The following is a 114,804-nucleotide window of genomic DNA, read 5'->3' as shown; positions in this document are numbered from 1 at the left end:
AAGCAACACGACAAGGCTCACGCCAGCAAACGCCAGGCTTACTCCGGCAAGCTTGCGCCGGGTCAACGGTTCGCCCAGCACCAGCCAGGCCAAAAGAACGATAAAGGCAGAAGCGGTTTCGTTGAGGACCGAGGCGATGGAAGCCTGGGTCAGCTTGTAGCCGGCCAGCCACAGCATCATGGAGACATAGCTGCCCATCACACTGGCAAAAATGATGGTTGGCCAGGGCTGGGAGGCACGGAAATGAATGCCCATCCGCTGCCAGCCGCGGCCGACGTGCACATAGACCAGCATTCCCGCCACACCGGCAGCCAGTCGAACGCCCATCGTCCATAGAAATTCGTGCGTTTCCAGGATGGGCTTGACCATGACAATGCCCAGCGCCATCAGCAGAACACTCCCGGCGCCGAACGCAACGCCCAGGCGAAGCGCCCGAAGGCTGATCTCCTGGCGATTTCGATGCCAGGTCACCAGCAATACGCCGGCCAGAACGACGATAAAGCCCAGATACTGTAGCGGGCGCAGGGATTCGGCCAGAAAAAGAACCGAAAAAAGCACCACAAAGGGCGAGAACAGCATCGCAACCACGCCGGTGCGACTGGCCCCCATCAGGTTGAGCGCGCGCAGGTACCAGGTATCGGCGATGGCGATTCCGACCAGCCCCGACAACAGGACGATGCCCCACTCCGGCAGGCTGTAGCCGGGCAGCGCGGGACCATGAAAAATCAGGATGGTGGGCACCATCAGGGCACTCGCCAGCAGGTTTTTGAACAGGTTGAGCTCGAAGGCCGGCAAGGTTTCCCCCGAGCGCCGGAACAACACCACCGCCAGCGCCCAGCAGGCCGCGCAGGCGACCGAAAAGAACTCACCCACGCGCCACAAGCATCCGGTAGGGGCCCAACATCATGCCGGCAATGGCGACCTTGACCGCGTAATCGCCGCTCGCCAGGGTGACCCAGGGCAAGTCAGTGCCATAGAAAGCCAGCGCGAAAAACAGCGCCGTATCCACCAGGGACCCCAGCACGCTCGAAATCAGTGGCGCTCGCCACCACGAGTGCTCACGAAGACGGTTGAAAATCGCGACATCCATCAGCTGCGACACCAGAAAAGCCGTGCCCGAAGCCAGCGCGATCCGTGGGCTGGCCAGCCAGACCGACAAAATCACTGCGAGCACGAAGCCGACATAGACCACGCGGCGCGCAAGCTCCGACCCGTACCAGCGATTGGTCAGATCGGTGACGAAATAAGAGATCGGGTAGGTCAGCGCGCCCCAGGTCAGCCACTCGTTGACCGGAAACTGCACCAGATAATTCGCGCTGGCCACGATCGCCACCATGGCCGCGGTCAGCAGCGTCAATCCGCCCTGCTGGTTCATGTTTTCATTGCATGTGCCATCTCGGTGGTGCGACAGTGTAAGCCGCCCCGGGGCCGAAAAAGTTCAGGTATGCTTCCGGCGTGGTGTCGCTCATCTGGCAGACGGGTTATCGGCAAAAATGATGCTGTGGTTTATTGCGCTGCTTCTGCTCGGGCTGGCCGTCCTGTTCTGGCGGCTGTGGCCCAGGCCGCTGGGGCGTTTCTTCCAGTGGGCCGAGCGACGGCGGGCAGGTCTTGGCAGCCGCCACATTGATCACGACGGGATTGAGTGGCACTACCTCGAGGGCGGCTGCGGCGAGCCGCTGGTGCTGCTCCACGGATTCAACGCCGACGCCGACCATTTTTGTCGAGTTTCTGCCAGGCTGCGGGCGCATTTTCGCATTCTAGCCCCGGATCTGCCCGGCTTTGGCGACACCCGAATCGAAGACCTTCCCAGCTTCCGCATCGAGGAGCTTGCCCGGCGCATTCTCGGCTGGCTGGATGCGCTTGGCGTGCACCATTTCTATCTTGGCGGCAACTCCATGGGTGGCTACCTGGCCGTGGCGATGGCCAGACAGGCGCCGGAACGCGTCCGTGCGCTGTGGCTGCTGGCGCCGGGCGGCCTGCACACCGCCCAGCTGTCGCCGGTCTTCGAGGAGGTTGCTGAGGAGCGCCATAACCCGCTGGTGGTTCGCGATCCGGCCGACTTTCGGCGCCTGATGGACTATTGTTTCGTCCGCCCCCCCTGGATCCCCGCACCGCTGTTGCGTTTCCTGGCCCTGCGGGCAATGGCCCACGCCGTGCGCGCCCAGCGCATTTTCGACGCCATGCGCTACGACTCGCGACCACTGGAAGAACTGGCCCGCGATCTGCCGATACCGGCTCTGATCACCTGGGGCCAGGCCGATCAGGTGCTGCATCCCTCGGGCGCGGCCTTGCTGGCCGAGTTGATGCCGACAACGCAAGTGCTGGTTCTGGACAAGGTCGGCCACTTGCCCATGCTGGAGGCGCCAAAGATCACCGCGGAAGCCTGGCTGGGTTTTGTCGAGGCAATCGCACGCACCCATCGCGGCGTCTGACGGGTTCGCACGTCTCGCCTCAAAGATCCTTCCCCAGCGTCGCATCAAACCCCGGCCGCCAGCCGGGGGCCGCCAGCTTCTCAAGTGAACGCGCCAGCCGCCGGCGCATCTTTGTGCCATCGACTTGGGCGGCCCGTAGACATGCCCGATCCAGGTCGAGCAGATGCCAGCGTCCCTGCGCATCCAGCAGCAGATTACGTGCATTCAGATCCGGATGCCATAAGCCGGCGGCAAAGAAATCGTCCAGGGTCCCGGCCAGTTCGCGCCACTGCGTGAGCGAAAGCGCCTCGGCCAGCCCCGCCAGCTCCCTGGCCTCCGGAATCAGACGGGTCAGCAGTCCCGCGCGATAGAACAGGCCCTGGCGCTTGGCGCTGGCAGCGACGGGCGCGGGCACCGGCAGCCCGCGTTCCCGAAGCCGCTGAAGCAGGCGAAACTCGCGAAAGGATCGGGTCTGATCAACACCCTGCCAAACGTAGCGGTCGCTGGAAAAACGGGCGACCAGCCCACCTCTTTGAAACCGGCGCAGCACCAGCTCGCCAATCGGTGCATCGAGCAGCAGAGCCTGTCCGCGACCTCCCAGCTGCTGACGAACCGCCCCGCGCCGCTGCCACCAGGCCGGATCGAACCAATCGATGTCCACCGGCTCCGACACATCGGCATCGACTAGAATGCAGGTCCCTGCTCGCGTTTCCAGGACTCGTTCCAAGAGCTGTACTCCTCATGCCATCGGCCAAACCGACCTCCGTTTGCCTGCTGCGCCTCTCCGCCCTGGGCGATGTCTGCAATACCGTGCCCTTGGTCCGAACCCTGCAGCAAGCCTGGCCCGAAGCGCGCCTGACCTGGATTATCGGCCGGGCCGAACATCGCCTGGTCCAATCACTGCCGGGCGTGGAATTCATTGTATTCAACAAGAAGGCGGGGCTTGCTGCCTGGTCGCATGTTCGTCGCCAGCTGCAGGGGCGCCGCTTCGACATTCTGCTCCATGCTCAGGTTTCGGCGCGCGCCAACCTGCTGTCCCTGCTGGTTCGTGCCCGCCGCCGAATCGGCTTCGACCGTCAGCGCTCGCGCGAAGGGCACGGGCTGGTCATCAATGAGCGCATCAACGAATCACCTTTCCAGCATCAGGCCGTGGCGTTACGCTCCTTCGCCGAACATCTCGGACTGTCTACGGACGCTGCGGAACGGACCCTGCCGGTCACCGATGCCGGCCGGGCTTTCGCCCTTCGGTACCAGCCCGAAGCGGACCAGGCGGTGCTGATCAGCCCGGCTTCCAGCCATCCGGGGCGCAACTGGCACGCGACCGGCTATGCCCGGGTCGCCGACTGGATCGTCCAACAGGCCGGACGACCGGTCATTCTGGTCGGCGGTCCCAGCGTAACCGAGCGCGATCTGGGCGAGCAGATCCTCCGGGAAACGAAAGCACCGGTACTCAACCTCATCGGCCAGGACACGCTGGATCAGGCGCTGGCGATGATGGAGCGCGCTGCCTGCGTGATCTCGCCCGACGCCGGACCGGCCCACTTCGCCGCGGCCATGGGCACGCCAGTCGTCGGCCTGTACGCCGCGACCTGGTCGCGCCGCTCCGGACCGCTGGGCAGCCTGGAGCACTGCGTGGACCGCTATCCCGAAGCCGCGCGGAAATTTACCGGAAAGCCGCCGGAGGCACTGCGCTGGGGACGCCGGCTGGAGTACCCAAGGGTCATGGACCTGATCCGCGCTGAAGATGTCGTCGTCCGCCTTCAGCCGCTGTTAATGGCTCAATAGATCCCTGATCGCCTGCGAATGCTTTAGCTCGGCAACCCCATGCTCCGTCTTTCCGTTACAGGAAACATTCGAGGTTCGACTCGGTTCCAGATTCTTCGGACTCACGACGCACCGTCACGTTAGCCGTGGCTGTGGCGCCAAACGGATCGCGCACGGTATAGCGGAACAAATTGAAGCCATTGCAGCTGGCGCTGATGGAAAACGAAATCGTCCCGTCATCGTTAATCGTGGTCTCCGCCCCCGCAGAAGTGACCCGGACGACGTCAATGATCTCGAGCGGGTCGCCATCCGGATCGGAATCGTTGGCCAGCACATCCACTGTAATCGGCACGCCCGGCGGGCCTGACGCAGCATCGGGCTGCGCCACCGGCGCCTGGTTGGCAAAGGCCACGCTGACCACCACTTGCGCGGTTGCCTGGCCACCGCGACCATCGTCAACGGTGAAGTTGAACGTATCCTCGCCAAAGAAAAGCTGGTCCGGTTGGTATCGCAGCAACTCTCCCGACTGAACCACTGACCCATTGGCCGGCTGGTCGAAATCCGATATTTGCAAACGGTCACCATCCGGATCACTGGCACTGGCCAGCACGTCGATATCCACCACCTGAGTGCGCTGCGTGCTCGCGCTGACATCATTGGCTTGTGGGGACTGATTAGCGCTTCTGACCGTCACCGTTACGGTCGCCGTCGCCTGGCCGCCGAAGCCGTCATCAACCGTATAAGTAAACTCGTCTGTACCGGAAAATTCCGGCGCCGGCGTATACAAAACCGCATCGCCGCTGATGACGGCCTCGCCGTTGGCCGGGCTGCTTACGTCCACAACCGTCAGCGTATCTCCGTCCGGATCACTGTCGTTGTCCAGCACGTCAAGCCGGTTGTCGCTGGAATCCTGCTCGACGCTGAAGGATATGTCGTTGGCTTCAGGCACCAGATTGGCGCGATCGACGGATACCGTAACGGTCGCCATCGCCTGGCCACCGAGGCCGTCGTCGATCGTATAGCTGAATTGGTCAGTGCCGAAAAAATCCTCGGCCGGCGTGTAGAGGACCGCATCACCGCTGATCACGGCTTCGCCGTTGCCTGGGCTGGTCACGTCTACAATCGTCAACGCGTCTCCATCCGGATCGCTGTCGTTGGCCAGCACGTCAAGCCGGTTGTCTGTCGAGTCCTGCTCAACGCTAAACGAACTGTCGCTTGCCTGCGGCGGCTGATTGTCCAGTACCACCTCGCCCTCGGTGATCGTATCGGTCACTTCCTCAAAGCGATAGGTATCGACCTCGCGCTTGTGCTGGACCGGGTTGCGCAGCGCGCGTCGGATCCACGGGGCCTCCACGGGTACTTCGACCTGTCGCATCTCGGTAATCGGGCCCTCCGGGCTCACCTGGACGCGTTCAGTGCGCGACTGCTCGGTCACGAAAGCGATCTCGACCCGGCGATTGCGGCTGCGGTTCTCTTCGCTGTCGTTGGGGTACCGGGGCTCGCTCTCGCCGCGCCCTTCCCAGGTAATTTCATCGGCTTCGATGCCGGCCGAGCGCAGGTAATCAACGACAGACTGCGCCCGCCGCTCACTCAAGCGCTGGTTGTATGCCGCGGGTCCCAGGTCACAGGTATGGCCGACCACCTGGATGCGACCGACCAAGCGCCCTTCCCGGATCGCCCCCAGCAATTCCGACAAGGTCTCGCGCGCGCCCGAACGCAGCTCAGCGCTGTCGAGTCCAAACGTGGCCTGGTCGGACAGCGTGACCTCGGTGGCCACCGCCCGCTCTTCAAAACGCGGCTCGGGCATCACTTCGACCGCCTGCTCGCGGAAAACCCGAACCGGGCGGTGGTTGCCGCCAAAGCTATAGCTGTAAACCAGCGAGGCGCGCAGATCGTTGCGATCCTCGACCAGGTCGCCGCGCTTGACCGCCCAGCCCGTGCGCAGCGACAGGCCGTGCGGTGTGCCGGCAAAAAACCGATCGGCGGTAAACGATGCGGTCAGCTGTGTATTGCCGAAATCGCCGTTTTCGTAATCGAGTCCGCCGCGCAGCCGCAGCAGGCGATCGTCGTAGTAGCGTCCCGCCCGCAGGCCGACGCCCCAGTCGAACGGCTTTTCGAACAGCTCGGTCACCCGCTCCAGCTGGTCGATCCGGGTAAAGCCGCGACCGTCCAGCTCGCCGCGCACCGTGATTTCGCTTAAGTCCACGGCGCGGTTGACCAGGCGCTCGTCGGTCAGGGCCCGCATACCGTAAAGACTCATGAACCAGTCCTCGTACTCATAGCCTGCGCCCAGGGTGAGCTTGCGGTCATCGTGCTGGTTCTGATCGGCGGCGACAAACAGTTTGGCTACGCGGCCGTCAGTGTAAACCGGCCCGTCGGGACCCAACTCGGAGCTGCCCCCGAACAACCAGTGATAGTTGAGTTTCAGCCCGCCGGCACTTTTTCGCCCCAGCCAGCCCTCGCCGATCAGGGCCGAGCTTGGAGACTCGGTCAAGGCCGCCGTGAACTCGCCGATGAAGTCGAATTCGGTGTCGATACCCACGCCCACTCGGTAGCGATCGCCGGCAAAGGTCAGGGTCGGCGACTGATTCATCGCCCGCGCTTGATCCTCAGGCTGAGCGTCGACCTGCGCAGCCAAATTGCCGGAAACGGCCACCATGGCCGCCAGTAAAAGCTTTTTCATGTCGCGATTGTCCCCTTAGCAGGCAGTATTCGGTGATGGCTGACAGTATAGCAGCTAGGGTTTTACGGCATTTCCAATGGCGACAAAGCGCCCGCAGTTCAGCGATAATCGCTGTAGGACTTTTCTTCGACGATCTTCGAGCCCAGCTCCTGATTGATGGCTTTTTTGATGGCTGCGCGCTTATCGTTGGTCACGTAGACCGAGCGGGCCAGTTCGATAAAGCGCTCGCCGAAGCGCCGGTCGCGTTCTTCGTCGCGAATGGCGTCTTCGATATCCCAGAGTTGCTCGTTGACCGCTTTGAGTTCGGCGCGCAGGCGAACGGTCTCGGCATTTTCAAGATTCGACTCGCGCCAGACCGCCTCGAGCAGTTGCTTTTCATGGGCGACGTTGGCGCGCTTCTCGGCGTCTTCGATGCGCTCGACCTTGATATCGAGGATGGTGAGCTTGTCGAGCAGCTCACCGGGGGACACGGGGGTCATCAGTTGCACGGTTGTTGCCTCCTAAAAAATTCAGACAGGGCCGCACGAGCCAGTCGACCATGCAGCAATGCCGATCCGGTAAAGCAAAAAAGCCGCCGGGAACCCAGGCGGCTTTTTCGAACGAGTGCTGCCACGGCAGCAGCCAACGATGTCAGTCCTTGTTCTCGTTGAGGGCCTTCATGCTCAGACGAATGCGGCCCTGCTTGTCGACTTCCAGCACCTTGACCTTGACCTTGTCGCCTTCGGCCAGCTCGTCGGTCACGTTCTCGACCCGCTCGTCGGAAATCTGGGAGATGTGAACCAGACCATCCTTGCCGGGCAGAATGGTCACGAAGGCGCCGAAGTTCATGATCTTGGTGACCGTGCCTTCGTAAATCGTCCCCACCTCGACATCGGCGGTGATCTGCTCGATACGCTTGCGCGCATCGTCGGCCGCGGCCTGGTTGACCGAGGCAATGGTCACCGTGCCGTCGTCCTGGATATCGATGGTCGTGCCCGTCTCCTCGGTGATGGCGCGGATGGTCGAGCCGCCCTTGCCGATCACGTCGCGAATCTTGTCCGGGTGGACCTTCATGGTGAACAGACGCGGGGCGTACTGACTCATCTCCGAACGCGGGGTCTTGATGACCTCGTTCATCTGCGACAGGATGTGGCGACGGGCGTCGGTGGCCTGCTGCAGCGCCACACGCATGATTTCCTCGGTGATGCCGTCGATCTTGATATCCATCTGCAGCGCCGTGACGCCGTCTTCGGAGCCGGCAACTTTGAAGTCCATGTCACCGAGGTGATCTTCATCGCCCAGAATGTCGGTCAGCACCGCAAAGCGGTCACCGTCCTTGATCAGGCCCATGGCGATGCCGGCCACCGGCGCCTTGATCGGCACGCCGGCATCCATCAGCGCCAGCGAGCCGCCGCAGACGGTGGCCATGGAGCTCGAGCCGTTCGACTCGGTGATCTCCGAGACCAGCCGCAACACGTAGGGGAAATCCTCGCCGGTGGGCACCACGGCCATCAGGGCACGCTTGGCCAGCCGGCCGTGGCCGATCTCGCGGCGCTTGGGCCCGAGCATGAAGCTGGTCTCACCGACGCAGAAGGGCGGGAAGTTGTAGTGCAGCATGAACTGTTCTTTAGACTCGCCTTCCGGCGCATCGATTACCTGCGCATCGCGGCCCGTCCCCAGCGTGGCCACCACCATGGCCTGGGTCTCGCCGCGGGTGAACAGGGCTGAGCCATGGGTGCGCGGAAACACGCTGAGCTGCATGTCCAGCGGGCGCACGGTGGTCAGATCGCGGCCGTCGATGCGCGGGTTGCCGGACAGGATGCGATCGCGAACCTGATTTTTCTCCAGCTTGCTGAAGGCCTGCTTGACCTCGTCGACCTCCGGTTCGCCTTCCGCTCCCTCCGGGCACAGCGCATCGACGACTTTCTGGCGCACGGCACCGATCGCCTCGCGGCGAGCCATCTTGTCGGTGATGGCGTAGGCCTCGGCAAGCTCGGCGCTGGCCAGCTCGGCGACCTTCTCGGCCAGGCCTTCCGGCTTGGCCGGCGGCTGCCAGTCCCACTTCGGCTTGCCGGCCTCGGCAGCCAGTTCCTCGATCGCCTGGATGGCGACCTGCATCTGTTCATGACCGAAGGTGACCGCGCCCAGCATCTCGTCCTCGGTCAGCAGGTCGGCTTCGGACTCGACCATCAATACGGCTTTGGAGGTCCCGGCAACCACCAGGTCCAGGCGCGATTCGTTGAGCTGCGTCTGGGTGGGGTTGATCACGTATTCGCCGTTGACGAAACCGACGCGGGCCGCCCCGATGGGTCCATCGAAAGGCAGACCGGCCAGGGTGACGGCCGCCGACGCGCCGATCAGCGACGGGATGTCGGCATCGACTTCGGGGTTGGACGACATCACCGTGGCGATGACCTGGGTCTCGTTCATGAAACCGTCGGCAAACAGCGGCCGCAGCGGGCGATCGATCAGCCGTGAGGTCAGGGTTTCCTTTTCGGTCGGACGTCCCTCGCGCTTGAAGAAGCCGCCGGGAATCCGGCCCGCGGCATAGAATTTTTCCTGGTAGTTGCAGGTCAGGGGAAAGAATGCCTGGCCCGGCTTGACTTCCTTGCGCGCTACGGCGGTGACCAGCACGACGGTGTCGGCCATGGTGACCAGCACCGCGCCGTCGGCCTGACGGGCTACGTGGCCGGTTTCCAGGGTCACGTCGTGCTCGCCGAATTTGAACGTCTTGGTAAACTTTTTCACTACTTCATCTCCACTTGTCGCAATGCAAAACACCCCGGAACAGCCATGAAAGCCGCCGGGGTGTTCAATTCCAGTCGGAAAGCCTTGAGGTCTTAACGACGCAGGCCCAGACGCTCGATCAGATCACGGTAGCGCTGGACGTCTTTCTTCTTGACGTAGTCGAGCAGCGACCGACGCTGGTTGACGAGCTTGAGCAGGCCTCTGCGCGAGTGGTGATCCTTCTTGTGCTCTGCGAAATGGCCCTGCAGCTCCTGGATGCGCGCGGTCAGCAAGGCGACCTGCACCTCCGGAGACCCGGTATCGCCCTCGGACAACTGGTGTTCCTGTACAACCTGCTGCTTTTGTTCTGCCGTCAGTGACATCTGTACTCATTCTCCAAAAAGTCGGTGGGCGACCAGGCTTTTTCAGAAAACCCCCTTGAATTAGTCTGTCCGGTATCGATCACCGAACCGCCATCAAGCCGGGCTTTGTGCAAAAGCCGTCCGTCGCCGCAATCAGTCAAGCCCGTCATTGTAACCGCTCGAAAGCGCCGGTGACAAGAAAAACGACCGCCTCCACGGTCCGGGCCGCTGTCGAAACCTTCACATTGGCCTGATGTCCTGATCGATTAGGCTTGCAACGCGTGGTTCGGCCAACGCCACGAAAACCAAGGACTGATAACAAGCGTGACTCACCCACCCGACACCCGGAAAAACCCGCGCGGCAGAATGATCCAGACCGCGCTCATCTGTGCCGCCCTGATTGCTGGCGGTGCGGCGCTGATTTTCGTGACCTTCAGCACCGAACCGACCGCCGAACGCGATGGCGCCGTCCGCCAGTCGGCCTCGCTGGTCGACGTCACCCAGGGCGAGTTCGGCAGCTTCCGCCCCGTGATCGCGGCCATGGGTACGGTTCGGCCGGCGCGCGAGATTGCCTTGAGCGCCAGGATCGAGGGCCAGGTCCTCGAGTTGCACGAGTCTTTCGTGCCGGGCGGGTTTGTCGACGCCGGCGAGGTGCTGGTAGCGATCGACGAGGCCGATTACGAGGTCGCCCTGCAGCGCAGCCGCACCAACCTGGAGCAGGCCCTGGCCAGCCTGCAAATCGAGCAGGCTGAGCGCTCCGCGGCAGCGGCCGATTATCAGCGCTTGAATCGCGAGCTGCCGCCGGACCGGCGCGCCCTGGTGCTGCGCGAGCCGCAGGGTCGGGCCGCCCGCGCCCGCGTGGAGGCGGCCCGGGCCGACGTCGAGCAGGCCGAGCTGAACCTGAGCCGCACCCGCGTCGAGGCGCCGTTCGATGCCCACGTGCTCAGCCGCGACATCAACCTCGGCTCGCAGGTCGGGACCGGCGCGGCGCTGGGCCGACTGGTCGGCCTGGACACCTTCTGGATCGAGGCCACTGTCCCGGTCTCGCGCCTGCCATGGCTGGCGATCCCCGATGGCGATGAGCAAGGATCGAGCGCCGTGATCCGCAATCGCACCGCCTGGCCGGCCGATGCGGTGCGCGAAGGCGAGGTTTTTCGCCTGATCGGCGAACTGGAAGGCGCCACCCGCCTGGCGCGCATCCTGATTGCGGTCGATGATCCGCTGGCGCGCCAAGGCGATCCGGCCCGGCCGCGCCTGATGCTGGGCGAGTACGTGGAGGCGAGAATCGACGGCCGCGAGATGGCCGATGTGGTGCGCCTGGAGCGTGAGTACGTGCGCGCCGACGACACCGTCTGGCTGATGGTCGACGGGCGGCTGGCGATCCGCCCGGTCTCCATCGTTTTTCAGGACGAGCGCTACGCCTACATCGACGAAGGCCTGGCCGCCGAAGATTTGGTGGTCACCACGCGTCTGGCCACGGTACGCGAAGGGCTACGGCTGAGAATCGACGAGAAGGACGACGCCGGTCCGGACGGCCCGTCATGAGCAACTCGCCGACCGGCAGCGGACCCGGCGTCCGTGGCCCGATCGCCTGGATGGCGCGCAACCCGATCGCGGCCAACCTGGCGATGATTATTCTGCTGGCCGGCGGCGTGTGGACGGCGATCACGATGCAAAAGGAAGTCCAGCCGCGCTACGAGCTGGACTTCGTCGACGTCAGCGTGTCCTACCCCGGCGCGGCACCGGAAGAGGTCGAGCAAGGCATTCTGCTGCCGGTCGAAGAAGCCGTGCGCGGGGTCCAGGGCATCCAGGAGCTCACCTCAACCGCCCGCGAGGGCTCGGGCTCGATCAACCTGGAGCTGGTCGCCGGCGTCAACCGCATGCGGGTCTACCAGGACGTCGACCAGGCCGTCTCCCAGATCCGCACCTTTCCGGTCGACACGGAAGAACCGAGGGTGCGGCTGCGCTCGTGGCAGCGCGACGTCATGGAAATCGGCCTGTACGGCGATATCGATATCTGGTCGCTGCGCCAGCTGGCCGAGCGCGTGCGCGACCAGTTGCTCAACCAGCCCAACATCACCCAGGTCGAGCTCAACCGGGTCCCGGCCTACATCACCCACGTCGAGATCCCGCAGGACGTGTTGCGCGAGTACGGCATGACGCTGGCCGAGGTCGCCAACCTGATCGAGCGCTCCAGCCGCGACGTGCCGGCCGGCGCCATCGACACCAGCCGCGGCGAAATCCTGCTGCGGATGAAAGAACGCCGCGAGTGGGCGCGCGAGATGGACGAGATCATTATCGCCAGCTCCGCCACCGGTGCGCCGCTGCGCCTGGGCGACATCGCCGAGGTGCGCGACGGGTTCGAGGAGGTCGGCTTTCACGCCCAGTTCAACCGCCAGCCCTCGATCGAGCTCGAGATCTTCCGGGTCGGCACCCAGTCGCCGCTGCAGGTGGCCGACGCCGTTCAGACGGTGCTCGATGATCTGGCGTCCAGCCTGCCCGAGGGCGTGAGCTGGCGCATCGATTCCAACCGCGCCGAGGAGTTCGCCGACCGGCTCAACCTGCTGCTCAAAAACGGCGCCCTGGCCATCGTCATCATTGTGCTCATCCTGGCGCTGTTTCTGGAGGCGCGCCTGGCCTTCTGGATCATGATGGGCATGGCGATCTCTTTTGTAGGGGCGATCAACCTGCTGCCGGCGCTGGGGGTAAGCATCAACATGATCTCGATGTTCGGCTTCCTGGTCGCGCTGGGCATCGTCGTGGACGACGCAATCGTGATCGGCGAAAACGTCTACGAGCACCGCGAGCGCGGCTTGAGCATGATCGATGCCGCCATCGTCGGGGCCAGCGAGATGGCCTGGCCGGTCACCTTCAGCATCCTGACCAACATCGTCGCCTTCCTGCCGCTGCTGTTCATTCCCGGCATCATGGGCCAGTACTGGTCGCCGATGCCGGTGGTGGTCATCACCGTGCTGGCGCTGTCGCTGCTCGAGGCCCTGTTCATCCTGCCCTCGCACCTGGCCCATATCCGCGAACGCTCGCACGCCGCCGTCGGCGAGACCCTGCACGGCGTCCAGCGCCGGTTTTCGCGCGGTTTTTCGAACTGGGTCGATACCCGCTACAAGCCCTTCCTGGAGCGCTGCGTGCGCCAGCGCTACGTCACCCTGACCAGCGCGGTCGTTCTGCTGGCAGTCACCGGCGGCTACGCCATGAGCGACCACATCGGCATGATCATGATGCCGCAGCAGCCGGCCGACGAGATCGAGGCCGGCGTCCGGCTGCCGGTGGGCACGACCCGCGACGTCAGCGCCGAAATGGCCGCGCGGATCACCGAGGCCACCTACCAGATGTTCGAGGACAACGATCTCCACGAGGCGGCCGAAGGCATCAAGACCAACGTCTGGGGCCGGCGCTTCATCGATGTCGAAATCGTCCTGCTGCCGCCGGCCGAGCGCGACATCACCACCCAGGAGGTGATCGAGCTGTGGCGCGACCAGATCGGCGACATCAAGGGCGTCGACCAGATCACCTTCGAGGCCGAGCGCGGACCGGGCAGCTGGCGCGACGACATCAGCATCGACTTGAGCCACTCCGATATCACGGTGCTCGAAAGAGCCGCGACCGCACTGGTCGAGCGGCTCGAGGAATTTGCCGACACCCGCGACGTCAACGACAACTACGACCGCGGCAAGGCCCAGCTGGACTTCACCCTGCTGCCCGAGGGCCAGGCTCTGGGGTTGACCCCGGTCGAGGTCGGCCGCCAGCTGCGCGGCGCGTTTTTCGGCGACATCGCGATGCGCTATCTGCGCGGCACCAACGAAATCGAGGTCCGGGTGCGGCTGCCGGAGAAAGAGCGCGACGACATCCAGACCCTGGAGACTTTCATGCTGCGGACCTCGAACGGCGTCGAAGTGCCGCTGGCCGATGTCGCCCGCATCGAGACCGGCCAGGCGTTTACCTCCATCAACCGCAGAGACGGCCGGCGCATCATCAACGTGGGCACCGACGTCGAGCCCAAGACCGCCGTCACCCGCGTACTCGCAGCCGTCAACGATGACGTCCTGCCCCAGCTGCGCGCCGACTTCCCCGGCATCACCTGGACCTTCGAGGGCAGCCAGGCAGAACTGCGCGAGTCCACCGCCGCCCTGTGGGGCGGCTTCGGGCTGGCCCTGTTCGCCGTCTATGCGCTGCTCGCGATCGCCTTTGGCAGCTACATCCAGCCGCTGATCGTGATGCTGGCCATCCCCTTCGGCATCGTCGGCGGCATCCTCGGCCACATTCTGCTCGGCTACGACCTGTCGCTGGTCAGCATGCTCGGGGTGGTGGCGGTGTCGGGCGTGGTCATCAACGGCGCCCTGATCATGGTCCACTACGCCAACCGCCAGCGCGCCGGAATGTCGGCCGAAGACGCCATCATCAAGGCCGGCGCACGCCGCTTCAGGCCCATCATGCTGACCACCATCACCACCTTCGGCGGGCTGGCCCCGATCATCCTGGAGACCTCGATCCAGGCCGCCGCCCTCATCCCGATGGCGATCTCGCTGGGCTTCGGCATCCTGTTTGCCACCACCATCATGCTGGTGGTGGTGCCGTGCTTTTACATGATGATCGAGGATATCCAGGGGCTTATGCAGCGGCGGCGGGCGGCGCTGGCCTGAGTCGTGGCCTGACCGCGCGCCGACCAGGCGGGAGGCTACAATGGTGCGTCCACCCCGTCCGGAAGCCCGCATGGCCAGGCTGAGCAGCCAGATCGACCGCAAAAATGCCGAGTTTCAGCAGCGCCTGGCGCACCATCGCGCGCTTGCCGATGAGCTGCGCGCGCAGCTGTCCGACAAGGGCCTGGGCGGGCCGGAGCGCTCGCGCACCAAGCACACCGAGCGCGGCAAGCTGCTGCCGCGCGAAAGGGTGCGCGCGCTGCTGGACCCGGGCAGTCCGTTGCTGGAAATCTCGCCGCTGGCGGCCAACGGCCTGTACGACGATGCCGCACCGGGCGCCGGGGTGATTGCCGGCATCGGGCGGGTGGCGGGCATCGAGTGCCTGGTGGTGGCCAACGATGCCACGGTCAAGGGCGGCACTTACTATCCGATCACGGTCAAGAAACACCTGCGCGCCCAGGAAATCGCGCTGGAAAACCACCTGCCCTGCCTGTACCTGGTCGACTCCGGCGGCGCCTTTCTGCCGCTGCAGGACGAGGTCTTTCCCGATCGCGATCACTTCGGCCGGATCTTCTACAACCAGGCCCGGCTGTCGGCCAAAAACATCCCGCAGATCGCCGTAGTGATGGGTTCGTGCACCGCCGGCGGGGCCTACGTGCCGGCGATGTGCGACGAGGCCATCATCGTCAGAGAACAGGGCACGATCTTTCTCGGCGGCCCGCCGCTGGTCAAGGCCGCCACCGGCGAGGAAGTCGATGCCGAGACCTTAGGGGGAGCTGATACCCACACCCGACTGTCGGGCGTGGCCGATCATTTCGCCGACAACGATCTGCATGCTCTGGCCATTGCGCGTGAGCTGGTCGCTCATCTCAACCGGCCCCGGCCCAGCGCGCCCGTGCTGGAGACCGTCGACGAGCCGGCCTACCCGGCCGAGGATCTCTACGGCATCCTGCCCACCGACACCCGCTACCCCTTCGAGGTGCGCGAGATCATCGCCCGATTGGTCGACGGCTCGGAGTTCAGCGAGTTCAAGGCCCGCTACGGCACAACCTTAGTGTGCGGATTCGCCCACATCCACGGCTTCCCCGTAGGCATCGTGGCCAACAACGGCATCCTGTTTTCCGAGTCGGCGCTGAAGGGCGCGCACTTCATCCAGCTGTGCAACCAGCGCGACATCCCGCTGGTGTTTTTGCAGAACATCACCGGCTTCATGGTCGGCAAGAAGTACGAGCAGGCCGGCATTGCCAAGGACGGGGCCAAGATGGTCACCGCCGTGGCCTGCTCGCACGTACCCAAATTCACCGTCATCATCGGCGGCTCGTTCGGGGCGGGCAATTACGCCATGTGCGGGCGCGCCTACCAGCCCCGGTTCCTGTGGACCTGGCCCAACGCGCGCATTTCGGTGATGGGCGGCGAGCAGGCCGCCAGCGTGCTGGCCACCGTGCGGCGCGACGCGCTGAAATCACGCGGCGAGGACTGGCCGGCCGAGGAAGAAGAAGCCTTCAAGGCACCGATCCGCGAGCAGTACGAAACCCAGGGCAACCCCTACTACGCCACCGCCCGACTGTGGGACGACGGCATCATCGATCCGGTCGACACCCGGCGCGTGCTCGGCCTGGCGCTGGCGGTGGCGGCCAATGCGCCGGTGGAAGACGGGCGGTATGGTGTGTTTCGGATGTAGCTGGCGAAGGTTTTTTACCGCAGATGAACGCGGATAAACGCAGATGAAAAGCCTATGAAGATCAAACCAGGCACTCATGAAAAATCCGCGTTCATCTGCGTTCATCTGCGGTAAGAAAGCAATCCTTGATAAGGAAGCAAAGACATGACGGACTTGTTGCGGCACGACATCGACGACTGTGGCGTGGTGACACTGACGCTGAATCGCCCAACCGTGCACAACGCCTTCAACGCCGAGCTGGTGGCGGCGCTGAGCGAGGCCTTTGATCGGGTCGTCGAGGAGGGCGCGCGGGCGCTGATCCTGACCGGCGAGGGGCACTCCTTTTCGGCCGGGGCGGATCTCAACTGGATGCGCGATATGGCGCAAGCCGACGAGAGCGAGAACCGCGACGATGCCCGTCGCCTGGCCGCGATGCTGCGCCGGCTCGACCAGCTGCCCTGCCCGACCATTGCGCGGGTGAACGGCCATGCCTTCGGCGGCGGCGTCGGCCTGATCGCCTGCTGCGATCTGGCGGTGGCCCTGGAATATGCGCGCTTCGGGCTGACCGAGGTGCGGCTGGGGCTGATCCCGGCTACGATCTCGCCGTTCGTGGTGCCGCGCATCGGCGTCAATCACGCCCGCCGCTACATGCTCACCGGCGAGCGCATCGACGCCGAGACGGCGCACAAGATCGGCCTGATCACCGACATCGTGCCGCCGGGCCAGCTCGACGGTCACATCCATGACCTGGTCGAGCTGCTGCTGGCCGGCGGCCCCAAGGCCCAGGCGCGGGTCAAGTCGCTGATCCGCATGGTCTGCGCCTGCCACGACAACCCCGAAGAACTCGACCGCCGCACCTCCGAGACCATCGCCGCGCTGCGCGTCTCGCGCGAGGGCCAGGAGGGCTTGAGCGCGTTTCTGGCAAAACGTGCGCCGAGCTGGATTCCGGAAACGAAGGGAACCGCAGATGAACGCGGATAAATCCTAATCCATGTTCAGCAAAATCCTCATAGCCAACCGCGGCGAGATCGCCTGCCGGATCATCGCCACCTGCCGACGGCTGGGCATCCACACGATCGCGGTCTATTCCGAAGCCGACGCCGGGGCGCGCCACGTGCGCCTGGCCGATGCCGCCACCTGCATCGGTCCGGCGCCGGCCTCGGCGTCCTACCTCAAGGTCGAGCGGATTCTGGCGGCAGCGCGAGAACACGGCGCCGAGGCCATCCACCCCGGCTACGGTTTCCTGTCCGAGAACCCGGACTTCGCCCGCGCCGTGGAGGCGGCCGGGATTGCCCTGATCGGTCCGAGCGCGCAGTCCATGGAGATCATGGGCTCGAAGGCTGCGGCCAAGGACCGGATGGCGCCGGCCGGCGTACCGCTGATCCCCGGCTACCACGGCGACGACCAGAATGACGAGCACCTGCAGGCCGAGGCCGAACGGGTCGGCTTTCCGCTGATGCTCAAGGCCGCGGCCGGCGGCGGCGGCAAGGGCATGCGCGTGGTGCGCTCGGCCGGCGAGTTCGGCGAAGCATTGGCCGCGGCCCGGCGCGAGGCCAGGAGCGCCTTCGGCGATGAGCGCATGATCCTGGAGCGGTACCTGGCGCGCCCGCGCCATATCGAGGCCCAGGTCTTTGCCGACGCCCACGGCAACACCGTCCATCTTTACGAGCGCGACTGCTCCAGCCAGCGCCGCCACCAGAAGATCATCGAGGAGGCCCCGGCGCCCAACCTGGATCCCGCGCTCAGAACCGAGCTGCTGGCCGCGGCCGTGCGCGCCGCCCAGGCCGTCAACTACCTGGGCGCCGGCACGGTGGAGTTCCTGGTCGATGGCGATGATTTTTACTTCCTGGAGATGAACACCCGCCTGCAGGTCGAGCATCCGGTCACCGAAATGATCACCGGGCTGGACCTGGTCGAGTGGCAGATCCGGGTGGCCGCCGGCGAAAAGCTGCCGAGGCAGCAGGACCAGATCAGCATCCAGGGCCACGCCATGGAAGCGCGCATCTACGCCGAGGACCCGGACCGCGGCTTCGTGCCTTCCAGCGGGTGGATCCGGGCCCTGAACCTGCCCGAAGGAGAGCAGATCCGCATCGATCGTGGCGTGGATACCGGTGACACGGTGAGCGTGCACTACGACCCCATGATCGCCAAGCTGATCGTCCACGGCCCGGACCGCGAGGCCTGCCGGGCGCGGCTTAAGCGCGCGCTTTCAGCCAGCTTCATCGCCGGGCCGACCACCAACCTCGGCTTTTTGCAGGCGCTGGCGGCCACCGAGGCCTTCGCCAGCGGGCGGCTGGACGCCGGTCTGCTCGACCGCGAACCGGCGCTGGTGCAAACCCATCGCGAGCCGCCCGTCGAGGTTGTCGCCGCAGCAGCCGCCTACTGGCTGCGCGCGCAGGAACCCGACGCGCCCAGTCCTTCGCCGTGGGCGCGCTGCGACGGCTGGCGCCCGGGTACGCCGGCCAGCCGTTGGCTGGACATCGAGTGCGGCGAGCTGCGCACAAGCATCGAGGCCACCGGCTTTGCCGGCGACTACAAGCTGATGCTCGCCGATCAGGACCTGGCGCTGCGGCTCGATCCGCTGGGGGTCTCGCGCTTCCGACTTGATCTGGGTGATCGCAACCGGCCCGTCTGGCTGCACGCCGACGGCGAATCCAGGCTGGATGTCTGTCTGGACGAGCTGCGCTGGACGCTGACCCGCCACGCCCGCTTCGAGGCGGCCCAGTCCAGCGCCGGCGGCGACGGCCGAATCCTCGCGCCCATGCCGGGCCGCATCCTGGAGATTCGCGTCACCGAGGGCGCGCAAGTCGCAGAAGGCGAGCCGGTGCTGGTCATGGAGGCGATGAAGATGGAGTTGACCATCAAGGCCCCGATCGACGGGACGGTGGAGGGTCTGGCCGTCGAGCGCGGCGACCTGGTCGAGGCCGACGCCCTGCTGCTGTCGCTGATCGAAGCCGACCCCGAGAATTAACCGATATTCACGCGTCCTCGCGCCGCAGCCAGGGCTTCAGGCTGGCGACCACCAGCGCCGCCGAGCTGTTGATCGCCCAGCGCGGCGGCCGGGTCACGCACTGACCGGCAAAGCGCAGGTTGGCCGAGGAGATTTCGCCGACCGCGCGGACAAAGCTGGACGGCCCGCGCACGGCCAGCAGCCGGTCCAGGTTGCCCCGACCCAGCTCGAGCGCCTCGTAGGCCAGCCCGCCGTAGAGATCGGTCAGCGCCAGCATCTGCGCGCGCAGCTCATCGCTCAGCGGACCGGTGCGCTCGACCAGCCCGAGATGGCGCACGGGCAGGCCGAGCTGCTCGGCCAGGTGCGGATAGACGTTAGCCATTTCGGTCAGGTCCATCATCGGATCGGTGCGGCCGTCGTCGGCCTCGATCACGGCCTGCCAGTCCTGGTCGTCGAGCACGCGCTCGGCCCGGGCGTAGAACACCGCCTCCTCGTTGCGCATATGGATTCGGGTGTGGCGCACGTAGTCGTGGATGCGCGCGGCCAGCCGTTCGCCGCGCTTGCCGCGAAGTCGTCGCACGGAGGCGCCGACTATCTCGTCGGCCAGTTCACCGGCCTGCTGCTCGCCGCTTTCGTGCTCGTGGCTGAGCTGGCCCAGGGTGGCGTCCAGCTCGGCGTCGCGCGCCCGGATACGGGCGAACAGGCGATCCTCGCGCGGGTGATGAAACGCGTGGTGATAGCGCAGCAGGTAGCGCAGGGCGTCGACCAGCACCGCACGCGCCTGCCCGGGCGCGACGGCAAGACGCGCGGCCTGGGTGTCGATTTCGCGCAGCACCCGCGACAGTCCGGCATGGTCGCGCCGCAGTCCCTGCATGAAGCTCGGGCCCGGCGCATTTTGCTGTTGAGATGATTCTGAATTCATGGGCAGCTCTCGCGGATGAAGTCGCCCATCCGGGCAATGGCGCGACCGGACTCGGGCGCAAACGACAGCGCCTGCCAGCCGTGCGGCATGCGGTCCCAGACCTCGACCTCGGCGCGCACGCCGGCCGCCCGCGCTCTTTCCGCGCAGCGCTGACTGTCGTCGAGCAGGATCTCGGTGCTGCCGACCTGGAACAGCAGCGGCGGCAGTCCAGCGTAGTCGCCCAGCACCGGCGAAACATAGGGATGGTTGACCAGCTCGACCTGCCCGCCCAGGTAGAGCTGGCGAATATCGTCGCCGCGCTCCATGCTCAGCACCGCGTCGCTGGCGGCGTTGTCGATGCGCGAGCCCGACTCCGAGGCATCGGTCAGATCGGCGGCCGGCGACATCAACACGCCCGCTGCCGGCGCCGGCAAACCCAGATCGCGCAGCTTGAGCAGCAGCGCCAGGGCCAGACAGCCGCCGGCCGACATGCCGCTGACAATGATGTGCTGCGGCGACACGCCCTGATCAAGCAGCTGGCGATAGGCTTCCAGACTGTCGTCCAGGCCGGCCGGAAAAGGATCTTCCGGAGCAAGACGGTAGAAAACCAGCCGGCCGCGGGCGTTGGCGGCCCGACACAGCCGGGCCAGCAGCAGGCGCTCGGCGCGCACAAATCGAGTCATGAACGCCCCGCCCGGAAGATGCAGAATGACCCGCTCGGTCGGCCCGTTGTGTGGCGTCAGCCACTCGGCGTCGCAGTGGGCCAGACCGGGTGCCAGATCGATCCGGATGTCGTCGGGAACAGCCGGGAAAAAGCGCTCCATGGAGCGGATCCGGGCGCGCATTTCGGCGATCGAGAAATCGCGCTTGAGCGACTGCCGAATGGTCAACCGCCCGAGCAGGGCGGCGGTGCGCGTCTGCCAGCTGACCATCTCAGGTTGAATGGACCTTAAGCATCATGATCCGCTGATGATACGCAAAGCGGCTCACGGCCGGGGCGTGGCGGCAGCCAGCTCGCGCCAGGCGGCACCCACGTGCTCTGCCAGTGAGGGCAGGTTGCGCAGGCTGGCGCCGTTCGCCACGAAACCGAAATCCATGCGGTCGTTGGACGAGATCACCGTGGCGTTCAGGCCCACGCCCACGGCGATCGCCGAGACCGGGTAAGCGCCGACCAGGGGTGCGCCGTGCAGGTACAGCGGTCGCTCCCAGCCGGGGATATTGGAGATGACCAGATTCGCCGAGGGCGGCGCCACCCGGTCGACGTAGGTGACCGCGGTCAGCCCGGCCATGCCCATCAACCCGGCCGCATAACCCAGCGCGGTTTCCTTGCTCATCCGGCCCACCTCCTGCTTGGCCGCGCCCATCGACTCGACCACCTGGCCCAGCCGCTCCAGCGGGCCGGCGTTGGGCAGGCCCAACTTGACGAATACGGCCGAGACCTTGGTGCCGCTGGAGCCGTCGTCGCGCTCGCGCAGCGAGACCGGGCACATCGCGACCAGGCGGTGCGCGAACGGCTCGCCCTGCTCGGCCAGGTAGCCGTGCAGACCGGCGTCGATGACGGTCATGGCGACGTCGTTCAGGGTGGCTCCGAAATGCTTGCCGACGCGGCGCATATCGGCCAGCGGCAGCGACAGCGTCGCCACGCTGCGGGCGTTGAGCACCGGCTGGTTCATCGGCCCACGATGGGCCGCAAACGGCACGCTGCCCTTGGGCTCGCCGCCCATCCAGCTCCACAGGCCCTTGCGCACGGTGCCCATCAGCGCCAGGTACTGGCTGGCCGCGGTGCCGCTCAGGCCCAGCATCCGCTTGACCAGCGCTTTCGGCGGGCGCGGCTTGCGCACCGGCACGTCCACCGCGAAAAGCGGCTTGGGGACCCCCTGGCGGCGATTGGTGCGCAGACTGGCGTTGATGCGCTCGGTGGCGCTGACGCCGTCGATGATGGCGTGGTGCATTTTTACGAACAGCGCAAATCGACGCCCCGGCACCTGGTCGATCAACCAGATTCGAAACAGCGGCCGGTCGCGGTCGAGCATGGTCTCGTGCAGATCGCCGACCAGGTGCAGCAGGTCGGCGTAGCGCGCGCCGGTCGGCAGGGCAATGTGCTGGACGTGGTAGCGCGCGTTGTAGTACGGCGCCGGACGCCACTGCGGGGCGTGAGTGCTGCCCAGATCCGGCACGCAGTCGAACGGCGCCGTCGGCGCTTCGGCTCGGTAGCTGTCGACGATCTCGCGCACGATGCCGGGTCGGCCCTTGGGCTTTTCGAACAGCATCAGACCACAAACGTGGATCGGGCTGGCCTGGGTCTCGGCCATCAGCCACATCAGGTCCAGCAGCGGAATTTTTCGCGCCAATGGCTTGCCTCCCGAAGGCTTCTTTTGGCACGAGTATACGGCCTCATGCCGGGCGGTTTCCTTCCCACCATCGGCGTAACTGCCCTACACTCGACCCCTTCGGATTTGCCGCAGACATTCAGCCATGGGCGCTGACCGCCCGAGAACCTCGTCCATGCCGACACCCTGGCCGGGCCTGATGGTCGTCGCCGCGATCGCCGGAGTCGGCTGGGCGGCAGCGGCGCTGCTGCAACGCGGCCCCGGCCCCCTCCCCTCGCTGCCGGCCTCGCCCATGGTCTTGGCGATCATGCTGGGGCTGGGGCTGGCCGACCAGGCCAGGCAAAAACCGCACTGGAACCCGGGCCTGGACCTCGCGCGCGGCCTCCTGCTCAAGACCGCCGTGGCCCTGATCGGTCTGCGCCTGAGCCTGGGCGAGGTCTGGCTGCTGGGCGGTCAGGCGCTGCCCTTGGTTGTGATCGCGATCGCCGTCGGCCTGGCCGTCAGCCTGGGCCTTTATCGTCTGCTGGCCACCCCGGTCCGGCTGGCCGGACTGCTGGCCGTGGGTACCGCGATCTGCGGCGCCTCGGCCATCGCCGCGCTCGCCCCGGCGATCCGGGCCAGCCACGCCGAGACCTGCTACGCCATCGCCTGCATCGCCCTGTTCGGCCTGGTCGCGACCCTGGCCTACCCGCTGCTGCTGCCGCTGTGGCTGAGCGACCCGGCACAGGTCGGCCTGGTCATCGGCAGCGCCATTCACGACACCGCCCAGGTCACGGCGGCGGCCAGCGCGCACGAGCAGATCTGGACGCTCAGCGGCACGCTCGATGCGGCCACCGTGACCAAGCTGCTGCGCAACAGCGCCATGATCGTGGTGATTCCGGTCGCGGCCTGGCTGATCGTCGGCCGGCAGCGGGGACAGCGCGTGCCTTTCCCGCGCTTTATCCTGGCCTTCCTGGCCCTGGCCGGACTGCGCAGCCTGATCGACGCTCTCGGCGCCGGCGATGCAGCGCTGTGGCGGATCGCGCTGCAGGCCGCCGACGAACTCAGCCAGTTCCTGTTCGCCATGGCCATGGCCGCGCTGGCCATGGCCATCCGCCCGCGCGACTTGAAGCCGCTGGGCTGGCGCCCGGCGCTGGGCGCCGGCGTCGCCGCCGTGGCCATGCTTGCCGCCTCGGGCGGCTGGGTCGCGCAACGGGTTGGCTAAGCCTGCGTCCATTTGGTGCAGTCAAGCCAATCGGTTCAGCGGATAATAGAGCGCACCATCACCTGAGTCGCTATCGCATGGGCAGTCCTCGCAACGCCTTGCTGTTCGTCAGTCTGGCCGGCGCCATCGGGGTCGCGCTTCCGGCGACGCTGCTGCTCTGGGTCATCTGGCAGCAGACCGTGATGGCCGAGGAACAGCGGCTGACTAAGCTTTCCGAAGACCTTGCGGCACAGACCGAGCACGCCATCGTCGACGCTCGTGCCCTGCTCGAAGAGCTGAATAGTCAAGCATTCGAACCCTGCTCGCCACACCACCTGCTAACCCTGCAGAATGAAGCCTTGTCCAGGGTCCACGTGCGGGCGATCGGCTACTGGGAAGCCGCCAACCGCCTGTGCGGGGCCGGGCTGGTCCAGGGCCAGCGCCTGACCCCGGCGCGCGCCAGCCGCATTTACGATTCCGGCGTGATCGCCTGGTGGCCCAGTGCGGCAACTACGGCCGGGGATGTCGCCTTGTTCCTGATGCGCTTCGGCAACCACGACATGGCCATCGACCCGCGCCTGCTGATCACGCCGGGCCAGCTGGAGGGCAAACAAGTCGCGGTTTGGGTTGAGGGAATGCAAATGGCGGCCTATCCGGAGGCATCCGTTTTCCCGGCCCCGGATGAACTTCCCGAGGGTTTATTCGTCGACCGGGCCAACAACCGCGTCGTCAGCCGCGTCTCTGTCGACAGCCTGTTCCCGATTGAAGTCGTTGCCGTCCAAAGCTTCGAAGACTTCTGGGATCGCTATCGGATGCTGGTGATCGCCGTCGGCGGCATCGGCCTGGTGTTGATCACGCTCTGGCTGGGCCTGGTCTGGCGTTATCTCAGCCGTCAGCTCAGTCTGGAGTCCTCACTGCGTGCCGCCATCGACGGCGGACGCATCCATGCGGTTTATCAACCCATCGTCGAACTGCGCTCGGGCCGCTGCGTAGGCGCGGAAGTACTGGGCCGATGGACAGAAAAAAATGGCACCGCCATCAGCCCGGAGATTTTTGTGCCGCTGGCCGAAAAAGCCGGCCTGGGAACCCGGCTGACGCTGTCCATCCTCGAAAACCTGCTCCAGCACATGGCAAACTGGCCGGAGCCGGAAAAAGAGATGGTGTACCACCTCAACCTGACCGAGCAGGATCTTGCCCAGCCCGGGTTCAGCCGCAGGCTGGGTGAATTGCTCGACGAGCACGGGGTCGCCCCGGAGCGCATCGCGCTGGAGATCACCGAACGGGCGCTGCTGGACTCGGACGTCATCCGGCAACGGGTGGCTGAACTGCGCGATAAAGGCCACTCGATCGCCATCGACGACTTCGGCACCGGCTATTCCAGCCTGGCGTATCTGCAAAAATTCGAGCTCGACACCTTGAAGATCGACAAGACTTTCGTCGACTCCCTGCAAACCGAGGCGGTGACCAGCAGCGTCATCCGGCCAATAATAGATCTGGCCCGCGCGCTGGACCTGGAAATCATCGCCGAAGGCATAGAATCGGGTGAGCAGATGCAGTGGCTGGTCGAGCGCGACGTGGAGTGTGGACAGGGTTACTGGTACAGTCCGGCGCTGGGCGAATCAGGCTTCAAGGCATGGTATCTGGACAAAGCGCGTTGAACACATGGCCAACTGCCAGTCGCTGGCTGATTCCGGCGCTGCTGATAGCGGCCCTGACCGCCTGCGCCGTGCTCGAGCCGCCGCGCCGGGAGCCGCCGCAAACGACCGCGCCCGAGCGCATTGATTCGCTGACCGTGATCGCCAGCGAGGCAGATGTCGCAACCCGCAGAGGGGCGCTTGTGGAGGGTGAGAACGCCGTTGACGCTGAGGCGGCCGGTTACTTCATGGACGTGTTTCAGGCGCGGGTGCGACGCGACCTGTCCGATACCGGCATCGCGATCGATTACCGCGAGCGCTCGGTGCTGATCACCTTTCCGAGCCAGATGGGCTTCGAGTCCGGCAGCGCGCAGCTAACGTCCGAGGCGGCGAGGTTGATCGACCGCCTGGCAGCGGTCCTCAGGGAGTATCGCGCCACCTTGATCGTGGTCAGCGGCCACACCGACAATGTCGGCGACCCGGACTTCAACCAGAGACTGTCCGAGCAGCGCGCCCGCTCGGTCGCCCAACACTTGCAGGACTCGGGCATCAGCCATGTGCGCCTGCTGATCCGCGGCTTTGGGTCGGACCGACCGGTGGCCGACAACACCAGCGAAACCGGGCGGGCCCGCAACCGGCGCGTGGAGCTGATGCTTGAGCTCCTGGTTCGTGATCGGCCATCGCAGCCCGAGGAACCGGAAAACGCGTGAGCCGACAGGCCCGTCAGCGCTGGATGAGCCGATCTTGATGCCCGATTCCCGATCGAGCGCGGACCTGCACACGGGAATCTTCAATCAGTTCGGCTCCCTGCTGACCTATGGTCGGCGGGCGCTGGTCCTGGTCTGGGCCACCAGCCCGCTTTTGACCATCGCACTGGCCGGCCTGACGCTTGCCGCCGGCCTGCTGCCGGCCGGCATCGCCTGGGTCGGCAAGCTGCTGGTCGACAGCGTCGTGGCCGCCATTCAGACCGATGCGCCCACCCGCGAAGTCTGGCTGTGGCTGTCGGTGGAAGCGCTGCTGGTCGCCGCCATGGCCGCGGCCCAGACCGGCCTGAACATCTGCAACAACCTGCTGCGCGCGCAGCTGGGTCACCGCGTCAACGTGATGATCCTGGAAAAAGCCCAGCAGCTGGAGCTGGCCCAGCTCGAGGATGCCGAGTTCTACGATCGCCTGACCCGGGCCCGGCGCGAAGCCTCCTCCCGGCCGCTGGCCCTGGTCCAGAAAACCTTCGGCGTGATCCAGAACGGCATTTCCATCTTGAGCTTCAGCGGCCTGCTGCTGGCGTTCTCGCCCTGGGCGGTGCTGCTGCTGGTTGCTGGCGGGCTGCCGGCGTTTTTCGTCGAGGCGAAGTTTGCCGGCCAGGCTTTTCGCCTGTTCCGCTGGCGCTCGCCCGAGACGCGCGAAATGATGTACTTGGAGTCGGTGCTCGCGCGCGATGACTACACCAAAGAGGTCAAGCTGTTCGGCCTGGGCCCCAAGCTGCTGGATCGCTACAAGGCCATCTTCGGCAAGATCTTTCGCGAGGACCGCGCGCTGACCATCCGCCGTGGCTGGTGGGCTTTTGGCCTGGGACTGGTCGGCACCGCCACGCTCTACGCCGCCTTCGCCTGGGTCGTCCTGGCCACGGTGACCGGTCAGCTGTCGCTGGGCGAGATGACCATGTACCTGATGGTCTTCCGCCAGGGCCAGTCGGCGGTCAGCGCCAGCCTGACCTCGATCAACGGCATGTACGAGGACTACCTGTACTTAAGCGCGCTGTACGAGTTCCTGGAGCTGCCGGTACGCGAACAAAGCGGCGGCGTCACCCAGGGCGAGGCACCCGGCGCCGGCCTGGAAATCCGCCACCTCTCGTTTCGCTATCCCGGCAGCGAGGCCCTGGCGCTGGACTCGATCGACCTGAACCTGAAACCCGGAACCAGCCTGGCGCTGGTCGGTGAAAACGGCTCGGGCAAGACCACCCTGACCAAGCTGATTGCCGGGCTGTACCAGGTCGAGCAGGGCGATATCCGCCTGGACGGGACCTCGCTGAAAGACTGGGATACGCGCGCCCTGCAGGACCGCATCGGCGTGATCTTCCAGGATTTCGCCCGCTACCAGTGGCTGGTCGGCCACAACATCGGCGCCGGCGACGTGGCCGCTTTCGACGACCAGACCCGCTGGCACGAGGCGGCCGAAAAAGGGCTGGCCGATGCGTTCGTGCGCGCGCTGCCGGCCGGCTACCGCACCCAGCTCGGCCGCTGGTTCAAGGACGGCCAAGAGCTCTCGGGCGGGCAGTGGCAGAAGATCGCCCTGGCCCGGGCCTTCATGCGCGCAGACGCCGACATCCTGATCCTCGACGAGCCCACCGCGGCCATGGACGCGAAAGCCGAAGCCGAGATCTTCGAGCACTTCCAGGCCATGGCGAAAAGTCAGATCCTGATCCTCATCTCGCACCGGTTTTCAACCGTGCGGCGGGCCGACCGCATCGCCGTGATGGAGCACGGCCGCATCATCGAGCTGGGCAGCCATGAGGAGCTTATGACGCTGGGCGGGCGCTATGCCCAGCTGTTTGAACTGCAGGCGCGGGCGTATCGGTAAGTCTGAACGCGAGGCAGCGCTGTGTAGCAGCAACCGTTACCAGCTTGGCTTTTTACCGCAGATGAACGCGGATGAACGCAGATGAGTTTTCTCATGACAGGGCAATTGGCGCCCTGCAGAATGCGCAAGCCGTTTACTCAGTGCCGTTCGAGTAGCAGGGTATGTTTCTTTTTCTATCCTCTTCTATCTGCGTTCATCTGCGTTCATCTGCGGTTAAATGAGATCTTTGCCAGGACGGCGACGTTCATTCAGCCAAGGTCAACCTGGTCACTTTCTGGAAGCCTCTTGGAAGCTTGCTGCCGCGCTGGGCGCGCTCGCCCCAGTAGTTTTCGGTGTCGTTCCAGCTCAGGCGCAAGTAGCGCTGGCCGGCCCAGACCAGGCAGTCCTGGCCGGCGGCGATGGCGATGGCGCCGGCGACTTTCTCGCCCTGCTTTCGCGCCTTGGGCGGGATATTGATGAGCTTGTTGCCCTTGCCTCGGGCCAGCTCGGGCAGCTCGCTTAAGTAGAAGGCCAGCAGGTAACCTGCGCTTGTGGCCGCAACCAGCACGCCCTCTTCCGATTCGGCCACCGGCGCCAGCGCCAGCACGTCGGCGCCGGCCGGCACGCTGAGCAACTGCTTGCCGGCTTTCTGGCGGGTGTACAGATTTTCCATCCGGGTGACGAAGCCGTAGCCGGCATCGCTGGCTACCAGCACCCGATCCTCAGGCGCGCCGATGGCCAGGGTGCGAAACGCCGCGCCCGAGGGCGGCGAAAAGCGCCCGGTCAGGGGCTCGCCCAGGCTGCGCGCGCTGGGCAGTTCGTGGGCTGGCAGAGAATAGCTGCGGCCGGCTGAATCGAGGAAACAGGCCAGCTGGTTGCTGCGCCCGCGCGCGGCGGCCATAAAGGCATCACCGGAGCGGTAGTTGAGCTCTTCGGGCTTGATCTCGTGACCCTTGGCCGCGCGCACCCAGCCCTGCTCGCTCAAGACCACGGTGACCGGCTCGGCCGTGACCAGATCGGTTTCTTTCAGGGCCTGGGCGGCCTCGCGCCGAACCAGGCGCGAGCGCCGTTCGTCACCGTACTTTTCGGCATCCTCGAGCAACTCGTCGCGGATCAGGCGGGTCAGTTTCTTCGGCGAGCCCAGAACGGCTTCAAGGCGCTTGCGCTCTTCGTCAAGCTCGTCTTTCTCACCACGGATCTTCATCTCCTCCAGGCGCGCCAGATGCCGGAGCTTGAGCTCCAGGATGGCCTCGGCCTGGGTGCCGGTCAGGCCAAAGCGCGCCATCAGCACCGGCTTGGGCTCGTCTTCGGTGCGGATGATGTGGATGACCTCGTCGATATTGAGAAACGCGATCAGCAGGCCGTCGAGCACGTGCAGACGATCGACCACCTGGTCGAGCCGGAACTCCAGCCGCCGGGTCACGGTGGCCCGTCGAAACGCCAGCCACTCGGTCAGAAGCTCTTTCAGGTTGAGCACCCCGGGTCGGCCGTCGTTTCCGATCACGTTGAGGTTGACCCGGATCGACTTCTCCAGGTCGGTGGTGGCGAACAGGTGATCCATGAGTGCTGCGACGTCGACCCGGTTGCTGCGCGGCACGATCACCAGGCGGGTCGGGTGCTCGTGGTCGGACTCGTCGCGAAGATCAGCCACCAGCGGCAGCTTCTTGGCCTGCATCTGGGCCGCGATCTGCTCGAGCACCTTGGCCGGCGAGACCTGGTGCGGCAGCGCCGTGACGATGAGTTCCTCGCCCTCGCGCTCCCAGACCGCGCGCTGGCGCACGCCGCCGTGACCGGTCTCGTAGATCGCCAGGATGTCCTTGCGCGACGTTACGATCTCGCCGCCGGTGGGAAAGTCCGGGCCCTGGATGTGTTCGCACAGCTCGGCGACGCTGGCGGTCTTTTTTTCCAGCAGGCGCACGCAGGCGGCGACCACCTCGCGCAAGTTGTGCGGTGGGATGTCGGTGGCCATGCCCACGGCGATGCCCTGGCCGCCGTTGAGCAGCAGGTTGGGCAGGCGCGCGGGCAAAAGCTTCGGCTCTTTGAGCGTGCCGTCGAAGTTGGGCGCCCAGTCGGTCGTGCCCTGACCGAGCTCGGCCAGCAGGGTGCGCGCGTACGGGGCCAGGCGCGACTCGGTATAGCGCATGGCGGCAAAGGACTTGGGATCATCGGGCGAGCCGAAATTGCCCTGGCCGTCGACCAGCGGATAGCGGTAAGAAAACGGTTGGGCCATCAGCACCATGGCCTCGTAGCAGGCCGAATCGCCGTGCGGATGGAACTTGCCGATCACATCGCCGACGGTGCGGGCCGACTTCTTGTGCTTGGAGGCCGCCGACAGCCCCAGCTCGCTCATCGCATAGATAATGCGCCGCTGGACAGGCTTGAGGCCGTCACCGACATGCGGCAGCGCCCGATCCAGGACCACGTACATGGCGTAGTCGAGGTAGGCGCGCTCGGCGTAAGTGCGAAGCGGGACTTGTTCGAAAGGGCTGGTGGGCGAGGTCGATTCGTTCATGAACCGAATTGTCGCCCAGATCCTGCCGCCTTGTCAGATCAGATCAGACCCGCAAGCATCAAACCGACAAGAATCGCCGTCACGCCGGCGGTGGTGGCAAACATCAAGCCCGGCATGAATTCGCGGGTCGCGCCCGCCTGACGGGCTCCCGTGCCGCTTCGTTGCTGCCCGAGGAGAGCAGGCTGGCGCCGTTCTGAGGCATCGCGCAATTCGATCAGAAGGCGCTCGACCATCAAATCGCTGAATTGGTGCGGCACGAAGCTTTCCAGTTTTTCAATCTGCAGCATGCGCCGAATCTTGGCGTCCACGTTCATGAATTTCATGCTCCACAGCTTGAACATGCGTTGCGGCACGGGACGCTTGCTGAGCAGGGTGACATCACGGTGCCGATCATCATCCAGCAAACGATCGTACAAACGCTCCACCTCGGCGCGCTCTCCTTCCAGGCACTGAAAGAAGTAACCGTCGCCGTAGCACAGCACACCGCCGATGTTATTGGGCTCGTTGTTGCGCCGGGACTGGGCCAGGATTTCCGCCACGACCGGGTCGACCGCGGCACCCTGCGCCGTCGGTTCGAAATTGGTTTTGCTGGCATAAACCAGTCGTAGCAGGTCGGGCATGGCGCGGGAAACTTTTTGTAAAAACAGCGCTGGAGGATACTCTGCGACATTCAGCGGGTCGTGAAGAGTCAGCCCCGCATCCGGCAAGGCTGACAGCTGCAACGCAAGACAGGGTCAGCGTTTTACGAACTTCAGGGTAAATCGGTCAGATTCGCCAATAGCACGAAAGCGCTCCGCGCTCTCTTCACCCTCGCGCAGGCTCGGCGGCAGACTCCAGACCCCGGAAGGATGGTCAGCTGTATCGCGCGGATTGGCGTTGATCTCGGCGGCTTCTTCCAGCCGGAAACCGCGCGACTCGGCCATGGCCACGACCCAGCTCTGCTGGACGTAGCCGGAACGGGCTTCTGGATCCTGCTCGCGGTCTTCGGGCAGGCGGTGGCTGACCACGCCCAGCACGCCGCCGGGCTTGAGCACGGCATGGGCAGCGTCGACGACATCGCCGAAGGTGCCGGCGCGCTTGTAGCTGTGCACGTTGCGGAAGGTCAACACCAGATCGGCCGAGCCCGGCTCGCCCAGGTCCACCTTCTCCGGCGGGGCGAAGGGAATGATCTCAATGTCGCCGAACCGCTCGGTGTCGGCCACGCGCTCCTCGAACTCGCCCCGGATTCGGCGATAGAAATCGGGCACGTCGTCGCCGTCCATGTCCCAGTGCGCGGCGATCAGATGACCTTCATCCTTCAGGTAGGGACCGAGAATTTCGGTATACCAGCCGCCCGCAGGCGAAATCTCGACCACCGTCATGTCCGGCCGCAGGCCGAAGAAGGTCAGCGTTTCGTAAGGATTTCGAGACGTATCCCGCGCAGCCTGGTCGGCGGGTCGGTCCGGATCGGCGATGACCGTTCGCAGATCATCATCGGCGAGGCCGGGCGTGGAAAGCAGCAGGGCCAACGCGCCGCCCGCAACAATTGAACTCAAACGCATCTGGATTTTTCCTCCGTGGAATCAACTGGGGTTATCCCAAGTCCGCGGTCACCCGGTACAGTCGATGACCGCTTCGCGCGTACTTGGTCTCGAAAGCGCTGATCGCCGCTTCCGGGGCTAACGATAGCACTTGCAGGTGAGACGGATGCCCGGCCAGTTCCAGCGCCCGGGCAAATTCTTCGGCATAGCGGTCGAAATTGGTCCGCAGCTCCAGCCATCCACCCAGCGCCAGCAGATCCGGCCAAACCGGATGGGCATGCCAGCGCCGCTGCAGGTGACCGGGCTTGGGCCAGGGGTTCGGGTAAAGCAGGTAGTGGCGACGAAGCTGCCAGCCTGCCATCCTGGCCAGTCGCCAGAAATCAGCCAGGTCAGCCCGGACGGCGAAGGCATTGCCGGGAAGATCGGGTGCCCGCGCCAGACGTGATTTGGAGCGATCGACGCCAATGACGGTATGGTCCGGAAACCGACGCGCCAGGGCAGCCGTGGATTGTGCGGTGCCGCAACCGGCATCCAGGATCAGATCGGTCTCGGCCAGGTGACCCACGACATCAAAAGCTGCCTGGCTGAAGCCATGAACCGGCTGGCGCCAGATCGTCGACAAATGCCGACGCACGACCTCGTCCAGCCGCCGATGCGGACCGGGCTGCGAAGACCATGGAACGCGGGACTCGGCCATGGGATCAAAAGCCGGCGGGAAGAATGGTGGGCCGTGAAGGACTCGAACCTTCAACCAATAGGTTAAAAGCCTACTGCTCTACCATTGAGCTAACGGCCCGAACTACAGCAAGCCGGCAAGAATAGCGGTAAACGATGCAAATCTCAACCGCTAGTTAGCCGGTCCGGTTTATGATTCTCTTTGTCTGTGCCTCCAAAGCCAAAATCAGCCCATGCAAGATACCGCCCGACTCGTGCTCTCCCTGCTCGACCTGACCAGCCTCGACGATACGGATACGGATGAGGACATCCAGCGCCTGTGCCGACGCGCCAACACAAAGGGCGGGCATCCGGCCGCCGTCTGCGTTCTGACCCACCTGGTCGCGCAGGCGCGCACCGCGCTTGCGAATCTCGACCTTCAGGACACCGTGCGGGTCGCCACGGTGGTTAACTTTCCCGAAGGAGACCAGTCGGCCGACGAGGTCGTCGACCAGATCCGTGCGGCCCTGACCAGCGGCGCCGATGAAATCGACCTGGTGTTTCCCTACCGCGCCCTGATGAGCGGCGACGAGCGCCTGGGTTACCACCTGGTCAGCCGCTGCCGCCAGGCCAGCAGCGGTCATGTGCTCAAGGTCATCCTGGAAACCGGGGAATTGAAATCCTCCGAACTGATCCGGACCGCCGCCGAGATCGCCCTGGCCGCCGGCGCCGACTTTCTCAAGACCTCCACCGGCAAGGTCGCCGTCAACGCCACCCCGGAGGCCGCCGCGGTCATGATGGAAACCATCCGCGACAGCGGCCGGCCGGTCGGGTTCAAGGCCGCCGGCGGCATCCGCACCACCGAGCAGGCAGCCGTCTACCTGGACCTTGGACGCGAGATTCTCGGCGAGCAGTGGCTGCGCCCGGAGCGCTTCCGCTTCGGCGCGTCCGGCTTGCTCGACGACCTGCTCCAACGCCTTGGATCCGGGGTCAGACCGGTCGATCTGCGCAGCCGCTACTGATGCTGTTCCAGGAACTGATTCGGGCCAAGCGCGACGGCCAGGCGCTGAGCCAGGCGAGCATCGAAGCCCTCGTTCAGGCGGTCAGCGACGGGCGCATCAGCGACGAGCAGCTGGGCGCGTTCGCCATGGCCGTCTACTGGCGCGGCCTGGACCGGACCGAAATCGCCAGCCTGACCCGGGCCATGCGCGACTCCGGGCGGGCGATGCAGTGGCGCGATGCCGGCCTTGACGGGCCGGTGCTCGACAAGCACTCCACCGGTGGTGTGGGTGACGCCACCTCGCTGCTGATCGGGCCGTGGGTCGCGGCCTGCGGTGGACACGTGCCGATGATTTCCGGACGCGGCCTGGGCCACACCGGCGGCACGCTGGACAAGCTGGCGGCGATCCCGGGCTACGACCCGTTCCCGACCCCCGACCACTTTGCCCGCATCGTGCGCGAGGTCGGCGTGGCCATCATCGGCCAGACCGACGATCTGGCCCCGGCCGACCGCCGGCTGTACGCCATCCGCGACGTCACCGCCACGGTCGACTGCCTGCCGCTGATCGTCGCCTCCATCCTCAGCAAGAAGCTGGCCGAAGGCCTGGACGGGCTGGTGCTCGACGTCAAGACCGGCTCCGGCGCCTTCATGGCCGAAGCGGCCCGGGCCGAGGCGCTGGCCCGGGCGCTGGTCGAGGTCGCCACCGAAGCCGGCACGCCGGCCGAAGCGCTGCTGACCGACATGGACCAGCCGCTGGGCGACAGCGCCGGCAACGCGCTGGAGGTGCTTGAAGTCCTGGACCTGTTGACCGGGCAGCGGCAAGGCGGGCGCCTGTTCGACCTTAGCCGCCGATTGTCGGCGCGGATGCTGCTGCTGGGCGGGCTGGCCGAAGACGAAGCGCAGGCCCTGGCCGAGCTCGACCGACGCTGGCAGGCCGGTTCGGTGGCCGAGCGCTTCGCGCGCATGGTCAGCGCGCTCGGCGGACCGGCAGACCTGCTCGAGACCTACCCGCGCGTTCTGGCCCGGGCAGCGGTCGTCGAACCGGTGTATCCCGAGACAGCCGGCGTTGTCCGGGCGCTCGACATGCGCGCAGTCGGACTGACCGTGGTCGGCCTCGGCGGCGGTCGCCGGCGCGCGGCCGATACCATCGATCCGGCCGTCGGCTTAAGCCAACTGGCACGCCCTGGGGAGACGGTGGATCAAAACAAACCGCTGGCCATTGTTCATGCCGCCGACCGGGCTGCGGCCGACCAGGCCGCGCGCGCGATCCGCGCGGCCGTTACGATAGGCGACGAGCAAGGCCGCAGCGACCCGCTGGTCGCGCGCCTGATCACCACCGCGTCAAAAGGAGGCTAAGGCCATGTCCCGCGCCATTGTTCTGGTCCTGGATTCCCTGGGCATCGGCCAGGCCGAAGACGCCGGGCGTTTCGGCGATATCGGCGCCGACACCCTGGGCCACGTCGCCTCGGCGCGCGCTTCTCAAGCCGGGCTCAGGATCCCCAACCTCGCCCGCCTGGGTCTCAACCACGCCCACCACGCCAGCGTTGGCCACGACAACCCCGGCCTGCAGCGTCCGGAGACGGTAACGGGCAGCTGGGGATTTGCGCGCGAGCAGTCCACCGGCAAAGACACGCCGTCCGGCCACTGGGAGATCGCCGGGGTGCCGGTGCGCTTCGACTTCGGCTATTTTCGCGAGCCCGAGCACACGTTTCCACCCGCGCTGCTGGCCGATCTGGTCGAGCAGGCCGGCCTGCCGGGCGTGATCGGCAACTGCCATGCCTCGGGCACCGAGATCCTGGCCCGGCTGGGGGGTGAACACGTGGCCACCGGCAAACCCATCGTCTACACCTCGGCCGACTCGGTGTTCCAGATCGCCGCGCATGAACAACATTTCGGCCTGGAGCGCCTGTACGAGGTCTGCCGCATCGCGCGCGAACTGTTGATGCCCTACAACATCGGCCGGGTCATCGCCCGGCCCTTCGTCGGCGATGCCGGCTCCGGCTTCACCCGCACCGGCAAGCGGCGCGACTACAGCCTCAAGCCGCCCGCCCCAACCGTGCTCGACAAACTGGTGGCCAGCGGCGGCGAAGTGCTGGCGGTGGGCAAGATCGCCGATATCTACGCCCACTCCGGCATCAGCCAGGAGATCAAGGCCGACGGCAACATGGCCCTGTTCGACGCCACGCTGGCCGCCGTGGATCAAGCCGGCGAGCGCAGCCTGGTGATGACCAACTTCGTCGATTTCGACATGCTCTACGGCCATCGCCGCGACCCGGAGGGCTATGCCGCCGCGCTCGAGGCCTTCGACCAGCGCCTGCCGGAACTGCTGACCCGGCTTCGCGACGACGATCTGCTGATCCTGACCGCCGACCACGGCTGCGACCCGACTTTTGCCGGCACCGACCACACCCGAGAGCACGTGCCCGTGCTCGCGCTGGGTGCCGGCCTGAAGCCGGGCTCGATCGGCGCGCGCTCAAGCTTTGCCGATATCGGCCAGACCGTGGCCCGGCATCTGAGCCTGGAGCCGCTGGCCGACGGCCAGAGCTTTCTCCACTGACCGGACCCGCCATGGCCACGCTGCACATCGAAGCCGCCCCGGGCGAGATCGCCGAGTCCATTCTGCTGCCCGGCGATCCGCTGCGCGCCAGGGCCATTGCCGAGCGCTTTCTCGATAAACCAGTTCAGTTCAACCGGGTGCGCAACATGCTCGGATTTACCGGTAACTGGAAAGGACACCGGATCTCGGTCATGGGCAGCGGCATGGGCATCCCGTCCATATCCATCTACGCCCACGAGCTGATCAGCCAGTACGGCGTAAAGAAACTGGTCCGGGTCGGCAGCTGCGGCGCGGTAGCCGACGGGGCGAGTCTGCGTGACGTGGTGATCGGGCTGGGTGCGAGCACCGATTCCGGCGTCAACCGCAGCCGTTTCCTGGGCCACGATCTGGCCGCGATCGCCGATTTCGAGCTGGCCCGGCACGCCGATGCGGCCGCCCGCGCCAGAGGCATTCCGGTGCAGGTCGGCAACCTGTTCTCGGGCGATCTGTTCTACGCCCCCGACGCGGCCTACATCGACCTGCTGCGCCGCTACCGTTTCGTCGGCGTGGAGATGGAAGCCGCCGGCCTGTACGGCGTGGCCACCGAACTGGGCGCGCGCGCCCTGACCATCTGCACCGTGGCCAACCACATCATCACCGGCGAAACCCTGACCAGCGCCGACAGCCAGCAAAGCTTTCATCAGATGGTCGAGATCGCACTGGACGCGCTGGCGCGCGACGAGGCAGACCATGACTGAGCCGGTTCTCGACAGCTCAAGCACCATCCCATCAGAATGGCTGGAACGCCTGCTGACCGCGCGCCAGAACGCCTACGCGCCCTACTCCGGGCACTTTGTTGCCGCGCTGGTGGTGACCGAGGACGGAAACGCCTTCTGCTCGTGCAATGTGGAAAGCGCGCACTACAAGTCGGTCTGCGCCGAGGCCGGCGCGATCAGCGCCATGGTGAGCGCCGGCGAGACCCGGATCCTCGAAGTCTGGGTGCTCGGGCCGGGACCCGACCACTGCCCGCCCTGCGGCGACTGCCGCCAGCGCATCCACGAATTCGCCGACGACCGCACCCGCATCCTCCTGATCAATGACGCCGGAACCGTGCTGAAAATCTATAGCGTGGCCGAACTGCTGCCAGAAGCCTTCGGCGGGCCCTGAAGACCCCACCGCGGGCATCTTAAAGAAAGCCGCAGCCGATAGTTTTCGAAAAAGCGCAGACGAGCTAAAGCCTCGGGCAGCGCCCTCGTCTACTCCACAGCCAACGAAGCGGGTATTAAGCCCAAGGACGTGAAGTGACTGCGCAACCAGGATTCATCTTCGCTTTGATGAACCAGGGCACCGGCGGGCTCACCGGCGGCATGCGCCAGCGCAGCGACGCGACCCTGGCCATTGAACAGCGTATTCGGAAGTTCAGCCGCGATTGGATCAGAAAACGCTTTTTCGGCCGGCACCAGTTCCCAACCTTTTGCTCGCAGGCCGCGAATCAGATACCCAACACACAAAGCCGCGATATCGTTCTCATGCAAGAGCAGAACATGGTGCGGAGACCGGCCCAAAATATTCCTTGCCATATCCTCATAGAAAGCGACACCGCTCAGCAAGATCGACGTATACGCATCGCACCAGGCGGTCTCGTCGATCTCAGGATTGGCCGCTACCGCTTCGGCAAGCAAGACTTCGATATACCAATCGTAATTGTCGACCGTGACATATCCGTGCCGCAGCCCTCGTTGCACGAGCGCTGATCGCACTTCATCGCGCTTGGCAATGCTCCGGCCCTCGTCCAGATACGGGTAACGAAAGAACGGAGCAACCCCATCGAATCCTTCAAGCATGCTGCTGGCTTGATCGATGTCGGCGATATATTCCGCCGCGGTGGTTCGCCACAGCCATGGATGGGAGTGGGAGTGGTTGGCAAGCAAGTGACCTGCCTCGACATACGCGAGCAGCCGTTCCGTTCCGCCGGGCACATCGCTTAAATGCTTTGTCGTAACAAAAAACATCGCACCAGTGACGCGGGCCTGATCCAGAGTATCGATCAAGCGCCTGGTCCGCTCCTCGCCGCTAAACAGCGGCCCCGCTGCACGAGGCGCGTCATCGAAAGTCAGGGCGATTGTTCCCCCGGAAACCGCTGGGGGAAGATCTCCCATCCACAGCGACACAAGGACAAGGCACGAGAGCACCTTCCGAACATCGGCGAACATCCAGCAGGTGGTCAACTCACTTGACTGGAATCGAAGCCGACAAGCCGGCAAAAGCGCGGCTGGCAGCATCGTCCGTTTTCGGTCCATCTCTATGGAATGATTTCCTGGTTACCGGGTCTTGATCGTCTGATAAAGCACTTCCTGGCCTTCCAGGTCAAGCGCCGGGAAATCCAGCTTGCGCTCGGCAGCCAGGGCTTCCATGGCCCGAAATCGCTGTTCGAACTTGAGGTTGGATCGGCGCAGGGCGATGTCGGGATCGACGTCGAGCTTGCGCGCCAGGTTGGTGAGCACGAACAGCAAATCGCCCAGCTCTTCTTCGATGTTGTCGCCATCTTTCAAATCAATGGCCTGCTTGAGTTCATCGGCCTCTTCTTCGAGCTTGTCGAAGATGGGCTCGACCGTGGGCCAGTCGAAGCCGACGCGGGCGGCGCGTTTTTGGAGCTTGACGGCGCGCTGCAGGCTGCCCAGGCCCCGGGCCACGCCGGCCAGGGCGCTGCTATCGGTCTCGCCCTTGGCCGCGCGCTCTTGCGCCTTGATCTTCTCCCAGCTCGCGGTCTGGGCATCGGCATCAGCGATGCTGGCGTCACCAAACACATGCGGATGGCGGCGCAGCATCTTGTCGTTGATGGCCTCGACCACGTCGGCGAAATCGAACGCGCCTTCTTCTTCGGCCATGCGCGCGTGAAAGACAACCTGGAACAGCAGGTCGCCCAGCTCGTCTTTCAGTTCTGCCATGTCAGCGCGGACGATGGCGTCGGCGACTTCATGGGCTTCTTCCACGGTATGCGGCGCGATGGTGGCGAACGTCTGCTCGATATCCCAGGGGCAGCCGTTCTCGCGGTCGCGCAGTCGGGCCATGATGTCGAGCAGGTCATCGATGCGATGGGTGGTCATTTTTCAAAAACATCCAGTGCTTGAGCGGCAGACGTCAGCGCGGCGGGAAGCGCGCCACGATGGCAGCGCCGCCCAGTGTAGCCGAGGCTTCGCAGTCGATCTGCCCGCCGTAGGCCTCAACCAGCTGACGCGCGATCGCCAGTCCCAGTCCCTGGCCTTCCGCTTGTTCGTCACCGCGCGCGCCGCGCTCGAGCAGACGGGCGAAGGTATTCGCGTCCAAACCGGGGCCGTTGTCCTCGACCCGGATCTCGACACCGGACTCGCGCGCACCAGCGGGCCCGGTACGGACTTCGGCCAGAACGCGCCCGCGTCCATACTTGGCGGCATTGTCGAGCAGGTTGCCGCACAACTCCATCAGGTCGCGCTCGTCGGCCCGGACCCGGACCTGCTCGTCACCATCGACTTCGATAACCACATCGGCATCGCGATACAGGCGCCGAAGCGATTCGGCCAGACGCTCAAGCACCGGCAGCACGGCCACCGGCTGGTTGAGGGTGCGCCGGGTCGAGCGGGCCGCCCGCTCGAGCTGGCGGCGGATCAGGCGCTCCATGCGCGCAAGCTCGTCGGCTGTCGCTTCCGCAGTAACGGACTCGCCGGATTCCAGACGCGCCTTCATCACCGCGAGCGGCGTTTTCAGGGCATGGGCCAGATCCGACAGCGCCTGGCGATAATGGCTGGCATTGTCGCGCTCGCTCAGCAAAAGCGCATTGAGGTTGGCCGTCAGCGGCTGAAGTTCGCGCGGGTAGCGACCGCTCAGGCGTTCGCGCTCACCGCCCTCGATCTCGCCGATCTCGTGCGCGACCCGGCGCAGCGGCCGCAGGCTCAGCAACAGGATCAGACTCTGAACAATGATCAGCAGCAGCGCGGCCAGCCCCAGCCAGCGCCACAGATCGGCCCGAAAGGCCCGGATCTGGTCACGGTAGCGCTCCGGGTCCTCGCCCGCCCACAAGGTCATCTCGACGATCTGCCCGTCCGGCTGCTCCCAGCCCAGGCCCAGCGCATAAAGAAAAAAGCGCGCGTCGCTTTCAGGTCCGACAAAGCGCTCTTGACCGCGTCCAACCCGAAACGGCCGCGGCGGCTCAAGCACACCCGTCAGCGACGCCGACTGCCATTCGCCGGACTCGGTCAACACGCCGGCATACAAGCCCGAACCAGGCTGCTCCAAACGCGGCTCGGCCAGGCCCTCGGACACCAGGGGCTGGCCGTCGGCCGCCACATCCAGAGTCGATAACAGCAGGAACACGGTCGATGCCAGGCGCTCTTCCAGCGCTCCGGCCGAAGCGCTGCGAAATCCGCGGTCGACGGCCAGACCGACCAGCGCCAGCGAGACGACAAGCGCAAGCGCGGCCGACAACAGCAGCCGCAGCAGCAGCGACGGCGATGCGGGCGCTGCCGGCACCTCAGCGCTCAGCCCCGGACAGGGCGGAACCGATAGCCGCGCCCGCGCAGCGTCTCGATCGGCTGCCAGTCGCCCGTCGGATCCAGCTTGCGGCGCAAACGGCCGATGATGACCTCGATCACGTTGCTGTCAGGGTCGGCGTCTTCGTCATAAAGGTGTTCGTTGAGCTCCATCTTCGATACCACGCGATCCGGATGAAGGGCGAAATACGCCAGCACCTTGTACTCGAAACCGGTCAGATCCAGTAACTCGTCGTTCAGCCAGGCTTCTTGCGCCGACAGGTTGATGCGCAGGCGGCCGAAATCGACCTCGGCGGCCGCATGACCGGCCGAGCGGCGCAGCAGCGCGTGCACGCGGGCAATGACCTCCTCGAGACGGAACGGCTTGGTTACGTAGTCATCGGCACCAAGCTCCAATGCCTCGACCTTGTCCTGCCAGTCGGCGCGCGCGGTCAGGATCAAGACTGGATAGCGCAGCTCGCGGGCGCGCAGCGTGCGCACGATTTCCATGCCACTCATCCCCGGCAACCCCAGATCGATGATGGCCAGATCGATCGGGAACTCGGTGGCGTAATACAGACCTTCGGTGCCGTCGGCGCACAAGTCGACCGCGAAGCCCTCACGTTTCAGGGCTCGACCCATGAGCGCACGCAGTTCGGTTTCGTCCTCGATAACCAGGATGCGCATGGGCAAAGACTCCTTCAGGGTCGATCCGCGGGAACGCGGATGGTCTTGACCACGCCGTCGCGGGTGAGAATGCGGATCACGTGAACCCGACGACCGTCGCGTTCAATGGTTTGGGCCGAGACCACCTTGGCGTCGTGCTGACGCGCCACGCGCTCAGCCGCTTCCTCCAGGGTCAGTGCCCACGCCGAAAACGCCATGGCCAGGGCAAGAACGGGCGCGATCAAAAGTCGAAGCGGCAAAAGCGGCACGGCGGGGCCTTCATTGAAATTAACCAAGATTGTAGGCGTTGGCGCTGAATCCCGTCTGAACTCCGACTGATCAGAAGATTTCAGCGACGCAGCAGCGCAGGCTGCCGCCAGCCTTTTCGATCTCGTCCATGTCCACGGCATGGATCTCGAAGCGCCAGCTTTTCAGACGCTCGAGTTTGTCCGGGGCGAGCGCATCAATGGCCGTGCGGCTCATGAACAAATCCTTGAAGTTAAGGGCGATGCAGTTGCCGGCAAAGGCTTCCTTCTCGGCCTGCGTGATCTCGAGTACGTGTCCGGGATAGGCCTCAGCAATCGCTGCCGGCACCTCCCGGTCGGCAAAGGCCTCGGGACAGATGACCAGCGCGCGGGACGCAAGAACAGCCATGACCACGTTGGTGTGATACTCGGTTGGCTTGAGATCAAAACGGAAGGTCAGGGCCAGATCGAAAGCCTGGTGCATGGCTTTGCAGCCGGACTCGTCGACGCGCTGGCTCATGCCGCAGTAGCCGATACGATGCGAGCGGTCGATCACCAGCGCCCCGGTGAGTTCAGCGACCAGATCGCGCTGCGACAGATCGCATTCCTCGTAGTCCATCAGCTGGGTGAAAAAGGCGCGAATGTCGGCCCTGCCGGCCTCGAGCTGTCGTTCCGGATGGAGCATCCGGCCGATGATGGAGCGCCCGGGAATGGTTGCGAACACGTTGTTCGGAAACAGTTCGTCCGGGGTCGTGGCGTGACCGGGGAAACGAACCGCCGGGATCCCGCAGGCGGTGATTCGCTCGCTCAAACGGCGGTGCTGATCGAGCGCCCGGTCGGGATCCACGGGCACGCTCAGGTCCATGTAGATATTGTCTTTCGCCGTCTGTTTCGACAGTCGGAACCCGCTGGGCTCGACCAAAAAACAGGCGCGCGGTACGGCCGGCGCGTCGCTTTTCAGCCAGCCGGCCTGAATCTGCTGACGGAAGGCTGCGGGGGTATCGACAATCATCAAACGGCTCGCTTCAGGCCGCTGCCCGCTCAGGGCAGGCGTGGAAAAACAGTTCCGGACCGACACCGGGCCGATGCATGTTCTGACTCAGGATCTGGCGCCAGCGCCTGGCGCCCGGGCAGCCGTGGAACAGGCCGAGCATGTGGCGGGCCACCTGCTGCAAGCGGCCGCCTCGGGCGATATGGTCGGCGGCGTAGTCGGCCATGGCCTCGATCACGGAAGAGCGCGAATCGGCGACCGGCTGACCGAGGCGGTCGCCCAGCTCAACCAGAATCCAGGGATGTTGATAGGCCGCGCGGCCCAGCATGATGCCGTCGACATGCGCCAGTTCGGCCAATGCCGAATCGACCTCCCTCAAGCCACCATTGAGGATGAAACGCAGGCCGGGGAAAGCTTCGCGCAGCTGGTGGACACGGGCATAGGCGAGCGGCGGAATCTCGCGGTTCTGTTTCGGGCTCAGACCCTTCAGCCATGCCTTGCGGGCGTGAATGATGAAGGTGCGCACGCCGCTTTCGGCGACCGTGGCGACGAAATCCTGCAGGAAATGAAAACTGTCCTGCTCGTCGACCCCAATGCGCGTCTTGACCGTAACCGGCACATCCACGGCTTCGCGCAGGGCCGCCATGCAGTCGCGAACCAGTTCAGGCTCTTTCATCAAACAGGCGCCAAAGCTCCCCTTCTGGACCCGCTCCGAGGGACAGCCGACGTTGAGATTGATCTCGTCATAGCCGTAACCGGCACCGATCCGGCCCGCCTGCGCCAGCTCGTCCGGCTCACTGCCGCCCACCTGCAGGGCCACCGGATGCTCGGCCGGGTCAAAGCCGAGCAAGTGGTCTCGGTCGCCGTGGATGACCGCGCCGGTGGTGACCATTTCGGTATACAGCAAGGCCGCGCCATTGAGCTGGCGATGAAAGTAGCGGCAGTGCCGATCGGTCCAGTCCATCATCGGCGCAACGCTCAACCGGGCCACGGGCGCTGCACTCACTCGCAAACCCCGGTTTTTCAGCCCAGGCGCCGGATGCCGGCCTCGCCGGCGATCAGCACCCGGTCGGCGGGTCGACGCGCAAACAGCCCGCAGGTGACCACGCCGGGAATCTGGTTGATCTCGGACTCGATCTTGAGCGGATCGAGCAGATCGAGGTTGCGCACGTCGAGGATCAGGTTGCCGTTGTCGGTTTCGAATCCGTCTCTGAGCTCCGGGCGCCCCCCCAGACCGACCAGCTTGCGGCCGACAAAAGCGCGCGCCATGGGCACCACCTCGACCGGCAGCGCGAAATCGCCGAGCACCTTGACGCACTTGGATTCATCGACGATGCAGACAAAGCGACGGCTGGCTGAGGCAATGATTTTTTCCCGGGTCAGCGCCCCGCCGCCGCCCTTGATCAGGCGGCGATGCTCGTCGACCTCATCGGCGCCGTCGATGTAGAGCTCCAGTTCGCCGACGTGGTTGAGGTCCATGACCTCGATCCCGGTCTCGGCAAGCTTTTCGGTCGTGGCCCTGGAGGATGAAACAGCACCTTTAAGCTGGATATCGCTGCCGGCCAGTTCGTCGAGAAAAGCGTTGACGGTGCTGCCGGTTCCAACGCCCAGCACCATGCCGCTATCGACTTCGGACAATGCCGCCCGGGCGACCTCGATTTTCAATCGGCTCTGGCTCATGATGTCTCCAGTTCCAGCAGATAGTTCCACTGTTGTTCGGTCAGCGGCATGATGGACAAGCGGTTGCCCTTGCGCACCAGGGCGAAATCGCCCAGCGCGTCGGCATGCTCCTTGATCTCGGCCAGCGACAGCACGCGGTCCAGGTCGCGCTTGAACTTGACGTCGACCAGGATCCAGCGCGGATCGTCCGGATCGCTTTTGGGGTCGTAATACTTCGAGTCCGGATCGAACTGGGTCGGGTCGGGATACGGCTTGCTGGCGACCTCGGCGATACCGACAATGCCGGGTACCTTGCAGTTGGAGTGGTAGAAAAACACGCCATCGCCGACCTTCATCGCATCGCGCATGAAATTGCGCGCCTGATAGTTGCGCACCCCGTCCCAGGGTTCGGTCTGCTCCGGGCGCGACTTCAGGTCTTCGATACCGAAGGCATCAGGCTCGGATTTCATCAACCAGTAGTTCATTGCTTAAGTCTATCAGGAAGCCGGCGGAAGACCCCGCTGCGTGCGAAACTCGCGCACACCGTAGTCGGTGATGATCGCATCCAGGGGCACATCCCAGTGCTGGGCCGGCAGGCTGTTGACTTCCTGCAGACCATAGGCCACGCCGACCAGCGTCGGCCCGGGGGGGCGTCCCGGCTGAAGTCGAAACGCAAAGCTGCGGTCGTAGAAACCCCCGCCCATACCGAGGCGTGTGCCGGTCGTCGAAAAGGCCACCAGCGGCATCAGCACCCAGTCCAGCTGCTCGGGCGCGCACAACCGGCCGTGCGCCGGCTCGGGAATACCGAATCGATTGGCGACCAGCGCTTCGCCGGACTCCCAGCGCCGGAACTCCATGGCGGCATCCACCAGAACCGGCAGATGGATGTCGCGGCCGGCTTCCTGGAGAACATGCAGGGCAGGCCTGAGATCCGGTTCGCCGCGAAATGGCAGGAATGCCGCCACCCGCACACCGGGACGCTCGGCCATGAAGCCGAGTACCTGCGCGCATAGCTGCCGATCCAGCACCCGCCGGCGCGCCTCGGGCAGCGCCAGGCGCTGGGCGAGAAGCATCTCGCGCAGGGCGCGCTTGGCCGGCTGGGTGGATGTATCTTCGGACATGGCGGATCCGGCGGGATCTTTCCGGCCTGCCGGCCGAGACTTCAGCGACTAAAAGAGAGTGGCGCTCTCCACCTGTGCCGCTGCAGGTCGGTGACCTTGAACCAATGGTTCAGGTGGGTTGGCTCTCCGGACCATCAGGCAACTCGCGTTGAAACAAGCTGCACACAAGTACCGGAAGCCGCCATCCCTAGGTCGATAAGTAGGGACAAGGCATATTACTTTCCTGCTGGCGAACACCGCAGAGAGCGCCTGAACCCCACTCTATTCCGTTCCCGTGAACTGGTCAAGCTGACTCGCCAAATCGCTGATGCGACGATCGATTTTCTCTTCGCGTGCGGCCAGTTCCTGGCGCAGCTTGAGAATTTCCTCGGCCAGGTTGAGCGCGCACATCACGGCGATCTTGTCCATTGAGCTGACCCGACCGGAATCCCGGATCTCACGCATCTGCCCGTCCAGGAACAGGGCCGATTCCATCAGCGCCCGGCGCTCTGGCGGTGAACACATGACGCGGTACTCGCGCTCAAGAATACGGACGGTCACCGGTTCCGCAGCAGCCATGTATCCTCCTCAGCCAGCCGATTCCAGGGCCTTGAGACGCTCGATCATTGCCTCGACCCGGGACCTGGCCTCTTCGTTGCGCTGGACCAGGTTCGCGCGTTCCGACACCAGCGTTTCCTGGCGGGCTTTGAGCGAGCGGTTCTCCTCTTCGAGCGCACGCAGGCGACTGACCATTTCCTGCAGGCCGACCTGCAGGCGATCCAGATCCGTCTCCGTCCGCGCCAGCGAATTCATGGGCAAAACTCAAAACCACACGTTACAAGGGCTTAATCATAGAACCTAAAGCGCGCCGTAACAAGCGCGGGCAACAACAATCGACGGCTGCCTGAGGTGGCCGGTGATACACTTCGGCTCCTTTCGCAACGGACTTCAGGGCCCTTCTCCAATGCCGGATCAGGACGCAAAACTGGCCTGGATACTCGCTCTTGCCGCCGAGGCCGAACCGGCTGTGGTGGCGGAAACCCACGGGCTGGTCGTCGGGCTGCTCAGCGCGCGACCCAAGCTGTCAGCCTCCGAACTCACTGTTCAGCTTGCCGCTCTTCAGGTCGGTGACTGGAGCTCGGAATCGCTCCAGGGCCAGGTCGAACCCGCGTTAAAAAGCCTGCGCGACGAGCTCGATGCCGCTGACATGCGCTTCCGGCCTTTGCTGCCCACCGACGATCGGCCGCTGGACGAACGCACCCGCTGCCTCGCTTACTGGTGCTCGGGTTTCCTGTCAGGCTTCGGTGCCGGTGAACCGGTTATCGCACCCGGGGAGAGCACCGAGGCGCTGCGGCTGATCGAACAGATCGCTCGGGCGGCTACCGACCCGGACGCCGACGCTGAAGCCGAGGAAGGCGCCTACGCCGAACTGGTGGAGTTTGTTCGGGTGGCCGTGCTCCTCTTGCGTGAAGACAATCGGAGGGCAAGCGCATGATCCGTCCCGAAGAGTTCCGCACCCGCCGAAACCGGCTGCTGGCGGAAACCGGTCCGGACAGCATGGTGGTGGTGGCCAGCGGCCGAGAAGTGCTTCGCAACGGCGACAGTGCCTACCCGTTTCGCCAGGACAGCGACTTCTGGTATCTGACCGGGCTGGATGAACCGGAGGCCGTCCTGGTGCTGATTTCCGGGCGTGATGCGGGGGAACAGCTTCTGTTTCTGCGCGAGCGCGATCCTGACCGCGAGCGCTGGGACGGGCCGAGACTGGGGCTGGACGGCGCCCGCGAATCTCTGGGCATGGACGACTCGTTCCCGATTCACGACCTGGACGACATCCTGCCGGGCCTGATGGAGGGCTGCGAACGCCTGTTCCACCTGGTCGGAAAGGACCCCTCTTTCGATCAGCGTGTCCTGGGTTGGCGCAACCAGTTGCGGGCGCGCTCCAAGGGCCTGAAAGGACCAGGTGAAATCGTCTCGCTGGAGCATCTCCTGCACGAACAGAGACTGATCAAGTCGGCTGACGAAATCCGGTGCATGCGTCGGGCTGGCGCGATTGCTGCGCAGGGCATGACGCGGGCCATGCGCGCATGCCGGCCCGGCATGAACGAGGCCGAAATCCAGGCCGAATTGATTCACGAGTACCAGCGCCATGACTGTGCACCCTCGTACCTGCCGATCGTGGCCGGCGGCGCCAACGCCCTGGTACTGCATTACATCGCCAACAACCAGCCCCTACCCGACGACGGCTTGTTGCTGATCGACGCAGGCTGCGAGTTTGAAAATTATGCCGCCGACATCTCGCGCACGTTTCCGGTCGGCGGCCGTTTCAGTTCGGCCCAGCGCGAGGTCTATGAGATCGTCCTGGCCGCTCAGCAGACCGCGATCGAGCAGGTACGCGCCGGGCGACCGTTTGAAGCCTTTCACGATGCGGCTGTCAGGGTTCTTACCCAGGGGCTGGTCGACCTCGGCCTGCTGTCGGGCAGCGTCGAGGACAACATCGAGCAGGAGCACTACCGCCGCTTTTACATGCACAAGACCGGCCACTGGCTGGGCCTGGATGTGCACGACGTGGGCGATTATCGCATCGCCGGCCAGTCGCGGCTGCTGGAGCGCAACATGGTCGTCACCGTCGAGCCCGCCCTCTACATTGGCGACGAGGACGACATTCCCGAGGCTTTGCACAATATCGGCATCCGGATTGAAGACGATGTTCGCGTCACCGCTGAGGAACCCGAGGTGCTCAACCGCGCGGTACCCGCAACGGTCGACGAGATTGAGCAGGTCATGCGGCCATGACCGATTACGACATCATGCTGGCCGGGGGCGGCCTGGTCGGCGCGGCTTTGGCTGTTGGCCTGGCTCGTGGCGGTCGGCGCGTGGCCGTGATCGAGGAGACGGCGCGCAAGACCGGGCCTCAGGCGAATCAACGGCCCAGCTATGATGACCGTACGCTTGTCATCAACGCGGCCTCGCTCAACATTCTTGCCGGACTGGGACTGCTGCCCGACACGCTGACGCGCATGCCGGTACGGGAAATCCACATCACGCGTGCCGGGGGCTTCGGCCACCTGCAGTTGCGCGCAACCGACCATCAGCGCGATTTCTTCGGTGCCGTTATCGTCGCCCGGGAACTGGGCCAGGTGATGCTGGCCGCGCTCGACCAGCACGAGGCCATCACCCAGCTTTGTCCCGCCCGGCTGGAAACGTTCGCGGTCGAGTCTGACCACGTTCGCGTTCGCCTGGGCGACGGATCCTTGGCGACGACGCGCCTGCTGGTTGGTTCGGACGGAACCAACTCCATGGTCCGCCAGATCGCCGGCATTGACGCCGAGCGCCATGACTATGGCCAGTCGGCCATGATCTTCAATGTCCAACCCGGGCGGGCACCCCGCGATACCGCCTGGGAGCGCTTCACGCCACAAGGCCCGCTGGCCCTGCTACCTCAACCGCAGGGGCGCCTGGGCACGGTCTGGATCGACCGCAGCGAACGTATCGACGCGGCGATGCACTGGGATGACGAAACCCTGATCCGTCGACTCACCGCTCGCTTTGGCTCCGGACTGGGCGGGTTTTCGCGGCCGGGCAAGCGCGCCCGCTATCCGCTGGTTCGCCTCCGCAGCCGGCACCCGGTGGCCGATCGGATCGCTCTGGTCGGCAACGCCGCCAACAGCGTCCATCCGGTCTCCGCCCAGGGCTTCAATCTGGGCCTGCGCGATGCGGCGGCCATGATCGAAATACTGGCCGGCCAGGACGACCCGGGCAGTGTTGAAGCGCTGGCCGCTTATGCCGCCGCGCGCTTCGCCGACCAGGACGCGACCGTGCGCTATACCGACACCCTGGCGCGGGCGTTCACCAATCCCTCCCTGCTCGCCCGCGCCGGCGCGGGGCTGGGCTTGGCCGCCCATGCCGCCATTCCAGGTCTGAGCCGCCGCCTGGTGCAGGCCGCGATGGGCTTTCGTGATCCGGTCACCCGCCTGGCTCGCGGCAACCCCTGAAGATGGCAACGCTGGATTTCGACGTCATTGTGGTCGGCGGCGGGGTCGCCGGCGCCGCCTGCGCTGCCCTGCTGGCGCAACAGCAGCGGCGCGTTGCCCTGGTCGATGCGCGGCGTCCGAGCTTCCGACCGGCCGAGGGCCGGTTTGACCCCCGGGTCGTGGCGATCAGCCCCGGTTCGCGTCGAGTACTGGCGGCAGCTGGAGGGTGGCAGCTGCTTTCCGCAGAGCGACTGGCGTCCTATCGACGCATGGCCGTGCACGCCGCAGCGCTGAGCGTGCACTTCAACGCCGCCGATCATGGCCTGTTGGAGCTGGGCTGGATTGTCGAAATCCCGGCCATGGAAGACGCCCTCTGGCAGAGCCTCGATGGGCTGGAGCGGGTCACCATCTTTGCGCCAGCCGCCTGGGAACGGGTCGATCTGGGTGCCGAAACCGTTCGCCTCAGCCTGACAGACGGCCAGACCCTGCGCAGCGCCCTGCTCGTTGCCGCGGACGGTGCGCGCAGCCGGCTGCGCCGCTTGGCCGGAGTGGCCACCGACGAATGGCACTACAACCAGCGCGCGCTCATCGCACCGGTTCGCACCGAACAGGCGAACACCGGGCTGGCCTGGCAGCGCTTTACCGAGCACGGGCCACTGGCCCTGCTACCGCTGCCGGACGGGCGCTCTTCCATCGTCTGGTCGCAGCCATCCGATCGTGCTCTGGCGCTGCAGACCGCGTCCGAGGGAGATTTCCTCGCCGACATCAACAATCACCAGGACGCCCCGCTCGGCGCAATCATCGGCGTCGGCCAGCGCCATGCACTGCCGCTTGTTCGGCGGCGCGCCCGGCGCCTGTTCCGCGACCGCCTGGTGCTGCTGGGCGACGCCGCGCGCACGGTGCACCCGCTCGCCGGCCAGGGGCTCAATCTCGGGCTGATGGATGCTGCAACCCTGGTCGAGGTGCTGGAGGCGTGGAAATCGGGCAGCCCGGCACAGGAACTGGAGCGCTACCAGCGCTGGCGACAAAGCAACGGCACGCTGATCGGCGGCGGCATTCATGCCATCAACGAGCTGGTTCGCGCCCCCGGCGGACTGGGCCGTCACGCTCTCGGCGCGGGGTTCGGCATAGCCACGCGCCTTTGGCCTCTGCGCGAAGCGTTCGTCCAGCGCGCCTGCGGCATCGACAGCGACAGCCCGCGCCTGGCCCGGAGCGGATGCGCTGCATGACGACAGCGCCGGCCACGGCTCCGCCTAGCCGGCCACCAGCGAAGCTCGTCCGCGGGCGGCGGTTGCGCTGAGCGCGCCAAGGCTGCGCAGTTCGCTCAGGCTGGTCACGCCAACCCGGGCCTTTTCCAGGCCATCGTCGAGCAAAAAGCGATGTTCTCTCTCGGCCAGGCTGCGGCGAATCTCGTGCGCGCCGACATGCTCGAGAATCATGCTGTACTCCTCGTCGCTGGGCCGCCAGACCTCGAACACCCCGATTCGACCCTTAAAGCCCATGCCCTGGCATTGTTCGCAGCCGCACGCAGCCCAGACCCGTTCGGGCACTGAAAGCGCCAACGCCTTCATCCAGCGCCGGTCCTGCTCTTCGGGCGCGCGCTCTTGGCGGCAATCCGGGCACAGCCTGCGAACCAGCCGTTGGGCCACGACCAGCTGAAGATTCGCAGCGACCTCGAAATCGTCCAGTCCGTAGTTCCGTAAAACGGTCACCGTGTCGGCCGCATCGCGGCTGTGAATAGTCGCCATCGTCGCCTTACCCCCGGCGGCCGCGTTGGCGGCAGCCCGCGCTGATTCCTTCTGCGTCAGTTCACCAATGACCAGGTAATCGGGATCAAGGCGCAGCATGGCCTGAGCACCCTCGGCAAAGTCCCAGCCGCGCTCCGGATCGACCGGCATCTGATTGATGCCGGAAATGCCATATTCAACCGGATCTTCCAGGGTGAGGACCTGATGGTCGGTCAACGACAGCTGGTGCAACAGTGAATACAAGGTCGTGGTTTTACCGCTGCCCGTTGGGCCGGCCACCAGCAGCATGCCGCCCACGCCTTGCAGCCAGGCCTGAAGATATTGCAACTCCTGCGCTTCCAGACCCAGTTCGCCAATGTCCTGACGGACTCGGTCCGGCGCCAGCAGGCGAATCGCCAGTTTTTCGCCGGCAACGCAGGGCGCGCCCGTCACCCTGACATCCAGATCAAGGTCGTCAAGGGTATAGCTGAACCGGCCGTCCTCCGGCCCGTGGCTGGCCACTGGATCGATCCGGGCGAGCGCCCGGAACTGGTTGACCAGCTGGGCTCCGTCGTCATGATCGACCTCGGCGACATCCACCATGACGCCATCGATTCGGAAACGCACCCGATACCGGCCGCGAAAGGCGTCGAGGTGAATGTCGCTGGCGCGCGCGTCAACCGCGTCTCTCATCGTCGCCTCGGCGATGGTGCGCTCAGCCGCTTCCTGGCCGTCCTGGGCATCCGCCAGGGTCGGCAAAAGAGCCGCGGCCAAATGATCGTGAACCCTGCGTTCGCTGGTGCCACTTTCGCGTCTGTCGCTCATTGCTCTCTCCGGTCTCCGTTTTGTTCTCAGTTGGTTTTCATGGCGTCAAATCGTTTGCGCGCGTTCTTCAACGAGCAGGCATGTTGGGCGATATCCGCCCAGGGATCATCGATCTGCCCAAGCCGCTGAAAAAGATTGCCGACATGGTATTGACGCGGGCCCAGGTCGCCGGCCTGCGCTTCACTCCAGCGCAGCGGCGTCGCGACCGGGGCACCCGGGCGAGCACGCACGGCATACGGGGCTACCGCGGTCTGTCCATAGGCGTTGCGCTGAACGTCCAGATAAACCCGGTCGCCGCGCTGATTTTTGGTCTTCTTGATGGTCATCAGTTCAGGATCATGATCGGCCACATAACGGGCTAGTCGATCACTGAATTCACGCACCGTATCGAAGTCCTCTCTTCGATCAAGCGGCACAACAAGATGCAGACCCCTCGAGCCGGTGGTCTGAACGAAGACCGGTAGCTGAAGTTTGTCGAGCAATCCCTTCAATTGACTGGCCGCTTTCTGGACTTTTGAAAAGTCCTCATCGGAGGGATCGAGATCGAAGATCAACCGATCGGGATGATGCGGCCGATCTGCCCGCGCCAGCGCCAGATGCGGCGTGATGCAGGCCTGGTTGGAGAGGTAGACCAGAGTAGCGGTATTGTTGGCCAGCACGTAGTCGACCTCACCGCCTTCCTTGGACAGCCGAACGCGGTCGATCCAGTCCGGGAAATAGTCGGGCGCATTTTTCTGGAAGAACCCTTTGGTATCGATACCGTCCGGGTATCGGTGCATGCTCAACGGTCGATCACGGTAATACGTTAGGGCTACTTTGGCGATGCGCAGGTAGTAATCGATTAGATCGGCCTTGGTAATACCGTCGTCGGGAAACAGCACCTTGTCCAGGCTGCTAACCTCGATATCGTGACCGTTGATCCGTACACTTTTATCGGTCATGTCTTCTCCTGGCTTTTATCGGCAGGCACTTCGCGCACGACCTGCCTGGGCTCCTTGTCACGCCGCAAACCGATAAAGCGCGGATGACGCAGCTTGCCGTCGCTGGTCCACTCGGTAAAACCGAACTCGCCAACCAGTTTGGGGCTGACCCAATGGACACCGTCCTCGTCAACCTCCTCGGCAAATGGACAGGTCTTGCGCTCGAGCTTGTCGAGGCGGCGGCGAAAGCTTTCCAGGAAATCATTGTCGTAACCGGTCCCGACCTTACCGGCGTAACGAAGCTTGTCATCGTCGTAATAGCCGACCAGCAGGGCGCCGAAACCCGGGCGCTCGCCGTGCGGCTCGGTAAAGCCTCCGATCACAAGTTCCTGACCATTGCTGCACTTGAACTTGAGCCAGTCCGTCGAGCGGCTGTGCCGGTAAGCCGAGTCGGCGCGCTTGGCAATGACGCCCTCCCAGCCTTGCTGACAGGCATACTGGTGGTAATCTTCGCCCGCCTCATTGCGGTGCGGGGTGTAGCGGATGCGGTGACCGAAATCAAACATTTTCTTCAGCAGCGCCTTGCGACGACGCAGTGTCAATCCATCAAGTCGATAACCCTGAAGATAAGGCAGATCAAAAACGTAGAAATGCACCTCGACATCACTCGCTGCGGCCTCCTCCCGGTCGCTGATCTGCATGCGTTCCTGCAGACGAGAAAAATTGCTGATACCGTCTTCAAAGGTCACGATTTCGCCGTCGATCACGAAATCTTCGATCGCCATGTCTTTCAGCGCCTGTTCAAGTTCGGGATAGGTGTCGTTGAGGTTTTTCTGGTTGCGACTCATCAAGCGGACACGATCGCCATCGCGAAAAGCAAGCGCTCGCTCACCGTCGAACTTGGGCTCGAAGAGCCAGTCCGGGTCCGAAAAGTGATCATGGGTCAGGGTCGCCAGCATGGGCGCAAGCCAGTCGGGATGCGGCGAACGCTCCAGCGCCTCGCGTTCGCTCTTATCCAGCGCCTGTCGCCAGTCACCCATCGCCGCGGCCCTCACCGCCGCTCTCCTCATCGGCGATTTCGTCCAGCGTCCGGTGGCTGACGACAGACTCGGTTTCGGTCGACACCGGGTTGCGTCGCGCATCGGCGTGATCGTCGTCCATCTTGATCAGAAGCCAGCGCGCGTCCTCGCCGCTACCGGTGCGATGCAGCGCATAGCCGCCGGAAATCTTTTCCCCTTGCAGTTTCACGAGCACGTGGCCATCATCGATCGCATCGGCCATTGATCGTTTGCCGTCATCCTTGTCGGTGATGTTTTCGTACGTGCCCCGATCCCAGATCAGCACCGTTCCGCCGCCGTATTCATCCTTCGGTATGACGCCTTCAAAGCCGGCATAGTCCAGGGGGTGATCTTCGGTCGGGATCGCCAGGCGCTTTTCTTTCGGATCAACGGATGGCCCTTTGGGAATCGCCCAGGATTTGAGGACGCCATCGACTTCGAGACGAAAATCGTAGTGCTGCGTTGAAGCATCATGCTTCTGGACGACAAACACCGGTTGCTCGGCACCATTGCGGCTGCTGTCACCCCCTTTTCCCGAAGGTTCGTCGGTGCGGCGGAAATCTCTTTTCTGGCGATAATGTTTTGTTGACATCGATATACGCTTGATGGGCCGACTCATCATCACCTTATCAAAGCCACTCTTTTGGAAACGCTGAATAGGGTCAAATGGCCGACAGGATTTTGCGATTTCGTGCTTGACGCTGCGCGCGAATTTCATTCGCGCTATCGTGGAGTGTGTGATCAACAGTCTGGGTCACCCCGTCAAGCAACCCGCCACACAGGAGTTATCTGATGAGTGACGTTTCCAGCAAGATCAAAGCCGCACTGGAGCGCGAGCCGGAGGTGAAAAGCGACGTCGACGAGATCAATGTTGTCGAGAACGACGTCATCCGGCTGCAAGGCGTCGTTACAACGCTCGGCGCGAAAAGACGTGCCCTGAGGGTGGCGATGGAAACGACCGAACACGGCCTCGTCGCCGACGGGTTGCGGTTGCGGCCACAACAGCAGCGGGGCGATGATCAAATCGCCGCTACGCTTGACCAGGCATTGCGCGGCGAGGTCGAGTTCCAGGGCATTACCATCGACACGGCCGATGCGCTAGCGGAAGAACCCGATGGACAGTGCATCATGTATTCGGTAGACGACGGCGTCGTTCGCCTGGACGGAGTGGTGGAAAGCCTGAGCCACCGTCGGCTGGCCGAGGTCCTGGCCTGGTGGACGCCCGGCATCACCGAGGTCGACAACCGTTTGCGCGTCAAGCCGGCTCAGGAAGAGAACGATGGCGAGCTCGCCGAAGCCCTGGAGATGGTCTTCAGCAAAGATCCGGCCCTGCGCAACCATGAGATCAACGCCCTGGTTCGCGATCGCCAGGTCCACCTCGGTGGTCGGGTCGCCAGCGAGGCACAGAAGCAGCGCGCAAGCGCCGACTGCTGGTGCTTGCCGGGCGTTCACGAAGTTCGCAACGAACTGCAGGTTTTCCCGACGGCGTAAACGGCGAGCGGTGGTGGTCCCGTTCTCCGGAGTCCGGCCCCGCGCCCGTTGCAATTGCAGCCCTCGATCGCGCGCTTGACTGGACCCAAGATTTGAACACTGTCTCCCCCGCCCCGAGATAACGGGGTTGGCACGATCTTTTTTCAAAGCAGCGAACCCTTATCAAAGACATGAAGTCGAATCCAGACCATCCCACTCCAACCAGCCGTTTTGCTGGCCGCGGTCACGCAAGCGCCTGGCCCGAGGCCCGGGAATTAGGCTACGACGAGGGCGTGCGGGCTCGCACCGAACACCTGCTCGAGCGCGTGGCCGACGTGGTCCCGCAAGCCGAGTGGCCGCTGCATGCCCCGCTGATCGATGCCATCAATCGTCTCAAGGTCGAGCGCAACGCGGTCATTCTGGCCCACAACTACATGACGCCCGAGATCTTTCACTGCGTCGGCGACGCCACCGGCGACTCGCTTAAGCTGGCGCAGCTGGCCGCCGAGTCCGATGCCGACATCATCGTCCAGGCCGGGGTGCACTTCATGGCCGAGACGGCCAAGATCCTGGCGCCTGAAAAGACGGTGCTGGTTCCCGATCTGCGCGCCGGCTGCTCGCTGGCCGCCTCGATCACCGGTGCTGACGTGCGGCGGATCCGCCAGGCTTACCCGGCCTACCCCATCGTCACTTACGTCAACACCTCGGCCGAGGTCAAGGCCGAGTCCGACATCTGCTGCACGTCTTCAAACGCGGTCCAGGTGGTCGAAGCAGTGGCCGGCCAGTGGGGCACAGACACCGCGATCCTGATTCCCGACGAGTACCTGGCCAAGAATGTCGCCAGCCAGACCGCCGTGCGCATCCTGACCTGGAAAGGCGCCTGCGAGGTGCACGAACGCTTTACCGCCGAGGAAATCGCCCAGCTGCGCAGCGAGCATCCCGACGCCATGATCATCACCCATCCGGAGTGTCCGCCCGACGTGCTCAAGGCGGCCGATTTTGCCGGCTCCACCGGCGCCATGGCGGCATTCGTGCGCGATCAGGCGCCCAAGACCGCGATCCTGATCACCGAATGCTCGATGAGCGACAACGTCGCGGTGGAAAATCCCGGCACGCGCTTCATTCGGCCGTGCAATCTTTGCCCGCACATGAAAACCATCTCGCTGGCCGGCATCTACGAGTCGCTGCGCCGGCTGCAGTTCGAGGTCAACGTGGATCCGGACGTGGCCCGGCGGGCCCGCAGCAGCGTCCAGGCCATGCTCGACCTGCCGGGCTCGGAGAAGCCGCCGGCTTTCGACACCCGCCGGCCGATCACGGCGGCGGACTACGTCGCGGTCTGAGCCGAAGAATTTTCGATGCACCAGCCACCCGTGGTAATCATCGGCTCGGGCATTGCCGGTCTCTGGACCGCGCTGCACGCCGCGCCGCTGCCGGTCATTCTCCTGGCCGGCAATTCGCTGGGCGCGGACTCGTCCACGGGTTGGGCCCAGGGCGGCATTGCCGCGGCGCTGGGTGAGGACGACAGCCCGGCGCGGCACGCCGAAGACACCGTGGCCGCCGGTGCCGGGCTCGCCGACGCGAGCGCGGCCCGGCAGCTGGCCGAGGCCGCCCCCGGCGAAGTGCGGGCGCTGGCCGATCTCGGCGTGCCCTTCGACCGCCGTGGCGACGGCAGCTGGGCGCTGTCCACCGAAGCGGCCCACAGCGGGGCGCGCGTGGCGCGGGTCAACGGCGACCAGGCCGGCCAGGCCATCGTCGCGGCGCTGACGCGGGCCGCCCGGTCGGCGGCGCACATCGAAATCCGCGAGGGCTGGTTTGGACGCGGCCTGCTGGCGCGCGGCGCGCACGGCTGCCGCGGCGTGCTGGCGCAGGACCGGACGGGCGCCTGGCATGCGATCAGCGCGCGCGCCACCGTCATCGCCACCGGCGGCCTGGGTGGCCTGTACGCCACCACCACCAACCCGCCCGGCAATCGCGGTCAGGCGCTGGCCTGGGCAGCGCGCCTGGGCGCGCGCATTCGCGACCCCGAATTCGTGCAGTTCCACCCGACCGCGATCGACATCGACCGCGACCCGGCGCCGCTGGCGACCGAGGCGCTGCGCGGCGAGGGCGCGCGGCTGATCGATGATCGCGGGCAGCGCTTCATGCCGGCGCTGCATGCGGACGCCGAACTGGCGCCGCGCGACGTCGTGGCGCAGGCGGTACACCGCCAGATCGTGGCCGGGCGGGGTGCTTGGCTGGACGCGGTGGACGCGGTCGGCCGCGCGTTTCCGGAACGCTTTCCAACCGTGTATCGCGCCTGCACGGCCGCCGGCATCGACCCGCGCACCCAGCCGATCCCGATCGCACCGGCCGCGCATTACCACATGGGCGGCGTGGCCACCGACAGCGACGGCTTCAGCGGGGTACCCGGCCTGTACGTGGTCGGAGAAGCCGGCTGTACCGGGGTCCACGGCGCCAACCGCCTGGCATCGAACTCGCTGCTCGACGCGCTGGTCATCGGCCGACGAGCGGGGCTCAGGATTAAGCGCACCGATTCAGGCCTGCATCTGTCCCGCGGCGGCACCGAAAAGCCCGGACCAGATCTGTCCGGGCAGCCGCTGCGCCGGCTGCGCCAGGCGATGAGCCGCCACGCCGGCGTCGAGCGCAGCGCCGCGGGCCTGCAGTCGCTGCTCGAACTCATCGACGACATGACGGCCGAGCGCGGCCCCGCCGACGCGCTGGTCGCCGCGCGCTTCGTCGCCGCGGGCGCGCTGATGCGGGAAGAAAGCCGCGGTGCCCATGCCCGGTCCGACTTTCCGGACCAGCGCAAGCCCGTCGCTCACACCGAGCTCGGTCTCGAGCAGCTCCGCCAGGTCCTGCCGCAGAAAACGCGCAGGCGCGGCGCGGCGTGAGCGTCAACCGATTTCGTCCGGACCAGAACTTAAGGGAGACCCACCCATGAACATTGCCGATCCGGCGCTGCGCCGCATCGTGGCGCTGGCCCTGGCCGAGGATCTGGGTGGGCGCGGCGACGTCACCGGCCAGGCCACCATCCCGGACCACGTGCGCGCGCGCTTCGAGCTGCGCGCGCGCAGCCCCGGCGTGCTGGCAGGCCGCGCCGCCGCGGCCGCGACCCTGGCCCAGGTCGATTCCCGGATCGAGGCCCGGTGGCACCTGGACGACGGCGCCAGGCTTGCGGCCGGAACGCCTATCGCCAGCTTGTCCGGCCCGGCGCGCGCCATCCTGACCGCGGAGCGCACGGCGCTGAATTTTCTCGGTCGCCTGAGCGGCATTGCCACTCTGACCCGCGCCTTCGTCGACGCGGTCGCCGGCACCTCGGCGCGCATCGCCCACACCCGCAAGACCTCGCCCGGCCTGCGCGCGCTGGAACTGGCGGCGGTGGCCGCCGGCGGCGGTGCAGCGCACCGCTTCGGGCTCGACGACGCGGTACTGATCAAGGACAACCACGTGGCCGTGTGCGGCGGCGTGGCCGCGGCGCTGGAGCGTGCGCGCCAATCGGCCGGGCACATGACCCGGATTTCGGTCGAAATCGACCACCTCGGCCAGCTCGACGAGGCCCTGGACGGTGGCGCCGAAGTCATCCTGCTGGACAATTTCTCGCTCTCCGACCTGGGCGCGGCCGTGGCGCGCACCACCGGCTTGAGCGTAATCCTCGAAGCCTCCGGCGGCGTCGCCCTGGACAGCGTGCGCGCGATCGCCGAAACCGGGGTGGACATAATTTCGGTGGGCGCGATTACCCATTCTGCTCCCAGCCTCGATCTGGGTCTGGACGCGCAGTAAACGTTGCGCAAGGCGGTCTCGGAATGACAGTGAAAGTCGCGCTCAGCAGCCGCGCCGTGATCCATCGGTTGACGAGTCCGGGGCGCTGACCGCGTCAGCGCGCGCCGGAATCGGACCCGCGATCCGTTTGACGTTGCTCATTTTCTGCAAAGCAATGGAAATACAGGATCGGAATCAGCACCAGCGTCAGCAAGGTCGAGACCAGGACGCCGCTGAGCAGGGTCAGGCCGAGCGGTTTGAGCGCCGGCTCGAATATCAGCGCCCCGCTGCCGAACATCACCGTGCCGGCGGTCAGCAGAATCGGGCGCGTTCTCAACACACCGGCCTCGATCAGCGCATCATCGGTGGCCATGCCCTCGGCCAGATGTCTTTCGGTGAAATCGACCAGCAGCAGGGCGTTGCGGACAACGATGCCGGCCAGCGCGATGATGCCCAGCACACCCAGACCGGCGATGTTGAGATCCATCAGCCAGTGACCCGGGATGACGCCAATGAAGACCAGGGGGATCGGCATCATGATCAGCAGCGGCACCAGGTAGGAGCCAAAGCGGCCGGCCAGGATGAAATAAATCAGCAGGATGACCGCAAGACCGGCCAGGGCCAGGTCCCGGTAGACCTGGCGCGTCATCTGCCACTCGCCGCTCCAGAACAGGCTGAGCTGGCCATCGTTGTCGGGGGCGTCGATCCAGTGGATGTTCTCGGGATCAAAGCCCTGCTCGTCGAGCTGACCGGCGATGTCGCGCTGGACCGATATCGGCTGGCTGCGGTCGCGGTTGACCGTCGCGGCGACATATTCCAGCGGCAGCTGATCCTTGCGATGGCGGTTGCGCGCCCAGCGCGTAGAGCGGATGTCGACGACATCAAGCAGAGGAACGGCTTCGTCTCCGGCGCTGGCCACGTACAGCCCGGCCAGGTCGGTTCGATCGATGCGCTGATCAGCCGCCAGACGCACCACGACCGGTACCGGCCGGCGTTCACCGGGCAGATCCAGGGTGGTCGCGGTGCGACCGCTCAGGGCCGTTCGCACGTTGGCCGCGACGCGGGCCGGCACGACAGCGCGCGCCGAGGCGCGAACGGAATCGACTCTCAGGTCCAGTTCGGGCCCGGCCGGTTTGGGAAAGCGCTCGATGGCGGCGGTGGCCGGGTGGTCCTGGAGCAAGGCGGCAAGCCGGTCGGCCAGTGCCCGTCGGGCCTCGGCGTCGGGGCCGCGAATTTCAGCCTCGATCCCGTTGTCGCTCGACGGGCCGGATGGAATGCGCCGAATCCACGCCTTGGCCCGGTAAGGCTCGAGAACCGCGGGCAGATCGAGCATCAGCACGCGCCCGAGCTCGAAGCTCAGGCGCTCGCGGCGCTCTTCAGGCGGCAGCTGCACGTACAGGCTGGCGCGGTGATCATCGGTGGTCGACAGATCGGGCGGACCCGGGGCGGGCATCAGCAGCGGCCCCTCGAGGCCGGCAAACAGGGTATACGCCTCGACTTCCGGCAAGTCGCGCAGCTTGCGCCCGACGGCAGCGCCGGCTGCAAGCGTTTGCTGCAGCGAACTGTCGGGCGGCAGCTCCAGCTCGACGACGAACACCTCGCGATCGAGGATGGGCACCAGGGTCAGCTGGACGGCGCGCACAAACACCATCGCCAGGCTGGCCAGCAGCAGCGCCAGCAAGATCGCGTAGAACAGCCAGCGCAGCCAGGGCTGACGAAAAAATGGCGTCAGCAGCCCGCGGTAGGCGCGCGCCAGCGACCCGCTTGACCGCTGCCGACGGCCGGCCGCGTCCTCGTCGTCCTCGTTGCCTGTCTGCGCCCGACGCCCGGCAGCGGGGACTTTGAGCAGGCGATGGGCAAAGTACGGCGTCACGGTCAGCGCGATCAACAGAGAAAACAGGATCGCCAGAGACGCGCCGGTGGGAATGGCGCGCGTGTACTGACCCATCTCGCCGGTGATGAAGGCCGTCGGCAGCAGCGTGGCGACGATCAGCAGCACCGCCAGGATCGTCGGATTGCCGACTTCGTCCACCGCCTGGACGGTGATTTCGCGGGTCTTTTTGCCGGCTTCGCGAAAGTGCCGGCCGATGTTTTCCATCATGATCACGGTATCGTCGGCGATCAAACCGATGGCGAGAATCATGGCTGCGATGGAGACGGGATTGAGCGTGAAGCCGAGCCACAGGTACGCAAACGGGACGATGGAGAGAATGGTCGGAATCATGATCGACACGCCGGCCGCCGCCCGCCAGCCCAGACCGGCCAGGATGATGACCACGACCACGACCGTGGCCACGACCAGGTTTTCCAGCACGCTCATGACGGTTTCGGTCGCCGCTCTGCCGGCGTCGTAACCGATGTGGTAGTCGACCCCGGCCGGCAGCAGGCTGGGCGCCAGCTTCTCAAGCCGCTTCAGGACCTGCTCGGTGACCGTGCTGATGTTGTGGTGCGGGATACTGCTGACCGCAAGGCTGACGGCGGCGACCTCGGTATCCAGGCCATGCTGCCAGTAAAGCGTGGCCGACTCCAGCGGTTCGGGCCCGTCCACTACCTCGGCGACGTCGCCCAAGTAGATCACCCCGGCGTCTCCGGACGCGACCGGGATGCGCTCGATGTCGTTGACCGACGCGGGCAGCGAGCCGGCGCGCACCCGTTGGGTTTGTTCGCCGCGCAGCGGCTCGGCCGGCAAGCGCAGACTCGCTGCTTCGACGGCCTCGGCCAGTCGCACCAGGTCGAACCCTTCGGCGGCCATTTCCCGAACCCGCGGCAGGACCTGGATCTGCCGGCGAAATCCTCCGTGAACGTCGACGGCGCGCACCCCCGCGACCGTTTCGAGCTCGACGGCCAGCTCCTCGCCAAGTCGTCTAAGCTGCGGCGCATCGGCCTGCTTGCTGAACAGCGTGATCATCAGGCCGGCGAGAAATTCCTCGCCGATGAGCTGAATGGTTTCAGGCCCGACGCCGGCCGGCAGCTGATCGCGGTTGCGCTCGATCAGCTGCTTGAGCTCACCATAGGCTTCGGCGTCGCTGATGCCCGGCGAAAACTCGACCTGGATCAAGGCCCCATCGGCCGATGCCACCGTCTCGACTTCGACCACCGGCTCGAGCTGGCCAGCCCAGCTGCCCACCGGCCGGGCAACGAGTTCATCGGTCCGGTCGGCGCCGGCGCCCGGGAAAGGAAGCAGGATCAGCGCCGTCGGAACTTCGATGTCGGGGCGATCCTGGCGCGGGGTCATGACCAGGCCGTAGGCCCCCACCAGCAGGGCGGCGACAATGATCAAAGGGACCAGCGGCGAATCGATGAGTCGATCGGCCAGGGTCCCGGCAACACCCGTCTTTGCCATCAATCCGCTGCCCGGCGCCGGCTGACGACGCGCTGGTTGTCCTGGAGTTCGTTGACAACATCGCCGACAACCACCCGCTCACCCCCCGCCAGTCCGCGCAGGATGCGAGCCCGAGATCCGTCGCTGGCTGCAGTGGTCCGGGTCACCCAGCGCAGGTGGGCACGATCCTGACCCTCGGCGTCGGCCTCGATGACGAATACGCCCTCGAGCTGGCCGCGCTGGATCAGCGCCGCGCCTGGCACCGCCACCAGCGCCTGCACCTGCTCATCGTCCGGTACCCTGACCGTCACCACCATCCCCGGGGCAAGCCCCGGCGGCGGATCATCGATCGACAGGCGCAGGCGCGTGCCGGTGGCAGCCTCACCCTGCTCGCTTGTCAGGGCCGGGAGCAGGGCCTGGACGCGGGCGGCGATCACCCGGTCGAAACCGTCGATCTCCAGCTCAAGCATCTGATCCGGCGTCAGCCGGGTGCCGCTGGCCTGGTCGATACCGGCCTCGACTTCGAGCTGGTCGCGGTCCTCGAACACCACCAGGGGCGGGCCCGGCGCCACGAAGCTGCCGGTTTCGGCGATGATCTCTGAGACGACGCCGTCGAACGGGGCTCGCAGCACGCTGTAGTCCAGGTTCACTTGTGCCGCGGCCAGTTCCGCCGCGGCGCGTTCTTTGGCGCCCTGCGCGCGCTCTTCGGCCAGCTCGGCTTCTTCCAGCCGGATTTTCGCGACCAGCTCGTCCTCGTACAGCCGCTCGAAGCGTTTCCGGTTGCGCTGGGCCTGCTGCCACGCGGCGGCGGCGGCCGCGCGCTGCTCGCGGGCCGCGCTCACGACCGCTTCGAGGTCGCGGGCGTCGACCTCAAGAATGCGCTGGCCGGCCTGCACACGGTCGCCGGCTTCGACCAGAACAGCGCGCACCGCGCCAGCCTGGCGCGTGCCCAGCGCGGCCCGGCGGGCGGGACGGACAACGCCTGCGACCTGGACCATGGCGGCCTGTTCGACGCGCTCGGCCACGGCGAATTCAACTTCGACGGGGGCAGGCGACGGTTGCGCCGGCGAACGATCTTCGCAGCCGGCCAGAAGGCAGACAGCGCCCAGCAAGCCGCTCGCCCAGCCGGCTCGGAAAGCAGCGGTGTTCATGGCTGTATCTCCGTCGCCGAGCCCGCGCCGATGGCCAGGCGATAGCGCTCGGCGGCGATCAGGGCATTGAAACGGGCGTTGATCTCGCGCGTTCGCGCGGCCAGGTCCTCGGCCTGCGCGCGCAGCAGATCGGTGATGTCGTCCAGCCCTTCGGCGTAGCGGCCAAAGGTCTGATCCAGCGCCTCGGCAGCGTCGGCGACGGCGGCCTCGGCCTGGTCCCAGCCGGCCACCTGCGCCTGCCATTGCGCGTGCGCGCTGCGCGCTTCCACCCCGGCTTCTCGGCGCAGGTCCGTCAACTCGGCCCGCGCTTCCTGTTCTCGGGCCCGGGCTTCATCCAGCTTGCCGGCCTGGCCAAATCCGGCAAACGGCGTCCAGCGCAGGGTAAGACCGACCAGCCAGCCGGTTTCACTGAAGCTCAACGGCTGATCACCGTCGACGCGCTGATAGCGTCCAAGCAGGCTGACATCGGGGATAAAGGCCGCGCGGGCGCGGCGGACCGCATACTCCGTGGCCTGCAGCTGCGCTTCCAGCGCCCTGAGGTCGGCGCGATCTTCCATCAGCTGAGATTCGGGAACATCGGGGCGCTCGCGGAGGCGGCGGCGCGGTTCAGGAACCGGGTCGACCAGTTCGAAATCCGGCTCGCCGTCCAGGCCGATCAGCTGGCCCAGTCGGGCCTCGGCGGTAATCACGCGGCTTTCGGCCAGGGCAATCCGGGCCTTCATTTCCGAAACGCGGCTGCGCGCGCTGAGGACATCGACCGGCGACACCAGGCCTTCCTGGAACGCGCCTTCGGCCTGCTCCAGCGCCTGTTGCGCGGTGGCCAGTCCGCGTTGTTCGGCCGCGACCTGGCGCCCTGCGGTGCGCGCTCCGAAATAGGCTTCGACCACGCCCAGGGCAAGCTCGTCCTCGGCTCTGCTGAGCACTCGCCGGGCGGCGTCGACCTTTGCATCGGCCTGCCGTCGGGCGTTCCAGGCGCCGACATTGACCAGCGGCTGGACGACTTGCACGCCGAAGACGTGACCATCCCCCGGCCCCAGGTCACGCCGGCTGAGCACCGGCGGAAAGAGCGAATCCAGCGTCGGGATATCGTCGAGCAGCGAGGCGTCGAAGCGAAGGTAGCTGGCATCGGCAGACACCGTGGGCAGAAATCCCTGGCGGGTCTGACTCTTGACCGCGTCGGCCTGCGCCCGCCGGGCTCGCTGCGCGGCCAGCTGGCTGTTCTCTGTCCGGGCGCGCTCGAGCGCCTGCTGCAGCGACAAAGGCCGCGCATGGCCCGCTCCATCCTCGCCAGCGAGGATCGGCGACGAACTCGCCAGCACAAGACAGGCCAGCCCCGCCGCCACCATGCGGCGCCCAGGTCGCGTCAGCTTGAAACCTGGCGAACTGCCGTCGCCCCGGGCGCTGTCGAGCCAGCGCAATGGAATTTGGACCCACCGCTTCCGAACCATAAAAAGATGCTAACGCACGCCCCGAATCACGGTCGGCGATTCCGCGGTATTCGTCGCGATGGGTCTGCCCGCGGCCGAAGCAAAAAACGGGGGTTCTGCTAGCATAGCGGACTATCCCAGACCAGCAAGAGCGACCGCCTTGTCCAATCCCTTCATCAATATCGCCTCGGAAGCCGCGCGCAAGGCCGGCGGCCTGATGCGCAAGTACCGCGACCGGCTCGACAGCATTCCGGTCGAGCGCAAGGCGCGGCACGATTACGTCAGCGACGTCGACCGGGCCTGCGAGCAGGTCATCCGCGAGCACATACTGCGCCTGCACCGCGATCACGCCATCCTCGGCGAAGAAAGCGGGCAGACCGGCGACAGCGACCACCTCTGGATCATCGATCCGCTGGATGGCACCAGCAACTACCTGCGCGGGATTCCCCACTACGCCGTCTCCATTGCCTTGAAGATCAAGGGCCGCATCGAGCACGGCGTGATCTACGATCCGGTTCGGGACGAGATGTTCACCGCCAGTCGCGGCGAAGGCGCGTTCTTGAACGATCAGCGCATCCGGGTTTCGGGCCGCCGCGAGCTGGCCGGCGCCGTTCTGGGTACCGCCTTTCCGTTCCGGGCGCGGCGTTTGATGACGCCGTACCAGGGCATGTTCGACGCCCTGTTTGAAAAGATCGAGGACGTGCGCCGCGCCGGCGCGGCGTCGCTGGACCTGGCCTACGTGGCCTGCGGGCGCCTGGACGGCTACTGGGAGCTCAACCTCAAACCCTGGGACGTGGCGGCCGGCGCGCTGCTGGTCCAGGAATCCGGCGGCGTGGTCATGGACATCGCCGGTGGCGAGCGCTGGCTCGACAGCGGCCACATCATTGCCGCGCCGTTCAAGCTGGTCACCCCGATCCGCCACGCCGTCGAGCCACACCTGACCGAGGGCATTCGGGCGCGGCTGGGGCGGGCCGACGCCTGAGGGTTTTGCTCAGTCGAGCGCAACCCGGAACAGGCGTTTCGGCTGCAGCGCCCCGCGCCCGTCGCTCTGGCCGATGCCGATGAATCCCTGCGGCGCGTAAAGACGCACCAGGCCCTCGGCCGCCGTCGCCAGGCCCGCCAACCGCTGGCCATTGAGCACTCGCGCAGCCTGGTCGGGGTCGAGCTCGATCGCCGGCAGTTGCAACAACGCCTGGTCCGGCGGCTTTAGCCGGGCGCGCGCGTCAGCGCTGTCCATGGCCAGCAGCGCTTCGAGATCTACGGCATCGGCGATATCAAACGGCTCGCTGTGGGTGCGGCGCAGCGCGCTCAAATGGGCGCCGCAGCCCAGCTGCTCGCCCAGATCACGGGCCAGGGAGCGGATGTAAGTGCCCTTGGAGCAGCGCACCCGCAGTTCAATCCGATCGTCTTTGCGGGACAGCAAGACCAGGTCGTGAACGGTGACCGCGCGCGCCGGTCGCTCGACGGTCTCGCCACGCCGGGCGAGCTGATACAGGCGTTCACCGTCGCGCTTGAGCGCTGAATACATCGGCGGCACCTGCTCGATGGCGCCCCGGAAGCCGGCCAGGGCGCGCTCCACGGCCTCTTCGTCGAGCACCGGTACGGGGCGGCTTTCGACCACCGCGCCCTCGGCATCATCGGTCTCGGTGGTCACGCCGAGGCGCACTTCGGCCCGGTAGGTCTTGTCGCCGTCGAGCAGATAACCGGCCACCTTGGTCGCCTCGCCGAAGCACAGCACCAGCAGGCCCGAGGCCAGCGGATCGAGCGTGCCAGTATGGCCCGCCTTGCGCATGCCAAGGGCGTGCTTGGCCCGACCCAGGGCCGCGTTGGAACTCAAGCCCACCGGCTTGTCGAGGAGCAGGATGCCGGAAACCAGGGGAAGGATCTCTTAGCTGCGGGGCTTGCGCGCGGCGGCCAGCAGCTGTTCGATGCGCTGGCCCGACTCCGAGGAGGTGTCGTGAATGAACTTCAGCGCCGGAGTCAGGCGAAGGCGAATCCGCTGGCCCAGCTCGTGCCGGACCTGGCCGGCGTGTTCATTGAGGAAGGCGATGATTTCCGGCGCCTGTTCGATCTCGAGCACGGCGACATAGACCTTGGCGTGGCTCAGGTCGCGGGCGACTTCCACATCGGTCAGGCTGATCAGACCGGTCGGGAGTTCATACTCGAACGAGCGCTGAAGAATATCGGCCAGTTCGCGCCGCAGCAGTCCGGCGACGCGTTCGGAACGCGGACCCGACATCAGTCCAGGGTCCGCTGCACTTCAACGCGCTCGAAGCACTCGATCTGGTCGCCGACCTTGACGTCGTTGTACTGCTTGACGCCGATGCCGCACTCGGTGCCGGCCTGGACTTCAGAGACATCGTCTTTGAACCGACGCAGCGATTCCAGTTCGCCCTCGAACACCACCACGTTGTCGCGCAGGACGCGGATCGGGTTGGCCCGCTTGACCACGCCTTCGACCACCAGGCAGCCGGCGATCGCGCCCAGCTTGGAGGAGCGGAACACATCCCTGACCTCGGCCAGGCCGAGGATCTGCTCCTTCGTCTCGGTACCCAGCAGACCGCTGATCGCCTTCTTGACGTCGTCGATCGCATCGTAGATGACGCTGTAATAGTTCAGGTCCAGATCGGCTTCCTGGATGATCTTGCGGGCCGAAGCATCGGCGCGAACGTTGAAGCCGATGATCACCGCGCTCGAGGCCTGGGCCAGGCTGGCGTCGGACTCGGTGATCCCGCCCACGCCGGAAGACACCACGTTGACCTTGATTTCGTCGGTCGACAGTCGGGTCAGCGCGTCGCGCAGCGCTTCCACCGAGCCCTGGACATCGGCCTTTATGACGAGGTTGACGTTCTGCACTTCGCCAGTCGCGCCTTCGCTCATCTGGTCGAACAGATTCTGCAGCTTGGCGGCCTGCTTTTCGGCCAGACGGCCTTCGCGGGCTGACTGCTTGCGCTGCTCGGCCGCATCCCGCGCCTTGCGCTCATCGGCCACGGCGAGCACGTCGTCACCGGCATTCGGCACGCCGGACAGTCCCAGCACCTCCGCCGGAATCGAGGGCCCGGCCTGCTCGATGGGCTGACCTGTCTCGTCGAACATGGCGCGCACCCGACCGTATTCCTCGCCGGCGAGGATCATGTCGCCGCGATGCAAGGTGCCGTCCTGGACCAGAATGGTGGCGACCGGTCCACGGCCCTTGTCGAGCGCGGATTCGACTACCACACCGCGACAGCGGCGCTCGGGCGCGGCCTTGAGTTCCAGGACTTCCGACTGTACCAGGATGGCGTCGAGCAGAGCATCGATGCCTTCTCCGGTAATCGCCGAGACAGGCACGAAGATTTCTTCCCCGCCCCATTCTTCCGGCACCACTTCCTCGGCCGACAGTTCGGACTTGACCCGGTCCTGGTCGGCTTCGGGCTTGTCGATCTTGTTGACGGCTATGATCAGCGGTACGCCAGCGGCGCGGGCATGCTGGATGGCTTCCTTCGTCTGCGGCATGACGCCATCGTCGGCGGCCACGACCAGCACGACGATATCCGTCGCCTGAGCGCCGCGAGCGCGCATGGCGGTAAAGGCGGCGTGACCCGGAGTATCCAGGAAAGTCACCACCCCGTTGTCGGTCTTAACGTGGTAAGCGCCGATATGCTGCGTGATACCACCCTGTTCACCGGCCGCCACCTTGGCCCGGCGAATGTAGTCCAGCAGCGAGGTCTTGCCGTGGTCAACGTGACCCATCACGGTCACCACCGGCGGACGACCCGCCTTGGCCATGCCGTCATCTTCCTCTTCGGCCACCAGTTCCTGTTCGATATCTCGAGCCTCCGCCGGCCGGGCATCGTGGCCCATTTCTTCGGCCACCAGGATGGCCGTGTCCTGATCCAGGCTCTGGTTAATGGTCACCATGCTGCCCATGCCCATCAGGGTCTTGATCACCTCACCGGCCTTGACCGCCATCAAACGGGCCAGGTCACCGACGGTGATGGTTTCCGGAATCTCGACTTCGCGCTTGACGGGCGCCACCGGCTTCTGGAAGCCGTGTTCGGTGCCGACCGAAGTCGTGGCTGAACGACCCTTGCGCTTGGGCTTGCGGCGCTTGGACTTGGGCGTGACATGGAGTTCTTCGCGACCGTAGCGGGTGCGGCTGTCTTCCGGCCCCTTCGGGGTCGCCGTGCGCCGCTTGCGCTCGGCTTCGCGCTCGGCCGCCTGGCGGGCCACCTTGGCCTCGACCCGGGCCTGAGCCTCGGCCAGGGCACGTTCCTTCTCCGCTTCCACCCGGCGCGCTTCCTCTTCGGCCTCGCGCTGCTTGCGGGCTTCTTCTTCCTGCTTGGCCTGTTCTTCCTGCTCCCGCTGCCGGCGCTCGGCCTCCTCGCGCTCTATGCGTTCGGCTTCCTCGCGTTCCTGGCGGGCGTCTTCCAGCGCCCTGGCCGCAGCCTCACGCTCGGGGTCGGTCTGCTCCTGCTCAGCGATCGCGCCGCGCTTGACATAGGTTCTTTTCTTGCGGACTTCGACATTGACCGTGCGCGAAGGCGCCGCGCCCCTTCCCCGCGTCCGGCCGGCCCCGGCGGTGGGCACCTTGAGCTCGCTGAGCGTCTTGCGCTTGAGTGTGACCTTGCGCGGACCGGTGTCTTCGCCCGCATCATCCTTGCCGTGGGCCGTGCGTAAATGAGTCAACAGCTTCTTCTTGTCCTCATTGGTCACCGCTGCCGAAGGATCATCGACCTCGATCCCGGCTTCATTGAGCTGGGCGATCAGGCGATCGACGGCGACGCCCAATACTTCAGCCAGTTGCGTAACGGTGACCTGAGACATTCAATGTTCCTTGATTTCGTCTAAAACTTATTCTTCGGCGAACCAGTGCGCCCGGGCTTTCATGATCAGCTCGGCAGCCAGTTCGGGATCGAGATCCTCGACCTCCTCGAGTTCATCCACGGCGCACTCGGCCAGATCGTCCCGAGTGCAGATTCCGTGCTCGGCGAGGCGAAAGGCCAGGGCCTCGGTCATGCCATCCAGTTCCAGCAAGTCCTGTTCGGGACGATGCTCTTCAAGCTGTTCTTCGGACACGATCATCTGGGTCAGCAAGGCATCGCGAGCGCGCTGCCGCAGTTCAGCCACGATGTTCTCGTCAAACTCCTCAATGGCCAACAACTCAGACTCCGGCACGTAGGCAACCTCCTCGACGTTGGTGAAGCCCTCCGCGACCAGAATGGAGGCCAGTTCTTCGTCGACGTCGAGCTTGGTCATGAACATTTCGAGCACGCTGCGCGATTCGGTTTCGCTTTTCTGCTCGGCCTCCTCAACGGTCATGACGTTGAGTTGCCAGCCGGTCAGCTCGGAGGCCAGGCGCACGTTCTGTCCGCCGCGTCCGATGGCCTGGGAGAGGTTGTCCTCCTCGACCGCGATGTCCATGCTCCTGGAGTCCTCGTCGACCACGATGGAATGCACTTCCGCCGGCGCCATCGCGTTGATCACAAATTGCGCCGGGTTGTCGTTCCACAGGATGATGTCGATGCGCTCGCCGGCCAGTTCGTTGGAAACGGCCTGGACGCGCGAGCCGCGCATGCCGACGCAAGCCCCAATGGGATCGGTGCGCTCGTCGAGGGCGTTGACGGCAATCTTGGCGCGTCGACCGGGATCGCGTGCCGCACCCTTGATTTCTATCAGACCCTGATTGATTTCAGGCACCTCGAGCCTGAACAGCTCGATCAGAAACTCGCTCATGGTGCGGCTGACGAACAGCTGCGGTCCGCGCTGATCGGGTCGAACTTCGTACAGGTAACCGCGCAACCGATCCTTGGGTCGCGCGGTTTCGCCGGGGATGGTATGCCGAGAGGGGATAAACGCCTTTGCGTTTTCGCCCAGATCGAGCACCACGCCGCCGCGCTCCATGCGCTCGATCTGGCCGTGGATCAGTTCACCGACCCGGTCGGAATAGGCTTCGACCACCTGTTCGCGCTCGGCCTGGCGCACTCGCTGAACGATGACCTGCTTGGCGGCCTGGGCCGCGATGCGCCCGAACTCCGGCGGTTCCATCGGCTCTTCGATAAAGTCTCCGACCTCGAGTTCGGCATCGTGCTCGCGCGCTTCCGCCAGCCGGATCTGGCGATCGGTCGACTCGAGTTCCGCTTCCTCTTCGTCGTCCGACAGCACTTCCCAGCGGCGGAAGGCATCGTAGTCACCGGTGCCGCGATCGATCTCCACCCGGACCTCGATATCCTCGGGATGGCGCCGCTTGGCGGCCGAAGCCAGCGCCGCTTCGATCGCCTCGAAAATAGTCTCCTTGGCAAGACCTTTTTCGTTGGATACAACGTCGACGACCTGCAGTATTTCCTTGCCCTTGTTCATCACGACATGTCCGCTCGATTATCCTCATGCCTTGCGGCAAATAGTGCTTCCAGGTCCGGCGCCAGGTGCGCACGGACCATGTCAGCGACGGCCAGCTCGACGGCCTGACCGTCGACCTCCAGGGTCACGGTCCGATCATCGGCCGCGACGATGACGCCCTTGAAACGTCGGCGATTGTCAATCGGTACCGCCATCTGCACCGAGGCTGTCTCACCAACGAAGCGGGCGAAATGCGCGCCGGTAAACAGCGGTCGCTCCACGCCCGGTGAGGAGACTTCCAGGGTGTATTGCCCTGGCACAGGCTCCTCGACATCCATCAGCGCCGACACCTCCCGGCTAACGCGCTCGCAGTCTTCCACCCCGATACCATCGGGTTCGTGATCAATGAACACCCGCACCACCCGATTCTTCGGGTTCGGCAGATACTCGACCCCGACCAGCTCGTAGCCCAGATCGTCGATGATCGGCTCCAGCAGCGCCTGCAAGCGATCGGAAATTGCCATGGATGCGTTCTTGCCTCCTTGCAATCCTTGGCCCCGGCCATCGCGCCGGGGCCAATACGAAAAAAGCCCCTTTGAACCAGGGGCTTTTTCCGAGTTTCTCAAAAAACCTGGTAGCGGGGGCAGGATTCGAACCTGCGACCTTCGGGTTATGAGCCCGACGAGCTGCCAGACTGCTCCACCCCGCAATCGAGCTAGAGATTATAACCAGAGTGATGGATTCTGGCAACCGCCATCCGACAATTTTCCGCTCCGCTTCCGATGTCCCGGCCGACCCGGCTATACTCCGGGCTGTCTCAAACGGTTCAGAGATCTTCTACCGTGGCCGCCGCGCAAGGCCATGGATTTCAGCGTCCATCAAGCTGGCTTGATCAGTACCGGCGTATCCTCAAGCTTTTCGAACGCACTATCGGGGAGACTCAGTAAGATCATGAATGTATTCATTACCGGAAACAGCAGCGGCCTGGGTCTGGGCCTGACCGAAGCTCTAATGGAGCGCGAGGCCATCGTTTGGGGCATGAGCCGGCGCGGCTGCTCGCTCAAACCCCGCTTCGACGACGTCATCCGCGACCGTCAACAGGACCTGGGCCAGCTCTCGACCCTCAGCGAAGGTCTGGACCGGCTGCTGTCAGACTGCCTGCGGCTGGACCTGGTCATCCTCAATGCCGGGTTACTCGGACGGATCCAGGACATCCACATGACCGACGTGCACGACCTGGAACACTTGATGCGGGTCAACGTCTGGGCCAACAAGCTGATCCTGGACTGGCTGATCGAGCGCCAGATTCCGGTCGACCAGGTCGTCGCCATTTCCTCTGGTGCAGCGGTCAACATGAACTATGGCTGGGGTGGCTATTCCCTGTCCAAGGCCGCGCTCAACAACCTGATCCAGCTCTACGCCCATGAGATGCCGGACACCCACCTGACCGCCCTGGCCCCGGGGCTGGTCGACACGGCCATGCAGGACTACCTGTGCGGTGAGGTCGATAGCGAGGAATTTCCGTCCGTACAGAAACTCAAGGATGCGCGCGGCACCGACCACATGCCCGATGCGCGTCAGGCCGCGGAAACCATTCTTGACCTGCTGGGTGAGCTGAGAGAAACCCGGCCATCGGGCGCCTTCGTCGACATCCGCAAGCTCTGAGCAAAATGATTGGCAGGGTTTTTTGACGGTTTTCGTTAAACAAGACTGGAACCGCTGAAAAACCAGGGATCACAAGCAATGGACTTCAAGATTGGAGAGATTCTCAGCCTGATGGGCAAGACCATGCCGTTTCTGGTCTTCCGCTTTTTGATCTACTTTGCCATCACATTCGCCTATATCGTGCTGACCGGGGTTGGCGCCGGGGTCGGCTACGGGATCGGCATGATCGGCGGGGAGCCGGGCGGCTTCAGCTTCTTCGGCGGGCTGGTCGGTTTCGGGATCATGTCGGCGATCGCCTACATGTTGCGCGAATACCTGCTCTACATGGTCAAGGCCGGCCACATCGCGGTGCTGGTGGAGCTGATGGAGGGCAAGGAACTGCCGCAGGGTCGCGGCCAGATCGATTACGCCCAGCAGATCGTTCGCGAACGCTTCGCCCAGTCTTCGATCCTGTTCGGCATCGATCAGCTGATCAAGGGCGTGCTCAAAGCCTTCAACCGGCTGTTCTTCACCGTTACCGCCTTCATCCCCATTCCGGGCCTGAAGAGCATCGTCGGCTTCATCAACACCATCGTCAACCTGTCGTTGACCTATCTCGACGAGGTCATCCTTTCGTACAACCTGCGCACCCGGGCCGACAATCCCTGGGAGGCCAGCCGCACGGCGCTGGTGCTCTACGCCCAGAACTACAAGGCCTTCCTCAAGAACGCCTTCTTTCTGGCTTTCATCATCTGGGGCCTGACCTTGCTGGTCTTTCTTGTCATCCTCGGACCACTACTGGCGCTGGTCTCGGTCATCCCGGCCGTGGCCGGACCGCTGACCCTGATCTTTGCCCTGGTCTTTGCCTGGGGCGTGAAGCAGTCGGTCATCGAGCCGATCGGCATGACCGCGCTGATGCAGGTCTACTTCAAGGTCACCGAAGGGCAGCAACCCAATCCGGAATGGGAGGCCAAGCTCGAGGGCGTCTCGAGCAAGTTCGGAGAGTTCGGGAAGAAGGCCCGGGAATGGGAAGCTGACCAGGGTGCGGTCACCAGCGAAGAACCGCCCCAGGCCAGCAGCGCCGGCTGATCCGGAAGCGATCTTGCCCGGGTCGCTCAGGCCTTGCTCGACAGTGCCTTGACAACGGTTTGCCAGGGCAGGCGCGCGTTGCGCACGCGCGCCGGGAATTGGCCAACGGCGCGCAGACAATTGATCTCGCCCAGTACCGGGTCGTCGGGCAGGCTGGCATTGCCGAGCAGCTGACGGAAGCGCTCGCCGGCTTCCTCGACGGCGACGGCGCTTCGGCCCGCCAGCCACTCCATCAGCATCGAGGCACTGGCGGTGGTGATGGCGCATGCCGTGCCGGAGAACATCGCCTCCTTGACCCGGCCTTCAGAAACCCGGAGTTCAACCAGGATGTCGTCTCCGCATAACCCGTCTCGGCCCCGGGCGCTGTGGGTGGCGCCAGCCAGACGACCGAAGTGCCGAGGGCAGCGATTGTGGTCGAGAATGACCTGCTGGTAAAGCCGATCGAGCGCCATGGCTCGATATTCTACGCCGTGCCTCGCTCAGGCCAGCATCTGGCGGGCCTGCTCCAGGCCCTTGAGGAATACATCGATTTCGGCGTGCAGGTTATAGGCGGCAAAAGACACCCGAGCGGTGGCCGGCACGCCGAAGAACTGCATGACCGGCATGGCGCAGTGGTGGCCGGTGCGCAGCGCCACGCCGTGATGATCGATGATGGTGCCCAGATCGTTGGGATGGACGCCGTCAAGGGTAAACGAGATCACCGGGCCCTTTGCGGCCGCCTGGCCGATGATGGTCAACCCGTCGATCTCCGTCATCTTGTCGGTGGCCAGCTTCAGCAAGCGCTGCTCGTGGGCCTTCATGCGCTCGATGCCGGTCTCCTCGAGCCAGCGAATGGCAGCGCCCAGGCCAATCGCGCCGGAGATATTGGGAGTACCGGCCTCGAAGCGGTGAGGGATGTCGTTGTAAGTGGTGCCCTCGAAACTGACCCACTGGATCATCTCGCCACCGCCTTGCCAGGGCGGCATGTCCTCAAGCAGCGCTTCGCGCGCCCACAGCGCACCGATCCCGGTCGGACCATACATCTTGTGCGCCGACAGACAGTAGAAATCGCAGCCCAGGGCCTGCACGTCCACGACCTCGTGCGGCGTGGCCTGCGCGCCGTCGACCAGGACCGGAATGCCGTGCGGTGACGCCAGCGCGCAGACCTCGGCCACCGGATTGACCGTACCGAGCGCGTTTGAGACGTGAACCACGCCGATCAGCTTTGTTCGCTCGCTGATCATCTCGGCCATGGCGTCGAGCATCAGCTCACCGCGCTGATTGATGGGGGCGACCTTGAGCACTGCACCCGTGCGCTCGCACAGCATCTGCCAGGGCACGATGTTGGCGTGATGCTCCATGTGCGTAATCAGGATTTCGTCGCCGGGCTTCAGGCGCGGTTGCAGGTAGCTGTTGGCGACCAGGTTGACCGCCTCGGTGGTCCCGCGGGTAAACACGATCTCGCGCTCCGAGGCCGCATTAAGAAAGCGCCGGACGTCTTCGCGCGACTGCTCGAACGCTTCCGAGGCTTCGACCGAAAGCTGATGGACGCCGCGGTGGACGTTGGCGTTGTAGCGCCGGTAGAAATCATCCATGGCCTCGATCACGGCCAACGGCCGCTGCACCGTGGCGGCATTGTCGAAATAGACCAGCGGCTTGCCGTGTACTTCGCGCGCCAGCACCGGAAACTGCTCGCGCAGCCGCATCACGTCGAGCGGATCTCGAACGCCGTCGCCGACAACGCTTACTGGAGCGGCCGAACCCATCACAGCACCGAGTGGAGGTCCGCGTTAAGCCACTCACGCACCGCTGCAGGCTGGGCCTGCTCCAGCGGCGCGGCGGCAAAACCGAATTTCAGCAAGGCCATCGCCTGGTCGACCGGCAGACCGCGCGAGCGCAGGTAGAACAGGGCCGAATCCTCGAGCTGACCGATCGTTGCACCATGGCTTGCGGTGACCTCCTCGGCGTAGATCTCAAGCTCCGGCTTGGTGTTGATCCGTGCGTTCTCGCTCAGCAGCAGGTTGGCGGTGTTGAGATCGGAGTGGCTGTCGTCGGCGCCCCGCTGGATGTGAATGCGGCCGTTGAAGACGCCCACGCCGCTGCCGTCAGCCAGGATGCGGAAAGACTCGCGGCTGTTGGTGTGACCGACTTCGTGGTCGATGGCCGTGTGCCAGTCCACGTGCTGGCGAGAATCAACGAAAGCAACCCCGTCGATTTCACCGTTGGCGCCATCCTCGAGCAGGTGCACGGCCAGGTCCTGGCGGACGAGGCGGCCCGCCAGTTCCAGCGCGCAGCAGCGGTAGTCAGCGTCGGCGGCCACCGACACACGCGTGCGCTGTACCCAGACCGACCCCGCGTTGCGACGGCTGATGACGTGCCGGAGCCGGGCGCCGCGCTGCAGCTCGATGTCCTGAACGATGTTGACAAGACCCTCGCCGTGATCGCGCTGCTGCTCGATCAGGACCGCCTCGGCGCCGCTCGCCACCTCGATCTTCAGCCGCGGATGGACGCTGGCGGAAAACCCTTCCGGCAGGGTCATGGCCAGCACCAGTGGCCGGTCGAGCACGGATTCGATCACCAGTTTCCAGGCCTGTTCGAAGCGCGCCAGGTTGAGCCATGCCATGGCCCCGGCCCGGTCGCCGTAGTCGAGGTTGACCAGCTCGACCGGATCGATCGGCTCCAGGCGCACGCCGGCCGGCAGATTGGTGGGCGCTTCGTCGACCAGGCCACCGTCGAAACGAATGACATCGGCGGAAAAAGGCAGCGCTTCGGGCGAGGCAACGACATCGCCACTGGCCGTGGACAGCTCACGCTTTTCCAGCAGCTTGAGCGAGGTGTACTTCCAGGCCTCGGTCTTGAGATCGGGAAAACCATGCTGCATCAGGCGCTGATGGGCGCGCCGGCGGATGTCTGCATAGCGGTCATCGGCCAGTGTCGATTCCGGTGCCAGTTGTTCCAGGATCGCCGACATGATCAGGCCTCACTGCCTTCTTCAAGAAACGCGTAGCCTTCGGCTTCGAGGCGCTCGGCCAGCTCCTCACCGCCGCTCTCGACGACCCGCCCGTCGGACAGCACGTGAACACGATCGGGGGTGAGGTAATCGAGCAGGCGCTGATAGTGCGTGATGACCAGAAACGAGCGCTTGCCGTCGCGCTGGGCGTTGATGCCCTCAGCGACCAGCTTCAATGCGTCGATGTCCAGACCGGAGTCGGTTTCATCAAGCACCGCCAGCTTCGGCTGCAGAACCGCCATCTGGACGATCTCGTTGCGCTTTTTCTCGCCGCCCGAGAAGCCTTCGTTGACCGCGCGCTTGAGCAGCGCCTCGTCCATCTTCAGGCTTTTGAGCGATTCGCGGACCGCCTTGAGAAAGTTCATCGAATCGATTTCTTCCTCACCGCGCGCCTTGCGCTGGGCGTTGAGTGCAGCGCGCAAAAAGTAAGCGTTGTTCACGCCCGGAATCTCGACCGGATACTGAAACGCCAGGAAAAGCCCCGCGGCAGCCCGTTCTTCGGGCTCCATTTCGGCCAGGTCTTCGCCTTCGAATTCGACCGATCCGGCGGTGATGTCGTAGCCTTCGCGGCCGGCCAGGGCATAGCCCAGGGTGGACTTGCCCGACCCGTTCGGGCCCATGATGGCATGCAGCTCGCCTGGCCCGATCTCCAGGTCTACGCCCTTGAGGATTTCCTTGTCGTCGATGGCGACGTGCAGATTACTGATTTTCAACATTTTTTAATTCAACCACAGATAAACGCGGATTAACGCAGATAAAGTTTTCTAACGGCAGCCGTTCGCGCCGCAGTGCCAACACCGCAGAGTCAGCAGCCGTGACCGCGGACTCAAATCCGCGATCATCGGCGTTCCTCTGCGGTTTCATGTCCTTAACCCACCGCTCCTTCGAGCGAGATTTCCAGCAGCGCCTTGGCCTCGACGGCAAACTCCATCGGCAGCTCCTTGAAGACTTCCTTGCAGAAGCCGTCGACGATCATCGCCACGGCGTCTTCCTCGTCCAGCCCGCGCGAGCGGCAGTAGAACAGCTGGTCTTCGCCGATGCGCGAAGTCGTGGCTTCGTGCTCGATTTTCGCCGACGCATTGGCCGACTCGATGTAGGGGAAGGTATGCGCCCCACACGTCTTGCCGATCAGCAGGGAATCGCACTGGGTGTAGTTGCGCGCGTCGTGCGCCCGCTTGGCCATGCGCACCAGGCCGCGATAGCTGTTGTTGCTTTTTCCGGCCGAGATGCCCTTGGAGATGACCTTGGAGGTGGTGTTTTTCCCCAGGTGGATCATCTTGGTCCCGGTATCGGCCTGCTGGTGGTTGTGGGTCAGAGCCACCGAGTAGAACTCCCCGGCCGAGCGATCGCCCCGCAGCACGCAGGAGGGATATTTCCAGGTAATCGCCGACCCGGTCTCGACCTGGGTCCAGGAAATACGCGAATCGTCTTCCCGGCAATCGCCCCGCTTGGTCACAAAGTTGTAGATGCCACCCTTGCCGTTCTCGTCGCCCGGGTACCAGTTCTGGACCGTCGAGTACTTGATCTGTGCCTTTTCCAGCGCGACCAGTTCAACAACCGCGGCGTGCAGCTGATTCTCGTCGCGCATCGGCGCAGTACAGCCCTCGAGATAGCTGACATGGCTGCCCGGCTCCGCCACGATGAGGGTGCGCTCGAACTGCCCCGTGTCGCGGGCATTGATTCGGAAATAAGTCGACAACTCCATCGGGCAGCGCGTGTCTTTCGGGATATAGACGAACGAGCCGTCCGAGAACACGGCCGAATTCAGCGCGGCGAAGTAATTATCGGTGTAGGGCACGACCGAGCCCAGGTACTCGCGCACCAGGTCGGGGTGATCCTGAACCGCCTCGGAGAAGCTGCAGAAGATGACGCCGGCTTCCTTGAGCTCCTTCTGGAAGGTCGTGCCGACCGAGACCGAATCGAACACGGCATCCACCGCCACGCCGGCCAGGCGCGCGCGCTCGTGCAGCGGCACGCCCAGCTTGTCGAACGTCTCGAGCAGCTTCGGATCGACCTCGTCCAGGCTTTTCGGCCGGTCCTTCTGCTTGGGCGCGGCGTAATAATGGATGTTCTGGAAGTCGATCGGCGGCAGATTCAGATGAGCCCAGTTCGGGCCGACCATGGTCTGCCAGTGGTGAAACGCTTTCAGACGCCATTCCAGCAACCATTCCGGCTCATTTTTCTTGGCCGAAATCATGGCGACGATTTCCTCGTCCAGTCCGGCGCGGATGCGGTCGGAATCGATGTCGGTGTAAAAGCCGGCCTTGTAGCGTTGCTGGATGACCTGCTCGACTTGCTGTGCTGTCTGGTTCATAAAAAAGACCTTCCGGAAATTCGGGCTTACATGATCTTGAATGTCGCAACCGGCGTCACTGCCGGATCGCTGCCGAGCGGCTGGTACAGATCGCGCAGCGTCAACCGCTCCAGCGCCTGTTCCACCGCCTGGCCGATGCGCTGCCAGTTGCCTCGCAACGTGCACTGCGACTCGTGCGCGCACAACCCCGGCTCCAGGCTGCACTCGGTCAACGCGATCGGGCCTTCCATGGCGCGCACGATGGCCGCCACCGAGGTCTGGTCCGGGGACCGAACCAGCTGATAGCCACCGTTGACGCCGCGTACCGAGCGCACCAGACCTGACTTGGCCAGCGTCTTGAGCACCTTGGCCGCCGTTGGCAGCTCCAGCCGCGTCTCTTCGGCAAGCTGGCTGGCCGGCACGCAGTTTTCCTCGCGCTGGGCGAGCGCCGCCAGCAGCACGGTGGCGTAGTCGGTCAGTTTGCTGATTCTCAGCATGGCAAAACGGTTGCCTCCTCAATCGCGCCGCGAATTTGTGGTCGGGCCGTTCGGGCCCGCTGCAGCGCATTTATATTATGCGTTCGAGGCGTCAACGAAACAAGACCAAATTGGTATGAATTCAGCATGAGCACGACCCAGCCAATGGCCGACCTGCTTCGACCCAGCCATCTTGACGAGGTGGTCGGACAGTCTCACCTGCTCGGCGAAGAGGGCCCCTTGCACGGCATGCTGGAGACCGGCCGCCTGCAGTCGCTGGTGTTCTGGGGACCACCGGGCACCGGCAAGACCACCCTGGCCCGGCTGCTCGCCGGCGTCGGTGATCTCCACTTCGAGCCCATCTCGGCGATCTTTTCCGGCGTGGCCGACCTGCGCAAGCTGTTTGCCCGTGCGCGCGAGCGGCGCGCGGCCGGCCAGGGTACGCTGCTGTTCGTCGACGAAATTCACCGCTTCAATCGGGCCCAGCAGGACGGGTTCCTGCCTTACGTCGAAGACGGCACGGTCATCCTGGTGGGCGCGACCACCGAAAATCCGTCCTTCGAACTCAACGGCGCGCTGCTGTCGCGCCTGCGCGTCCTGGTGCTGCGCCGACTGGATGCGGCCGCCCTGGAAACCCTGCTGGGGCGAGCCGAAACCGCGCTGGGCCATCCCCTGCCTCTGACCGCAGAAGCACGCGAGATGCTGATCACCCTGGCCGACGGCGACGGACGCTACCTGTTCAACATGATCGAGCAGATCGCTTCCAGCCCCGCCGAAGTCATCGATCCAACGGCGTTGCTGCGTCTGGTGCAGCGGCGCGCGCCAGCCCACGACAAGGATCGCGAGGGCCACTACAACCTGATCTCGGCCCTGCACAAATCGCTGCGCGGCTCGGACGCCGATGCCGCGCTCTACTGGCTGGCGCGTATGGTCGCCGGCGGCGAAGACCCGCTCTACATCGCCCGACGGTTGATCCGGTTTGCCAGCGAAGACATCGGCCTGGCCGACCCCGACGCGCTGCGCCACGCCCTGGCCGCGCGCGATGCCTGGCACCTGCTGGGGGCCCCGGAAGGCGAACTGGCACTGGTCCAGGCCGTGATCTACCTGGCCACCGCGCCCAAGTCCAACGCCGCCTATCGTGCCTGGAAGCAGGCGCGCAGGAGCGCCGAGCAGCACGGCTCGCTGATGCCGCCGGCCCATATCCTGAATGCCCCCACGCGCCTGATGGCGGAGCTGGGATACGGCCAGGGGTACGCCTACGACCACGACACCGACAGCGGTTTTTCCGGCCAGGACTATTTCCCCGATGAACTGCCGCGCCAGCACTACTATCAGCCGGTCGAACGCGGCTTTGAGCGCGAGATCTCGCGCCGGCTCGCCTACTGGGCGCGCCTGCGCTCTTCCCAAAACTGATCCAGCGGCACGAGAAACCCTGGACATTCTGGTCTGATACCGGCACGACAGTCGTGTGAAAATGGCCGTCAGGGCCCGTTGACAGTCAGACCATGAACAGCGACAACTTTTCATTCAGCTTTACCATTCCCGGACATGGCGCCGGGACGAGGTCTCGCTACATCGCCAGACCCTTTGAAGCCCAGCCGCTCGGAGAGGAAACAATCATCCTGGCGGCCGGCGCGCGATCCACGGTTCAAGCCCCGCTGTTCTACGCGCAGATGCTTGCCCACTGCAGCGAGTTCAAGAGCCTCGACGAGCACGCTGCTTCAGTGATGCGCACCTTTGGCTTGCCCGCCGAGCAGCAGCCCGCAGTCCGCCAGGGGCTCGAAGGCCTGGTCGAGCGTGGCCTGTTGCAGGATGAGCAAAGCGTTTACCAGGGCCTGGGCTCAAAGCAGACCGCCGAAGATGTCGCGCCGGCTCCGATTGAGTCCCTGTGCATTCGCACCTGTAACCGTCCGCGGGATCTTGAACGCCTGCTGGCCAGCCTCGCCGGAAAGACAGAAGGAACCGGCCTCCGGCGCATCCTGGTACTGGATGATGCTCGCAGCAAAGAGTCAATGGCAGCGACGGCAGACGTTCTACGGAAATTTGAAACTCGCCTCGATGCAGAGATTTTTCACATAGACCGGCAAACCCGCCGCCAACTGACAACAAGCTTTGCCGCGCGTGCCGGGGTGGAGACACGGCATCTGCAGTGGATCATTGAAGGTGACGAGGATGACCCCGAGGCGAGTTACGGGGCCAACCTCAATCTCGCGCTTTTGCTGACCGCCGGCGAACGCTTTCTCATGATCGATGATGACGCAACCCTGGACCCCTATGCGCTGCAGACGCCCGAGGACAAGCTCAGCTTGCGCGTCGCTCACGAGTTCGAGGTGCGTTTTCCGGACCCGAACAAACCCGAGACCGAACAATATCCCCGGCTTGATCTCAACCCGATCATGGCGCATGACGGCATGCTGGGACACCCCGTGGCCGCGATCGCCGCACGCCACGGCCTGCAGAATGGTCATCTCCTGGCTGATTTGTCCCCGCAGATGATCCATGACTTCACCCTGCGGCCGCGCATCCGTCTGACCACCAACGGCACGCTGGGCGATTCGGGGACGGGCGGCATGATGTGGCTCTATACCCTGCCCGCCCGGCAGCTCAAACCCTGGTTTGCCTCCCGAGAGCGTTATCACCAGCTTGCGCTCGGCCGGCGGGTCGCGCGAAGCACATCGGAAACACAGATTGCTTCCAGCGTCTCGCTGATGACCACAACGCTGACCGGCGTCGATAATCGCGAGATGCTTCTGCCGGTGCCGGCCAAGGGCAGAGGAGAAGACCTGCTCTTCGGCGTCGGCATTCGATACCTCTATCCGGGCACGCCTTGCTGCGCTCTCCCCTGGATGCTTCCCCATCGGCTCGATTCGCCGAGACAGTGGACCACCGACAACCTGTCGCAGCGGCAGGGCGCCAGCGTTGTCGGCTATGTCAGCGCCGGAATCGAAGATCTGGCCGACGTGAAAATGCCCGATGACTCGCTGGCCAGAACCCGCGTGTTGGCCGAATGGCTCCAGGGGCTGGCAGAAATGCAGCACCCGGCTCTGCTCAACGACCTCCGCCGTTACGTCGTGCAAAGACGCGCCGATGCCGCGCGCAATATTGGCGCGACCCTGAATGATCTCGAACAGGATCAGCTTCCGGCCTGGCTGCGCGAGGACTTCACACGCATGATCGACAGACAGAAAGGCCTGGCAGAAGACGAGGAAGAAAGTCTCGCCAAGCTGGTTCCGAAGGTCCGGCATTTCGCCGCGCAGATGGGCAAGACCTTGCCGGCCTGGATGACCGCGTGGCAATGGGCCGCCGGCACCGAGTTTTCCGAGCGCACGGGGTTCAAACGGTGACCGTGCCCTCGCGACGTCAAAGCGCCGAGTCGTGGGCCGCTGACGTGCTTGGCTGGACCGCCTGGCAGTCGGCGGCCATCTCGTCCGACGCCAGCTTCCGCCGCTACTACCGGCTCGTCTCGGAGGACCGTTCCGTGGTGGTGATGGACGCACCGCCGGAAAAAGAGCCGGTCACGGCCTTTCTCGACGTTGCCGCTCGCCTGCACGCCGAAGACCTGCATGCCCCGGACATCCACGCTGCCGACGTCGAGCAGGGGTTCGTCTTGCTCGAAGACCTGGGGCCGCGGCCCTACCATCAGGTGCTCAAAAGCGACAACGCCGACAGCCTGTTCGGCGATGCGCTGGCCGCCCTGCGATCCATGCAGACCCGGGTCGCAAGCGCGGGCCTGCCCCTCTACGATCCGGCCCGGCTGCTGCAGGAACTGGCCCTGTTCCCGGACTGGTTTCTGGCCCATCACTGGCAGATCGAACCGACCGACGACGAACTCGACGCCTGGGACCACGTTTGCGCCCTGCTGATCCGCTGGGCCCAGGACCAGCCGCAGGTGTTCTGCCATCGCGACTTCATGCCGCGCAACCTGCTGGTAAGCGACCCCAACCCCGGCATCATCGATTTCCAGGACGCCGTGCTCGGCCCGATCAGCTACGACCCGGTGTGCCTGTTTCGCGACGCTTTCTTGAGCTGGCCGCAGGCGCGGGTCGACGCCTGGCTGGAGGACTACCGCGTGGCCGGTCGCAAAGACGGCCTGGCGCTGCCCGAGTCGGCCGAGCTGTGGCGCCGGACCTGCGACTTCATGGGCGTCCAGCGCCACCTCAAGGTCATCGGCATCTTCGCCCGCATTCGCTACCGCGACGGCAAACCGGCCTACCTGGAAGATACCCCGCGCTTTTTCACCTATCTGGACCAGGCCATCGCCCGCAACCCGGAGTTGGCGCCGCTGCAAAGCCTGCTCTCGGCCTGGCGGGCGCGAAGACGCCTGCGCCAATGAAGGCCATGATTCTGGCTGCCGGGCGCGGCGAGCGCCTGCGCCCGCTGACCGACCGCACCCCGAAGCCCCTGATCGAGGTCGGCGGCAAGCCGCTGATCGCGCACCATCTCGAACGCCTGGCAGGCGCCGGTTTCGACCAGGTCGTGGTCAACCTCGCCTGGCTCGGGGAGCAGATCGAACAGGCGCTGGGCGACGGATCGTCGTTTGGCGTGGACATCGCCTACTCGCGCGAGCCGGCCGGCGCGCTGGAAACCGCCGGCGGCATCATCCACGCTCTGCCGCTGCTGGGCAATCAGCCGTTTTTGATGATCAGCGCGGACGTATTCTGCGACTACCCGCTAGACCGGCTGCGCAGCCGACCACTGCAGGGCCTGGGCCACCTGGTGCTGGTCGAAAATCCCGCTCATCATGAGCAGGGAGATTTCGCGCTCGACGCTCAAAGCCGGCTGGTCAACGGGGCGCCGGCATTCACCTTCTCCGGCCTCGCGCTACTGCATCCGGCCTTGTTTCATGGCCTGGCGCCGGGTCGACTGGCGCTGCGCCCGGTCTTTGAGCAGGCCATGGAAAACGAATCCCTGACCGGCGAGCTTTACCAGGGCATCTGGTCGGACGTCGGTACCGCCGACAGACTGGCCGCGATTCGCCGCCAAATCGCAACTTGAATTGCGATGGCCACGGCCACCGGCTACACTCAGCGCTGACTTTCAAGGTGTGTGTCATGAGCATCAGCATCGGGATCATCAAGGAGTCGGCTGACGGCGAGCGGCGTGTTGCGCTGGATCCGCCGACGGTCGGCAAGCTGACCCAGGCCGGACACAAGGTGCTGCTGGAAAGCGGCGCCGGCGCGCAGGCCGGTCACCCGGACGAGGTCTGGAAGGACGTCGAGATTGTCGACAGCGCCGCCAAGGTTGCGGCGGGCTGCCAGGTGTTGCTGAGCGTGCGCCGGCCGCCGGCCGAAGTGCTCGACGCCCTGCCCGAGGGCGCGCTGGTGATCGGCAGCCTGTCACCTTACGCTGATTTCGACCAGCTCGAAAAGGCCGCCAAAGCCGGTGTCTCGCTGGTCAGCATGGAGTTGGTGCCGCGCATCACTCGCGCCCAGGCCATGGATGTTTTGTCCTCGCAGGCCACGGTGGCTGGCTACAAGGCGGTGATCATCGCCGCCGACGTCGCCCCCCGACTGTTCCCGATGCTGACCACCGCTGCCGGCACCTTGCGACCGGCCAAGGCCGTGGTCATCGGGGCCGGCGTGGCCGGCCTGCAGGCCATCGCCACCGCCCGCCGCCTGGGTGCCCAGGTCGAGGCCTACGACATCCGCGCCGCCGCCCGCGAGCAGGTCGAATCGCTGGGCGCGAAGATGATCGACACCGGCGTCGACGCCGAGACCGAGGGCGGCTACGCGCGCGAGCTGACCGACGATGAGCGCGCCCAGCAGGCCGAGGCCCTGGCGCGCCACCTGGCCCGCGCCGACGTGGTCATATCGACGGCGGCCATTCCCGGCCGGCCGGCGCCGAAAATTATCACCGAGGCCATGGTCAGCGGCATGCAGCCCGGCAGCGTCATCGTCGACATCGCCGCCGAGACCGGCGGCAACTGCGAACTGACCCAGGCCGGCGAGACCGTTGATGCCAGCGGCGTGCTGATCGTCGGGCCGACCAACCTGCCCAGCAAGGCGCCGCTGCATGCCTCGGAGATGTACGCCAAGAACATCAACAACCTGCTGGCGCTGATGATCAAGGACGGCGAGCTGGTGGTTGATGCCGAAGACGAAGTCATCGCCGGCTGCCTGCTCGCCCACGGCGGCAAGGTCGTGCATGAGAAATTCAAGTCGTCAGGAGACCAATAATGGAAGGCTGGATTGCACTGTATATCTTCATGCTGGCGGCGTTCACCGGGATCGAGGTGATTCGCCGGGTGCCGGCCATCCTCCACACCCCGCTGATGTCGGGCTCGAACTTCATCCACGGCATCGTCGTGGTCGGGGGCATGGTCGTGCTCGGCATGGCCGACACCACCGCTGAGATCGTGGTCGGCTTCATTGCCGTCTTTCTCGGCGCCGGCAACGCCGTTGGCGGCTACGTGGTCACCGATCGCATGCTGGAGATGTTCAAGTCTTCCGACAAGACCAAGGACAAGGGCTGAAATCCATGATTCCAGGCGCCGAATTCATCGTCCCCGCGGCCTACTTTGCCGCCGCGGTCATGTTCATCTACGGCCTCAAGGGCATGAGCTCGCCGGTCACCGCCCGCCAGGGCATGATCTGGGCGGGCATCGCCATGCTGCTGGCCGTGCTGGTGACCTTCATTCATCCCAAGGTCGAGGGCAACTACGGCCTGATGCTGATCGCGCTGGTCTCGGCCTCGGGGCTGGCCTGGTGGTGGGCGCGGATCGTGGCCATGACCGACATGCCGCAGATGATTGCCCTGTACAACGGCATGGGCGGCGGCTCGGCGGCGGCCATTGCCGGGGTGGAGCTTTTGAAAATGCACTCCGGCCAGTCCGACATGGCAACGACCACGCTGCTGGTGGCCAGTTTCGGCGCCATCATCGGCTCGATCGCGTTTTCCGGATCGCTGGTGGCCTTTGCCAAGCTGCAGGGGTGGCTGCGCAAAACCTGGCGCTTCCCGAAACAGCAGCTGATCAACCTGGTGGTTTTTGGCATCACCATCCTGCTCGCGCTGATCATTTTCGTGGCTGGGCCCAGTCCGTTCCTGCTGGTCCTGTTCTTCGGCTTTGCGCTGGCCGCCGGCATTCTGATCACCATCCCCATCGGCGGGGCCGACATGCCGGTGATCATCTCGCTGTACAACGCGCTGACCGGCCTGGCGGTAGGCTTCAAGGGCTTCGTGCTCGAAATTCCCGCGCTCATGATTGCCGGCATCGTGGTCGGCGCGGCCGGCACCATGCTGACCCAGCTCATGGCCAAGGCGATGAACCGCTCGCTGACCAACGTGCTGTTCGCCGGCTTTGGCAAGGCCGACGAAGACGCCGGCGGCGGCGAGGCCACCGGCGAGATGCGCTCGATCGACGCCACCGACGCCGCCATCCAGCTCGCCTACGCCGAAAAAGTGATCATCGTGCCGGGCTACGGTTTGGCGGTCGCCCAGGCCCAGCACAAGATCTGGGAGATGACCGAGCTGCTGATGAGCCGCGGGGTCAAGGTGATCTTCGCCATTCACCCGGTGGCAGGCCGCATGCCCGGCCACATGAACGTGCTGCTGGCCGAAGCCGGGGTCGACTACGAAATGATCGAAGACCTCGAAGACGTCAACGCCCAGTTCCCGAACACCGATGTCGCGCTGGTGATCGGCGCCAACGACGTGGTCAATCCGGCCGCGCGCAAGGATCCGTCCAGCCCGATCTTCGGCATGCCCATTCTCGATGTCGACAAGGCCCGCAACTGCATCGTGATCAAGCGCGGCCAGGGCACGGGTTTCTCCGGGATCGAGAACTTGCTGTTTTTCGAAGACAACACCCGCATGCTCTACGGCGATGCGCAAAAGGTGTCACAACAGCTGATTGCCGGGATCAAGTCACTGGGTTAAGCGACCCGGCCGGCCTGGTTTACAGGGCCGGCCACGCTTGACAACTGTGTTACTGTTATATAACACTATATCCGTACCCCACGGAGCCTGCCTCATGAACCGCCTCATCATCTGCTTGACCGCTCTCCTTCTTGCCGCCTGCGGTAACGATGCCACGGACGCTGGCGTCGAAAACGCCGCCTCTGCTCCGGCCACCGAGTCCACCGCCGCCGCGCCGGTCGCCCCCGGACTGGTCGATCAACTGCTGGCCCGGATCGACGCCGAGCCGGCCATGCTCTGGCTCAGCCTCGAGCCGCTGCCGCAGGCGCTGCTGGAACAGCTCTGGGCGCGCATGGACATGGCCAGCGAGCTCAACGAAAACGCCTATGAGGAAATGGCCGAAGAAACGGAGGATCCGCTGCTCCGTGCCCTGATCGATGAACTCGGAGAACTGGATTCTCCCGAAGCCTGGGCCGAGCGCGGTATCGAAATCACCGGCGTTGCCGGCATGCATACGGTCGGAATCTTTCCTGTCGTGCACTGGCAGCTCAGCGATCAGGATGCCTTCGAAGCCGCGGTCGCGCGCATCGAGGCCGAAGCCGAGACCGAATTTAGCCGCCGGCAGGTCGTCGATCAGACCGTGATCTGGCACGACCTCGGCGAAGTCGGCCTGGCGATCCACCACGACGCCAGCTTCCTGACCCTTGGGCTGGTCGCCGACCGACCCGAGCTGCTGCGGCGCGTCGCCAATATCGACCAGGCCGAACCCGCGCTGGAATCGGCTCAGGTCGAGGCCTTCAACGCCGCCCGCGGCTTTCGCGCAGATAGCGCCGGCTACATCGACTTTCAGCGCGTTCTTGACCTGCTGCTCGACGGCGAGGACGAACTTCTCGTCCAAGCCCGCGCCGAAGGCCCGCTCGGCGCCGTTGCCGACGACCAGGCCTGCCGCGCCGAACTCGGCGCGCTCACGCGCACCTTTCCGCGCCAGAGTTTCGGCACCACGGCCGCAGACGCAAACTCGATGACGGTTCTGACGCGGCTGGAGACCGAACCGGGCTTCGGGCTGCGCCTGGCCCCCATGGCCGACAGTCCGCTGTCGCTGGACCTCGAGCGCGCCGGCCTGGTCAGCGCCGGCATCGCCTTCAACCTGATCGCCGCGCGCGATTTTGGCCGCGAGCTGGTCGCCGGCTGGATCGACAATCCGCCCCAGTGCCACCTGTTCAGCGACGTGGCCGAACAGGCACCCGACTGGCAGCTGGCCATGAACCGGCCGATTCCGCCGCTGGTGACGAACATGCACGGCGTGCGCATGCACCTTGACACGCTGGAAATGGAAGACGGCGCGCTCGAGTCGGTGGTCGGCAAGCTTGCGCTGTTCATGCGCAATCCGCAGATGATGCTCGGCATGGCCCAGATGTTTTCGCCGGAACTGGCGGCGCTGGACCTTAGCCCCGGCGGAGACCCGCAGCGAATTCCGGCCGGGCTGTTGCCCAACCTGGAGGACATTCCGGCCTGGCTGGGCCTGAGCGACAGCGCCCTGGGCCTGGCCATCGGCGAAAGCGAAGGCTTGAGCGAATCCCTGGTCGCCGGCGATGCCGATGGCCGCATCTTCGCCGCCGGGGTCGATCTGGCCGCCTATTCCGACCTGATGGCGCTGGGCCTGTCGGCCCTGCCGGCCGACCAGGCAGCCCAGGCCGACGACTTCGACACCGACGAAACCGATGAAGCCATGGCGTTGATGGCCTCGATCTATCAGTACGTCTACAAGGCCGTTCACCTCGGCGAGCCCGGCATCGACCTGGTCTTCCGCTTCGAGCTGGCGGACTGAACCCGACAAGGAAAACCGGCGCATGTGCTCGATCCTCGGCCTGTTCGATCTTCCGCCCGGTCACGGCGATTTGCGCCAGACCGCGCTGCAGGCCTCGCGCCTGCAGCGCCATCGCGGCCCGGACTGGAGCGGCGTGCACGTCAGTGCGCGGGCCATCATCGCCCACGAGCGCCTGGCCATCGTCGACATCAACTCCGGCGCCCAGCCTCTCTACAGCCCCGATGGTCAGGTCGCCCTGGGCGTCAACGGCGAGATCTACAACCACCGCGAACTGCGCCAGACCTGCCCGGATTTCCAATTCCAGACCGGCTCGGACTGCGAGGTCATCCTCGCCCTGTACCAGCGCGACGGCGCCGATTTTCTCAACCAGCTCAACGGCATTTACGCCTTCGTGCTGTGGGACGAAGCGCGCGGCCGCTACCTGATCGCACGCGATCCGATCGGCGTGATGCCGCTGTACTACGGCCGCGACGATCAGGGCATGCTGTGGGTCGCCTCTGAGATGAAGGCGATCGAGCCATGGTGTCGTCAGGTCCAGGCCTTTCCACCCGGCCACCTGCTCGACTCCGAACAAGGCGAGATCCGGCGCTGGTACCAGCCGGACTGGCGCGACTTCGACAAAGCCGACGAGCCGGCAAAAGCTTCCGGGCTGCGCACGGCGCTGGAGCAGGCCGTGCATCGCCAGCTGATGTGCGACGTGCCCTACGGCGTGCTGCTCTCGGGCGGACTGGACTCCTCGCTGGTCGCCGCCATCGCCCAGCGCTACGCCGACAAGCGCATCGAGTCCGACGATACCGAGCAGGCCTGGTGGCCGCGCCTGCACTCGTTCGCCATCGGCCTGGCAGGCTCGCCCGACCTGGCCGCGGCGCGCGTGGCGGCCAGGGCCATCGGCACCCTGCACCACGAATTCCACTACACCATCCAGGAAGGCCTGGACGCGCTCGAGGACGTCATTCGTCATATCGAGACCTTTGACGTCACCACCATCCGCGCCTCCACGCCGATGTTCCTGCTCGCCCGCCGGATCAAGGCCATGGGCATCAAGATGGTGATGTCGGGCGAAGGCGCCGACGAGATCTTCGGCGGCTATTTGTATTTCCACAAGGCGCCCGACGCGCGCGCCTTCCACGCAGAAACCGTGCGCAAGATCGACAAGCTGCACCTCTACGACTGCCTGCGCGCCAACAAGTCCATGGCCGCCTGGGGCGTGGAGGCGCGCGTGCCATTCCTGGACCTGGAATTTCTCGAAACCGCGATGCGCATGGATCCGGCCGCCAAAATGGCCGGACCCGGCAAGCCCGAAAAAGGCATCCTGCGCCAGGCCGGTGTGGGGCTGCTGCCCGACGAGATCCTGTGGCGCCAGAAAGAGCAGTTCTCCGACGGCGTCGGCTACGGCTGGATCGATGCGCTCAAGGAACACGCCGAGTCACAGGTCAGCGACCGCGAGCTCGCCGAGGCCCCCCAGCGCTTCCCGCTCAACCCGCCGCTGACCAAGGAACAGTACCTCTACCGGCGCATCTTCGAGCGCCACTTCCCCTCATCGGCCGCCGCTGCGACCGTCCCCGCCGGACCGTCGATTGCCTGCTCCACGCCCGAGGCCCTGGCCTGGGACGAAGCCTTTGCCAACATGGCCGACCCCTCGGGCCGTGCGATGCGCGGGGTACATCAGGACAGCTATTGATCAGCGCTGCAGCTGCTCCCGGATCAGCGGAACCGAAAGCGTTCTTCGCTCGCTCAGGGCACGAACAACCAGCTGCTCGAATACCCGCACCAAGCCGGCGGGGCTGCGCGGGCCGCGGGTGATCAGGTAGTCGGCAGCACCCCGCCCCAGCACCACCTCGTGCTCGGTGCCAAGGCGTCGGACCAGGGCGAGCAGATCGCCCTGCTCCAGCGGCTTGAGCGTCAGGCGCACGGCCTGACCCAGGCGCGAGACCAGGTCGGGCAGCTCGAAGCCGGAACGCCCGGCGCCGCTCATGACCACGCCGCTGCGCTGTTCGCGCCAGCGGTTGAGCGCGTTAAAAAGCAGCCGCTCGCCGGTTTGATCGCCGGCCAGCGCGTCGATGTCGTCGAGCAGCACGAAATCGCCGTCGGTCTGGTCCAGCAGCGGCCAGTGCGCGCTCGCCCCCAGGGCCATGAATTTCGCGTCCAAGCCGCGCCGGACCAGGCCGGCGAAACAAGCCGAGAGCAGGTGGGTACGGCCACTACCCGGTGGCCCGGCGAGCAGGTACCACTGGCCGGACTCCAGCCCGGCCGCCAGCGTATCGACCACCGCCGCGTTGGGGCCGGCGACGAAATTCTCGAAACCCGGACGGCGCGGTGGCTTCAGGGCCAGCGGAATCTGAGCACTGGTCATGCGCGGCCGGTTTTCGCCTCTGGCTTGAGCATCATTCCGACCCGTCTGCCCGACGACGGCGGCTGACGGCGGCGGCCTTCAGGCTCCAGAGCCAGACGTACTGCACCAGCGTGACCCCGGCCATCACCGCCACCATCCATTCCAGACCCACCTGCCCGTTGGGCGGGAGCGGAAACCCGGCCAGGTAAATGAGCACGTACCACATCAAAAAGACCTGGCAGAACGTGTTGAAGCGCGACAGCTGGGTGGGTTCGGCTTCCAGCGGCTCGAAGAAACGGTGGTAAACCCAGCCGCCAAGGACGATCACCAGATCGCGAAAAATGACCAGCGTCACCAGCCACCAGGGCAGGTAGCTCAGCCACGCCAGGGTCAGGTAGCTGGCCGTCATCAAGAGCTTGTCGGCGGCCGGATCAGCCAGGCCGCCAAAGCGCGACTGCCAGCCAAACCTGCGCGCCAGCCAGCCGTCGAGCAGATCCGAAAGGCCGGCAAACACCGCAACCGCCAGGGCTGCCGCGTAGGCATCGGTCAACAACAGAAACACCAGCGGCGGCACCGCCAGGATTCGACCGACGGTGAGCGCGTTGGGCAACCAGGTCAGGTTCACTGCTTCAGGCGCACCCGCAGCGATCCATCGCGGCTGCGCTCCACCACATCCAGCACGCCGCCGATCATCAGGGCATCCTCCAGCCCGGCGCGGCGGAGACTCAACTCGAAATCGATGCTGCGGCCGCGGGCGGCCAACACCTGCACGTCATCCACCTGGCCCAGGGAGCCGAGGTGGCGCAGCACTTCCGCGTACTGGATTTCGTCCTCGATGCCTTCGACCACAAGCCGAAGAACGCCGCCGTCGTCGCTCCCCGCGACCCGCCCGAAACGATCCACCAGGAAACCGAGCACAGCCTCCAGACCCTGCGCCACGACCGCTTCCGGCTGCCCGGCGCGAGTCTGCAGACCGGCATCCCGCCCTTCCAGACGCCAGAACCAGCGACCGCTCCAATCCGGTCCGGCCTGACGCAGATCCAGCATCGCGATCATGCCGGCGCCATAGCGCTCGGCGGAGGGCTCGGCCGCTTCGACGAAACCGCCGCGAATATCGATCGGCTCGATCTCGGACAGGTCCTGCAGATCGCCCAGCGGCCGAAGCACGTCCAGGCCCAGTCGCCGGGCCTGACGGGCAATGCTCTGTTCCAGCACGGCATCAGCCTCCAGACGCACGCCCTGCTCGTCTTCCAGAGCGAGCCAGAGCAGGATGGATGGACGCGCCCGGCCCAGTCGAGGCAGATTCTGCTCGGCCAGCAGCGCGTCGACGGCATCGGGATCGAAGTCCACCTGCAGCCGCAACTCCTCGACGGTGGCCGCACCATCTGCTGTCAGGCGCTCGCGCCGCACCCGCTGCTGACTGAGCACCAGCAGCTGAAGGTCGGCGCGGCTCAGACCCAGGCGTTCGACCAGCGACGCATCGGTTACGCCGCTGAGCCGGGTCAGGACCTGCTCCAGCGCCCGCGCCAGCGGATCAAGCTCGGCCGACGGCGCATCCTCGAGAAGGGCCTCACCGGTGTAGAGATCGCGCGCGCCAGCAGCGCCGGTCGCGAGGAGCACAACCAGCACAATCAGCACATTCACAACGAACCGGGGCATCGACATAGGTCGGGAAAAGATACCACAGGGGCCCGACCCCGGCCCGGGCGATAGGTCACAATAGCAGGCGGTCAGAATCCCGCAGGATCGCTTCGTGAGCGACGACAACAACACCTCTTTGAGCTATCGCGATTCCGGTGTCGACATCGATGCCGGCAACGCCCTGGTCGAACGCATCAAGCCCCTGGTCGCGGCCACCCGCCGGGCCGAGGTGCTGACCGGGCTGGGCGGCTTCGGCGGCCTGTTTCATCTCGGCCAGCGCTATCGCGATCCGGTCCTGGTCTCGGGCACCGACGGGGTCGGCACCAAGCTGCTGCTGGCCCGCCAGGCCGCACAGCACGACACCATCGGCATCGACCTGGTCGCCATGTGCGTCAACGACATCCTGGTCTGCGGCGCCGAGCCGTTGTTCTTCCTCGACTACTTCGCCTGCGGCAAGCTCGAGGTCGATGCCGCAGCGGCGGTGGTCTCAGGCGTGGCCGAAGGCTGCAGACAGGCCGGCTGCGCCCTAATCGGCGGCGAGACCGCCGAAATGCCGGGGATGTACGGTGCGGGCGAATACGACCTGGCCGGTTTCGCCGTCGGTGCCGTCGAGCGCGACGGGCTGATCGACGGCCGCTTGATCGACGAGGACTGCGTGCTCGTCGGCCTGGCCGCCAGCGGGCCGCACAGCAACGGCTACTCGCTGATCCGGCGCGTGCTGGAGCGCAGCAAGGCAAGCCTCGATGCCCCGTTCGACGGTTCAAGCCTGGGTGAAGCACTGCTGAGCCCGACCCGCATTTACGTCGATGCCGTCCGGCGACTGATCGGCCAGATCGACCTGCGCGGCATGGCCCACATCACCGGCGGGGGCCTGACCGAAAACATCATCCGCGTCGTGCCCGACGGTTTCGGCATCGAAATCGACCCCGGCCGCTGGCAGGCCCCGGCGGTCTTCGACTGGCTGGCCCGCGCGGGCAACATCGAACCGGCCGAAATGCGCCGCACCTTCAACCTGGGCATCGGCTTCGTCCTGGTCTGCCCCCAAAGCGACGCGCCCCGGATCGGCGAACTGCTGGGCGAACCGGCCCCCGTCATCGGGTGGGTTCGCCGCTGCGACGACCGCGAACGGGTGATTTTCACCGCATGACCGAGAAGTCCGCGCAGCGCATCGTCGTCCTGTTGTCCGGGCGCGGCAGCAACTACCGCGCCCTCAGACAGGCCCAGGCCGACGGGCGGCTGGACGGAGAAATCGCCGCCGTCGTCAGCGACCAGCCCGACGCGGCCGGACTGGGCCTGGCCCGCGATGACGACATCGAGACCTTTTGCGTGCCGCGCGCTCAACACCCGGACCGGACCACTTTCGAGCAGGCCCTGGCCGAGGCCATCGCCGCAAGCGGCGCCCACTGGATCGTGCTGGCCGGGTTCATGCGGGTGCTCAGCGCGCGCTTTGTTCAGGCCCACGCCGGCCGCATGGTCAATATCCACCCCTCCCTGCTGCCGCGCCATCGCGGCCTGAACACCCACCAGCGCGTGCTCGCGGCCGGCGAGAGCGAGCACGGCGCCAGCGTCCATTTCGTCACCCCGGAGCTCGACGGCGGCCCGGTCATCAGCCAGGTGCGCCTTAAGGTGGAGCCCGGCGATACCGCCGACCAACTGGCAGAGCGCCTGCTGCCGCTGGAGCACCGCCTGTTTCCGGCAACCATGGCACTATTGCTGCGCTATCCGGTCGAAGCGCGCGATGAGTCAATTTCAATACAGGGCAAAACGCTTTCTGCGCCGCTGGTACTGGGCCGCGATCTTTCTGACGATGGTCGGCTGCTCGACCGGCGCGCTGGCGGCTGAAGCCGAGGCCGGCAGCGCCCCGCTGCCGGCGCATGAGGCGGTCTACGAGGTTCTGCGTCGCGGCGACAAGATCGGCGAGGTCCACGTCAGTCTCGCCCAGGACGAGGGCGGCATCTGGCGCTACGCAACCGAAACCGTCGCCACCTCGCGGCTGGCCAAACTGCTGCGGGTCTCGGCCGAGGAATCGGCGCAGTTCGTCTGGCGCGACGCCCACGTGGTGCCGCTGACCTATCGCCAGGTCGCGCGCGCGCCGATGCGGACCCGCTACTGGCAGCACGAAATCGACTGGCAGCGCGGCACCACCGCCACCCAGACCCATGAAGGCGAGTTTGAGCTTGAGCTGGAGGAAGATCTGCTCGACTCCCTGACCCTGCGCCTGCAGCTGGCGGTGGCGCTGCAGGATCCGGCCAATCGCGGGCAGGATCTGAAGTTCCGGGTGATCGAGCGCGACGAAATCGAGGATCAGTACTTTTTCTACCTCGATCATGAGCCGGTCGACATCCCCGCCGGCTGCTTCGACGCCATCCACATGCAGCGCTTCCGGCGCGAAGGCTCCAGCCGCAACTACGACTCCTGGCACGCGGCGAACTTCCAGTGGCTGCCCTTGCGCATCGTCCAGATCAAGGACGGTGACCCGGAACTCGACATTCGCCTGCTCCGAACCTCGATCGACCTGGGCGAGGACGACTGCTGAGACTTAAGCGCTAGCGGACCTCATGGCCCCCACAGCAGCCGGTCGATGGCGCGCTCCGGGCTGAACCGCTCCAGGTCGATGACCTCACCGTCGAACTCCACCCCCTCATCTTCCAGTAGCCGGCGCTGCCGCTGCCCGCGAACGCTGTCGGCCGCAAAGCTGATCCTGCCTTGCGCGTTGACCACGCGGTGCCAGGGCAAGGCGCGCTTCTTCGGCGCCCGCGCCAGCGCCCGACCGACCAGGCGCGCCCGCCCCGGCAGGCCGGCCAGGCGCGCGACCTCGCCGTAGTTGAGCACGCAGCCTTCGGGGATGCCTTCGACGACCTCCCAGATACGCCGGAAGCGCTCTTCCTGGGAATGGTCCTCAACCCTTTGGCTTGCGCTCGCCACGGGCGGTCTCCAGGGTGGCCGACACGATGCCGTTCAGGATATTGAGCTCGTTCTCGTCCGGTCGGGCGCGCAGATAAAGCCTGCGCAGGCGCTGCATCAGGCGCTTGGGCTGGGCCGGGTTGAGGAACTGGATCTCCAGCAGGGCCTGCTCGAGGCGCTGGAAGAACAGCTCCAGGCGCTCGGGCGGCTCGGGCGTCCAGTCAGCTGGGGCGACCTCGCCGGGCAGATCGCCGAGCATCGCCTGGCGGATCTCGTAGCAGATCACCTGCACCGCCTGGGCCAGGTTGAGCGAATCGTAGGTCGCACTGGTCGGGATCGAGACCAGGTAGTGGCAGGCGCGGATTTCAACGTCGTGCAGCCCGGTCTTCTCGCGCCCGAAGACCACGGCCACCTCGTGGCGACCGGCTTCGGCCAGCGCCCGGGCCGCGGCGGCGCGCGCATCCAGCGTCGGCATCGGCAAGGCGCGCGGGCGGCCCGAGCAGCCCAGCACCAGAGCGCAGCCGGCGATGGCGTCGGTGAAAGTATTAACGACGGTGGCTGCGGCCAGCACATCGTCGGCGTTCGAGGCCAGCGCCGTGGCCTCGCCGGACGGAAAGGTCCGCGGCTCGACCAGCACCAGGCGCGACAGGCCCATGACCTTCATCGCCCGCGCGGTCGAGCCGATGTTGCCGGGATGGGTGGTCCCGACCAGCACCACCCGGATGCGTTTGAGCAGCGACTCGTCCATCAGTCCAGTGTAGCCCGCGAACTCGTCACGGCAGGGCCCAGTCCACCGGCTCGATCCCGTGCCCGGCCAGCCAGGCGTTGGCCTGCGAAAAATGCCGGCAGCCCAGGAAACCGCGGTGGGCCGACAGCGGCGAGGGATGCGGGGCTTTGAGCACGAGGTGCCGGCGGGTGTCGATGGCCGATCCCTTGCGCTGGGCCTGGGCGCCCCAGAGCAGAAACACGACGTGCTCGCAGCGCTGGTTGACCGTGGCCACGACCGCATCGGTGAAGCGCTCCCAGCCCTGGCCCTGGTGGGCGCCGGCCTGACCGCGTTCGACGCTCAGCACGGCGTTGAGCAACAGCACGCCCTGCTCCGCCCAGGACTGCAGGTGACCGTGATTCGGGATTGCCAGGCCAAGGTCGGAGCGCAACTCGCGAAAGATATTGACCAGCGACGGCGGCGGCGGCACGCCCTCGCGCACCGAAAAGCACAGGCCGTGGGCCTGGCCGGGGCCGTGGTAAGGGTCCTGGCCCAGGATCACCACCTTGACCTCGGACAGCGGCGTGGAGTCCAGCGCGTTGAAGATCTCGGGCCCCGGCGGATAGATCACCGCCCCGGCCTGCTTGCGCGCCAGCAAAAAAGCCTTGAGATCGCGCATGTAGTCCTGCTCGAATTCGCCGGCCAGGGCGTCCCGCCATTCGGGATGGAGCTTGATTTTTGGGCGATCGGACATTGAGTTTTAGGGGTTCAGGGTTCAGGGTTCAGGAATGACGATCACTGCCAGCGCCAGAATCGCGGGAACCTAATTGTGCCGGAACCCCTATTTTGCAGTGAATCACCTGAAACCTGAACCCCGAAACCTTAAACCCCAAAAAAACAACGACTGTGCTACCTTTTTCTGCTTCCCACTGCATGAACCACAAGGTACGTCAATGCCAATCCAAACCGATGCCGTGATCATCGGCGCAGGCCCCGTCGGCCTGTTCCAGGTCTTCGAGCTGGGCTTGCTGGATCTCAAGGCCGAGCTGGTCGACAGCCTGCCACAGGTCGGGGGCCAGTGCTCCGAGCTGTATCCGGAAAAACCGATCTACGACATTCCAGCCTATCCGGTGGTCGGCGCCCAGGAACTGATCGACCGGCTGATGGAGCAGATCGAACCGTTCAGTCCCGGCATTCACCTCAAGCAGCAGGTGCAGCGCTTCGAAAAGCGCGATGACGGTCGCTTTACCGTGGTCACCACGGCCGGCACGGCGTTCGATGCCGGCACCGTCATCATCGCCGCCGGCCTGGGTTCGTTTTTGCCGCGCCGACTCAGGGCCAAGGGACTGGACGCCATCGATCCGGGCCTGGTGCACTACAAGGTGACCGATCGCGAGCGTTTCCGCGGCAAGCGCCTGTTGATCCTGGGTGGCGGCGACTCGGCCCTGGACTGGACCGTGGACCTGGCCGACATCACCGAGTCGATCGACCTGATCCACCGCCGCCCCGAATACCGCGGCGCACCGGCCACCGTAGCCAAAGTCAAGGCCTTGGCCGAGGCCGGCAAGGTGCGCGAACACCAGGGCCTGATCATGCAGGTCACCTCCGAAGGGGGTACGCTCCAGGGCCTGGAAATCATGGACCTGGAGAAAAACAAGCAGGTGATCAAGGGCGAGGAAATCCTGGTTTTCTGGGGCCTGGCCCCGGACCTCGGCCCCATCGCCGACTGGTCGCTGGATCTGGAGAAAAAGCAGATTCAGGTCGACACCGAGAAATTCCAGACCTCGATCGAAGGGGTGTTCGCCATCGGCGACATCAATACCTATCCGGGCAAGAAAAAACTCATCCTGTCCGGCTTCCACGAAGCCGCCCTGGCGGCGTTCGCCGTGCAGAAACACCTGCATCCGGACCAGCGCCAGTTCCTGCAGTACACGACGACGTCGCCGATCATGCACAAGCGGCTCGGTGTGGACGGAAAAACCGCCTGAGCGCCCACCCTTTTTCTACTCAAAGGCCGCTTTGCAAGGCGCGTTGATAGGCGTCGATGGAGTAGCCGGCGATACGTTCATCGCCCACCAGTACCAGCGGCACGCCGCGACCGCCGGCATCGCGCCACAAACGGTTGGCGTCGGTCGAGCTTTCGATGTCGATTTCCAGGTAGTCGATGCGCTGGTCGTCGAACCAGGCTCGCGCCCGATCGCAGTACCCGCACCAAGGCGCCGAGAAGAACACCAGCTCGTGCTCGGGACTGATGTCGGTCGCAGTAACCCCCTGCTGACCACTGCGCCACAGCACAACGGCACTCAGGGCCAGCAGACCAACCATCAACACAGAAGTACCGAAACGCATCAGGGCAACTCGATCGGCTGACTCGAGCCCATGCCGGGCCCCAGGATGATCGCGTTTTCCAGCACCCGCATCGCGCCCAGCTGGGCGCCGCGGAACGCAGGCGCGTGGGCGAACAGGATCACCTGGCCGGCGCCCACGCTCTCGCGCGTGACCCAGGCGGCCGAGGCGATGCGCTCGCGCGCTTCCGGCCACAGCAGGCCGCCGGCGCGCACGCGCAGCTCCTGCCCCGCCGGCACCGGCGCCCAGCCCAGCAGTCCGGCTTCGCTTTCTTCGGCCGGGGTGTAGACCCCGACCCGCAGCGGCGTTTCCACCGGCGCATGCGCCATCAGCACCGGCGAGCTGGAAAACAGCGCGGTCAGGTAGTCATGACCGCCGGCGTTGAGCCAGTGGCCGGTGTCCGCCCGGTTCGCGACCAGCGCGCCGGAGGGCATGAACTGACGCAGCCACTGATCGCGCCGCTCGCGCTCTTCGGCTGCCGGCAGGGCCGGCGTGTCGGCCCAGGGCATGGGCTGGGTTTGCGCAGCATGGCCCCAAACCTGTTCCGGCAGCGGCTGGTGGTCGGCCAGCCACTCGCGGTAAAGGCCGTCCTGATAAGGTTCCAGGTCCTCGCCGATGACCTGCTCCAGGGTTCTTACCCGCACCATGGGCTCGTCGCCGGCGGTCAGCGCGCGGGCGGCGTTGCCCGAGGCGATCAGGGTGCCGCCGGCTCGGACCCAGTCGTCCAGGCGCTCGATCAGCGCCGGCGAGGGCGGGCCGCCGCCGCCCCAGGTCCAGCGCTCGGGCAGGTAGATGACGTTATAGCGGCGCAGGTCCATGACCGCGGCGCGGTCTTCGTCCAGGTGGCTGTGGCGCAGACCCAGACGATGATCGAGCAGGTACCAGACGGCGCCGAAATCGAGCATGTTGTTGCTGCCGCGCGCCAGCAGGGCCACCCGCGGCTGTTCCAGTACCCGCCACTCGCGCCCGCCCAGGTCGGCCAGCTCGCCCGGCGCCCGACCGTGGCCGACAGCCTGGACTTCCAGCCCCAGGTCGGCGGCGACCGCCGTGACCTCGCCGACCCAGTCAGCGCGATCGCGGTTGTCGTTCCGGGTGACGGCGATCGAGCCGATCGGCAGCTCGATGCCGTCGAGTTCGGAGGCCGTTCGTGCCGCGCGCACCGCCAGTCCGCGCTGCAGCAGGCGGCCGGCGAGCGCGTTGGCCCGATCGTCGGCACCCGAGGCGACCAGGGCCAGCGCGTTATCGGCGTCCGGTGTCGCCGGCGTCGAGCGCTCGGCCGCCGGATCCACCCGTTCCAGGTGGGCCTCCAGATGTTGCGGCACCGTCAGCGCCTCGAGCCCGAACATCATGCTGATATTCCAGCCGGTGGTGTCGTAGATGGTGCTGCGACCTTCGCGCAGAACGCGCTCCCGCTCGGTGGTCAGGGCGCTGGTCGACATTTGCGGGTCGAACTCGAACATGGCCGCCAGCAGGCGGCCGTCGGGCTGACGATTGCGCAGCACCAGGCTGCCTTCCGGCAGGGTCTGGCCACTCAGTTCACGACCCAGCTGATCGCTGGCCCGCGCCACGCGTACCTCGCGGGTCAGGCGGTGGACCTCGAACTGCTGCACGGCCAGCAGATCGAGCAGGTCGTTCATGCGGCCCCGGTTCTCGCTCGGCAGGATGACGAAGCTGCGGTTGCCGTAGGGCCCGCGCGGGGACACCACGCGGGTCCTGTCGCTCACGAACTGTCCAAACATTGAGGCCCGCTCGCGCTGGAGGGTCTCAAGGTCGGCCAGGCTCGCCATGACCTGGTGGTGGACCGACTGGCGGTAGCTGATCAGGTGGGTATCGCGCTGAACGCCGTCTTCGGCCAGCCGCGCCTGCTCGTACAGCACGCCCAGGGCACCGCGCAGGCTCGCCCAGGCATCGGTGTAGCCGGGGTAGAAATCCTCGTGCCATTCACCGGTGTAGTACGGATAAGCGAAGCGATCGAAGGCCCGGGCCTTGCCGTCGGCAAAGACCTGGCCCATGGAGCGGCGATACGGCGGCAGGTGCGGGTTGTGCGGCTCGCGCGCCGGCGAGAACATGTAGGTGTCCTGGGCGCCCATTTCGTGGGCGTCGACGAACAAGAGCGGCCGCCAGCGCAGCACGTGCGGAATACGACCCCGGGTTTCGGGCAGGCGGGCATAAATCCAGTCGCGGTTGAGGTCGAAAAGGTAATGGTTGCCGCGGCCATAGGGCCAGTAGCCGGTGTGGAGCAGCGACTGGTCGTCGACGTCGGGGTGCAGACCGCGGTGCTGGTCGAGCGCGTTCATGAAGCGCTCGCGCCCATCCGGGTTCATGTTCGGATCAACGATCACGACCAGCTCGTCGAGCAGCGCTTCAGTCGCATCGGATCGATCCGCGGCCAGGTGGTACATCACCGCCACGGCCGAATCGGAGCCCGAGCTTTCGTTGCCGTGGATGGAATATCCCAGCCAGGCCACGGCCGGCAGATCCGAGATCAGGCGCTCGCGCTCTGAAGATTCCAGACCGCGCGGATCGGCCAGCCGGGCCATGCCGTCCTGGATGGCCTCGGTCCGCGCCAGGTTACCGGGGCTGGAAATGACCAGGTACACCAGCGGCCGGCCCTCGAAGCTGCGCCCGTATTCGACCAGCTCGACGCGCTCGGAGGCCTCGGCCAGGCGGCGCGCGTAGGCCTCGATCTGGGCCGAAGTGGCCGTGCGCTGGCCGACCGGGAATCCAAGACGCTCAGCCGGTCCGGGAATGGCGGGATCATGATCGGCCTCCTGCGGGTAGATCGACGGCTCGTAGTTGAGTCCGGGCAGTTCGGCCTCGGCGACCGGCTCGTAGGGCGTCTGGGCGACCACTGCAAGCGGCAGCAGGCTCAACAGCAGGAATCGAATCATTGCGATCTCCGTGAAAATATTTAAGGTGGCGCTAAAAAGGCGGCTCAGTTTACCCGCCGCCGCCGGCTTGTGTCTCCTCACGCCACCCGTCCCAGTCAAAGCGCGAACGCCGGGCCAGCTCCTCCGGCTCCAGCAGCTGCTCGAAGCGGCGGTTGCCGATCACCCAGGTCGGGTAGCTGGTGATGTCGTTCGATACGCACTCGAAGGCCACGCCGCCGCCGCGCCCCTGGGGCGAGCACTCGACGTACGGCAAACGGTCGGCAGACTGGCCGAAGCGCTGACTCTGCTGCTGGCAGCTGGGGCACCAGGATGCGCCGTAATAGACCGCGCCGGTGCGCTCAAGGTGCTCGGCCAGGGCGCGCAGGCGCGGATCCTCGGGCGCCTGGAACCAGCCGGCATAAAGCGCGTGAAGCAGAACCAGCATCACCCCTACCATGGCGCCCTGCCCGGCCAGAAACCCGGCCCAGGGCATGCCCGGTGCCGATTCCGGCCGCCGCAGCGACAGCACCATGAAGATCGCGCCGATGATCCCCAGAGAGACCAGACACCACAAGCAAAAGGCCTGTAGCGCAAGCCAGCCGGCCAGGGTCAGGTAAACGCTGAACACGGTGCCGAAAAAGGCCAGCAGCCACAGCCGCCGCCAGCGCTTCAGGCGCGGTCGGCCCAGCCCGGCGATGAGCGCGATCAGCGCGTACAGGCCAAAACCCCACAGCGATACCGGCAGGCCCAGCAGCACCGACCAGTGGCTTTGCTGAACCAGTTCACAGCTGCTGCCCTCGCCGCACAACAGCGGCGAGGCGCTCATCGAGCGTGCGAGCGTGAGGTAGCCGGTAACCAGCATGCCGCCGGCAGCCAGGCCGACGAGGGACCAGTCGGGTTGGAAGCGCACCCGCTTCCGAGGCGTTTCCGAAGCCGTTACCGGCCGTTTCTTGCGTTTTGACATTGGGGAAATCCTGTTCTACGTTCATGGCTCATGAATTTGTCCGGACACCTCAACCGGCCCGGCGGCTTTTCGCACTGCATCAAGACTTGATAGAGTAGAGTACTTTTTCGCCCGTCCCCGAGCATACCCGGCCATGCCTTCGAAAACTGCACCAAGGACACTGCATCACCCGGATTTCGAGCGGGATTCCTGCGGGTTCGGCCTCGTCGCACGACTCGATCGGCAGCCCAGCCGCGAGGTCGTCGACGATGCCCTGGCGGCCCTGAACCGCCTGACCCACCGCGGCGCGGTCGCGCCCGACGGCAAGACCGGCGACGGCTGCGGCGTGCTGATCCGAAAGCCGGCCGAATTTCTGGCCCACGCAGCCGAAGCGGCCGGGATTGAAGTCGGCTCGCGGTTTGCCGTCGGAACCCTCTTTCTTGACCCCGACGACGGCGCCGACAGACAGCGGCAGCGGCTCGAAGAAGAACTCATCGCCACGGGGCTCATGACCGCAGGCTGGCGCCCTGTACCAACCGAACCGGACGCCTGCGGCGAGCCAGCGCTGCGCACCCTGCCACGAATCGAGCAGATCTTCGTCAACGCGCCCAGGGACATGGAAGCGGACGATTTCGAGCGCCGCCTGTACCTGGCCCGACGGCGCTGCGAGCTGGCCACGCCGAAAAACGAGCGCTTTTACGTCGCCAGCCTGTCAAGCCAGACCCTGTCGTACAAGGGCATGGTGATGCCGGAGTACCTCTCGGCGTTCTACCCGGACCTGCGACATCCGCTGATGAAGGCCTCGGCGGTGGTGTTCCACCAGCGCTTCTCGACCAACACCCTGCCGCGCTGGGAGCTGGCCCAGCCGTTTCGCCTGCTGGCCCACAACGGCGAGATCAACACCATCCGCGGCAACCGCAACTGGACCCGCGCCCGCCGGGCGCTGCTGGCCTCGCCGCTGCTGCCGGAACTGGCCGACATCGATCCGCCGGTGGCCATGCACGGCTCGGACTCCAGCTCGCTGGACAACATGCTCGAACTGCTGATGATCGGCGGCATGCCGCTGCCGCAGGCGGTGCGCATCCTGGTGCCGCCGGCCTGGCAGACGGCCGACAACCTCGACGCCGACCTGCGCGCCTTCTACGAGGTCTTCAGCTTCCACCAGGAGGCCTGGGACGGCCCCGCCGGACTGGTCATGTGCGACGGTCGCTTTGCCGTCTGCGCTCTGGATCGCAACGGTCTGCGGCCAGCGCGCTGGACGCTGACCGACGACCACAAGCTGATCGTCGCGTCCGAGACCGGGGTCGTGGACATCGAGCCCGAGCACGTGCTGCGCCGCGGACGTTTGGGTCCCGGCCAGATCCTGGTCGCCGACCTTGACGAGGGCAAGCTGCTGGAAAGCGGCGACGTCGACGATGAGCTCAAATCCGCCCAGCCCTGGCAGGACTGGCTGAACTCCGGCATTCAGTACCTCGATTCGGAGCTGATCGACGTTCACATGGCCGCCGAGCCGTTCGACGACGACACCCTGGCGACCTATCAGAAAATGTTCAACCTCTCGCGCGAGGAGCGCCGCGAGGTCATCCAGGTGCTGGCCCAGACTCAGGCCGAAGCGGTCGGCTCGATGGGCGACGACACTCCGATGCCGGTGCTCTCCACGCGCGTTCGCCCCCTCTACGACTGCTTCCGCCAGCAGTTCGCCCAGGTCACCAATCCGCCCATCGATTCCTTGCGCGAGCGCATCGTCATGTCGCTGGAAACCGGCATCGGCCGCAAGGGCAACGTTTTCACGCCCGGCCCAGAACTGGCCGAGCGGGTGGTACTGAACTCGCCGGTGCTGAGCCAGCGCAAGCTCAGGCAGCTGATCCACGCGCCCCAGCTGGGCATGCCGTCGGCTTTTATCGACCTGAACGTGCCGGCCGATCAGCCGCTGAGCGAAGCCATCAGCGCAATGTGCGAGCAGGCCGAGCGCGAAGTCGCCGACGGCAAGCTGATCCTTTTGATTTCGGATCGCTATCTCAAGGAGGACCATCTGCCGGTGCACGCCCTGCTGGCCACCAGCGCGATCCACCACCACCTGGTCGAGACCGGCCAGCGACCGCTGTGCAGCCTCGTCGTGGAAACCGGCACGGCCCGCGACCCGCACCACTTTGCCGCGCTGATCGGCTTCGGTGCAACGGCGGTCTACCCCTACCTGGTCTACCAGACCCTGCTGGCCATGGTGAACACGGGCGAACTCGACGAGACTCGTCACCGCTCGCTGGAGCTGGGCCGGGCCTATCGCCGGGGCATCCGCAAGGGCTTGTTCAAGATCCTGTCGAAGATGGGGATTTCCACCATCGGTGCCTACCGCGGCGCGCAGCTGTTCGAGATCGTCGGGCTGGCCGATGAAGTCATCGATCTGTGTTTCCCGTCCGCAGTCAGCCGCGTCCAGGGCGCCGACTTCGGCGACCTGCACGCCGACCAGAAAGCCCTGGCCCGCTGGGCCTGGGAGCCGCGCGTGCCGATCGAACATGGCGGTCTATATCGCTACGTCCACGGCGGCGAATACCACGCCTACAACCCCGACGTCGTCAAGACCCTGCAGGCCGCGGTCCAGCGCGGCAGCTACGCGCTCTATCAGGATTTCGCCCGCCTGGTCAACGAGCGCGAGCCGGCTTTCCTGCGCGACCTGCTGCAGCTGACCTCGCCGCACGAGCCGATCGATATCGACGAAGTCGAGCCCGAAGAGAACTTCTTCAAGCGCTTCGACTCGGCCGGCATGTCGCTGGGCGCGCTGTCGCCGGAAGCCCACGAGGCCCTGGCGATCGCCATGAACCGTCTCGGCGGGCGCTCGAACTCGGGCGAAGGCGGCGAGGATCCGCTGCGCTACGGCACCGAGAAGACCTCGAAGATCAAGCAGGTCGCCTCGGGGCGATTCGGCGTTACGCCGGAATACCTGGTCAACGCCGAGGTCATCCAGATCAAGATCGCCCAGGGTGCCAAGCCCGGCGAGGGTGGGCAACTGCCCGGGCACAAGGTCAACGAGCTGATCGCCCGGCTGCGCTATGCCTCGCCCGGGGTGGGGCTGATTTCGCCACCGCCGCACCACGACATCTACTCGATCGAGGACCTCGCCCAGCTGATCTACGACTTGAAGCAGGTCAATCCCAGGGCGCTGATCTCGGTCAAGCTGGTCGCCGAGCCGGGCATCGGCACGATTGCCGCCGGCGTGGTCAAGGCCTACGCCGACCTGATCACGGTGTCGGGCTACGACGGCGGCACCGGCGCCTCGCCGCTGACCTCGGTGAAGTATGCCGGCGCGCCGTGGGAACTGGGCATCAGCGAAGTGCGCCAGGTGCTGATGGAAAACGACCTGCGCGATCGCGTCCGGCTGCAGGCCGACGGCGGCCTGAAAACCGGGCTGGACGTGGTCAAGGCCGCCATACTGGGCGCCGAAAGCTTCGGCTTCGGGACCGCCCCGATGATTGCGCTGGGCTGCAAGTACCTGCGCATCTGCCACCTCAACAACTGCGCCACCGGGGTCGCCACCCAGAACGAGACGCTGCGCAGCAAGCACTTCATCGGGCTGCCGGAAATGGTCATGCACTACTTCAAGTTCGTGACCCGCGAGGTGCGCGAGATCCTGGCCGGGCTCGGCGTCAAGCGCCTGGAAGACATCATCGGGCGCACCGAATACCTGGAGCGCATCGAGGGTCTGACCGTGCGCCAGAACAAGCTCGACCTGGCGCCCTTGCTGGCCACCACCGGGCTGGCGCCGGACGCCGATCGCCAGTGCATGGTCGAACGCAACCCGCCCCACGACCAGGGCGTGCTCGCCCAGCGTATTCGCGAGGACACCGCCGAGGCGGTCGAGCAAGGCGACGGCGGGACCTTCCGCTACGCCGTGCGCAACTCCGACCGCTCCATCGGCACCCGCCTGTCCGGCGACATCGCCCGGCGCTGGGGCGATCGCGGCATGGACGAACGCCCGATTGAACTGCGGCTGACCGGCACCGCCGGACAAAGCTTCGGGGCCTTTAACGCCGGCGGCCTGTACCTGGATTTGACCGGCGAGGCCAACGACTACGTCGGCAAGGGCATGGCCGGGGGGCGGCTGATCCTGCGGCCGCCGGAAAACATCCGCTACGAGGCCGCCACCACGCCGATCATGGGCAATACCTGCCTGTACGGGGCGACCGGCGGCGAGCTGTTTGCCGCCGGCATGGCCGGTGAACGATTTGCGGTGCGCAATTCCGGCGCCGTGGCGGTCATCGAAGGCGCCGGCGACCACTGCTGCGAGTACATGACCGGCGGCGCCGTGGTCGTGCTGGGCCGCACCGGCATCAATTTCGGCGCCGGCATGACCGGCGGCTTCGCCTACGTGCTCGACGGCGAGCGCCAGTTCGTCGATCGCTACAACCATGAACTCATCGACATCCACCACATCGCGCCCGATGTGATGGAAAACCACGTTCACCACCTGCGCGGCCTGATCCAGCGCCACCTGGAGCTGACCGGCAGCCGCAAAGCCGCCGAAATCCTCGACGGCTTCCGCCGTATCCTGCCGAAGTTCTGGCTGGTCAAGCCCAAGGCCGCGGATCTCGACACCCTGATCACCGCCCTGCGCGAGGCCGCCTGATGAATGACACAAAAAAACCGCAGATGAACGCGGATCAACGCAGATGGATTCTGGGGCGGCTTATTCTGCGGCGCTTGGCCGGGCAGGATGCCGCGATTTATAGCAGTGACACTGGCGTGCACTCCGGCGCCATCCGCGTTGATCTGCGTTCATCCGCGGTTTTAGTAAGGAATTAAGTATGAGCAATCCGAGCCACCTGCATTTTCTTGAATCCCCGCGCCGCGATCCGGAAGTCCTGTCGATTCCGATCCGCGTGCGCAACTGGGAAGAAATCTACGGCGGCTACGAGGCCGAAGGCGCGGCCGACCAGTCGGCGCGCTGCATCAACTGCGGCAACCCCTACTGCGAATGGGAGTGCCCGGTCCACAACTTCATTCCCGACTGGCTGCGCCTGGTCAAGCAGGGCCGCCTGTTCGAGGCCGCCGAACTCTCCCACCAGACCAACTCGCTGCCCGAGATCTGCGGCCGCATCTGTCCGCAGGACCGCCTGTGCGAGGGCGCCTGTACCTTAAACGACGGGCTTGGTGCGGTCACCATCGGCTCGATCGAGAAATACATCACCGACGAGGCCGTGCGCCAGGGCTGGCGTCCGGACATGAGCCACGTCGAGGCCACGGGCAAGCGCGTGGCCGTCATCGGCGCCGGCCCGGCCGGGCTGGGCGCGGCCGACATCCTGGTTCGCCACGGCGTCGAGGCCCACGTGTTCGATCGCTATCCGCGCATCGGTGGTCTTTTGACCTACGGCATTCCGCCGTTCAAGCTCGACAAGCAGGTCATCGAGACCCGGCGCGAGCTGATGGAGGGCATGGGCGTGCAGTTCCACCTGGGCGTGGACATCGGCCGCGACCACACGCTCGAGCAGCTGCTGGAAGACTACGACGCGGTGTTTGCCGGCATGGGTACTTATCGCTACGTGCGCGGCAACCTGCCGGGCGAAGACCTCGATGGCGTCGTTGAATCCCTGCCGTTTCTGATCGGCAACGTCAACCGCGTCCTCAAAGAACCGGTCTCGCAATTCCCCTACCGCAATTTAAGCGGCAAGCGCGTGGTCGTGCTCGGCGGCGGTGACACGGCCATGGACTGCGTGCGCACCAGCATCCGCCAGGGCGCCCACTCGGTCACCTGCGCCTACCGCCGCGACGAGGAAAACATGCCCGGCAGCCGGCGCGAGGTCAAGAACGCGCGCGAGGAAGGGGTGGAATTCCTGTTCAACCGCCAGCCGGTCGAGATTCTCGGCGAAGACGCCGTGGAAGGCGTGCGCGTGGTTCGCACCCGGCTCGGCGAGCCGGACGCGCGCGGCCGCCGCCGGCCCGAACCCATTCCAGGCAGCGAAGAGGTGCTGCCGGCCGATGCGGTCATCATCGCCTTCGGCTTCCGCCCCGACCCGCCCGAGTGGCTGCTCGCAGCCGGCGTGGAAACCCACGAGGACGGCCGCCTGAAAGTCGGCGGCGGCAGTGGCCGGACCGAGTTCCAGACCTCGCACCCGCGCATCTTCGCCGGCGGCGACATGGTGCGCGGCTCGGACCTGGTGGTCACGGCCGTGTTCGAAGGACGCGAAGCCGCAAAGAGTCTGCTGCACAGCATCGGCGTGGCCACGGCCCGGTCGGCGCGCGCGGCCTGAGGCGGCTCAGGAACCGGTCGAGCCAGCGCCCGGGCTCTGTTGCAACGACGGTGCCCTGGCCTGCCGCCAGCGCGCAGGCAGCTGGCCCGATTGACGATCGCGGCGGCGCATAACCCGCGAAGCCTGCTGAATATCCTCCAGCGCTGCGGGTTCGAAGGTATCCGGCTCGATGGCCACTGGATAGATCCATTGCGGCGGATCGGGGTAGTTGCCCATCGGTTCACCGATGATCAGGCAAGCTTTAGCGGATGAGCCAAGACTTGCTGCAGCCCGATGCCGGCGGCCTGTACTGCGCGGCCGGCGACTTCTGGATCGACCCCCTGCGGCCGGTCCCGCGAGCCGTCATCACCCACGCCCACGCCGATCACGCGCGTTCCGGCGCCGGGGCGTATTTCGCTGCGCGCGAAGGCCTGCCGGTACTGGCCCACCGGGTCGGCGCGAGCGGCAACTTCACGGCCGTGGACTACGCCCAGCCGTTCGCGCTGGGCCAGACCCGGGTGACCCTGTTTCCGGCCGGCCATATCCTCGGCTCGGCCACGGTCCGGATCGAGAGCGAAGCCGGCACCTGGGGCGTTTCCGGCGACTTCAAGCGCGCGCCCGATCCCACCTGCGCCGGCTTCGAGCCGTTTGCCTGCGACGTCTGGCTGAGCGAATGCACCTTCGGCCTGCCGGTCTACCGCTGGCCGCCCACCGCCGAGGTAATCGACGACATCCTCGAGTGGTGGCAGGGCTGCCGCGAGGCCGGCCGGCCGGCGGTGCTGTTCTGCTACGCCCTCGGCAAGGCCCAGCGCGTGCTGGCCGAGCTTGATACCCGGGCCACCGGACCGGCGTGGCTGCACGGCGCCATGCAGCCACTGACTGAGGTCTACCGCCGGCAGGGCATCAAGATGATCGCAACGCGCCCGGTCAGCGAAGCCGACAAGGGCTACCGCTTTGCCGGCGACCTGGTCATGGCCCCGCCCTCGGCCGCCGGCAGCCCCTGGATGCGGCGCTTTCCCAAGCACTCGGCCGGCTTCGTCTCCGGCTGGATGCGCATCCGCGGCCACCGCCGGCGGCGTGGCTACGACCGCGGCTTCGTGCTGTCGGACCACGCCGACTGGCCGGCCCTGGTCGAGACCGCCCAGGACATGCGCGCCGGCCGGGTCATCACTATCCACGGCAGCGGCGAGGCGCTGGCCGGCCACTTGCGCGAGTCCGGCCTGGCGGCCGATTGCTGGAACCTGCGCGCCAGCCTGCAGGCGGACCGGCCGGCATGAAAACCTTTGCCCGGCTGTTCGACCGCCTCGACCGAACCACGGCCACCAACGCCAAGATCGAGGCCCTGATCGACTACTTCCGCAGCGCCGACCCGGGCGACGCGGCCTGGGCGGTGAGCTTTCTGACCGGCCGACGGATCAAGCGCCTGGTCAATACGCGCGAGCTGCGCGAGTGGGCCGCAGCCGCCAGCGGCCTGCCGCTGTGGCTGGTCGAGGACAGCTACGAGCACGTCGGTGACCTGGCCGAGACCCTGCACCTGCTGCTGCCGCCCGCCGATACCGGCAGCCCGGCGCCGGGTCTGGCAAGCATGGTCAACGATCACCTGCTGGCCCTGCGCGCGGCCGACGACGACCAGCGCCGTCGGGCCGTGCTCGAGATGTGGCGGCGCCTGGACGGCAGCGAGCGCTTCCTGTTCAACAAGCTGCTGACCGGCGGTTTTCGCGTCGGCGTGTCGAAACGCCTGGTCACGCGCGCCCTGGCCGAGGTCGCCGGCGTCGACTCCAGCCTGATCGCGCACCGCCTGATGGGTCGATGGCAGCCAACCGCCAGCTTCTTTGGCGGGCTGGTCGCGCCGCAATCCGACGACGACATCGATCCGGCCGTGCCCTACCCCTTCTTCCTGGCCGCGCCGCTGGAAGACGAGCCGGAGACGCTGGGCGAACCGGGCGCCTGGCAGGCCGAGTGGAAGTGGGACGGCATCCGGGCGCAGCTGATCCGGCGGGCCGGGCAAACCTACGTCTGGTCGCGCGGCGAGGAGCTGATGAACGGACGCTTTCCCGAGATTGAGGCCGCCGCCGAGCAACTGCCCGACGGCTGCGTGCTCGACGGCGAGATCATGGCCTGGCGCGCCGACAAGCCGCTGCCGTTTGCCCTCCTGCAGCGGCGCATCGGGCGCAAGAAGCCGGGGCCGAAAACGCTGGCCGACGCGCCGGTGGCCTTCCTGGCCTACGACTGCCTGGAGTCGGATGGCCAGGATATTCGCACGCAGCCGCTGGCCATGCGGCTGCGGCAGCTCGATCTCGCCCTGGCGGCGGCGCCAGACCTGCGGCGCTCCGGCGCGATCGACTTCCAGGACTGGGCCGAGCTGCCGGCGCTGCGGGCTAGCGCGCGCGAGCGCGGGGTCGAAGGCCTGATGCTCAAGCATCTGGACTCGCCTTACCGGGTCGGGCGCAAAAGAGGCGACTGGTGGAAATGGAAGGTCGAGCCCTACACCTTCGACGGCGTGCTGATCTACGCCCAGCCCGGACACGGCCGGCGCTCGGGGCTTTTCACCGACTATACCTTTGCCGTCCACGACGGCGAGGCACTGGTCCCGGTGGCCAAGGCCTACTCCGGTCTGAGCCAGGCCGAGATCGATCGTCTGGACCGCTGGATCCGCAGCCACACCCGCGAGCGCTTCGGCCCGGTGCGCTCGGTCGAGCCGGTGCACGTCTTCGAGCTGGCTTTTGAAGGCATTGCCGCCTCGCGCCGCCACAAGTCCGGCATCGCCCTGCGCTTTCCGCGCATTCACCGCTGGCGCGAGGACCTGTCGGTGGCCGACGCCGATTCGCTGGCCGATCTGCAGCGCCTGCTCGAACATGAACCGGCCTGAGCCGATGCGCCGACTCGAGACCCTGTTTGCCGAGCGCGGCTGGCCGGTGTTCGACTACCAGCGCCGGGCCTGGGCGGCGTATACCCAGGGCCAGTCCGGGCTGATTCACGCCCCGACCGGGTCGGGCAAGACCCTGGCCGCCTGGGGCGGGCCGCTGCTGGAGGCCATGGACAGCCCGCCGGCGGCGTTAAGCTACCTGTGGATTACGCCGCTGCGCGCGCTGGCCGTCGACACCGCCGCCAGCCTGAACCGCGCGCTCGCCGATCTGGGCCTGGACTGGTCGGTGGCCCTGCGCACCGGCGACACCGGCAGCGCCGAACGGGCGCGCCTGAACAGGCAGCCGCCGCCGGCCCTGGTGACGACGCCGGAGTCGCTGTCGCTGATGCTGTCGTATGCCGACAGCGCCCGCCGGCTGGGGCGCCTGCGCGCGGTGATCGTCGACGAATGGCACGAGCTGCTGGGCTCCAAGCGCGGCGTGTTGCTGGAGCTGGCCCTGGCCCGGCTGCGCGCGCTCAACCCGGGGCTTCGCAGCTGGGGCCTGTCGGCCACCCTGGGCAACGTCGATGAGGCGATGGCGGTGCTGCTGGGGCCGGCCGGTCAGGGTCAGTGCATCGCCGGCGACGTCGAGCGCCGGATCGAGATCGACACGCTGCTGCCCCAGACCCTGGAGCGCTTTCCCCAGGCCGGGCGATCCGGCCTGCACCAGCTGCCCGGCGTGCTGCAGGCGCTGGACCGGGCTGATTCGACCCTGCTGTTCACCAACACCCGCTCGCAGGCCGAGCTGTGGTTCAGGGCGATCGAGTCGGTGGTGCCTTGGCCGGAGCAGGTGCGGCTGCACCATGGTTCCATCGACCGCAAGCAGCGCCTGGAGACCGAGACCCTGCTGCGCGACGGGCGGCTGCGCTGCGTCGTGGCCACATCGAGCCTGGATCTGGGCGTGGACTTCTCGCCGGTCGACCAGGTCATCCAGGTCGGCAGCCCCAAGGGCATCGCCCGCCTGATCCAGCGCGCCGGGCGCTCCGGCCACCGGCCGGGTCAGCCCAGCCGCCTGCTGTGCGTGCCCACCCACGCCCTGGAAGTCCTGGAGATCGCCGCGGCCCGACGCCAGGTCCAACAGCGCCGGGTCGAGGCGCGCCGGCCCCTGGCCGGCAGCCTGGACGTGGCCGCCCAGCACCTGGTCAGCTGCGCCCTGGGCGGCGGCTTCCGGGCCGAGGCCATGTATCGGGAACTGCGCGATACCCACGCCTACGCCGACCTGGACCGCGAGCGCTGGGGCTGGCTGCTGGACTTCATCACTCGCGGCGGTCCGGCGCTGCAGGCTTACCCCGGTTTCCAGCGCGTGGTCGAGCAAGACGGGCTCTACCGGGTCAGCGACCGGCGTATCGCGGCCATGCACCGGATGTCGGTCGGCACAATCAGCGCCGACGGCCACCTCCAGGTGCGCTTCGTCAAGGGTGGCTCGCTGGGCCAGATCGAGGAGCGCTTCCTCACCCGTTTGCAGCCCGGCGATCACTTTCTGTTTGCCGGGCGGCTGTTGCGGCTGGAGCGGATTCGCGACCTGGTGGCTTACGTGCGCCTGGGCAAGACAGGCCGTCCGGCGGTGCCGCGCTGGGCCGGCGGGCGCCTGCCGTTGTCGACGCTGCTGGCCGATGCCATGCTCGAGCTGCTGGCCGCGGCGGGCGACGGCCAGGCGATGGCTGACGAGCTTACGCCGCTGCTGCCGCTGCTAACCCGCCAGGCCCGCCAGTCGGCGCTGCCGGGCCCGGACCGGCTTGTGGTCGAGCAGACGACCAGCCGCGAAGGCGCCCACCTGTATCTGTTCCCGTTTGCCGGGCGCCTGGTGCACGAGGGCCTGGCCGCGCTGCTGGCCTGGCGCATCGCGCGCGCCGAGCCGCGCAGCTTTTCCATGACCGTCAACGATTACGGCATCGAGCTGGTCAGCGATCGCCCGGTCGCCCTTGACCCGACGCGCCTGCGCGCCTGGCTGTCGCCGGAGCATCTGGCCGACGACATCGTCGCCAGCCTCAACGCCGCAGAGATGGCCCGCCACCGTTTCCGCGACATCGCCCGGGTGGCCGGGCTGGTCTTCCAGGGCTACCCCGGCCGCCAGAAACGCGCCCGCCAGCTGCAGGCCTCCAGCGGGTTGATGTTCGACATGCTGAGCGAGCACGATCCCGACAACCTGCTGCTGGCCCAGGCCCGAACCGAGGTGCTGGAAGCCGAGATGGAACTGACCCGGCTGCGCGCCACCCTGGCCCGAATCGAGCGCCAGGCGATCCTGATCTGCCCGACCGAGCGGCTGAGTCCGCTGGCCTTCCCGCTGTGGGCCGACCGCCTGCGCGGCCAGCTGTCGACCGAGGATTTTCAGGCCCGGGTGGAACGGATGCTGGCCAGGCTGGAGCGCGGCGCGGCGGCGACCGGCGCGCCGATATCGCTCGCCGGCGCCGCGCCCGGCTGAGGCGGCGGTCGCCGTGAGCGCCTGGATCGAACTGGCCGGCCATCGCCTGGAGCTGCGCTGCGAGCGCGCCCTGTTCTGGCCTGAGCGCAAAACCCTGCTGGTGGCCGACGTGCACCTGGGCAAGGACCAGGTGTTCCGGCAGCAGGGCCTGGCGGTTCCGGCGGGGGTTGTCAGCGACGATCTTCGCCGTCTCGGCGCGCTGGTTGAAAA

Annotated in this window: 100 protein-coding genes, 2 tRNA genes and 1 other RNA gene (2 of these 103 running past the window's edge); 46 read left to right on the top strand and 57 right to left on the bottom strand. The window is 65.8% G+C overall.

What is annotated here, in order from left to right; all coding sequences use genetic code 11:
• Window positions 1–873, bottom strand: the 5' portion of a protein-coding gene (locus G3I74_RS12935; protein ID WP_203594737.1) for an EamA family transporter. 3 nt of this gene lie to the left of the window's left edge; only the first 873 of its 876 coding nucleotides appear in the window; its start codon is at window positions 871–873; its stop codon lies off the left edge, out of view.
• Window positions 866–1,375, bottom strand: a complete 510-nt coding sequence (locus tag G3I74_RS12930) for a queuosine precursor transporter (protein WP_164212019.1) — start codon at window positions 1,373–1,375, stop codon at window positions 866–868. Before G3I74_RS12930 ends, G3I74_RS12935 begins: the two co-directional genes overlap by 8 nt.
• A gap of 121 nt (window positions 1,376–1,496) precedes the next feature.
• On the opposite strand from G3I74_RS12930, the gene G3I74_RS12925 reads away from it, so the two are divergent.
• Window positions 1,497–2,432 (top strand): alpha/beta fold hydrolase, encoded by a 936-nt coding sequence (locus G3I74_RS12925; RefSeq protein ID WP_164212018.1) that lies wholly within the window; start codon window positions 1,497–1,499, stop codon window positions 2,430–2,432.
• A gap of 19 nt (window positions 2,433–2,451) precedes the next feature.
• On the opposite strand, the gene G3I74_RS12920 is transcribed toward G3I74_RS12925, so the two are convergent.
• A complete protein-coding gene (locus G3I74_RS12920) occupies window positions 2,452–3,138 on the bottom strand; it encodes a 3-deoxy-D-manno-octulosonic acid kinase (protein ID WP_164212017.1) in 687 nt (228 codons plus the stop codon).
• A gap of 14 nt (window positions 3,139–3,152) precedes the next feature.
• Here G3I74_RS12920 and G3I74_RS12915 point away from each other — a divergent pair, with 14 nt between their 5' ends.
• Window positions 3,153–4,196 (top strand): glycosyltransferase family 9 protein, encoded by a 1,044-nt coding sequence (locus G3I74_RS12915; RefSeq protein ID WP_164212016.1) that lies wholly within the window; start codon window positions 3,153–3,155, stop codon window positions 4,194–4,196.
• 55 nt (window positions 4,197–4,251) lie between these two features.
• Here the strand turns inward: G3I74_RS12915 and G3I74_RS12910 are convergent, their stop codons facing one another.
• The 4 genes from G3I74_RS12910 to rpsO form a co-directional block, all read right to left on the bottom strand.
• A complete protein-coding gene (locus tag G3I74_RS12910) occupies window positions 4,252–6,858 on the bottom strand; it encodes an OmpA family protein (protein WP_164212015.1) in 2,607 nt (868 codons plus the stop codon).
• Between the two features lie 98 nt (window positions 6,859–6,956).
• Window positions 6,957–7,337, bottom strand: coding sequence for a DUF6165 family protein (locus tag G3I74_RS12905; protein ID WP_164212152.1), 381 nt, complete (start codon window positions 7,335–7,337; stop codon window positions 6,957–6,959).
• Window positions 7,338–7,488: 151 nt separating this feature from the next.
• A complete protein-coding gene (gene pnp, locus G3I74_RS12900; RefSeq protein WP_164212014.1) occupies window positions 7,489–9,585 on the bottom strand; it encodes a polyribonucleotide nucleotidyltransferase in 2,097 nt (698 codons plus the stop codon).
• A 92-nt stretch (window positions 9,586–9,677) separates the two neighbouring features.
• Window positions 9,678–9,947 (bottom strand): 30S ribosomal protein S15, encoded by a 270-nt coding sequence (gene rpsO / locus G3I74_RS12895; RefSeq protein WP_164212013.1) that lies wholly within the window; start codon window positions 9,945–9,947, stop codon window positions 9,678–9,680.
• A gap of 303 nt (window positions 9,948–10,250) precedes the next feature.
• Between rpsO and G3I74_RS12890 the strand changes: the two genes are divergently transcribed.
• The 5 genes from G3I74_RS12890 to G3I74_RS12870 all read left to right on the top strand — a co-directional run bounded on the left by G3I74_RS12890 (window position 10,251) and on the right by G3I74_RS12870 (window position 19,212).
• Complete coding sequence (locus tag G3I74_RS12890) at window positions 10,251–11,471, top strand: efflux RND transporter periplasmic adaptor subunit (RefSeq protein ID WP_203594736.1); 1,221 nt, start codon at window positions 10,251–10,253, stop codon at window positions 11,469–11,471.
• The gene (locus tag G3I74_RS12885) at window positions 11,468–14,584 is read left to right on the top strand and encodes an efflux RND transporter permease subunit (RefSeq protein ID WP_164212011.1); all 3,117 of its coding nucleotides are present in this window, start codon (window positions 11,468–11,470) and stop codon (window positions 14,582–14,584) included. The genes G3I74_RS12890 and G3I74_RS12885 overlap by 4 nt, the downstream gene beginning before the upstream one ends.
• A gap of 70 nt (window positions 14,585–14,654) precedes the next feature.
• Entirely contained in the window at window positions 14,655–16,262 is a 1,608-nt protein-coding gene (locus tag G3I74_RS12880; protein ID WP_164212010.1) for a carboxyl transferase domain-containing protein, read from the top strand.
• Between the two features lie 144 nt (window positions 16,263–16,406).
• Entirely contained in the window at window positions 16,407–17,222 is an 816-nt protein-coding gene (locus G3I74_RS12875) for an enoyl-CoA hydratase-related protein (protein WP_164212009.1), read from the top strand.
• Between the two features lie 10 nt (window positions 17,223–17,232).
• A complete protein-coding gene (locus G3I74_RS12870; protein ID WP_164212008.1) occupies window positions 17,233–19,212 on the top strand; it encodes an acetyl/propionyl/methylcrotonyl-CoA carboxylase subunit alpha in 1,980 nt (659 codons plus the stop codon).
• Window positions 19,213–19,219: 7 nt separating this feature from the next.
• On the opposite strand, the gene G3I74_RS12865 is transcribed toward G3I74_RS12870, so the two are convergent.
• From G3I74_RS12865 to G3I74_RS12855, 3 genes are read right to left on the bottom strand one after another with little or no spacing between them, the layout of a single operon-like run.
• On the bottom strand, window positions 19,220–20,113 hold the full coding sequence (locus G3I74_RS12865; RefSeq protein ID WP_164212007.1) for a hemerythrin domain-containing protein: 894 nt from the start codon (window positions 20,111–20,113) through the stop codon (window positions 19,220–19,222).
• Complete coding sequence (locus tag G3I74_RS12860; protein ID WP_164212006.1) at window positions 20,110–21,024, bottom strand: alpha/beta hydrolase; 915 nt, start codon at window positions 21,022–21,024, stop codon at window positions 20,110–20,112. The genes G3I74_RS12865 and G3I74_RS12860 overlap by 4 nt, the downstream gene beginning before the upstream one ends.
• 54 nt (window positions 21,025–21,078) lie before the next feature.
• Window positions 21,079–22,443, bottom strand: coding sequence for a wax ester/triacylglycerol synthase family O-acyltransferase (locus G3I74_RS12855; protein WP_164212005.1), 1,365 nt, complete (start codon window positions 22,441–22,443; stop codon window positions 21,079–21,081).
• Window positions 22,444–22,597: 154 nt separating this feature from the next.
• Between G3I74_RS12855 and G3I74_RS12850 the strand changes: the two genes are divergently transcribed.
• The 4 genes from G3I74_RS12850 (at window position 22,598) to G3I74_RS12835 (ending at window position 27,816) form a co-directional block, all read left to right on the top strand.
• Complete coding sequence (locus G3I74_RS12850; RefSeq protein WP_203594735.1) at window positions 22,598–23,626, top strand: YeiH family protein; 1,029 nt, start codon at window positions 22,598–22,600, stop codon at window positions 23,624–23,626.
• Window positions 23,627–23,703: 77 nt separating this feature from the next.
• Window positions 23,704–25,263, top strand: coding sequence for an EAL domain-containing protein (locus G3I74_RS12845; RefSeq protein ID WP_164212003.1), 1,560 nt, complete (start codon window positions 23,704–23,706; stop codon window positions 25,261–25,263).
• Window positions 25,260–25,949, top strand: a complete 690-nt coding sequence (locus G3I74_RS12840) for an OmpA family protein (RefSeq protein WP_164212002.1) — start codon at window positions 25,260–25,262, stop codon at window positions 25,947–25,949. The genes G3I74_RS12845 and G3I74_RS12840 overlap by 4 nt, the downstream gene beginning before the upstream one ends.
• Window positions 25,950–25,986: 37 nt before the next feature.
• The gene (locus tag G3I74_RS12835; protein ID WP_164212001.1) at window positions 25,987–27,816 is read left to right on the top strand and encodes an ABC transporter ATP-binding protein; all 1,830 of its coding nucleotides are present in this window, start codon (window positions 25,987–25,989) and stop codon (window positions 27,814–27,816) included.
• Between the two features lie 244 nt (window positions 27,817–28,060).
• On the opposite strand, the gene parC is transcribed toward G3I74_RS12835, so the two are convergent.
• The 5 genes from parC to G3I74_RS12810 all read right to left on the bottom strand — a co-directional run bounded on the left by parC (window position 28,061) and on the right by G3I74_RS12810 (window position 32,623).
• A complete protein-coding gene (gene parC, locus G3I74_RS12830; RefSeq protein ID WP_164212000.1) occupies window positions 28,061–30,307 on the bottom strand; it encodes a DNA topoisomerase IV subunit A in 2,247 nt (748 codons plus the stop codon).
• Between the two features lie 38 nt (window positions 30,308–30,345).
• On the bottom strand, window positions 30,346–31,014 hold the full coding sequence (locus G3I74_RS12825) for a BLUF domain-containing protein (protein ID WP_164211999.1): 669 nt from the start codon (window positions 31,012–31,014) through the stop codon (window positions 30,346–30,348).
• A gap of 27 nt (window positions 31,015–31,041) precedes the next feature.
• Entirely contained in the window at window positions 31,042–31,848 is an 807-nt protein-coding gene (locus tag G3I74_RS12820; protein ID WP_164211998.1) for a class I SAM-dependent methyltransferase, read from the bottom strand.
• A 31-nt stretch (window positions 31,849–31,879) separates the two neighbouring features.
• Window positions 31,880–32,524, bottom strand: coding sequence for a tRNA (guanine(46)-N(7))-methyltransferase TrmB (gene trmB / locus G3I74_RS12815; protein WP_164211997.1), 645 nt, complete (start codon window positions 32,522–32,524; stop codon window positions 31,880–31,882).
• A 24-nt stretch (window positions 32,525–32,548) separates the two neighbouring features.
• Window positions 32,549–32,623: transfer RNA gene (locus G3I74_RS12810), tRNA-Lys, on the bottom strand.
• A gap of 112 nt (window positions 32,624–32,735) precedes the next feature.
• On the opposite strand from G3I74_RS12810, the gene deoC reads away from it, so the two are divergent.
• The 5 genes from deoC to G3I74_RS12785 are packed head-to-tail and all read left to right on the top strand — an operon-like array spanning window position 32,736 to window position 37,184.
• Window positions 32,736–33,503, top strand: a complete 768-nt coding sequence (gene deoC / locus G3I74_RS12805; protein ID WP_164211996.1) for a deoxyribose-phosphate aldolase — start codon at window positions 32,736–32,738, stop codon at window positions 33,501–33,503.
• Window positions 33,503–34,837, top strand: a complete 1,335-nt coding sequence (deoA, locus tag G3I74_RS12800; protein ID WP_164211995.1) for a thymidine phosphorylase — start codon at window positions 33,503–33,505, stop codon at window positions 34,835–34,837. The genes deoC and deoA overlap by 1 nt, the downstream gene beginning before the upstream one ends.
• A 4-nt stretch (window positions 34,838–34,841) precedes the next feature.
• Entirely contained in the window at window positions 34,842–36,038 is a 1,197-nt protein-coding gene (locus tag G3I74_RS12795; protein WP_164211994.1) for a phosphopentomutase, read from the top strand.
• Window positions 36,039–36,049: 11 nt separating this feature from the next.
• Complete coding sequence (gene deoD, locus G3I74_RS12790; protein ID WP_164211993.1) at window positions 36,050–36,775, top strand: purine-nucleoside phosphorylase; 726 nt, start codon at window positions 36,050–36,052, stop codon at window positions 36,773–36,775.
• Window positions 36,768–37,184, top strand: coding sequence for a cytidine deaminase (locus G3I74_RS12785; RefSeq protein WP_164211992.1), 417 nt, complete (start codon window positions 36,768–36,770; stop codon window positions 37,182–37,184). Before deoD ends, G3I74_RS12785 begins: the two co-directional genes overlap by 8 nt.
• Window positions 37,185–37,273: 89 nt before the next feature.
• Here the strand turns inward: G3I74_RS12785 and G3I74_RS12780 are convergent, their stop codons facing one another.
• From G3I74_RS12780 to G3I74_RS12720, 13 genes are all read right to left on the bottom strand, one after another.
• Entirely contained in the window at window positions 37,274–38,176 is a 903-nt protein-coding gene (locus G3I74_RS12780) for a polysaccharide deacetylase family protein (protein WP_239056916.1), read from the bottom strand.
• Between the two features lie 162 nt (window positions 38,177–38,338).
• Window positions 38,339–39,124 (bottom strand): nucleoside triphosphate pyrophosphohydrolase, encoded by a 786-nt coding sequence (gene mazG, locus G3I74_RS12775; RefSeq protein WP_164211990.1) that lies wholly within the window; start codon window positions 39,122–39,124, stop codon window positions 38,339–38,341.
• 34 nt (window positions 39,125–39,158) lie between these two features.
• The gene (locus G3I74_RS16230; protein WP_164211989.1) at window positions 39,159–40,523 is read right to left on the bottom strand and encodes an ATP-binding protein; all 1,365 of its coding nucleotides are present in this window, start codon (window positions 40,521–40,523) and stop codon (window positions 39,159–39,161) included.
• Between the two features lie 8 nt (window positions 40,524–40,531).
• Window positions 40,532–41,209 (bottom strand): response regulator transcription factor, encoded by a 678-nt coding sequence (locus G3I74_RS12765; RefSeq protein ID WP_164211988.1) that lies wholly within the window; start codon window positions 41,207–41,209, stop codon window positions 40,532–40,534.
• A 14-nt stretch (window positions 41,210–41,223) separates the two neighbouring features.
• Window positions 41,224–41,457 (bottom strand): PepSY domain-containing protein, encoded by a 234-nt coding sequence (locus tag G3I74_RS12760; RefSeq protein ID WP_164211987.1) that lies wholly within the window; start codon window positions 41,455–41,457, stop codon window positions 41,224–41,226.
• Between the two features lie 70 nt (window positions 41,458–41,527).
• Window positions 41,528–42,445 carry an arginine deiminase-related protein gene (locus tag G3I74_RS12755; protein WP_164211986.1) on the bottom strand — a complete coding sequence of 306 codons (918 nt, stop codon included), beginning with the start codon at window positions 42,443–42,445 and terminating at the stop codon, window positions 41,528–41,530.
• 13 nt (window positions 42,446–42,458) lie between these two features.
• The gene (dusA, locus tag G3I74_RS12750; protein WP_338063109.1) at window positions 42,459–43,430 is read right to left on the bottom strand and encodes a tRNA dihydrouridine(20/20a) synthase DusA; all 972 of its coding nucleotides are present in this window, start codon (window positions 43,428–43,430) and stop codon (window positions 42,459–42,461) included.
• 17 nt (window positions 43,431–43,447) lie between these two features.
• Window positions 43,448–44,104, bottom strand: coding sequence for a ribose-5-phosphate isomerase RpiA (gene rpiA, locus G3I74_RS12745; RefSeq protein ID WP_164211985.1), 657 nt, complete (start codon window positions 44,102–44,104; stop codon window positions 43,448–43,450).
• On the bottom strand, window positions 44,101–44,568 hold the full coding sequence (locus G3I74_RS12740) for an EVE domain-containing protein (RefSeq protein WP_164211984.1): 468 nt from the start codon (window positions 44,566–44,568) through the stop codon (window positions 44,101–44,103). The genes rpiA and G3I74_RS12740 overlap by 4 nt, the downstream gene beginning before the upstream one ends.
• Window positions 44,569–44,580: 12 nt before the next feature.
• The gene (locus tag G3I74_RS12735) at window positions 44,581–45,204 is read right to left on the bottom strand and encodes a 5-formyltetrahydrofolate cyclo-ligase (RefSeq protein ID WP_164211983.1); all 624 of its coding nucleotides are present in this window, start codon (window positions 45,202–45,204) and stop codon (window positions 44,581–44,583) included.
• Between the two features lie 61 nt (window positions 45,205–45,265).
• Window positions 45,266–45,452, bottom strand: a non-coding RNA gene (gene ssrS, locus G3I74_RS12730) — 6S RNA.
• 13 nt (window positions 45,453–45,465) lie between these two features.
• The gene (locus tag G3I74_RS12725) at window positions 45,466–45,762 is read right to left on the bottom strand and encodes a cell division protein ZapA (protein ID WP_164211982.1); all 297 of its coding nucleotides are present in this window, start codon (window positions 45,760–45,762) and stop codon (window positions 45,466–45,468) included.
• A 9-nt stretch (window positions 45,763–45,771) separates the two neighbouring features.
• Window positions 45,772–45,996 carry a TIGR02449 family protein gene (locus G3I74_RS12720; RefSeq protein WP_164211981.1) on the bottom strand — a complete coding sequence of 75 codons (225 nt, stop codon included), beginning with the start codon at window positions 45,994–45,996 and terminating at the stop codon, window positions 45,772–45,774.
• 151 nt (window positions 45,997–46,147) lie between these two features.
• On the opposite strand from G3I74_RS12720, the gene G3I74_RS12715 reads away from it, so the two are divergent.
• From G3I74_RS12715 to G3I74_RS12700, 4 genes are read left to right on the top strand one after another with little or no spacing between them, the layout of a single operon-like run.
• On the top strand, window positions 46,148–46,678 hold the full coding sequence (locus tag G3I74_RS12715) for a UPF0149 family protein (protein WP_164211980.1): 531 nt from the start codon (window positions 46,148–46,150) through the stop codon (window positions 46,676–46,678).
• The gene (locus G3I74_RS12710; RefSeq protein ID WP_164211979.1) at window positions 46,675–47,976 is read left to right on the top strand and encodes an aminopeptidase P N-terminal domain-containing protein; all 1,302 of its coding nucleotides are present in this window, start codon (window positions 46,675–46,677) and stop codon (window positions 47,974–47,976) included. Before G3I74_RS12715 ends, G3I74_RS12710 begins: the two co-directional genes overlap by 4 nt.
• The gene (locus tag G3I74_RS12705) at window positions 47,973–49,175 is read left to right on the top strand and encodes an FAD-dependent monooxygenase (protein ID WP_164211978.1); all 1,203 of its coding nucleotides are present in this window, start codon (window positions 47,973–47,975) and stop codon (window positions 49,173–49,175) included. The genes G3I74_RS12710 and G3I74_RS12705 overlap by 4 nt, the downstream gene beginning before the upstream one ends.
• Before the next feature lie 2 nt (window positions 49,176–49,177).
• Entirely contained in the window at window positions 49,178–50,383 is a 1,206-nt protein-coding gene (locus G3I74_RS12700) for an FAD-dependent oxidoreductase (protein ID WP_164211977.1), read from the top strand.
• Window positions 50,384–50,407: 24 nt separating this feature from the next.
• Here the strand turns inward: G3I74_RS12700 and G3I74_RS12695 are convergent, their stop codons facing one another.
• Genes G3I74_RS12695 through G3I74_RS12680 form a run of 4 tightly spaced genes read right to left on the bottom strand, consistent with a single transcriptional unit; the run spans window position 50,408 to window position 54,402 of the window.
• A complete protein-coding gene (locus G3I74_RS12695) occupies window positions 50,408–51,706 on the bottom strand; it encodes a GspE/PulE family protein (protein ID WP_164211976.1) in 1,299 nt (432 codons plus the stop codon).
• A 26-nt stretch (window positions 51,707–51,732) separates the two neighbouring features.
• The gene (ligD, locus tag G3I74_RS12690) at window positions 51,733–52,647 is read right to left on the bottom strand and encodes a non-homologous end-joining DNA ligase (RefSeq protein WP_164211975.1); all 915 of its coding nucleotides are present in this window, start codon (window positions 52,645–52,647) and stop codon (window positions 51,733–51,735) included.
• A complete protein-coding gene (ligD, locus tag G3I74_RS12685) occupies window positions 52,644–53,681 on the bottom strand; it encodes a non-homologous end-joining DNA ligase (RefSeq protein WP_203594734.1) in 1,038 nt (345 codons plus the stop codon). Before ligD (G3I74_RS12685) ends, ligD (G3I74_RS12690) begins: the two co-directional genes overlap by 4 nt.
• Window positions 53,659–54,402, bottom strand: coding sequence for a DNA polymerase ligase N-terminal domain-containing protein (locus G3I74_RS12680; RefSeq protein WP_203594733.1), 744 nt, complete (start codon window positions 54,400–54,402; stop codon window positions 53,659–53,661). Before G3I74_RS12680 ends, ligD (G3I74_RS12685) begins: the two co-directional genes overlap by 23 nt.
• Window positions 54,403–54,476: 74 nt before the next feature.
• Here G3I74_RS12680 and G3I74_RS12675 point away from each other — a divergent pair, with 74 nt between their 5' ends.
• The 4 genes from G3I74_RS12675 to nadC all read left to right on the top strand — a co-directional run bounded on the left by G3I74_RS12675 (window position 54,477) and on the right by nadC (window position 58,934).
• Window positions 54,477–55,175, top strand: a complete 699-nt coding sequence (locus G3I74_RS12675) for a BON domain-containing protein (RefSeq protein ID WP_164211974.1) — start codon at window positions 54,477–54,479, stop codon at window positions 55,173–55,175.
• Between the two features lie 170 nt (window positions 55,176–55,345).
• Window positions 55,346–56,494 (top strand): quinolinate synthase NadA, encoded by a 1,149-nt coding sequence (gene nadA, locus G3I74_RS12670; protein WP_164211973.1) that lies wholly within the window; start codon window positions 55,346–55,348, stop codon window positions 56,492–56,494.
• Between the two features lie 15 nt (window positions 56,495–56,509).
• A complete protein-coding gene (locus G3I74_RS12665) occupies window positions 56,510–58,045 on the top strand; it encodes an L-aspartate oxidase (protein WP_164211972.1) in 1,536 nt (511 codons plus the stop codon).
• Window positions 58,046–58,091: 46 nt separating this feature from the next.
• Complete coding sequence (nadC, locus tag G3I74_RS12660; RefSeq protein WP_164211971.1) at window positions 58,092–58,934, top strand: carboxylating nicotinate-nucleotide diphosphorylase; 843 nt, start codon at window positions 58,092–58,094, stop codon at window positions 58,932–58,934.
• Between the two features lie 94 nt (window positions 58,935–59,028).
• Here nadC and G3I74_RS12655 read toward each other — a convergent pair whose 3' ends face one another.
• The 3 genes from G3I74_RS12655 to G3I74_RS12645 are packed head-to-tail and all read right to left on the bottom strand — an operon-like array spanning window position 59,029 to window position 64,732.
• Complete coding sequence (locus G3I74_RS12655; protein ID WP_164211970.1) at window positions 59,029–62,256, bottom strand: efflux RND transporter permease subunit; 3,228 nt, start codon at window positions 62,254–62,256, stop codon at window positions 59,029–59,031.
• Entirely contained in the window at window positions 62,256–63,386 is a 1,131-nt protein-coding gene (locus G3I74_RS12650) for an efflux RND transporter periplasmic adaptor subunit (RefSeq protein ID WP_164211969.1), read from the bottom strand. The genes G3I74_RS12655 and G3I74_RS12650 overlap by 1 nt, the downstream gene beginning before the upstream one ends.
• Window positions 63,383–64,732 (bottom strand): TolC family protein, encoded by a 1,350-nt coding sequence (locus tag G3I74_RS12645; protein WP_164211968.1) that lies wholly within the window; start codon window positions 64,730–64,732, stop codon window positions 63,383–63,385. The genes G3I74_RS12650 and G3I74_RS12645 overlap by 4 nt, the downstream gene beginning before the upstream one ends.
• 241 nt (window positions 64,733–64,973) lie before the next feature.
• Here G3I74_RS12645 and G3I74_RS12640 point away from each other — a divergent pair, with 241 nt between their 5' ends.
• Entirely contained in the window at window positions 64,974–65,795 is an 822-nt protein-coding gene (locus G3I74_RS12640) for an inositol monophosphatase family protein (protein ID WP_239056898.1), read from the top strand.
• A 9-nt stretch (window positions 65,796–65,804) separates the two neighbouring features.
• On the opposite strand, the gene truB is transcribed toward G3I74_RS12640, so the two are convergent.
• From truB to G3I74_RS12610, 6 genes are all read right to left on the bottom strand, one after another.
• Window positions 65,805–66,698: a tRNA pseudouridine(55) synthase TruB gene (gene truB / locus G3I74_RS12635; protein ID WP_164212148.1), complete on the bottom strand. Its 894-nt coding sequence runs from the start codon at window positions 66,696–66,698 to the stop codon at window positions 65,805–65,807.
• A gap of 3 nt (window positions 66,699–66,701) precedes the next feature.
• Window positions 66,702–67,052, bottom strand: a complete 351-nt coding sequence (gene rbfA / locus G3I74_RS12630) for a 30S ribosome-binding factor RbfA (protein WP_164211966.1) — start codon at window positions 67,050–67,052, stop codon at window positions 66,702–66,704.
• Complete coding sequence (gene infB / locus G3I74_RS12625) at window positions 67,052–69,619, bottom strand: translation initiation factor IF-2 (RefSeq protein WP_164211965.1); 2,568 nt, start codon at window positions 69,617–69,619, stop codon at window positions 67,052–67,054. The genes rbfA and infB overlap by 1 nt, the downstream gene beginning before the upstream one ends.
• A gap of 27 nt (window positions 69,620–69,646) precedes the next feature.
• Window positions 69,647–71,152: a transcription termination factor NusA gene (gene nusA, locus G3I74_RS12620; protein ID WP_164211964.1), complete on the bottom strand. Its 1,506-nt coding sequence runs from the start codon at window positions 71,150–71,152 to the stop codon at window positions 69,647–69,649.
• A complete protein-coding gene (rimP, locus tag G3I74_RS12615) occupies window positions 71,152–71,655 on the bottom strand; it encodes a ribosome maturation factor RimP (protein WP_164211963.1) in 504 nt (167 codons plus the stop codon). Before rimP ends, nusA begins: the two co-directional genes overlap by 1 nt.
• Before the next feature lie 108 nt (window positions 71,656–71,763).
• A tRNA-Met gene (locus G3I74_RS12610) sits at window positions 71,764–71,840 on the bottom strand.
• Between the two features lie 242 nt (window positions 71,841–72,082).
• On the opposite strand from G3I74_RS12610, the gene G3I74_RS12605 reads away from it, so the two are divergent.
• A complete protein-coding gene (locus tag G3I74_RS12605; protein WP_164211962.1) occupies window positions 72,083–72,796 on the top strand; it encodes an SDR family NAD(P)-dependent oxidoreductase in 714 nt (237 codons plus the stop codon).
• Between the two features lie 78 nt (window positions 72,797–72,874).
• Window positions 72,875–73,864 (top strand): hypothetical protein, encoded by a 990-nt coding sequence (locus tag G3I74_RS12600; protein WP_203594732.1) that lies wholly within the window; start codon window positions 72,875–72,877, stop codon window positions 73,862–73,864.
• Between the two features lie 26 nt (window positions 73,865–73,890).
• Here the strand turns inward: G3I74_RS12600 and sufU are convergent, their stop codons facing one another.
• From sufU to G3I74_RS12570, 6 genes are all read right to left on the bottom strand, one after another.
• Entirely contained in the window at window positions 73,891–74,316 is a 426-nt protein-coding gene (gene sufU, locus G3I74_RS12595) for a Fe-S cluster assembly sulfur transfer protein SufU (RefSeq protein WP_164211961.1), read from the bottom strand.
• A gap of 27 nt (window positions 74,317–74,343) precedes the next feature.
• Window positions 74,344–75,609, bottom strand: coding sequence for an aminotransferase class V-fold PLP-dependent enzyme (locus G3I74_RS12590; RefSeq protein WP_164211960.1), 1,266 nt, complete (start codon window positions 75,607–75,609; stop codon window positions 74,344–74,346).
• On the bottom strand, window positions 75,609–76,814 hold the full coding sequence (locus G3I74_RS12585) for a SufB/SufD family protein (protein ID WP_164211959.1): 1,206 nt from the start codon (window positions 76,812–76,814) through the stop codon (window positions 75,609–75,611). The genes G3I74_RS12590 and G3I74_RS12585 overlap by 1 nt, the downstream gene beginning before the upstream one ends.
• Window positions 76,815–76,816: 2 nt before the next feature.
• The gene (sufC, locus tag G3I74_RS12580; protein ID WP_164211958.1) at window positions 76,817–77,569 is read right to left on the bottom strand and encodes a Fe-S cluster assembly ATPase SufC; all 753 of its coding nucleotides are present in this window, start codon (window positions 77,567–77,569) and stop codon (window positions 76,817–76,819) included.
• A gap of 152 nt (window positions 77,570–77,721) precedes the next feature.
• Window positions 77,722–79,167, bottom strand: coding sequence for a Fe-S cluster assembly protein SufB (gene sufB, locus G3I74_RS12575; RefSeq protein ID WP_164211957.1), 1,446 nt, complete (start codon window positions 79,165–79,167; stop codon window positions 77,722–77,724).
• A gap of 26 nt (window positions 79,168–79,193) precedes the next feature.
• Window positions 79,194–79,643: an SUF system Fe-S cluster assembly regulator gene (locus G3I74_RS12570; protein ID WP_164211956.1), complete on the bottom strand. Its 450-nt coding sequence runs from the start codon at window positions 79,641–79,643 to the stop codon at window positions 79,194–79,196.
• Window positions 79,644–79,769: 126 nt separating this feature from the next.
• On the opposite strand from G3I74_RS12570, the gene G3I74_RS12565 reads away from it, so the two are divergent.
• The 9 genes from G3I74_RS12565 to asnB all read left to right on the top strand — a co-directional run bounded on the left by G3I74_RS12565 (window position 79,770) and on the right by asnB (window position 90,985).
• A complete protein-coding gene (locus tag G3I74_RS12565) occupies window positions 79,770–81,035 on the top strand; it encodes a replication-associated recombination protein A (RefSeq protein ID WP_164211955.1) in 1,266 nt (421 codons plus the stop codon).
• A 92-nt stretch (window positions 81,036–81,127) separates the two neighbouring features.
• Window positions 81,128–82,966, top strand: a complete 1,839-nt coding sequence (locus G3I74_RS12560) for a hypothetical protein (RefSeq protein ID WP_164211954.1) — start codon at window positions 81,128–81,130, stop codon at window positions 82,964–82,966.
• A gap of 2 nt (window positions 82,967–82,968) precedes the next feature.
• Entirely contained in the window at window positions 82,969–83,955 is a 987-nt protein-coding gene (locus G3I74_RS12555; protein WP_164211953.1) for a phosphotransferase, read from the top strand.
• On the top strand, window positions 83,952–84,617 hold the full coding sequence (gene murU, locus G3I74_RS12550; RefSeq protein WP_203594731.1) for an N-acetylmuramate alpha-1-phosphate uridylyltransferase MurU: 666 nt from the start codon (window positions 83,952–83,954) through the stop codon (window positions 84,615–84,617). The genes G3I74_RS12555 and murU overlap by 4 nt, the downstream gene beginning before the upstream one ends.
• 56 nt (window positions 84,618–84,673) lie before the next feature.
• On the top strand, window positions 84,674–85,798 hold the full coding sequence (locus tag G3I74_RS12545; RefSeq protein WP_164211952.1) for an NAD(P) transhydrogenase subunit alpha: 1,125 nt from the start codon (window positions 84,674–84,676) through the stop codon (window positions 85,796–85,798).
• Window positions 85,798–86,094, top strand: a complete 297-nt coding sequence (locus G3I74_RS12540; RefSeq protein ID WP_164211951.1) for an NAD(P) transhydrogenase subunit alpha part 2 — start codon at window positions 85,798–85,800, stop codon at window positions 86,092–86,094. Before G3I74_RS12545 ends, G3I74_RS12540 begins: the two co-directional genes overlap by 1 nt.
• Before the next feature lie 5 nt (window positions 86,095–86,099).
• Window positions 86,100–87,497 carry an NAD(P)(+) transhydrogenase (Re/Si-specific) subunit beta gene (locus G3I74_RS12535; RefSeq protein ID WP_164211950.1) on the top strand — a complete coding sequence of 466 codons (1,398 nt, stop codon included), beginning with the start codon at window positions 86,100–86,102 and terminating at the stop codon, window positions 87,495–87,497.
• A gap of 94 nt (window positions 87,498–87,591) precedes the next feature.
• Window positions 87,592–89,304 (top strand): hypothetical protein, encoded by a 1,713-nt coding sequence (locus G3I74_RS12530; RefSeq protein ID WP_164211949.1) that lies wholly within the window; start codon window positions 87,592–87,594, stop codon window positions 89,302–89,304.
• Window positions 89,305–89,326: 22 nt separating this feature from the next.
• On the top strand, window positions 89,327–90,985 hold the full coding sequence (asnB, locus tag G3I74_RS12525; protein ID WP_164211948.1) for an asparagine synthase B: 1,659 nt from the start codon (window positions 89,327–89,329) through the stop codon (window positions 90,983–90,985).
• Here asnB and G3I74_RS12520 read toward each other — a convergent pair whose 3' ends face one another.
• From G3I74_RS12520 to G3I74_RS12510, 3 genes are read right to left on the bottom strand one after another with little or no spacing between them, the layout of a single operon-like run.
• Entirely contained in the window at window positions 90,986–91,657 is a 672-nt protein-coding gene (locus tag G3I74_RS12520; protein WP_164211947.1) for an HdaA/DnaA family protein, read from the bottom strand. It abuts the gene before it with no gap.
• A gap of 31 nt (window positions 91,658–91,688) precedes the next feature.
• Window positions 91,689–92,261, bottom strand: a complete 573-nt coding sequence (locus G3I74_RS12515; RefSeq protein WP_164211946.1) for a CDP-alcohol phosphatidyltransferase family protein — start codon at window positions 92,259–92,261, stop codon at window positions 91,689–91,691.
• A complete protein-coding gene (locus G3I74_RS12510) occupies window positions 92,258–93,295 on the bottom strand; it encodes a DUF2066 domain-containing protein (protein WP_203594730.1) in 1,038 nt (345 codons plus the stop codon). The genes G3I74_RS12515 and G3I74_RS12510 overlap by 4 nt, the downstream gene beginning before the upstream one ends.
• 94 nt (window positions 93,296–93,389) lie before the next feature.
• Between G3I74_RS12510 and purM the strand changes: the two genes are divergently transcribed.
• Genes purM through G3I74_RS12495 form a run of 3 tightly spaced genes read left to right on the top strand, consistent with a single transcriptional unit; the run spans window position 93,390 to window position 95,813 of the window.
• Window positions 93,390–94,424, top strand: coding sequence for a phosphoribosylformylglycinamidine cyclo-ligase (gene purM, locus G3I74_RS12505; protein ID WP_164211944.1), 1,035 nt, complete (start codon window positions 93,390–93,392; stop codon window positions 94,422–94,424).
• Window positions 94,421–95,119, top strand: a complete 699-nt coding sequence (gene purN / locus G3I74_RS12500) for a phosphoribosylglycinamide formyltransferase (protein ID WP_164211943.1) — start codon at window positions 94,421–94,423, stop codon at window positions 95,117–95,119. The genes purM and purN overlap by 4 nt, the downstream gene beginning before the upstream one ends.
• Complete coding sequence (locus G3I74_RS12495) at window positions 95,016–95,813, top strand: DUF3108 domain-containing protein (RefSeq protein ID WP_164211942.1); 798 nt, start codon at window positions 95,016–95,018, stop codon at window positions 95,811–95,813. The genes purN and G3I74_RS12495 overlap by 104 nt, the downstream gene beginning before the upstream one ends.
• Window positions 95,814–95,833: 20 nt before the next feature.
• Here the strand turns inward: G3I74_RS12495 and G3I74_RS12490 are convergent, their stop codons facing one another.
• The 3 genes from G3I74_RS12490 to ung are packed head-to-tail and all read right to left on the bottom strand — an operon-like array spanning window position 95,834 to window position 97,641.
• Window positions 95,834–96,202 (bottom strand): MGMT family protein, encoded by a 369-nt coding sequence (locus G3I74_RS12490; RefSeq protein ID WP_164211941.1) that lies wholly within the window; start codon window positions 96,200–96,202, stop codon window positions 95,834–95,836.
• Complete coding sequence (locus tag G3I74_RS12485) at window positions 96,177–96,929, bottom strand: RNA methyltransferase (RefSeq protein WP_203594729.1); 753 nt, start codon at window positions 96,927–96,929, stop codon at window positions 96,177–96,179. Before G3I74_RS12485 ends, G3I74_RS12490 begins: the two co-directional genes overlap by 26 nt.
• 25 nt (window positions 96,930–96,954) lie before the next feature.
• The gene (ung, locus tag G3I74_RS12480) at window positions 96,955–97,641 is read right to left on the bottom strand and encodes a uracil-DNA glycosylase (RefSeq protein ID WP_164211940.1); all 687 of its coding nucleotides are present in this window, start codon (window positions 97,639–97,641) and stop codon (window positions 96,955–96,957) included.
• Window positions 97,642–97,840: 199 nt separating this feature from the next.
• On the opposite strand from ung, the gene G3I74_RS12475 reads away from it, so the two are divergent.
• Window positions 97,841–98,875: an NAD(P)/FAD-dependent oxidoreductase gene (locus G3I74_RS12475; protein ID WP_164211939.1), complete on the top strand. Its 1,035-nt coding sequence runs from the start codon at window positions 97,841–97,843 to the stop codon at window positions 98,873–98,875.
• A gap of 19 nt (window positions 98,876–98,894) precedes the next feature.
• On the opposite strand, the gene G3I74_RS12470 is transcribed toward G3I74_RS12475, so the two are convergent.
• Genes G3I74_RS12470 through G3I74_RS12460 form a run of 3 tightly spaced genes read right to left on the bottom strand, consistent with a single transcriptional unit; the run spans window position 98,895 to window position 103,067 of the window.
• The gene (locus G3I74_RS12470) at window positions 98,895–99,236 is read right to left on the bottom strand and encodes a glutaredoxin family protein (protein ID WP_164211938.1); all 342 of its coding nucleotides are present in this window, start codon (window positions 99,234–99,236) and stop codon (window positions 98,895–98,897) included.
• On the bottom strand, window positions 99,236–102,124 hold the full coding sequence (locus G3I74_RS12465) for a M14 family zinc carboxypeptidase (protein WP_164211937.1): 2,889 nt from the start codon (window positions 102,122–102,124) through the stop codon (window positions 99,236–99,238). Before G3I74_RS12465 ends, G3I74_RS12470 begins: the two co-directional genes overlap by 1 nt.
• A gap of 49 nt (window positions 102,125–102,173) precedes the next feature.
• Window positions 102,174–103,067, bottom strand: a complete 894-nt coding sequence (locus tag G3I74_RS12460; protein ID WP_164211936.1) for a vitamin K epoxide reductase family protein — start codon at window positions 103,065–103,067, stop codon at window positions 102,174–102,176.
• A 133-nt stretch (window positions 103,068–103,200) separates the two neighbouring features.
• On the opposite strand from G3I74_RS12460, the gene gltB reads away from it, so the two are divergent.
• Window positions 103,201–107,667 (top strand): glutamate synthase large subunit, encoded by a 4,467-nt coding sequence (gltB, locus tag G3I74_RS12455; RefSeq protein ID WP_164211935.1) that lies wholly within the window; start codon window positions 103,201–103,203, stop codon window positions 107,665–107,667.
• Window positions 107,668–107,845: 178 nt separating this feature from the next.
• Entirely contained in the window at window positions 107,846–109,288 is a 1,443-nt protein-coding gene (locus tag G3I74_RS12450; RefSeq protein WP_164211934.1) for an FAD-dependent oxidoreductase, read from the top strand.
• Between the two features lie 6 nt (window positions 109,289–109,294).
• Here the strand turns inward: G3I74_RS12450 and G3I74_RS12445 are convergent, their stop codons facing one another.
• Window positions 109,295–109,504, bottom strand: a complete 210-nt coding sequence (locus G3I74_RS12445) for a hypothetical protein (protein WP_164211933.1) — start codon at window positions 109,502–109,504, stop codon at window positions 109,295–109,297.
• Window positions 109,505–109,536: 32 nt separating this feature from the next.
• Between G3I74_RS12445 and G3I74_RS12440 the strand changes: the two genes are divergently transcribed.
• The 4 genes in view from G3I74_RS12440 to pdeM are tightly spaced (at most 13 nt apart) and all read left to right on the top strand, a layout consistent with a single transcriptional unit that may run on beyond the window.
• Entirely contained in the window at window positions 109,537–110,544 is a 1,008-nt protein-coding gene (locus tag G3I74_RS12440; RefSeq protein ID WP_164211932.1) for a ligase-associated DNA damage response exonuclease, read from the top strand.
• On the top strand, window positions 110,541–112,136 hold the full coding sequence (locus G3I74_RS12435; RefSeq protein WP_164211931.1) for an ATP-dependent DNA ligase: 1,596 nt from the start codon (window positions 110,541–110,543) through the stop codon (window positions 112,134–112,136). The genes G3I74_RS12440 and G3I74_RS12435 overlap by 4 nt, the downstream gene beginning before the upstream one ends.
• Window positions 112,123–114,594: a ligase-associated DNA damage response DEXH box helicase gene (locus G3I74_RS12430; protein ID WP_164211930.1), complete on the top strand. Its 2,472-nt coding sequence runs from the start codon at window positions 112,123–112,125 to the stop codon at window positions 114,592–114,594. Before G3I74_RS12435 ends, G3I74_RS12430 begins: the two co-directional genes overlap by 14 nt.
• 13 nt (window positions 114,595–114,607) lie before the next feature.
• A protein-coding gene (pdeM, locus tag G3I74_RS12425) for a ligase-associated DNA damage response endonuclease PdeM (protein WP_164211929.1) crosses the window boundary here: on the top strand, window positions 114,608–114,804 show its 5' portion. The gene runs 466 nt beyond the window's last position; 197 of the gene's 663 nt are visible here — the first part of the coding sequence; the start codon lies at window positions 114,608–114,610; the stop codon falls past the right edge of the window.

It is taken from the genome of Wenzhouxiangella limi (assembly GCF_010499265.1).
GTDB classification, from domain to species: domain Bacteria; phylum Pseudomonadota; class Gammaproteobacteria; order Xanthomonadales; family Wenzhouxiangellaceae; genus Wenzhouxiangella; species Wenzhouxiangella limi.
The sequence above is the reverse complement of the archived record's forward strand: the minus strand, read 5'-3'. Positions and strand labels throughout refer to the sequence as shown.

Bases quoted from the DNA above. Each gene is read 5' to 3' on its own strand.
- G3I74_RS12540 (WP_164211951.1), top strand. From the start codon at position 85,798: ATGGAAGGCTGGATTGCACTGTATATCTTCATGCTGGCGGCGTTCACC.
- G3I74_RS12925 (WP_164212018.1), top strand. From the start codon at position 1,497: ATGCTGTGGTTTATTGCGCTGCTTCTGCTCGGGCTGGCCGTCCTGTTC.
- G3I74_RS12795 (WP_164211994.1), top strand. From the start codon at position 34,842: ATGTCCCGCGCCATTGTTCTGGTCCTGGATTCCCTGGGCATCGGCCAG.
- G3I74_RS12460 (WP_164211936.1), bottom strand. From the start codon at position 103,067: ATGTCAAAACGCAAGAAACGGCCGGTAACGGCTTCGGAAACGCCTCGG.
- asnB (WP_164211948.1), top strand. From the start codon at position 89,327: ATGTGCTCGATCCTCGGCCTGTTCGATCTTCCGCCCGGTCACGGCGAT.
- G3I74_RS12680 (WP_203594733.1), bottom strand. From the start codon at position 54,402: ATGAAATTCGCGCGCAGCGTCAAGCACGAAATCGCAAAATCCTGTCGG.
- sufC (WP_164211958.1), bottom strand. From the start codon at position 77,569: ATGTTGAAAATCAGTAATCTGCACGTCGCCATCGACGACAAGGAAATC.
- G3I74_RS12655 (WP_164211970.1), bottom strand. From the start codon at position 62,256: ATGGCAAAGACGGGTGTTGCCGGGACCCTGGCCGATCGACTCATCGAT.
- G3I74_RS12700 (WP_164211977.1), top strand. From the start codon at position 49,178: ATGGCAACGCTGGATTTCGACGTCATTGTGGTCGGCGGCGGGGTCGCC.
- G3I74_RS12880 (WP_164212010.1), top strand. From the start codon at position 14,655: ATGGCCAGGCTGAGCAGCCAGATCGACCGCAAAAATGCCGAGTTTCAG.
- G3I74_RS12765 (WP_164211988.1), bottom strand. From the start codon at position 41,209: ATGCGCATCCTGGTTATCGAGGACGAAACCGAACTGCGTGCGCTCATG.
- G3I74_RS12755 (WP_164211986.1), bottom strand. From the start codon at position 42,445: ATGATTGTCGATACCCCCGCAGCCTTCCGTCAGCAGATTCAGGCCGGC.
- G3I74_RS12860 (WP_164212006.1), bottom strand. From the start codon at position 21,024: ATGGTCAGCTGGCAGACGCGCACCGCCGCCCTGCTCGGGCGGTTGACC.
- G3I74_RS12740 (WP_164211984.1), bottom strand. From the start codon at position 44,568: ATGAACTACTGGTTGATGAAATCCGAGCCTGATGCCTTCGGTATCGAA.
- deoA (WP_164211995.1), top strand. From the start codon at position 33,503: ATGCTGTTCCAGGAACTGATTCGGGCCAAGCGCGACGGCCAGGCGCTG.
- G3I74_RS12910 (WP_164212015.1), bottom strand. From the start codon at position 6,858: ATGAAAAAGCTTTTACTGGCGGCCATGGTGGCCGTTTCCGGCAATTTG.
- G3I74_RS12835 (WP_164212001.1), top strand. From the start codon at position 25,987: ATGCCCGATTCCCGATCGAGCGCGGACCTGCACACGGGAATCTTCAAT.
- G3I74_RS12510 (WP_203594730.1), bottom strand. From the start codon at position 93,295: ATGCCCCGGTTCGTTGTGAATGTGCTGATTGTGCTGGTTGTGCTCCTC.
- rbfA (WP_164211966.1), bottom strand. From the start codon at position 67,052: ATGTCGGGTCCGCGTTCCGAACGCGTCGCCGGACTGCTGCGGCGCGAA.
- G3I74_RS12905 (WP_164212152.1), bottom strand. From the start codon at position 7,337: ATGACCCCCGTGTCCCCCGGTGAGCTGCTCGACAAGCTCACCATCCTC.
- G3I74_RS12495 (WP_164211942.1), top strand. From the start codon at position 95,016: ATGAGTCAATTTCAATACAGGGCAAAACGCTTTCTGCGCCGCTGGTAC.
- G3I74_RS12715 (WP_164211980.1), top strand. From the start codon at position 46,148: ATGCCGGATCAGGACGCAAAACTGGCCTGGATACTCGCTCTTGCCGCC.
- G3I74_RS12665 (WP_164211972.1), top strand. From the start codon at position 56,510: ATGCACCAGCCACCCGTGGTAATCATCGGCTCGGGCATTGCCGGTCTC.
- parC (WP_164212000.1), bottom strand. From the start codon at position 30,307: ATGAACGAATCGACCTCGCCCACCAGCCCTTTCGAACAAGTCCCGCTT.
- deoD (WP_164211993.1), top strand. From the start codon at position 36,050: ATGGCCACGCTGCACATCGAAGCCGCCCCGGGCGAGATCGCCGAGTCC.
- G3I74_RS12485 (WP_203594729.1), bottom strand. From the start codon at position 96,929: ATGGACGAGTCGCTGCTCAAACGCATCCGGGTGGTGCTGGTCGGGACC.
- G3I74_RS12850 (WP_203594735.1), top strand. From the start codon at position 22,598: ATGCCGACACCCTGGCCGGGCCTGATGGTCGTCGCCGCGATCGCCGGA.
- sufU (WP_164211961.1), bottom strand. From the start codon at position 74,316: ATGGCGCTCGATCGGCTTTACCAGCAGGTCATTCTCGACCACAATCGC.
- G3I74_RS12440 (WP_164211932.1), top strand. From the start codon at position 109,537: ATGAGCCAAGACTTGCTGCAGCCCGATGCCGGCGGCCTGTACTGCGCG.
- trmB (WP_164211997.1), bottom strand. From the start codon at position 32,524: ATGGCCGAGTCCCGCGTTCCATGGTCTTCGCAGCCCGGTCCGCATCGG.
- G3I74_RS12605 (WP_164211962.1), top strand. From the start codon at position 72,083: ATGAATGTATTCATTACCGGAAACAGCAGCGGCCTGGGTCTGGGCCTG.
- rpiA (WP_164211985.1), bottom strand. From the start codon at position 44,104: ATGAGCCAGAGCCGATTGAAAATCGAGGTCGCCCGGGCGGCATTGTCC.
- nusA (WP_164211964.1), bottom strand. From the start codon at position 71,152: ATGAACAAGGGCAAGGAAATACTGCAGGTCGTCGACGTTGTATCCAAC.
- nadC (WP_164211971.1), top strand. From the start codon at position 58,092: ATGAACATTGCCGATCCGGCGCTGCGCCGCATCGTGGCGCTGGCCCTG.
- murU (WP_203594731.1), top strand. From the start codon at position 83,952: ATGAAGGCCATGATTCTGGCTGCCGGGCGCGGCGAGCGCCTGCGCCCG.
- G3I74_RS12650 (WP_164211969.1), bottom strand. From the start codon at position 63,386: ATGAACACCGCTGCTTTCCGAGCCGGCTGGGCGAGCGGCTTGCTGGGC.
- G3I74_RS12560 (WP_164211954.1), top strand. From the start codon at position 81,128: ATGAACAGCGACAACTTTTCATTCAGCTTTACCATTCCCGGACATGGC.
- ligD (WP_164211975.1), bottom strand. From the start codon at position 52,647: ATGACCGATAAAAGTGTACGGATCAACGGTCACGATATCGAGGTTAGC.
- rpsO (WP_164212013.1), bottom strand. From the start codon at position 9,947: ATGTCACTGACGGCAGAACAAAAGCAGCAGGTTGTACAGGAACACCAG.
- G3I74_RS12820 (WP_164211998.1), bottom strand. From the start codon at position 31,848: ATGCGTTTGAGTTCAATTGTTGCGGGCGGCGCGTTGGCCCTGCTGCTT.
- rimP (WP_164211963.1), bottom strand. From the start codon at position 71,655: ATGGCAATTTCCGATCGCTTGCAGGCGCTGCTGGAGCCGATCATCGAC.
- G3I74_RS12725 (WP_164211982.1), bottom strand. From the start codon at position 45,762: ATGGCTGCTGCGGAACCGGTGACCGTCCGTATTCTTGAGCGCGAGTAC.
- G3I74_RS12930 (WP_164212019.1), bottom strand. From the start codon at position 1,375: ATGAACCAGCAGGGCGGATTGACGCTGCTGACCGCGGCCATGGTGGCG.
- G3I74_RS12870 (WP_164212008.1), top strand. From the start codon at position 17,233: ATGTTCAGCAAAATCCTCATAGCCAACCGCGGCGAGATCGCCTGCCGG.
- G3I74_RS12520 (WP_164211947.1), bottom strand. From the start codon at position 91,657: ATGACCAGTGCTCAGATTCCGCTGGCCCTGAAGCCACCGCGCCGTCCG.
- sufB (WP_164211957.1), bottom strand. From the start codon at position 79,167: ATGAACCAGACAGCACAGCAAGTCGAGCAGGTCATCCAGCAACGCTAC.
- G3I74_RS12450 (WP_164211934.1), top strand. From the start codon at position 107,846: ATGAGCAATCCGAGCCACCTGCATTTTCTTGAATCCCCGCGCCGCGAT.
- G3I74_RS12780 (WP_239056916.1), bottom strand. From the start codon at position 38,176: ATGGGAGATCTTCCCCCAGCGGTTTCCGGGGGAACAATCGCCCTGACT.
- G3I74_RS12445 (WP_164211933.1), bottom strand. From the start codon at position 109,504: ATGGGCAACTACCCCGATCCGCCGCAATGGATCTATCCAGTGGCCATC.
- G3I74_RS12530 (WP_164211949.1), top strand. From the start codon at position 87,592: ATGAACCGCCTCATCATCTGCTTGACCGCTCTCCTTCTTGCCGCCTGC.
- G3I74_RS12535 (WP_164211950.1), top strand. From the start codon at position 86,100: ATGATTCCAGGCGCCGAATTCATCGTCCCCGCGGCCTACTTTGCCGCC.
- purN (WP_164211943.1), top strand. From the start codon at position 94,421: ATGACCGAGAAGTCCGCGCAGCGCATCGTCGTCCTGTTGTCCGGGCGC.
- G3I74_RS12470 (WP_164211938.1), bottom strand. From the start codon at position 99,236: ATGCGTTTCGGTACTTCTGTGTTGATGGTTGGTCTGCTGGCCCTGAGT.
- G3I74_RS12875 (WP_164212009.1), top strand. From the start codon at position 16,407: ATGACGGACTTGTTGCGGCACGACATCGACGACTGTGGCGTGGTGACA.
- mazG (WP_164211990.1), bottom strand. From the start codon at position 39,124: ATGACCACCCATCGCATCGATGACCTGCTCGACATCATGGCCCGACTG.
- G3I74_RS12600 (WP_203594732.1), top strand. From the start codon at position 72,875: ATGGACTTCAAGATTGGAGAGATTCTCAGCCTGATGGGCAAGACCATG.
- G3I74_RS12735 (WP_164211983.1), bottom strand. From the start codon at position 45,204: ATGTCCGAAGATACATCCACCCAGCCGGCCAAGCGCGCCCTGCGCGAG.
- G3I74_RS12590 (WP_164211960.1), bottom strand. From the start codon at position 75,609: ATGGGTTCGGCCGCTCCAGTAAGCGTTGTCGGCGACGGCGTTCGAGAT.
- G3I74_RS12475 (WP_164211939.1), top strand. From the start codon at position 97,841: ATGCCAATCCAAACCGATGCCGTGATCATCGGCGCAGGCCCCGTCGGC.
- G3I74_RS12720 (WP_164211981.1), bottom strand. From the start codon at position 45,996: ATGAATTCGCTGGCGCGGACGGAGACGGATCTGGATCGCCTGCAGGTC.
- G3I74_RS12675 (WP_164211974.1), top strand. From the start codon at position 54,477: ATGAGTGACGTTTCCAGCAAGATCAAAGCCGCACTGGAGCGCGAGCCG.
- G3I74_RS12645 (WP_164211968.1), bottom strand. From the start codon at position 64,732: ATGGTGGCGGCGGGGCTGGCCTGTCTTGTGCTGGCGAGTTCGTCGCCG.
- G3I74_RS12465 (WP_164211937.1), bottom strand. From the start codon at position 102,124: ATGATTCGATTCCTGCTGTTGAGCCTGCTGCCGCTTGCAGTGGTCGCC.
- G3I74_RS12565 (WP_164211955.1), top strand. From the start codon at position 79,770: ATGAGCACGACCCAGCCAATGGCCGACCTGCTTCGACCCAGCCATCTT.
- G3I74_RS12845 (WP_164212003.1), top strand. From the start codon at position 23,704: ATGGGCAGTCCTCGCAACGCCTTGCTGTTCGTCAGTCTGGCCGGCGCC.
- deoC (WP_164211996.1), top strand. From the start codon at position 32,736: ATGCAAGATACCGCCCGACTCGTGCTCTCCCTGCTCGACCTGACCAGC.
- G3I74_RS12545 (WP_164211952.1), top strand. From the start codon at position 84,674: ATGAGCATCAGCATCGGGATCATCAAGGAGTCGGCTGACGGCGAGCGG.
- G3I74_RS12915 (WP_164212016.1), top strand. From the start codon at position 3,153: ATGCCATCGGCCAAACCGACCTCCGTTTGCCTGCTGCGCCTCTCCGCC.
- infB (WP_164211965.1), bottom strand. From the start codon at position 69,619: ATGTCTCAGGTCACCGTTACGCAACTGGCTGAAGTATTGGGCGTCGCC.
- G3I74_RS12785 (WP_164211992.1), top strand. From the start codon at position 36,768: ATGACTGAGCCGGTTCTCGACAGCTCAAGCACCATCCCATCAGAATGG.
- ung (WP_164211940.1), bottom strand. From the start codon at position 97,641: ATGTCCGATCGCCCAAAAATCAAGCTCCATCCCGAATGGCGGGACGCC.
- nadA (WP_164211973.1), top strand. From the start codon at position 55,346: ATGAAGTCGAATCCAGACCATCCCACTCCAACCAGCCGTTTTGCTGGC.
- G3I74_RS12570 (WP_164211956.1), bottom strand. From the start codon at position 79,643: ATGCTGAGAATCAGCAAACTGACCGACTACGCCACCGTGCTGCTGGCG.
- G3I74_RS12585 (WP_164211959.1), bottom strand. From the start codon at position 76,814: ATGTCGGCGATCCTGGAACAACTGGCACCGGAATCGACACTGGCCGAT.
- G3I74_RS12705 (WP_164211978.1), top strand. From the start codon at position 47,973: ATGACCGATTACGACATCATGCTGGCCGGGGGCGGCCTGGTCGGCGCG.
- gltB (WP_164211935.1), top strand. From the start codon at position 103,201: ATGCCTTCGAAAACTGCACCAAGGACACTGCATCACCCGGATTTCGAG.
- G3I74_RS12710 (WP_164211979.1), top strand. From the start codon at position 46,675: ATGATCCGTCCCGAAGAGTTCCGCACCCGCCGAAACCGGCTGCTGGCG.
- G3I74_RS12885 (WP_164212011.1), top strand. From the start codon at position 11,468: ATGAGCAACTCGCCGACCGGCAGCGGACCCGGCGTCCGTGGCCCGATC.
- G3I74_RS12435 (WP_164211931.1), top strand. From the start codon at position 110,541: ATGAAAACCTTTGCCCGGCTGTTCGACCGCCTCGACCGAACCACGGCC.
- G3I74_RS12865 (WP_164212007.1), bottom strand. From the start codon at position 20,113: ATGAATTCAGAATCATCTCAACAGCAAAATGCGCCGGGCCCGAGCTTC.
- G3I74_RS12695 (WP_164211976.1), bottom strand. From the start codon at position 51,706: ATGAGCGACAGACGCGAAAGTGGCACCAGCGAACGCAGGGTTCACGAT.
- G3I74_RS12430 (WP_164211930.1), top strand. From the start codon at position 112,123: ATGAACCGGCCTGAGCCGATGCGCCGACTCGAGACCCTGTTTGCCGAG.